A 114,549-nucleotide genomic window follows, 5' to 3' on the forward strand; every position below is an offset into this window, starting at 1 on the left:
CGCGTCCGCCAAAACGTATGAACCAACATGACCAACACCGACAACGACCAGCTTATTTCTGTGCATAGACCCATCTCCTAAAAATATCATATTGCAAACAGACTTTCTGTCGCTTTATATATCACCTTTGCTATTGAAAGGCGTAATAATCATTATTGTAACGGCATTCAAGCTTGCGGGAGAGCTGCTCGGATCAAGCCCGCCACCGCAATTAGCTATCCCATTTTGAAGTGCTAACGTTATCATAATGTGTGAGACCCGGCTTTGTCAATGCCGATGAATCCGGTTGGTAGCAAAGCGGCTTTCACCGTTGTATTTTTAAGATAATAACGTTATAATAAAAACACTTGAAGTCAAGGGAGGATCCGGCATGCTCGCAAAGGTGCATAGCTTTGGACTTAATGGCATTGACGCTTATCTTGTAACGGTGGAAGCCGACCTTTCGCGCGGGTTACCTGCTTTTGAGGTTGTCGGTCTGCCTGATGCCGCGGTGAAAGAAGCCCGTGACCGAGTGCGCTCGGCGATTAAAAACGCCGGGATGCAGTTTCCAACTTCACGAATTGTTTTAAATTTGGCCCCTGCAGACACGAAGAAGAGCGGCACCGCTTATGACCTCGCCATTTTTCTCGCGCTGCTCAATGCCTCCGGGGCACTTGAGGCCGACTTAAGCGGCATAGGCTTTCTCGGTGAATTGTCGCTAGGTGGCGAGCTTCGGCCGCTTTCTGGCGTGCTGCCGATGATTCTAAGTGCTAGGTCGCTGGGGCTGCGTCAGGTCATTATTCCGTTTGACAACGCAGCGGAAGGGGCTATCGCACAGGATATTGAAGTGTATGCCGCAAAAAATGTCACTGAGGTTTTAAAGCATCTGCGAAAAGAAACACAACTGCCGCTGTGCACCGCCCTGGATTTCTCCACCCAGCCTTTATCCGGTCCCATCCCGGATTATGCCGAGGTGCGCGGTCAATATGAGGCTAAACGCGCGTTGACCGTAGCGGCGGCGGGACTGCATAACCTTTTGCTCATTGGGCCGCCCGGCTCTGGCAAGAGCATGCTGGCGCGTCGGCTACCCTCGATCCTGCCCGACATGACCTATGATGAGCAGGTGGCAGTCACCAAGCTGCATTCGGTTGCCGGTACGCTGCCAAAGGGCATGGGGCTAGTGCAGGAGCGGCCGTTTCGTTCGCCGCACCACTCGGTTTCGGCGGCGGGTATGACCGGCGGTGGCAGTGTACCAAAGCCCGGCGAAGTATCGCTCTCACACAACGGCGTACTTTTTTTGGACGAGCTACCGGAGTTTTTGCGACCCGTCATGGAAGGGTTGCGCCAGCCGCTGGAAGATCACGAAGTGACCATCTCGCGCGTGGGTGCCCGCATCACCTACCCCAGCCAGTTTATGCTGGTCGCCGCTATGAACCCCTGCCCTTGCGGATTTTATGGGCATCCAACCAAACCGTGCAACTGCACCCCTGCCGCCATCAGTCGCTATCTCGGCAAAGTAAGCGGCCCGCTTTTAGACCGCATCGACATTCACCTTGAGGTACCTGCCATTGACTACGAAAGTCTGACCGGTAAAGCGCCGGGTGAAAGCTCCGCCATGCTGCGACAGCGGGTGGCCGGTGCCAGACGCCGCCAGCTTGACCGATTTGAAGGCCGAGGCATCACCTCAAACTGTGCCATTCCGCGTGCGATGCTTGAGGAGTTTTGCCCACTCACTCAGGATGCCGAGCAGCTATTGAAGGTTGCATTTGAACGGCTTGGCCTCTCGGCGCGCGGGTATGACCGCATTTTAAAGGTGTCACGCACTATCGCCGATCTGGATAACTGCGAAACCATAGACGCCAGCCATGTTTCCGAGGCCATCCAGTACCGCACACTGGACAGAAAATATTGGAACCGTTAAAAGAAAGTAATAAGGAGCCTACCATATGAACGACCTCGTCTTTACCTATGCCCCTTCAATAGCCAATTACCGATCGGCGGTTTATTTTGCGGCTGTTACCCGGCACCGCATTGGTTTTCGTATTTTTGCACTTTCAGCCATTGTTGCCGCCATCTGTACAGCTGGATCCTACCTCGGGTTAATGCCGGTATTTATGCTGCCAGCCTATATTTTCCTTGGCTATCTGGTTTGGGCCATCATTCTCTGCGCGCAGATTGAATACGGTATTTTGAAGTATTCAAAGAATAAAGAAAGCATACTGTCCAAAGACATTACCTTGACCTTTGCGCGCGGCACCCTTAAAATCGACACGCCACACAATGGCAAAAGCTCGACCATAAAGCTTTCTGATATGTTTTTGGGATTTGAGCTGAGCAACATGTTTTTGCTTTATCTCGATGGTGCGCAGTCAATTATGCTACCGCACCGGGCCATCACCCCACAGCAGCGCGCCGAGGTGCGCGAGCTTTTGCAGGATAATCTACATGACCGCTTTTCCACGCGGTTTGGCTATGGTGCAACAGCGGCAAAAATTAAGCTGAAACCTTTAAACGGAAAAAAACGCGGATTTTTTTAATAAAATGATTAAAAAGCGCTTAAGGCGGAGGTATTATAACCGCTTCAAGCGCTTTTAACTATTTAATTGTGAAATTGCCCGTTATTTCAAAATGAGAATCCATTCCCTCAACCCGTGGGTAGATGTTTTTTAGAAGGCGGTATTCTCCGGGCTGCAATGCTGTGGTAAATTCATCCTGATAAATTACAAAATCGAGCGGCGCGTCCCCCTGCGGTTCGACAAGGCAGGCCCATTCGAGCCACATGCGCTCCTTGCCCTCTTCATTTTGAAGATCAATCCATTCGTTATTTATATAATATTGAAAAGTATAATCTGCGCCGAAAGAGATCTGATAGGAGCTGTTATTGACGATCGTGGTGGTCGCTGCTTCGCCGAATTTTACTTCCGTTGGCATGCGCAAAACCACACTGGAGCTGTCGGCTTTAATGATCTGGGCAGGTGACTGCTGTGAGGATACATCAGATGTGACAGGCAGGTTTTCTTCCGGTTCAGAAATACTGGACGCAGGCTCCTGCGCCGACGTGTCGTTTCCACGAGTAGGCAGTTCTACCGCGCTGCTGGGATCTTCTGTCACACTACTAGGCACATTTTTAACACCGCTATCAGTCACAGGAGCACTTACATCTTGTGCACAAGCGGCAACCCCTACGACAACCAGCAAGAACATCATTATTATGCAAAGCTTTTTCATAACCCTTCTCCTTTTAATAAAATTGGTACCACTGTGGGGCAATAAGCTAAACTTAACTGGTCAAAGCTATACATCGCCACATGAGGCATCATTCAAAACATATTTAAAAGCCACCAACTGCTTTTACCCCACCGATGACTGATTCCGCTGTCGCCAGAAAAGTGTCGCTGTCAATCTCGGGGAACCACAAAATAAAATCGTAGCCGTCGCGCTGCCAACGGGCGAGCGCTTTGCCGTTTTCTGTAGACGAAAGCTCCGCCGTCACATCTCCGAACCGCTTAAATGTCTGTGTATCAAAGCTTACGCCATATAACCCACTGATATCTTCGCCGGTATTTTTCGCACAGCGTAGCATGCCCTCCACGCCATCGGCTGTACGCACATCAAGCTGCGCGACCTTTCCCGAAATCAACCAGACGCCGTCCGTACTGATTGTTTCAGGCATCCCTTCCAAAGCAAAGCCTGCGACAAACCTAAAATCTGGCGTGTCAAACGCAATCATCGGATTCGGCAGTTGAGCCTGATTAAGGTGCGCCACCAGTTTAGAACAACCGTAAATCTGAGCCGGATAGCTCAAAGCAATTGGGCCGCTATAAGTGATATCCACCCTTAACCCCACCGCAAGCGATGGCACTGAAAGAACATTGCCCTTGGCATCGGTGATCTCGGCGTCGGTAAGTCCTATCGAAATAAGATCGGCGCTTTTGCGCTCTGATGTTTCTTCAGCGGGGCGCACCAACACCGATGTTTCGTCCACCCGCATAACCGTGGCAGAAAAAGTGGCTTTATCATCCTTTTGATGACAGCCCAGCAGCAAAAACGTGGCAAGCATCACTAAAACCACTGCCACAATGGGCTTTTTAATGGGTCTCATTCGTTAAAATCCTCTTTTCAAGCTGTTATATTCGCTGCTTTATCAGTGCTGAAATTCCATATAAATATTGCATAGGTTGGATAGATTATGCTAAAAAGCCGCCGGATAAGGAAAGTTATTCCTTATCCGGCGGCTTTATTCTTGAGTTTATTTTGCCTTAGATTCCACCTCAGCAACGGCGGCCGAGATAAATTCCTCAACCGGCATGGTGCCTTTGTCACCCTCCTTGCGGGAACGTACTGCCACGCCACCGGCTTCAATCTCTTTCTCGCCGATAACCAGCATGTAGGGGATCTTCTCTAGCTGGGCTTCGCGGATCTTATAGCCGATCTTCTCACGGCGCTCGTCGACCGTTACGCGCAACCCCTTAGCGCGTAGTTTTTTGGCCACATCATTGGCATAAGCGCTTTGATTATCACCAATGGGCAGGATGCGAATCTGTTCGGGCGAAAGCCACATTGGAAGCGCGCCGGCATATTTTTCAAGCAGCAACGCAATGGTGCGCTCGTAGCAGCCCAACGAAGTGCGGTGAATGATATAGGGGTATTTCTTTTCGCCGTCGGCGTCGATATAGGTCATATTGAACTGGCGCGCCAGCATAAGGTCTATCTGGACGGTGCAGAGCGTATCCTCTTTGCCGTGCACGTTTTTGATCTGAACATCGAGCTTGGGGCCGTAAAATGCCGCTTCGCCAACCGCTTCGGTATACTTCATTCCCATATGGTCAAGAATACCGCGCATCAGCCCCTCAGACTCGTTCCACATCTCAGGCGTTCCGATATATTTTTCGGTGTCGTTCGGATCCCATTTAGAAAGACGATAGGTTAAATCGTCGATCAAGCCAATATCAGTCATGATCTCCTGAATCAGCCGAACGCAGGAGCGGAATTCCTCCTCAAGCTGCTCGGGGCGAAGAACCAGATGTCCTTCAGAAATGGTAAACTGTCGTACACGAATCAGACCGTGCATCTCACCAGAGGCTTCGTTTCTAAACAGTGTCGAAGTCTCGCCATAGCGAATGGGTAAGTCACGGTAAGAGTGCATATCATTGAGGTAAACCTGATACTGAAACGGGCAGGTCATGGGGCGCAGCGCGAATACTTCCTTATCCTTCTCCTCGTCACCCAACACAAACATGCCATCCTTGTAATGATCCCAGTGGCCTGAGAGCTTATACAGGTCGGACTTTGCCATCAGCGGCGTGCGAGTCATCACATAGCCGTATTCATATTCCTCTTTATCCTGTACATAGCGGTTTAAAATCTGGAACAGCTTAGCACCCTTGGGCATCAGATGTGGCAGGCCTTGACCGACATAGTCGGAAGTGCAGAAATATTTGAGCTGTCGGCCGATGATGTTGTGATCGCGCTTTTTTGCTTCCTCAACGGCGGCGAGGTACGCCTCAAGTGCGCTCTTTTTCGGGAAAGCCGTACCATAAACACGACAGAGCATTTTGTTTTTCTCACTACCACGCCAGTAGGCACCCGTACAGGCAGTTAGCTTGATGGCCTTGACCGGGCCGGTGCTCATCAGGTGGGGGCCAGCGCAGAGATCGACAAAATCGCCCTGCACATAGAAGCTGATCTTCTCACCCTTACCGGCGTGCTCATTGATCAACTCAACCTTATAAGGCTGGTCTTTCATCTTTTCCAACGCATCGGGTACATCTAACTCTAGCTTTTCAAGCGGAATATCTTCTTTGACGATTTTGGCCATCTCGGCCTCAATTGCAGAAAGTTGTTCCGGCGTAAAAGAAGTCGGCACGTCAAAATCGTAGTAAAAGCCGTTGTCAACCGCGGGGCCGATGGCAAACTTCGCCCCGGGGAACAGCCTTTGAACCGCCTGTGCCAGAATGTGTGACGCAGTATGCCAGAACGCCTTTTTACCATCTACATCATCAAAGGTCAATATTTCCACCGAGCAATCGGCCACAACGGGGGTACGCAGGTCGCAAACCTTTCCATCAACTTTTGCTGCACAGGCCGCCTTAGCCAAGCCTGCACCAAGCGCAGCCGCTATCTGGGCTATGGTCGTTCCCTGGTCAAACTCTTTTACAACATCGCCTTTTAAAGAAATCTTTACCATAAATAGTTTTCCTCTCTTTCTCGGTTTTCATCGCTGTCCGAATACAAAAAAGCTCCACCCCAGCACGGGGTGAAGCATTATAATAGGTAACTCCACGGTTCCACCCGAATTGCATCTACTCGCCCGTCAGGGCAAAAAGACACCACTCTGCCGACTGTTAACGCTGTCAATGCGGCGAACTTGGGGCCAACGCCTTAATTTCGCACTCAGGGGTGGTAGCACAGTTACAAAAATCCACAAAGACCGCTTTCAGCCCAACGACGGTCTATCTCTGATATGTTTTTTGTGGGCCTCCCCGTCAAAGGTTTGTTTGGATGAAGCTTTGCCTTGATACTATCACTGTGTTCTTCGCTTGTCAACAGATTTTCAGCCAATACGTCGCTTTTCCTGCAAAACGCCACCTTCCATACTTAATTCTGGGCGATGTATCGGCATATTTATGGCGGATATAATGTATATTTTGCCAAACCATGAAATTTGCAAACCGATAAAATCAAAAGATATTTAGAGAGTATTATTTCCCTGGGCGGCAAATCTATTTAGCGCGCTTACAGGCTTTTTTATTAGGCTGACTTCAAAAGTAGTCTTTTGTCACCCTTAAATTGATCTTTTTCTCTCTATAACACTTGTTATTATTGTGCAACACGTCATAAAAACAGAGCATTTACAAAATATCGCAATCGTCCAGCCGATTAGTTACAGCTTTGTCCGATAGAGTCCGCTTATACCACTTTTTTATATTTTCCTTTGGTTGATCAGGTTTTGTGTTTAAAATTTCTTGACAGAAATCTAATAAAAATGTAAAATATTTTTGGCTGTTTATACAGTCAGCGCATTACACAGGCGCCCAAAATATAAAAGAGCGAAAGGAGGATTTTTTATTTCATGTTGCCCTATGTAATATGCGGTTTCATTGCATTTGTAATCGGTGCTGTTATTGCCTTTCCCGCAGGCGTTAATTATAGAAAGAATGTAGCAGAAAAGGAACTCGGCACAGCCGAGACTGAAGCAAAACGTATCGTTAGTGAAGCAATAAAATCAGCGGAAAGTAAAAAGAAAGAAGCCCTTGTCGAAGCTAAAGACGAAATTTTCAAACTCAAAACCGAGGCCGAGCGCGAGATCAAAGAGCGGCGCACCGAGGTTTCGCGGCTGGAGCGCCGCGTGCAGCACAAGGAGGAGACGATCGACAAGAAGGTCGACAATCTCGATAAGAAAGAAGAAGCCCTTCAGGCCAAACTTAAATCTGCCGAGCAGAAACTTGAGGAGGCTGAGCTGGTCAAAAAAAGCCAGTTTGAAATGCTGGAGAAAGTCTCCGGGTTTACCATTGAGCAGGCCAAGGACTATCTGCTTAAAAACCTTGAGGGTGAGCTAACCCACGAAAAGGCTCTGCGAATTTCACAGATGGAGGCTCGTCTGAAAGAGGAAGCCGACGTCAAGGCCCGCAACATCATTTCGCTGGCAATTCAGCGTTGCGCGGCAGATCAAGTGGTGGAGACTACTGTATCGGTTGTGCCGCTGCCCTCCGACGAGATGAAAGGTCGCATTATCGGCCGAGAAGGTCGCAACATTCGTGCGCTTGAGACACTCACCGGCGTCGATCTCATCATTGATGACACGCCCGAGGCCATTACGCTCTCGAGCCACGACCCTGTCAAGCGCGAAATCGCGCGTATTGCTCTGGAGCGCCTGATCAACGACGGGCGTATCCATCCCGCCCGTATCGAAGAGATGGTGGACAAGGCACGTAAAGAGGTTGAAACCAAGATTAAGCAAGATGGCGAACGCGTCGTTCTCGAAACATCCGTTGGTTCGTTGCATCCCGAGCTTGTTCGATTGCTGGGTAGAATGCGTTATCGCTCCAGCTACGGCCAGAACGTTTTGGTGCATTCCACTGAAGTCGCTTACATCTCTGGCATGATCGCCGCCGAAATCGGTGCCGACGTCACCGTCGCCCGCCGAGCCGGTCTGCTTCATGACATCGGTAAATCCATGACCCACGAAATTGAAGGCTCCCACGTCGCCATCGGCGTCGACCTTGCCAAGAAATACAAGGAGTCCCCCGAGGTTATCCACGCAATTGAGGCGCATCACAACGATGTTGAGCCGCGCACCGTGATCGCTTGTATTGTACAGGCGGCCGACGCCATCTCAGCTGCGCGCCCCGGCGCACGCCGCGAAAACCTCGAAAATTATGTCAAGCGTCTTGAAAAGCTTGAGGAAATTGCAACTTCCTTCAACGGTGTTGAAAAATGTTATGCCGTCCAAGCAGGACGCGAAGTGCGCGTGATGCTCAAGCCCGAGGTTGTGGATGACGATGGCATGATCATTATCGCTCGTGACATTGTCAAAAAAATCGAAGAAGAGTTGGACTATCCGGGCCAAATCAAGGTGCATGTCGTTCGCGAGACCCGCGCAATTGAATACGCGAAATAGTAATATCCTAACCTTTACCGACGGGCGAATTTATCGCCCGTCGATTTTTTAAGACTATTCTTACTGTAAAATAACTGGCTAATCGCTATGACCAATACCAATCATTACATTTACATTTTTGATAAACAGCATTTTTCCTTCTCGAAATAAAATTTCTATCCCCCAGAGCTTTGTTACCAGTTTGTAATTATGTGGCCTTATTTTTCTCAAATTACTTACAATTTTCATTAAAAAGGTATTGCAATTGGAAAATGTGTGTGTTATACTTCTTACAAGAACTGGTGCTTGGGTTGGAGAGCCCCGGCATCAGAAAAATTTAAGGAGGATTTCATTTTATGAAGAAGTTTTTTGCACTTGCAATGGCTGCTGCCATGATTGCAAGCATGTCCGCTACTTCGTTCGCGGCGGATATCATTACCGGCACTCCCGATGGTCCTTTCACTAAGAAAACCGACGATGGCAAACTTTATTATCCAGTCGTAGCCATGCACGGTCCTTTCTCTTATGACGCCGACGATAAGGTGCTCACGGATGAGACTGTTGAGTATGGCGAAACCGCTTACTATGCACTCCTTCAGAGCGACATTGATTCAAAAGGCAATCCAAGCGGCGACAAGTCTCTTGTCACTGAGTCCGAGGTTGTCAGCAACCTGAAGGTTAAGCCCAAGTGGGAAGAGGGCTCCAAGCTCGTCAAGAGTGTTTCTATCGTTAAGAAGAAGGTCACCAACGAAGAAAGTGCAACCGGCGACAATACCGGTAGATACTACAAGTATGGTTCAGATGGCAAACCTACTACTGCCTCTGAAAATGAGTACAATAGCGGCGATGCTTTTATGTATGCTGATGAGCTGTTTAGTGACAATTACGACTACGAGAAGCCTGAAGCTGGCAAGTCAACCAGCGGTAACTACTACTACTTCCTCGCTATTGCGATGGAGTCTACTACCTCCACCGCTGACACCGACGTTATCGGCACCCTGACCCTGAGCAAGTCCAAGGCTCCCAAGATTGACGATCTTGAGCTGGATATCAGCCTCAACGTCGACTGGGCAAACTCCTACCGTTCTAGCACCAGCTATGTCATCGATGGCAGCAGCTCCCCCGAGCTTGAGGACGAGACCTACTACTCCCTGAAGTTCGACTATGACGATGAGACCGACCTTGAGTTCGAAGACGGTTCTATCTTCACCGTTGACGTTTCTGGCCAGGGCAAATTGCTCGTATACTATGATACCGATTTCAAATCCAAGGTTGCTTCCAAGTATCCTCTTGCTGAGCTCAATTTCTGGAATGGCAACGGCGCAAAGTTCAACCGTGTAGGCGAGATGTTCCTTGCTTGCGATGAAGACTATGCTCAGTTCCTCTATCAGCTCAATGCTGACGGCACCCTCTCTGAGGTTCCCGGCGCTGAGTTCGACAAGTATGACGAGGGCTTCTACTTTAATACTCGTGTATTGGGCACCTATGTCATCTCCGACATGGACCTTGAGCTCGAGGACACCACCGTCGAGACTCCCACTGTTGAGACTCCCGACGTTCCCACCACCCCCGTTCCCCCTGTTACCAACCCCTCCACTGGTGCAGTTGCCTAAGTAAAGGGTTGTAACTAATTAGTTAAATGTTTAAGGCCGTCGCCCTCCTCTCCAGAGTGGCGGCGGCTTTTTTCTGTTTATTTTACATGCAGATGTGAACTCATTTTATAGAAGTATGCATCGAAAGGAAAAGGAATATGAATTTCCCTCTTACACTTTTATTGGTACGTCATTCTATAACCGCCGGAAATCTTGCTGGTCAATACATAGGAAGTACTGACCAGCCCCTCTGCAGCGAGGGTATTGAACTTGCTCACGTTGCTGCCCGTTCTATGCCATCGGTGCTTCGAGTTTACTGCAGTCCTATGCTCCGCTGCCGTCAAACAGCCGCGCTTTTATACCCAAACCATGTTCTGCGTGAGGTAACTGACCTACGCGAGGCAGATTTCGGAATATGCGAAGGCAAAACATATGCCCAGCTTGCTGCTGACCCCTATTACCGGGAATGGATCACGTCATCAGGCGCACTGCCTCCCCCGGGTGGTGAGGGTGCTGAACATTTTTCAAATCGCTGCGTTGCTGCCTTTCGCGGTATTTTAGATGAGTTGGTTTGCGATAATATTTCGAGAGCCGCCTGTGTTATCCACGGAGGAAGCATTATGGCAATAATGGCCGCTCTCGCCAGCCCTAAGCGTCAATTTTATGACTGGCGCGTAGAAAACTGTTGCGGTTTCATCGTCAGCGCCGATCCTCAAACAGGACAATTAATGTTAGTTGAAGAATTGTGTATTAATTGCCAAACTTAAAACCACTGCCAACATTATTGCATTTTTGTAATTTCTTAGCGAAAAATAATTACAAAATTATAACAAACCTGTTGCATTCATGGATAAGATATGCTATGATGTTTACAGTAATCTTCCAATAGAGGGTTACTTAACCGCAAAACAAGGTTAACGTTTACTTTCTCTCTTTTTGGCCTTGTTTTACACACATATGATTTTTCTACCGGTGTTGGAGAGCGTCGGCTGAAAGATATGAAACTTAATTTAGGAGGAATATTCCAATGAAAAAGACATTTGCTCTTGTTCTGGCTGTTGCAATGGTTATGAGCCTGGCTGCAGTTTCTTTTGCGGCGGATCATAACAATGATCTTTTTGATCTCGTAGGCCCCTTTAAGTATGACGGCGATATCGACTCTGGCAAAGGCGCTATGAAGGACGCTACCCTTGAGTATGGTAAGGCTGCTTACTGGCAGATTCTGTACTCCGGCGCTGCTGTTGAAGATTACAAACATGTAGAGAAGCTCAAGGTTAAGGCTAAGTGGGAAATGGGCTCCGATCTTGTTGACGGTCTTTCTATCGTCAAGAAGCGCGTTGCTGCTGGCAGTGACGGCACCAAATACAACAACTCTTCCGTAACTGTTCCCGCTGATTTTGAGTTCGCTACCTCCGGCTATGCATATTTCGTAGAAGTTAAGGTCAAAGCCAAGGACACCACCTCTGATTCTGACATCATTGGTACTCTGACCTTCAACAAGAAGAATAGCGACGACTCTTATTACGAGTTTGATGATCACGACGAGGACATCACCGCTAACGTTTTCTATGACAAGAACTATCTGGATTACCCTGTCTACGAGGTAACTGGCGATGTTGACAACCTCAAGTATGATACCAAGTATCTGCTCAAGTTCAACTATGACGATGAAGTAGAGCTTTCCTTTGGCAACACCAAGGGCGGCGACAACGAAGGCATCTTCACTGTTGACGTATCCGGCCAGGGCAAGATCCTGTTCCAGTACAACACCAACGTTGACGAAGCTATTGCTGATGCTAACCCCGGCGCAACTATGAAGTTCATCAACTTCAACAATGCTAAGTTTAACCGTACTGGTGAGTTCATGTATGAGATGGAAGATGGCGCTTATGCTTACCAGATCGTTGATGGCAAGCTGACCGCTATTCCTGGTTGCGACTACGACGAGTCTGACGAGGCCTTCTACTTCAACACCCGCGTTCTCGGTTCCTATGTCTTCTCTGACGTAGAGCTCGTCGACGCTCCTGCTGTTGTTGAGGTTCCTGACGTTGAGGCTCCCGTTGAGAACCCCACCACTGGCGCTGCTGCGTAAGTAGTACGTTTTAAACGGAACACTGCCGTAAGGCAGATTAAAAAAGCCGCTCTCCTCTCCGGAGCGGCTTTTTCTTTTGCCCAAAAACTGTTTACTTGCCCAAAAGAGTGTTGGCCAGTTTTTCTAAAGAATTATTTTACCGGCACGCTTTGTCAAAAGCCGGATTAAAGGCATAAAAGTTTCTTGAATCTAACTGTTCAGTCACCATACGTAGCGCTTCTCCAAATCTTTGGAAGTGAACAATTTCGCGTTCGCGTAAAAACACAATCGGGGCGCGAACATCGGGGTCATCAACCAGGCGCAGAATATTGTCATAGGTTGTTCTAGCCTTTTGCTCTGCAGCCATATCTTCGCTTAAATCAGTAATTGGATCGCCTTTTGACTGAAACGCCAAGGCATTAAAAGGATCTCCCGCAGAGGAACAAGGGTAAACACCGAGCGTATGCTCTATGTAATATGGCATAAAGCCTGCTTCTTCAAGTTGTTGGGCATTCAAATTTTTGGTCAGCTGGTGAACAATCGCACTAATCATTTCAAGATGCGCAAGCTCTTCGGTGCCGATATCAGTTAGCAGCCCGGCCACGGTACGGTGCGGCATGGTATAACGCTGAGAAATATAGCGCATAGAGGCACCTAGCTCACCGTCGGGCCCGCCGTATTGCGTGATTATTGCCTGTGCCAATTTGGGGTTGGGATTTGTAATGCGAACAGGGAATTGCAACCGCTTTTCATAACTCCACATAATCAATCCTCCTCAATTTCCCAAGGCCAGGGCGTCTCAACCCATTGCCAGCTACCGGAGTTGGTGTCAACCATACATGACCGAATTGGACCGACAACTTTTTGGTAATTTTCGCTGGCCTGGATTAACTGCTGCTGTTTTCTGCGGTAATACTCCAGTGCATTTTGATCATTTGGGTGGGTATCCAGATATAAAACCGCTTCATGAAGTGCAAAACAATAATGCGCGAGCTGCTGCTTCGCCTGTGATTTATTATTGGTGCTACTCCGGTTTTCCTGTGCGGCTAACATTGTATTCATGTTGTGCGGCATCATATTGGGTGACACCATGCCACTCTGTGGTGCGTTTTGCATACTTCTTGGATTTTGAGCCGATATAATATTATCCAGAGGCAGTGTGTTTTCAGGCAAGCTCATGTTATCATAAATCATTTGCATTCGCCCCCTATTACCATCCACGGCAGATCGAGTTCAGGAAATACCGTTCCGCGCTGCAAGCCCACCGCAGGATCATATGTTTGTGACCAGCCCTGCATAGGGACATATGCCATTGCCAGCGGCAGCACCATAGTTCCCGGCATGGTCATGTCTGTTTGTGCCATTGTAGGCAAAACCATATGCGACGGATAGCACATAGCCGCCTGTTGCTGACGAAAATCCAAAGCTAAAACCCCTTTCAAGTTATTCTGATACCATCCTATGAATCACCCTGTACCCGAGGTGACACAAAACCTCACCCAAAGCGCATCAGTATTGGATTCTTTTTCACCTTAATTGAAAATTTTTTAAAAATAACGCATAATAAAAAGGTAAAAATATTTGCCTTTTGTTTTAAAGTTCCACCGTTTATTTAGAAAAGGTCAATATACTTCAAAAATACCTTGGATAACAAATTTTTATTCTCGCATAGAATTTTCATCATAAAGGAGAGCATATGGCTAAACAAACTTGGAAGGGCAGCACCCTACTGGCGCCTCTACCCGCAGCACTTGTCACCTGCGGTACGCTTGATGCACCCAATGTTTTTACAGTGGCATGGACGGGAATCGTCAACACCCAGCCCGCTAAAACCTATATTTCGGTTCGACCGGAGCGATTTTCTTACCCGCTGATTCGGCAATCAGGCGAATTCGTAATTAATATTACAACTCGTCGGCTTTTACGCGCGGTGGATTTTTGCGGTGTTCGCTCTGGGCGTGACACCGATAAATTTGCCGTTTGTGATCTTACAGCCGAACCAGCTTCACAGCTGAGCTGCCCTATGCTGGCCGAAAGCCCTCTTTCGTTAGAATGCCGCATCACCGATGTAATGGAACTGGGTTCGCATCATATGATGCTGGCGGACATTGTCGCCGTCAACGCCGACGAATCGCTTATTTCTAAAAGCGGTAAGCTTCAGCTCAACCATGCCGATCTTATTGCATTTGCACATGGTGCATATTATGAGCTAGGGCGGCAGCTCGGTACGTTTGGGTATAGTGTAGCCAAAAAGCCCGCGGCCAAAAGAGGCAGATCTTCTAAAAACGGCGGCACTGTACGAAAGGCTTAACAGAAAGGACCTACCCGGCAACTCGTTGGGTTATTTGATTATGACGGATTGTATTTTTCGCTGCCCCATTTGTAAAGCACCGCTAAAGGGCACTGATTTTGCACTCAAATGCGGCAGTGGCCACAGCTTTGATAAGGCAGCACAGGGGTATGTGCATCTTTTGCCACCTAATAAAATGCATACCAAGCTGCCCGGTGATAATCGTGAAATGGTAGCGGCACGCCGCAGATTTTTGGATGCAGGTATTTACCAATCATTTAGGGATCGTATCTGCACACTGATATCGGATGAACTGCGTGGTCGCTCCGCCCCCCTGCTAATTGACGCAGGTTGCGGTGAGGGTTACTATACCGATGCCGTTCGCCACGCGTTGGAATCGGTCTGCCAATCGCCTGTTATTTGCGGGTTTGATATTTCAAAGCTGGCGGTCAAGGCGGCGGCCGGTCGCAGCCGGGCGTTGCATCTGGCAGTGGCAAGCTGCTTTGAAATTCCGGTTCAAGATGCCTGTGCCGATGTCTTGTTGAGTGTCTTTGCGCCGATTGTTCCCACCGAATTTGCGCGTGTACTCAAGCCGGGCGGTATGATGCTTTTGGCGGTGGCAAGCGAACGGCATCTACTTGGCTTAAAACAATTACTTTACGAGACTCCATATTTAAACACCTATCAAGAAACGATCTATTCGGGATTTACTTTTGAACGCCGTATTCCCGTCCGTACACACGCTATACTGACCGATAACGGCCTGATAGCCGATCTATTTGCTATGACCCCCTATTACTGGAAAACTCCGATTGAGGGTAGCCATCGCCTTCAACAAGCCAGCCGACTGGAAACTGAGCTCGGATTTGACCTGCTAATATATCGCCGTCAGGAGTGAGAAACGCTATGAAACACTTAATAACAGGTGCAGCTTCACTTTGTGCAGCCGGAGCCGCTTATAGCTATTACCAAAACAATGTGCTGCAAGTGACCCGCCACACGCTCAATATCGGTTTGCCGAAACCAATAAGACTTATTTGTCTGGCCGATCTGCACGGCAAACAGTTTGGTAAAAATAATAGAAATTTAATTACGCAAATACGCGCGCTGACTCCGGATCTGATCGTATTCCCAGGCGACACACTTAGCGCTGATTGCCACAATCTTGTGCCAACCATCAAAACACTGGAAGCACTGAACCGCATTGCGCCCTGCTTTCTTATTCCAGGCAATCACGAGCGCCGCTCTGGACGCTGGCCTGAAATCGCCGACAACTTCAGGGCAGTCGGGTTAATTGTTCTCGAAAACACCCAATTTGACGGGTATATGCACGGGTCCCCCGTGCATATATTAGGGCTGGATGAAGGCTTGGCCGTCTCCCGTTTTGATTATATCAAGGCTGCGTGTAAAACGCTGGAATATGCCGATAACCGTGAACCACTACGCACCTTATCGCAACAGGATGGCCTGCGCATCGTTCTTTCACACTTTCCTGAACATTACGCTTTGATCGACGAGCTTTCTTACTGCCGCTTTCCGTTTGATTTGATGCTCTGCGGGCACGCCCATGGCGGTCAGGTTCGCCTAGGTAAACGGCTGTCACTTTATGCACCGGGTCAGGGTCTTTTCCCGCGTTTTTGTCAGGGGCTGTATGGCAGTAATCCAGCGTTATTGGTCAGCCGTGGATTAGGTAATGACAGTCCTTTCCCCAGAATTAATAACCGACCCGAGATTGTATCGGTTACAATTATGTGAGGGATCTATCCTTGGGCTGACGCTTTCAGTTTCACCACAGAGCCGCGACAGTGGAGGAATTTGAACTGATATACCGCCTTTTTCTACAGATGCGCACAGCTGCGTATCAGCGGAAGTTACGCACTGAGTAACGCCATAGACGGTCTGGTCCAAATCCGTGCCGAACCGGTTTTATCGGCGCGGGTTAACAAAAAAGCTTTTGCAACCCCGCTTTAGTGGATGTTGTGCGAGCCTTGACATAATCTTACTGATATGAAAACCATCTGTTTCGATGACTTAGCTCATAAGAACTATGGAGCGCTAGCCAGAACTAGTTTACTGGAATAGGACTCCCTCGGTATTGCGACTAGCGCTTTCCACTGGTATTCTCTAGGCTCACCATGCCATTGGTGAACTTATCGCGTTTTCTGTACTGGTTCGTGATAACTGTACTTTTAGAGCGGTTTTAAAAGATTTTTACAAATAATTTTGTTCTGCCATGTCCTACCTTATCAAACGCCTAACAACTTTTATCCAAGACATTTCTGTTATAAATATACCGTTGATCACCGGATAGCCTATTGACTTTTGCACTGTGACTATGGTATATTTATTAGGCTGTTTTGGCAGTTTACGTTTTAATAACATCGGGGTGTAGCGCAGTTTGGTAGCGCGCTTGGTTCGGGACCAAGAGGCCAGGAGTTCGAGTCTCCTCACTCCGACCAAAACCAAGGATTATGCGAAAGTATAGTCCTTGGTTTTTTATACAGGACTCGAACTGCAAGGTCGAAGCCGTAAGTAAAACATTTCGGTGAAATGTTTTTAGGCTGAGCAATTCACGAGAATATGAGTTTAAAAATGTGAAACATTTTATCGAGTCCCGTACCTCAACCAAAAGAAAAGTACAGTTAAGTTATTACACTTAAACTGTACTTTTACTTATTGATGCTATTATATTAGTCTGGCACAAAAGAAAACATTGATTTCCGCAAGTAAAATCAAGCAATGCAGTTTCCATTACGTTATAATTGTTATAGAGTGATTGAAACGAGGTGAACAGACGAATGTACGAGTGGCACAAAAATATTCAAATAATTGTTGATGAAATTGACGAGTGTATCAGACATCATCACGATGAACCATTAACGCTACGGTTTCTTTCTCACAAGTTGGGTTATTCTGAATTTCATACTACCAGAAAATTTAAGGAAATATCAGGTATGCCTTTTAGAGATTATCTGCGGCTGAGAAAGTTAGCCTTTGCACTAAAAGAGGTTCGGGATAGTGAAAAAAGCATTTTGGATATTGCTTTTGATTATGGTTTTTCATCACATGAGGCTTTTACCAGAGCTTTCAAGGGATCATATGGTGTAACTCCAAGTGAATACCGAAAAAAGCCGAAACCTGTCGTTCTTCGTACAAAAATAAACCCTTTCGATCGCTACTTTTTAGGACTTGGAGAGATTGGTATGATGAAATCTACAGATGATGTTAAAATTTATTTTGTAACCATTCCCGCACACAAATTTTTGCACATAAAAAACTATGAGAGTAATGGCTATTGGGATTTTTGGCAAAAGCAAAGTCTTATTCCGGGACAGGACTGCGAAACAATTTGTGGCTTACTCGATAGTATCAAGGGCAAATTGGATGACGATGGTGGGAGCGAATCTAACGGCGGCAGCGGTCAGATTATGGCGTACATTAATGACCCGGATGGTAGACTCTGCGATTGGGGTATTCCACGTACAGAGTGTTATGGTGTACGTCTTCCTTTTGATTATAAAGGTGAAGTGCCATCACAAATGCTTATGATTGATGTTCCCGAAGCCGAGTATATTGTTTTTGAGCATGGGCCATTCGATTATGAGCAGGAAAATCGTAGTGTGGAGGAAAAGATGGAAAAGGCAATGGCAACTTTTGATTTTGCAAGTACGGATTACTGCTTTGACACTTCCCCCGGTAGATTAATTTACTTTTATTTTAATCCTGAACGGCATTTTAAATATATCAGACCAGTGTGCAAGCTTTAATTAGGTTTCATTTTTATTGAAAATTATAAGCATAACCTTCCGTGATAGTTCAAATACACTGCCAAAAAAGTGATGAACAATTATACACTTATTGCTCAGCAAAAAAGCCGTTGACTTTTGTCAGGGGCTTTTTCTTTTTGATTTATGAAAACAAAACTTTTTCGTATAAATAGACAGTTATGGTCTCTTCCCATTGCCTTTCTTTCTCACAGAATGTATAATATTTTCAGCTAAGTTTGATTGGAGGCTTTCCAATGAAGGGACGTTCCAGCGGTGTTTTGCTCCCTGTTTTTTCTCTTCCCGGTGATTACGGCATTGGGACATTGGGAAAAAGCGCCCACGAATTTATCGATTTTCTTGCAGCTGCCGGCCAGAAAGTCTGGCAGATTCTCCCTATGGTTCCGCCCGGAAGTGGCAACTCCCCTTATATGTCTCCCTCCGCATTTGCTGGCAACCCCTTGATGCTGGACTTGGAGGATCTGGCAGAACAAGGGCTGCTTACGCCGGAAGATTTGGCTGCTGCTCGCTTTTCTGACCCCGACCACGTGGACTATATCTGGCTTTGTGAAAATCGCTATCCACTGTTAAAGAAAGCCTGGTCGCGGGACAGCAACACGGCAGCTCGTTCCACTTTTCTGGAGCAGCAAGCTAGCTGGCTGCCCGACCACGCCTTTTTTTGCGCTCTCAGCCAACATTTTGGTTGCCCACTGAACCGGTGGCCCGATAAGGCCGCACGTCTTCGAGATCCCGAAACACTGGCGCAATATCGCATCCGGCTTTACGACGAAATTGATTTTCAGGTTTTTCTACAGTACCACTTTTTCCGTCAGTGGGGTGCGCTTAGGCACTATGCCCAAGCACGTAACATCACCATTATGGGTGATATTGCAATCTATGTTTCAGCCGACAGTGCTCAGGTTTGGTCAGAGCCCGCTCTTTTTCAAGTTGATGAAAATTTTACGCCAACTCATGTGGCAGGGGTTCCACCGGACACTTTCTCCGACAAGGGGCAGCACTGGGGCAACCCCTTGTATGATTGGGAAAATCAGCGGGATGCCCTTTTTCAATGGTGGGCCGGGCGAATAAAAAATGCCGCACTGCTCTACGATATGGTTCGAATAGACCACTTTCGCGGGTTCCACACTTACTGGTCCATCCCGGCTCAGGCACATAGCACTTTAGAAGGCCACTGGGAAAAGGGACCCGGCCAGCCTCTGATAGACTTTTTGTCCCAACAGTTTCCCGATCTAGCGCTTATCGCCGAGGATTTGGGGGATTTGGATGAAGCCGCCCGAAATTTTATTTCTCAATCAGGGCTGCCCGGCATGAAGGTTCTGGTTTATGCTTTTGACCCAGCCGAAAACAGTGCCTACCTGCCCCACAATTGCCCGGTTGATTCCGTAATATACACCGGTACTCACGATACCCCAACCTTTGTGCAGTGGCTGTTTGCTGAAGCAAACTCCGAGGCACAGGCGTTTGCCCTCGATTATCTTCGCCTACGTTCAGATGAGGGCTTTGGATGGGGCGCTGTATGCGGTGCTTGGATGTCTCCAAGCCGTTTAGCCATCGCTCCGCTTCAGGATATTCTTGGTTTGGGGGCGGATGCACGGGTAAATTTCCCGGGTACCACAGGGTGCCAGAACTGGTCATGGCGCGTTCGGTCAGATGCTTTAAATCCAGAGGTAGTTGAGCGTCTGAAAAAAATAACGCGCACCTATCGGCGGGGTTAGCCCTATTGGTCATGCTCGCCCCATTTATGTAAATTAAAAATGAAAAGGAGCTGTTCATATGATTACTTTTCAGGATGTATTGGAGGCGAAAGAAAGAATTTCCTCCTATATCGCCCACACACCGCTGCTGCGTGTTCCCGCTTTAGATGCCACACTAGGATGCAAGGTCTATCTCAAGCCCGAAAATCTGCAGATTACAGGTTCCTTTAAAATACGGGGCGCTCTCAACGCTATGCTCTGCTTATCCGATTCACAGAAAAAGAACGGCGTAGTCTGCTGTTCCAGCGGCAACCATGCACAGGGGGTCGCCTGCGCCGCCAAGATTTTAGGCCTGAACGCTGTGATCGTTATGCCCGAAAATGTTAATCCTGTCAAACTAGCGGGAACAAAGTCCTACGGCGCAACGGTACTGCTGGCCGGAACCCGCTCAAGCGAGCGCGACGAAAAGGCTAATGCGCTGGTGCAGCAGGAGGGACGAACCCTTATTCACCCTTACGCAAATGACTATGTCAGAGCCGGTCAGGGCACCATTGCCATTGAAATTTTGCAGGATGCGCCTGATATTGACACCATTGTGGCGCCGGTAGGAGGTGGCGGCATGCTCTCAGGCATTGCGACTGCTGCCAAGATGATTAAACCCGGCATCCGGATCGTCGGAACAGAACCGGCAGGGGCGCCCAGATATAGCGCCAGCCGCAGAGCAAAAAAACCGATTTGGCTTGATAATGTCGATACAATTGCCGACGGCACCCGCACAGACCACGCCGACCCGGACAACTTTGAAATGATTGAACAACTGGTAGACGCGCTGGTTTCCGTTACCGACGACGACATTCGCGCTGCTATGAAACTGACTGTTTCCGCCGCTAAGGTTGTAGCCGAGCCTTCTTCCTCGATGCCGGTTGCCGCTACACTTTCCAAAAAGCTCAATGTCCGCCCAGACGAAAATGTTTGCTTTGTTATCTCGGGCGGGAACGTCGACCCCGCGCTGTTAAAGGAAGTGCTATAAAACTTATTGGTGTCGCCTTCATTGCGCATATAAACAGGCCTCCGAGCTGTATTCAGCTCAGAGGCCTTGCTTTAACCTATTTTCGTCAAAACATCGTCATTTAAAAACTCAGTCGGAATATTCTTTTTGATGATACCGGACAGATACGTTTGAGAGAACTGACCGTGCCACTGCGTCATTCCGTGCTTTTTGACCAACTCATCGGTGTATTCGATGAACGGATAAATGCGCACATCTTTGCGCCCGGTGGTATCATACTGTGTGACAATGGGATTCATCTTAGCCCGGGTGATCGTCGTTTCACCTGTCTTTGGATCCTTTTCGATGTCCAGATCAAGCACACCACCCAGCATGTTCTGCGGGTCGAGCATGCTCGAAATGAAGTTGCCTAGAGAATAGACCACCAGCATGCGATTACCGCCTTGCCCGGTTCGCCACTCCATCGGCTGCAATGTGTGGGAATGGTGCCCCAGCACCAAATCGACGCCCCAATCTGCAAACATCTGCGATAACTCAAGCTGATTGTCGTTGGTGTTATTGCTGTTTTCAGTGCCCCAGTGAATCGACACCACCACAAAATCGCTGTTGGCGCGGGCCAGCTCCACCTGCTGCTTCATCAGATCATATTCGTCCGAGCGAATGAAGCGCAGCGGTGTTTTGGCAGGCAGCTTCAAGCCGTTTGTATGTTCGGTGATTGGCACGAAACCGATGGTAATACCATTCTTTTCAATTGTAACAGGCTGCTGCATATCTTCTTCAGTACGCCATGCCCCCATAGAAAGTACATCCGGCTTAGCACCCCAAAAATCCATTGCAGCAATCAAACCAGGTTCACCCATGTCAAACATGTGATTATTGGACATGCACACCACGTTAAAACCCATATCCACAATCTTGTCGCCCACCGCCTCGGGGGAGTTAAACAACGGATAACCCGAAAGCGGGTAAATATTCTCGGCTATAATGGTCTCTTGGTTAATAAATGCAATATCAGCGTCTTCAAATAGCCCGGCGACATGTTCATAGGGCAGGTCAAAATCAAAGCCGTTGCCACCGACGCGCGCCGCCGCCTGTTTATATATGTTGTCGTGAATCAGATTGTCGCCTGCCGCCATAAAATGCAGCTTCGAAGGTTCCGGCTCAGGTTGAGGCTCCGGCTCAGAATCAGGCACACCAGAAGATGCAACCAATACCTGCGCCGACTCAGAAGAGCCGCCCCCATTATAAATGCTTTGCAAGTCCATATTTGCGGTTGCCCAAAATAATCCGATTGCAGAAAGCGAAAGCAGCAGCACCAATACTGTCAGTTTTAGAACACCTGTCTTTTTCATCTATTTCCTCCAAACATCTGGTATATACATATGCAATAAGACCACGACAAAGCCCGGTCCATTTTTTCGTGCTATGTTCCAATCAAAACCAAATATTAAATTGCAGCGTCAAGCACATACCATCTATAGCTTTTATTCTACCACAAAAGTGTCAATATTGTATGGAATTATTGCCGATACGATGGAAATTTTACATAATTTCGCCCTGGCGTCAGCGCGTTTCCGTGCTTGACCAACCAGGGCGGAGCTTTTTTATTCAGTTTGAGATATCACCGCAACAGGCGCCCTTCGTAGCCCATTCGCAACGAAATCTGCTGCGCCGCGTCGAGCAAGAAGGGGAGTTTTTCGTAAATATGTTCATCGGTCATACGGGTGATTGGACCACTGACGCTAAGGCCCGCAATAATATTGCCGGTATAGTCATAGATAGGTGCGGCCACGCATCTGGCACCCGGCTCATATTCCTCGTTATCAAAGGCATAGCCTTGTGCCCGGACCTTATCCAGTTCGGCAAACAGGCGGCCAGACTCTGTAATAGTGTGGTCGGTGAGCGCCGGCAGCCCCTTGGCTGCAATATATTGCTGAAGCTGCTGCTGGCTGTAATTGAGCAACAACAGCTTGCCCACCGCGGTACAGTGCATGGGAGAAACGTTACCCACGCGGCGAGTGGTCATCAAAAGCTGACGCGGGCCGCTGATAGCCTCAATATACACCACCATCATGTTATGCTCTTCGGCAACGTTGGCCGACTCTGAGAAGATTTGTGCAATCGAGCGCAGGTATGGCGAGCAGATATTTCGGATATTTTTGCGGCTAGACACATTGGCGGCCACCGCACAAATCTTATAGGTAAGCGAATACCGCCCCGTGTCGGAATCCTGCACCACATACCCGCTCTTTTGCAGCGTGGCTATATAGCGCAGTGCTGTGCTTTCGTTCATCCCAACCAAGCGGGAGATATCCTGTAAACGTATCGGTTCATCCTGCTCGGACATGCGCTCTAATATTGTAAGCATTTTTTCAGAAGACTGATTGGAACGCGTTGTCTTATCCGTACCAAGGTTTCTTTTCACAAGGCATGCCTCCTTTAAATTTAGATGCCATCTATTGGCTTATTGATTTACATTAAAGGCGAAAACAGCCGCAGCACCGCGCTGACCAACCGCAGTACACAGCCGGATTTTAACTGCTTACTATCGGCGGTAATTGGCTCGCAGAGCTTCAGCGTCTCTAAAAAATCAGCCCGGATATCGCACACCGCATCTGTCTGCGCCATCCACACGCCACACTCAAAATGTAGGTAAAAGCTGCGATAGTCAAGATTAATGGTACCGACTGTGGCAACTTCATCATCGGCTACAAAGGTTTTTGCGTGGATAAATCCGGGTGTATATTCATAGATCTTGACCCCTCCGCGCACAAGCTGCGCATAATAGGCGCGGGTGACCATGTGCACGTACCATTTATCACCCTGGTGTGGGGTAATGATGCGGACATCCACCCCGTTTTTGGCTGCTAACAGCAGTGCTGTCACCGTCTCGTTATCAACAATGAGGTAGGGTGTGTAGATGTAGACATATTTGTTTGCGCGGTTTATGATGTTGAGATAAACCATTTCGCCAACCTGCTCACTGTCAAGGGGTGTGTCGGAATAGGGCTGAACGATACCGTTGGGTTTTCCCTCTGCCATTGGTGGGGTGTAGTACAGCTCTTCCTGTGTGTCCTCACCGGTAACGGCATCCCATATGGAAAGGAACATTGCCGTCAGACTCCACACCGCGTCTCCTGTTAGTTGCACGGCAGCATCCTTCCAATGCCCGAAACGATCGATAGCATTGATATACTCATCTGCGATGTTCACACCGCCCATGAAACCAATGCGCCCATCTACGACCAAGATTTTACGGTGATCACGGTTATTCATCAACAGTGTGACCACTGGAATCAACGGGTTAAACTCAATACAGTTGATTCCCTTTTGGCGCAGCACCTCAAAATAGTTGTCTGGAAGCGTTAGTAGACAGCCAAAGCCATCGTAGATAACGCGAACCTCAACGCCCTCTTTGGCCTTACGCTCCAGCACCGCTAAAATGCTGTCCCACATAACGCCTTCTTCGATGATGAAGTATTCCAAAAAGATATAACGTTGTGCGCTTTCAAGTGCCTCAAGCATCGCTTCAAACTTTCGCTCACCCGGAGTGAGATAGCGCGTTTGGGTGCCACAATAAGCCGGATAACCTGCATTGAAAATATAATTTGACTGTTTTTGCAGGGATTGAGGCAGCGTTTTGAGCAGAGCTTGCGCTTCGGAAGTCTGCGCCTGCCTAAGATTCATACGCTCCTCAACCCGGCGCATACGCAGCGACAAACCTTTGCTTAAATGTGTATTCCCAAAAATCAAATAGAACAATCCGCCAAAAAGCGGAAACATCATAATGGGGATAATCCAAGCCAGTTTATAAGAGGGATTAACCTCCTTATTAACCACCACAAGCGTTACAATGGCAGAAATTAGCATAAAAACGCCATACATGGCGGCAAAATAGCGCGAAAGTCTGAGGATAAACAGCAATAAAATTAAAATCTGTCCTATCACAAGCACCGAGACAATTAAAGTGCGCGAAAACAACAGTTTTTTTAGTCTTTTAATTCCCTCGTCCAAACCATCACCTTCATTCGAGGAAAGATTGTAACATATTTTCATTATTATACCGCGATAACTAAAAGTTTTCAATGGATTATACAATTCTATTTTAATATTTTAAATTGCAATGTCAATAATGTAAATTGATTACTATATAAAGAAGTGATCCGTACTTGTCCGGTTGTATACCATTTCAATGTATATATTCATATTGGTTCTGGTGCCACGTCGTTGTAAATCGTGCTAAAAGAGTATATATTAAAGCATATATCGCTTTTAAAACTGACAATCCATGAGATCAGATGCGCTAAACAAGTAAACACATCTAGAAATAATGCTAATTTCACAGTCTTTTTAGAGATTAATACAAAATTCAATACAAGATCGAATAATTATGCTTTACCCCCTTTTCTTTTTGCAAAAAATATGTATAATTATTAATCATAGAGCTTCAAACAAAGCAATTTATGGAGGATGCTTATCATGAGTCAGTATAAAAAGGTAGTTCTTGCATATTCGGGCGGTCTTGATACCTCGGTTATTATTCCGTGGCTGAAAGAGAACTATGGTTGCGAGGTTATCGCCGTTGCAGCGGATGTTGGGCAAGGTGCAGAGCTTGACGGATTGAACGAAAAGGCGATCAAGACCGGCGCTTCTAAACTTTATATAGAGGATCTCGTAGATGTGTTCTGCGACGACTTCATTGTTCCCACCCTCAAGGCTGGTGCTGTCTATGAGGGCAAATATCTGCTGGGTACTTCGTTTGCCCGCCCAATTATCGCTAAGCGCATTGTAGAGATCGCGAAGGCCGAGGGCGCCGACGCTATTGCGCACGGCTGCACCGGCAAGGGCAACGATCAGGTTCGTTTTGAGCTGACCATCAAGGCGTTCGCCCCTGATATGGGTATCATCGCCCCGTGGCGCACCTGGGAGCTCAAGAGCCGCGAGGACGAAATTGCCTATGCCGAGGCGCACAACATTCCGCTGACCATCAACCGTGAGACGAATTACTCTAAGGACAAAAATATCTGGCACCTCTCGCACGAAGGTCTCGATTTGGAGGATCCGGCGAACGAGCCGCAGTATGACAAGATTCTCGAGCTTGGCGTTTCTCCCGAAAAAGCGCCCGATGCGCCCACCTATGTCACCATCTCATTTGAGCAGGGTGCGCCCGTTGCTGTTAACGGCGAGAAGATGACAACAGCCGACATCATCAAGTACCTCAACAAGGTCGGCGGCGAAAACGGCGTTGGCATCACCGATTTGGTCGAAAATCGTCTCGTTGGCATGAAGAGCCGTGGCGTTTATGAGACCCCCGGCGGTTCAATTCTTTATTTTGCGCACGAACAACTTGAAAGCCTGTGCCTCGACAAAGAAACGATGCACTACAAACAGCAGGTCGCACTCAAGTTTGCTGATCTGGTTTACAACGGTCAGTGGTATACCCCTTTGCGTGAGGCGCTTTCTGCCTTTGTCGACTCCACCCAAAAGAATGTCACCGGCGAGGTTAAAGTCAAGCTTTACAAGGGCAACATTATGGGCGCCGGCACCACCAGCGCATACAGCCTTTATTCCGAAGAGATTGCAACTTTCGGCGAAGATACAGTCTACGATCAGATGGATTCCAAGGGCTTCATCAACCTATTCGGCCTGCCGCTGAAAGTTCAGGCAAAGTTGGCTGAAAAGCTGGGTAAATAATTAAAAACATCGCTTCACAACCAGAAGCCCTGTCACCGCAATGTAGGGCAGGGCTTCTCTTGTCTTAATAATTAATTAAAACTTTCTTTTATAGGTTTTAATCCTTTTTCAGGAGGGTATTTATATGAAAATGTGGTCTGGCCGGTTTAGCAAGGAATTGGATGCCGGTGTCAACGACTTCAACTCCTCAATTGCGTATGACCATGTGATGTACCACGAAGACATTACAGGCTCCATTGCCCACGCCACCATGCTGGGCAAATGCGGCATTATTCCGCAGGCGGATGCCGACTCCCTCGTCCAAGGCCTCAAGGGTATATTGACCGATCTTGATTCCGGTGCACTGCAGTTCGATTTTACCGCCGAGGACATCCACATGTTTGTTGAGCAGGTGCTAACTGAACGTATTGGTGACCCAGGCAAGCGTCTTCACACCGCCAGAAGCCGCAACGATCAGGTGGCATTGGATATCAGAATGTACTTAAAAAAGCAGCTTTCTGACATCTATACACAAGTGTACCGTCTAATTGATGCAATTCTGATCAAAGCCGAGCAGAACCTTGACACGGTTATGCCGGGCTACACCCATCTTCAGGTGGCGCAACCCATCACCTTTGCCCATCACATCATGGCCTACGCCCAGATGTTTACACGTGACTTGGGTCGTTTAAACGACTGCTGCCGCCGTATGGATGTCATGCCGCTAGGCTCCGGCGCGCTTGCTTCCACCACCTACCCCATTGACCGCAAGATGGTCGCTGAGTTGCTGGGCTTTTCGGGCGGCGTGACACAGAACAGTTTGGATGGCGTTTCTGACCGCGATTTCTGTGTCGAGGCAGCCGCTGCTCTTTCACTGATTATGACTCACCTCTCGCGTTTCTCCGAAGAGATCATCCTCTGGTGTACGTCTGAATTTCGGTTCATTGAACTTGACGACGCCTTTGCAACCGGTTCCTCAATTATGCCGCAGAAAAAGAACCCCGACATCACCGAACTGATTCGTGGCAAAACTGGGCGAGTCAATGGCGATCTCTTGACGCTTTTAACGATGCTCAAGGGTCTTCCACTGGCCTATAACAAGGATATGCAGGAAGATAAGGAAGCTATTTTTGATAGCATCGAGACAACCCGTCTCTGCCTTAGCACCTTCATCCCCATGCTGGAAACCATGACGGTGAAGAAAGAAAACATGCGAGCCGCAGCTGCCAGAGGCTTTATCAACGCTACCGACTGTGCCGACTATCTCACCAAAAAAGGGGTGCCTTTCCGCGAGGCCTATCAGATTACCGGGTTTTTGGTTAAGCTTTGCATTGAGCGCGGTTGTACACTGGAAACCCTGCCGCTCGACGCCTACAAGGGCCTTAGTAAAATTTTCTCAGCTGATTTATACCACGCAATCGATCTTCAGACCTGCGTCGAACAGCGCAACGTGATCGGCGGGCCGGCTCCCAATGCCGTCAAGGCACAGATTGCCGAGCTTAAAACACGCCTTACTGCTATAGACGCTAATAAACCATATTAAATAGGCTTTAAATTCTGAGACAAATGTTTAGGCCTACGGCCTGTTATATTAAAAAAGGGGGCTTCGCTCATGAAATTCAAGGTATTCATTGACGGAAAAGAAGGCACGACAGGATTAAAAATATTTGACCGCCTTGAGGGGCGAAGTGATTTAGAAATCCTGCTGATTGACGAGGGTAAGCGCAAGGACGTTTCCGAACGCAAAAAACTCATCAATGCCTCCGACGTCACCTTCCTCTGCCTGCCTGACGACGCGGCGATTGAAGCCGCTTCTCTCGTCGAAAGCGACCATGTCAAGGTTATTGACGCTTCCACTGCACACCGAGTCAATCCCGCATGGGTATACGGCTTCCCGGAGCTTTCGTCTGAACAGCGCAAGCAAATCAGTCAATCGCATCGAATTGCGAACCCGGGTTGCTATGCCACTGGCTTTATTGGCCTGGTTCATCCAATGGTAAAATTGGGTATTATGCCTGCCGATTATCCCGTTGTCTGTCACGCAATATCGGGTTATTCCGGCGGCGGAAAAAAGATGATCGCCGCTTACGCTGAGCCCGACCGCGCGGCGGAATATGATGCGGTTCGTCAGTATGGTCTGACCCAGTCGCACAAACACCAAAAAGAGATGAAGGTGCTTTCCGGCCTTACCGACACCCCCATCTTCAACCCCGCTGTTGCCGATTTTTATGCGGGCATGACCGTTTCGGTACCGCTTTACACCAAACTTTTGAATAAAAAGCTTTCCGCACAGCAAATACATGAGACCCTGTCGGAATACTATGACGGCCAACACTTTGTTAAGGTGATGCCATTCATGGGAGAGGGCGTACTTAATAGCGGCTTCCTGCCGTCCAACACGCTGGCGGACACCAACTATCTGCAAATTTTTGTCTGTGGTAACGACGAGCGCGTACTGCTGGCCGCCTGTCTTGATAATTTGGGCAAGGGCGCTTCAGGTGCAGCGGTTCAGAACATGAACATTGCGCTGGGGCTTGATGAAGCAACCGGGCTATAAATGTTTAACCGACTAGAATTAAGAGAAACATACGAACGGAGGATTTTCTAATGTCTCAGACTACTACCGCACAAAAGGCTGAAATTTTAAGCCAGGCACTCCCCTACATCCAAAAATATAACGGCAAAACCGTTGTCGTTAAATACGGCGGAAACGCCATGACCAACAGTGAGCTTAAAGAGGCTGTTATGGGCGATATTGTGCTGCTCTCCTGCATCGGCATCAAGGTAGTGCTAGTGCACGGCGGCGGCCCCGAGATCACCGGTCTGCTCAAGAAGATCGGCAAAGAGTCCAAATTCATTAACGGCTTGCGTTATACCGATGAGGAGACTCGCGACGTCGCCCAGATGGTGCTGGCGGGCAAGCTCAACAAAGACCTCGTCGCGCAGATCAACGCGCAGGGCGGCCGCGCCATGGGCCTATGTGGCGTAGATGGCGGTATGTTGACTGTCAAGAAGATGGAAGATGAAGTTGATTACGGCTTTGTTGGCGAGATGACCAAAGTTGACCCCAAACCGATTACCGACCTGCTCGATGCGGGCTATATTCCCGTTATCACCAGCATTGGTTCGGACGAAAACGGTGTAACTTATAACATAAACGCCGATACGATGGCCTGCTATGTGGCCAGTGCCCTCAAGGCCGAGAACATAATCCTCATGACCGATGTCCGCGGCCTGCTTATGGATAAGAACGACGAGAACACGCTGATTCCCACCGTCTCTCCCAGCGAGGTGCCCGAGCTGATTGAAAAAGGCGTCATCGCCGGCGGCATGATCCCTAAGATTCTGTGCTGTGTCGATACGCTAAACGAGGGCGTCACCAAGGCCGCCATCATCGACGGCAGAATCGTACACGCCATACTCATCGAAATGCTCTCCGATGAGGGCATCGGCACCATGATTTATAAGGAGGATTCAATATGACCTTCTCGGAAATCAAGGAACTTGACCAAACTTATGTCGCCCACACCTATGGCCGCGCTAATTTTGCGCTAAAATGTGGCAAGGGTTCCACCTGTGAAGATTTTGATGGCAAAAGCTACATCGATTTTTCCAGCGGCATCGGCGTTAACTCTCTCGGTTTCGCTGACCCCGAGTGGGTCAAGGCCGTCTCGGAACAAGCTTCCTGTTTTGCGCATATTTCAAATCTTTATTTCACCGCTCCCGGCGCATTGACAGCCAAGCAGCTGTGCGAAAAGTCGGGAATGAAGAAGGTGTTCTTTGGCAATTCTGGCGCCGAAGCCAACGAGGGTATGATCAAAGCCGCCAGAAAGTACGCTCAGGCCAAATACGGCAAAGAGCGGTATGAAATTATCACTCTGATCAACTCCTTCCACGGGCGCACCATCACTACAGTGGCAGCCACCGGTCAGGTATCGATGCACGTTAACTTCGATCCCTTTACACCCGGATTCGTCTATGCTGAGGCCAACAATTTTAATGACGTCGTTTCAAAGGTCAGCGACAAGACCGCCGCTATCATGATGGAAATGGTGCAGGGCGAGGGCGGCGTCATTCCGCTCGATGCCGACTTTGTCAAAAAGATCACGGCACTCTGCACTGAAAAAGATATCCTGCTACTGGTTGACGAGGTTCAGACCGGCATTGGCCGCACCGGATATTTCTACAGCTTTCAGGCCTTTGATATTCAGCCCGATATCGTCAGTTCGGCGAAGGGCCTTGGGGGCGGCCTGCCTATCGGCGCGGTACTGTTTGGTGAAAAGACCGCCGAGACGTTTGCACCGGGCGACCACGGATCGACGTTTGGCATGAATCCCATCGCCTGCGCGGGTGCAAACGTCGTTTTAAACCGCCTGACCGACGCCTTTTTAGCCGATGTCACCCGCAAGGGCAAGAAATTGACCGACGCCATTGAAAAGTGTGCGAATGTTGAGTCGATCACCGGAATGGGCATGATGATCGGTGTCATGCCGAAAAAGGGTACTTCGAAAGAAATTGTCGCAAAGTGCCTTGAAAAAGGGTTGATCGTGCTTACCGCGCACGAAAAAGTTCGTCTGTTACCGCCGCTGGTCATCACCGATGCAGAACTAGAGCAAGGTCTCGCAATACTGCTTGAAGTTTTCGAGGAGGCCGGCAACGCATGAAACATCTGCTAAAATTACTCGATCTTTCAGCTGAAGAGATTATCGGACTTTTAGATTTGGCCGACAAGTTGAAATATGAAAAGAAACATAATATCCCCCACCCGATTTTAAGCGGTCAGACACTGGGCATGATTTTTCAGAAATCTTCGACCCGCACCCGGGTCTCGTTCGAGGTCGGCATGTATCAGCTCGGCGGTCAGGCATTATTTTTGTCCTCGCGCGATTTACAGATTGGCCGTGGCGAACCGGTAGAGGACACCGCGCGCGTGCTCTCGCGCTATCTAGACGGTATCATGATCCGCACCTTTGCACAGCAAGAAGTTGAGGCGTTTGCTCAGCACGGCAGCATCCCGATCATCAACGCGCTGACCGATTTTGCCCATCCCTGCCAGGTGCTCGCCGACCTGCAAACCATCCGAGAGTATCACAAGACGCTGGAAGGCAAAAAACTCTGCTTTATCGGGGACGGCAACAACATGGCCAACTCGTTAATTGTCGGCGGCCTTAAAACCGGCATGAAGGTCAGTGTGGTAACCCCCAAGGCGTACGCGCCCGATCCGGTGATTATGGAGTTCGCCAAGGCGTATCCCGGCTTTGAATGGACGCAGGATCCGATGCAGGGCGCGGCTGACGCCGACATACTTTACACCGATGTGTGGGCCTCAATGGGTCAGGAGTCGGAACAGAAAATACGCGAGGAAGCATTTGCGGGCTTCCAAATCAACAAAACGGTAATGTCTGTGGCGCACGCCGGCGCAATTGTGCTGCATTGTCTACCCGCGCACCGCGGCGAAGAAATTTCCGCCGACGTCTTAGAGGAACACGCCAACGAAATTTTCGATGAAGCGGAAAACCGCCTACACGCGCAAAAAGCGGTGATGGTCACACTCATGAAAAAATAAAAGGCAATATAAAAGCGGCATGGAATCTCCATGCCGCTTTAACTATTTCATCATTCTCATCCATAGCGCGAAAAGCACCGAATACCCCACGGTCGCCAGCACAAGCCATAAGACCAACTGTTTGAGGGGATAGCGCTTTATACGAATAGATTGTATCTGCTGACGTCGCGCAGCTGGAACCGTATTGGTATCCGCAGTAGCCTGCTCGCCACCCAGATAATAATCTGCCAACAGCGCTTTAGCACGATCGTAGTGATGGCTGTCCACAAAAATATCCTTCCCCAGCATCGAAAACCCAGTGTTGGCTGACCGCCTACTCTTGCGTGACCCATTACGGACAACGTACTGTACCGCATTGTGAGTGAGTAGTTCCTCTAAAAGCACTAGCTCACGCTTATTTATGATATTGACCAGAAAACGCGGGGAGGCACTTCCTGAAATCGTGGAATTCTCCTGTGGCATACCAGCCTCAGAAGCTACCGTGCCTTTTTCAGGGTTGGTGTCACCATTATACGCCATTATGTTCTTCCTCCGTCATCAGCAAGCGCCAAAATTGCCACGCACAATCAGTGCCGCTCTATTATCATCATATAGGGTGAGTCCGGAACATTGAGCAGGCGATAGATAAAGATGTCGAATTCTTTTTTATCTACACTGGCAAAGTAGTTTTGAAGTGTTTCACCTTCAAGGCGCCCCTCCTCGTGCCCAGGGTATACCGCCACACCCAGCGCACCACCGCGTTTGAGTGCTTGCATGGCAAGGCGGACGGCAGTGACAGTCGAACCGCGCTGTGTGGTGACACTACGGTCGCCTCCCGGTAAAAAGCCCAGGTTAAATAGGCCGCCGTCAATTTTTCCCGGCACATAATCGGCAAATCGGTCGTGGTTATCAAGAATAAGTGTCGCATTATCGATGTTGTTTTGCAAAAGCAGTTCGGCGGTCTGATCGAGCGCCGCCTGCTGTATATCAAAGGCGTATATCCTACCCTGTGGCGCAAGCCGGCACAAAAACAGCGTGTCCCGCCCACGCCCCATGGTGAAATCCACATAGGTACCCTGCGGGTTGGCGTTCTCGGTCAGCCTGTCCTTTGCCAGTTGCAAAATGCCTATCATCGTTTACCTGTCCTCCCATAAATCGCCCTGCCAGATATTTTGGTGCGCCAGAGCGCCATCAATGGCGTTTAACACACTGCGCTTGTTCCTTGTCCAAATCGGAGCGATCAGCGTCCTTCTATCCCCATCCCCAGTCAACCGTTCAATGACGGTTTCAGGGTGAAAATATCGCAACTGGCTACAAACCACCGCAACATATTCCTGCTGTGAAAGCAATGGGAAAGCATGCTGCCGGTAAATCTCCGCCAATGGTGTGCCAGAAAGCACGTGTAGCATGTGCAGCTTAATCCCATCTGGCCTAAGCGCGGCCAGTATTTTGGCCGAGGTCAGCATCATGTCGGGCGTCTCCTGCGGCAAGCCGTTAATCAGGTGAACACAAACATAAATCTTACGCTGTTTTAAGAGTCTAAATCCCGAACAAAACTCTTCAAAAGTATGTCCACGGTTAATAGCTTGAGCCGTCGCATCGTGTACCGTTTGCAATCCCAGTTCCAGTTCCAGCACCGTTTTTTCGGAAAAGCGTACCAAAAGTTCGGCCATATCACGGTCAATACAGTCGGCGCGGGTCGCCAAACGAATACCAGCGGGATGTAACGCAATCGCTTCATTAAGCAGCGCTTCAACCCGCTCGATGGGTGCATAAGTATTTGAAAAGCTTTGAAAATAGGCCACCGGCTTTGCACCCCGCCACTTATCGACGGTAGTGAGACCTGCATGATACTGCGCCGACAAAGGTAATTGCGCCAACGCGGCCTCTGTGCCGCCTGAACAAAAGGTGCAGCCCCCTGTCCCTTTAACCCCGTCGCGGTTGGGGCAGCTCAAGCCAGAGTTCAACGAAATCTTAACAATTCGACTACCGAACCGTTCACGGCAGTACTGCGCCATGGTGTAATAACGCTTTCCATTTAAGTACTGCATAGCGCGCCCCCGTCGTTCGGTTCCATTTTGAAATCTTCAATGACTGTTGTACGATTATACCACACTTCTGCACAAAACAAAACCCATATCAACCCCATAGTTGTACCGGTTTTTTATTTGAATTATAGCCAAATCTCTGAATAATGTGTTATAATAGACTTTGTTTGAGTTAAGCTTATTCAAACTACATGGAATGTAAACCAATTGGGAGGTTTTTTTAATGGTAAAGGCTATCGTTGGCGGCAACTGGGGCGATGAGGGCAAGGGTAAAATGACCGATATGCTCGCAGCGGACTCCGATATTGTCGTCCGTTTTCAGGGCGGTGCAAATGCGGGGCATACCATCGTAAACAACAAAGGAAAATTTGCGCTGCATCTTTTGCCGTCGGGTGTCTGCTATGAGCATGTCACCAACGTCATCGGCCACGGTGTTGCCTTTGACCTCGCCAAGTTTTTTAAAGAGTATGACGCGCTGCTTGAAATGGGCATTAAGCCTAATATTCTGGTCTCTGACCGCGCGCAGCTTCTGATGCCGTTTCACGCACAATTTGACACCCTTGAGGAAGAGCGTCTTGGCGCTAATAGCTTTGGTTCTACTAAATCAGGTATTGCACCGTTTTATTCCGACAAGTATCTTAAGGTGGGCTTTCAGGTTTGTGAGCTATATGAGCCAGAGCGCCTGATGGCGCGCCTGACCGCGCTGTGTGACTATAAAAACCTGATTCTCGACGCGGTTTATCACCAGTCTCCGCTCGACCCCAAAGCGTTGTTTGATTATCTGCGCGGCTTTGCCGATCGGCTGGCCCCTATGGTAACCGATACCGCTAAATTTTTAAACCAGGCTATTGCCGAAGGCAAGACTATTCTGATGGAAGGCCAGCTGGGTGCGCTGCGCGACCCCGATCACGGCATCTATCCGTTCACAACATCATCTTCACCGCTTGCGGGCTTTTCAACCGTTGGCGCGGGTATTTCTCCTTGCGCCATCTCCAACGTTGTTACTGTTGTTAAGGCATATTCCTCCTGCGTGGGCGCGGGCGCATTCGTCTGCGAGCTTTCGGGCGACGAGGCGCACCAGCTACGTGAGGCTGGTAATGAATACGGCGTAACCACTGGCAGACCCCGTCGCGTCGGTTATCTTGACCTTGTCGCGTCGCGCTATGGTTGTATGGTACAGGGCACCACTGATGTGGCGCTGACGTTAATTGACGTGCTGAGTTATCTGGATAAAATTCCGGTGGTCACCGCCTATGAGATTGACGGTGAGATCACTACTGACTTCCCTTGCACACCCAAGCTTGACCGCGCAAAGCCAGTCTTTGAGGTGCTCGATGGGTGGAAGTGCGATATTATGGGCATCACCGAATATGAGCAGCTGCCCAAAAATGCACGCAAATATATTGAGTATGTTGAAAAGGCTCTCGGTTATCCCATCACCTACGTTTCTACCGGCCCGGCACGCGAGCATATTATCTACCGCTGATCTAGATTGTCAAACAGCCGACAGTACCACTAAATGCGTACTGTCGGCTGTTTTTTATAAGTTCTTCGGGCATATACGGCCAGCTGCTTTGATTCATAATTTATCGGCTATCCGAAAACTTGCACGCGTTAAGCGTCATTCCCGGGGTGGGAAAGCCCCCAAGAATTACACCAACAGCGTATTTGCCACAACAGCGATAACCGGCAGTGCCACCAGTGATATCATCGTGGTGACTGCCACAAGACTGCTGGGGTATAAAACATCTTTGCCCAGAGAAGCGCTCAGCAAAATCACCGACACGGCTGTTGGGCAAGAAAAACAATATACCGCCGCGAGACAGGCTATCTCTGCCCCGACAAACCAGTCTGAAGCGCCTAATGCCACAACAATGGCAATGCCGGCCAGCGGTACGATGATAGTGCGCAGCAGAGCCGCCCAATACATGCGCAGACTTTTAAGGTCATCGAGCTTCAGGTCAGCTAAAAATACGCCGGTAATAATCATCGAAAGCGGTGTCGTCAGGCCGCCAAGCAACCGCACGGTGTCGATAACCGGGCCGGGAATCGGTATCTGAAAACCAAAGATGAGTAAGCCCAGTATTACCGATAGAATACACGGATTATATAGCAGCTTTTTGGGGTTGACGCTGCCGCCAAGCTCAAGAACACCCTGCGTCCAGTGAAACAACAAAAAGACTGAGACGAAAGCTGTGGCAAAAAATGTGCTTTCCTCGCCCAGTGTTGCCCGAATCAGCGGAATAGCCATATAGGCAGCGTTGGCATATATGACCCCGAATCGCTCGGTGCGGCAGGCCTGTCCATCGCGGGTACAGATCAACAACCGAGAGGCCAAAATCGCCAACAAGTGTAGGAGGACGGCCAGCAAAAAGGTTAAGCCAAAACCCGCCAACAACTCATATTGCATGGGACGATAAAGCGATGAAAGCATAACGCTGGGCAGCGCAATATTAAGCAGAAAAGTGCTTAAGTAACGTGCAACGCTTTCAGTAAGAAGCCCCTTTTTGCTGCAAAAAACGCCCACCATAGTGAGCAAAAACATAATTATGACCTGATGTGCTACAATAATTGCCGACTGCATGTTACAAAATTCCCTTCCACAAAAACAAAAACGGGACACTGCAGAATACACGGTGTTTGCGTATCCCGCAGCATCCCGTCATAACCATTGACAGGCTATAATAATCAATTTGGTGCCGGGCGTTGCAAGATATACTCTTCTCAAAAAGCAACACTATTCGGCGAACCATTTTGCCCGTTATAACAACCGCTTTTGGCTATTATAACACGGCCTTTTTCATTCTTGCAATAGCTTCCTTCGTTCTTTCGCGGTCACCAAAGGCGGTCAGGCGGAAGTAGTGAACGCCATTCTGGCCAAAGCCCGCACCGGGGGTTCCCACGACATGTGCAGTTTCAAGCAGGTGGTCAAAGAACGCCCAGGAATCCATGCCGTTGGGGCACTCCATCCAGATGTAGGGGGAATTCTCGCCACCGACAAAGCGAATGCCCATCTCGCGCAGTCCGTCGCCAATAATCTTGGCATTTTCGCGGTAATAATCGATGTTTGCTTTGATCTGCTTTCTGCCTTCGGGGGAGAATACCGCCGCCGCTGCGCGCTGGGTCACATAGGGGACGCCGTTGAACTTGGTCGTCTGACGGCGCAGCCACATCTTGTTCATCTTGCCGCCCAGCATCTCCATCGGTACAATGGTGTAGCCACAGCGGGTGCCGGTAAAGCCGGCAGTTTTTGAAAGGGAGCAGAATTCGATAGCACAGTCTCTGGCGCCCTCAACCTCAAAGATGCTGCGGGGCAGCGCGGGGTCGGAGACAAAGCACTCATAAGCTGCGTCAAAGAGTATGACGGCATTCTTCTGCTTGGCGTAGGCGATCCACTCCGCGAGCTGCGCGCGGTTATAGACTGATCCTGTGGGGTTGTTCGGGGAGCAGAGGTAAATAATATCTGCGTCAACAGCCGGGTCGGGCATCGCCAAAAATCCATTTTCTGACGTCGCATCCATCAGCTTGATACGACGACCCGCCATGACGTTGGTGTCGACATAGACCGGATAAACCGGGTCGGGTACCAACACGGTGTTATCGGCATCAAACAGATCAAGAATATTACCAAGGTCGCTCTTTGCGCCATCGCTGATAAAAATTTCGTCCAGCGAGAGCGTAACCTTCATCTCCTCGGCGTAATAAGCAGCAATTGCTTCCTTGAGAAAATCATAGCCCTGCTCGGGGCCGTAGCCGCGAAAGTGCTCTTTATTCCCCATCTCGTCGGCAGCATTCTTCATGGCCTGTACCACAACTGGAGCCAGCGGCATCGTAACGTCACCAATGCTCAGTTTGATGATGTCGGCATCGGGGTGTGCTGCGCTGTGTTCTCTGGCCTTGCGGGCAACGGTTGAAAAAAGATAGCTGTCCTTGAGGTTATCGTAGTTTACGTTTAGCTTCATAGACTAAATCTGCCTCCTTTAAAATATGTATAGTTCTACCCGATACGAAAACCGATGTTCGCACTGCGGGTAGTTGATAGAACGATAAATCACACCAGTGCTGACAATATTCAGCATTAAAGGCTGGTTTAAGCCAACACTTCTCCTTCAAAAACGACAGTTGCGGGGCCTGTCATCAGCACCGTCTCGCCGGTGTAGCGGATCAAAAGATCACCTCCGCGCAGTTTTAAGGTAATATCGGTATCCATTTTGCAGTAACCACACAATACCGCCGCTACTGCCGTTGCGCAGGCACCAGTACCGCAGGCTAGCGTCTCGCCACTGCCGCGCTCCCATACACGCATTTTCAGGGTATGCTCGTCAATCACCTCGACAAACTCTGTGTTGACCTTTTCAGGGAAGATGGGGTCATTTTCGTAGGCAGGACCGATTTTTTCAAGATCGAGCGCATCGATATTCTCAGTAAAAATCACGCAATGTGGGTTGCCCATCGAAATACAGGTGAACTTTTGCAGTTTTCCGGCTAGCATATGCTCGACATTCACTGCTCGGTCGCCTTTTAGCTTAATCGGAATTTTCTCCGGCTCAAGAATCGGTGCACCCATATCCACCTGAACAGCAGTCACGACATCTTCCTCTACCGTCAGTGCCAGCGTTTTGATTCCGCTGAGCGTCTCCAGCGTCACGACCGGTTTTTTTGCTATACCTCGCTCATAAATGTATTTGCCGATGCAGCGCGTGCCGTTACCACACATTTTTCCCTCACTACCGTCGGCGTTAAACATGCGCATTCGCGCATCGGCTTTATCCGAAGGACAAATCAGAATAACACCGTCGCCACCGACGCCGAAATGCCGGTCGGATAGGCGAATGCTTAAAGCCTCGGGGTTTTCTATTTGCTGCTCGAAACAGTTGAAGTAGATATAATCATTACCGCAGCCGTGCATCTTGGTAAATTTGAGCTTTTTTGTCTGCATGCTGTTCTCCCTTCTGTCCTGTGATACTGATAAAAAAACGCCGGCAGAGCTTTTGAAAAGACAAAAACTCTCTTCCGACGCCATTGCCTGAAAAAACTAAAGAAATTGTCCGATAAAAGCGGTTGTCTCAACGAAAAAACCGTTGGATATCCTGCTGATGTAAGAACTATTATTAAAGTTATTATAGCATAACCGCTATTGTTCCGCAAGTAAAACATTGCCTTTGTCAAGCCAAAATTCAGCTATCAAAACAATCGTACCGACTAAAAGGGCCACAGAGCACTTGCTCCGTGGCCCTTGAAAGGACGCTGTATTCCAGCTTATTTTTTAAGCCAGCTCATCATCTTACGCAGCTGAGCGCCGACAATCTCGACGGGATGCGCAGCTTCCATGCGGCGGGTAGCCAAGAACTTGGCACGGCGGCCCGCACGGTTTTCAGAAATCCACTCAGACGCAAAGGTTCCGGTCTGAATTTCATTGAGTACCTTCTTCATTTCCTTGCGAGTCTCTTCGGTAATGATGCGCTTGCCGGTGCGATAGTCGCCATATTCGGCGGTATCGGAGATGGAGTAACGCATCATGGCAAAGCCACCGGAATTGATGAGGTCGACGATGAGCTTCATCTCATGCACGCACTCGAAGTAGGCCATCTCAGGGGCGTAACCCGCCTCGACCAGTGTATCAAAGCCCGCTTTCATCAGCTCGGTCACACCGCCGCAGAGCACGGCCTGCTCACCAAACAGATCGGTTTCGGTCTCCTCCTTGAAGGTGGTCTCAATAATGCCCGCCCTGCCTGCACCGATACCACAAGCGTAAGCCAACGCATACTCACGTGCTTTTTCGCTTGCATCCTGATGGACGGCAATGAGCGAGGGAACGCCTCGGCCCTCTTGATACTGGGTTCTGACGGTGTGGCCGGGGCCTTTGGGTGCAACCATGATGACATCGACACCCTTGGGCGCTTCAATCTGCTTAAAATGAATGTTAAAACCGTGTGCAAACATCAACACGTTGCCCTGGACAAGGTTTGGCGCAATTTCCTCGGCATAGATATCGGCCTGTTTCTCATCGGGCAGCAGCATCATGACGAAATCCGCAGCCTTTGCCGCTTCTGCTACCGGCATAACCTTCAGCCCTGCCGCCGTCGCCTTCTCACAGCTTGCGCTCGAAGGGCGCAGACCAACGACAACATTGACACCGCTTTCCTTCAAATTCAAAGCATGCGCGTGTCCCTGGCTACCATAGCCCATAATTGCCACAGTCTTACCATCGAGAAGACCCAGATTACAGTCCGCGTCATAAAACATTTTTGCCATTTTTTACCCTCCACTTATTCGTGTTTATAAATTATTTCAAATGCCGTCTCATAATTGCATTAGCATAAGCGGCGGCGCTTTTTTAAACTTAGCTCATCCCTCTTTAGGCGCTTGCCGGATAGCTTCCTTCACCGAAGCACCGCCCGGTATCATCGGCATAACCATCTCATCCTTTTCGATGAGGCAGTCGATAACACAAGGTCTGTCGGCAGCGATCGCCTCTTTAAAGCAGGTTTCAAATTCCGCAAGCGTCTCGGCGCGGAAGCCCTTGGCACCAAACGCGTCAGCTACCGATGCAAAATCGGTCTTACGCTCTGGGTCAGTAGCCGAATAGCGATGGCCATAAAACAATGTCTGCCACTGTCGGACCATGCCCAACACCCGATTGTTCATTACAACGGTGATAATGGGCAGATCGTAGCTGACAGAAGTGCAAAGCTCATTGAGGTTCATGTGGAAGCACCCGTCTCCGGTAATATGCACCACCCGGCGTTGAGGAAACGCCACCTGTGCGCCGCAGGCCGCGCCGTAGCCAAATCCCATGGTGCCCAGTCCTCCTGAGGTGAGGAAGGAGCGTGGACGGGTGCGCTTGCAGTACTGCGCCGCCCACATCTGATGCTGGCCAACATCAGTGACGATAATAGCGTCTTCCCCTGCCATGTCACAAATCATCTCCATTATATCACTGGGACGGAGCGCGTCATTTAAAAACGCCGGTTTTTGATCCTGTGCGCGCCATTCATCAATCTGCGCCAGCCATTCGGGGTGTGCCTTTTCCTCTACCAACGGCAGCAGCTCGGTGAGCACCTCGCCAACATCGCCTGCGATAAAGTGATCAACCATGATATTCTTATTCATTTCGGAACAGTCGATGTCGATATGAATGATCTTGGCACCTGCAGCAAACTGCACCGGATTAGTCGCGACGCGGTCAGAAAACCTTGCCCCAATAACCACGAGCACGTCGGCATTGCTGACAGCCATCGCGCTTGAAATATTGCCGTGCATACCGATCATACCCATGTTCAGCGAATCTTCATGAGACAGCACGCCAGTGCCCATAATGGTGTGGCAAGCAGGCAGCGACGCCTTATGGATCAGCTCAAACAGCTTATCAGAACCGTTTGCGGCAATGACACCACCGCCGAAATGCACCATGGGACGCTTGGCGGAGTTGATCAGCCTGGCGGTCTCTTGGATGACCTTCGGATTGATGGGCATCGGCTTGTTACGCATATCCGGCACCGGCTCGTAAAACTCGCAAACGGCGGCGGTAACATCCTTCGGGATATCGACCAGTACCGGCCCGGGACATCCCGACCCAGCGATGCGGAACGCCTCACGCAGGGTATGCGCCAGTTCGTCAACACTGCGCACCACCATGTTGTGCTTGGTGATCGGCATAGTGATTCCAGTGATGTAAATTTCCTGGAAGCTGTCGCGGCCAATCATTGAATTGGGTACATTCGCTGTAATTGCAACCATAGGGATGGAATCCATAAACGCTGTGGCGATACCGGTAACCAGATTGGTGCTCCCGGGGCCTGAGGTCGCCATTACGACGCCGGTTTTTCCCGTAGCTCTGGCATAGCCGTCTGCGGCGTGTGCCGCGCCCTGTTCGTGGGCAGTCATAATGTGCTTAATACTCGGTGTTTTAAAAAGTTCATCGTAAATATTTAGAATGGTCCCCCCCGGGTAACCGAATACCGTATCAACACCCTGCTCCTGTAAGACTTTTAAGACTATCTGAGAACCGTTAAGCTCCATCTGATTTTCCCCCTTTCCACTTTTTGAAAAACTAAAAAAGCCCATGTCTCATGATTTTAGATAATCAAGAGACAAAGGCTAAAAGCGCTCTGCGGTACCACTCCAATTGCCGATACATTGCTGTACCAGCCACTCTGCGCATCTGTTCTCTAAAACAAATGCCGTGCACCATAACGTGTGCAAATCGTCCGAGCCTACTAAAATTAAGAATCTTCTATTCGGTCGGCCGCTCGGGGATGACCTTCACTTTGCTTTAAAACACCGCCTTGCACCACGTCGGCAGCTCTCTGAAGTTTTAAAAGCAGGCTACTGTTCCCGTCTTTGCGTTTGGATTATAAGATTGTTGTTTTTAATTATATCGTTTTGAGCTAAAATGTCAATTGTACGTTACGTATAATTTTAAAGTCAAAATCCACATCTTTTAGGGTATTAGCAACACATCAGACAACTTTTAAAACCCGTCATGACACTAAAATTGCTATGTCTTTTGAACATATCTGAAAACAGCGACCTCTGTAGTATGCCGTATACATACTATTTAATAGTTGAAGCGTCGTTGATTGAGGCGCCATGCCCATTAAAAACAACTTGTCGAAAACGTCTTTGCTTCGCTCAAACATTTATGTCTAACTTGCAAAATAAGTGATTTGCCCTGCCGACTGTAGGCGAACGATCCGGTACACTTTGTGCTCTCAATGCAAAAGTGGGGTTCACCACCCCCACCCACACTTTTCCCCGTTATTCTGCTTTGCTCAATTCCCTTTGTTAATAGTCTGAGCCCCGGAACCAAAGATCCCGGGGCTCAGACTATATAAGCTTGAGGTTATTTGTCGCAATAATCAGCAGCGCTCTGTCCCGCCTGGCGGCCAAAGACAACGATGTCTGCCACAGCGTTACCGCCGAGGCGGTTACCACCGTGAATGCCACCGGTGACTTCGCCTGCAGCAAACAGGCCGGGAATCGGCTCGCCGGTCGCGCCGATCACCTCGGCATCAACGTCAATTTTAAGGCCGCCCATGGTATGGTGTACGCCGGGCGCAATCTGAATGGCATAGAACGGACCCTTGGAAATATTATATTCCATACCGGTGGTTCGGCCAAACGCCTCGTCCTTTTGATCGGCTACGGCCTTATTCCAGCTTTCAAGCGTTGCGGAAAGAGTCTCGGGGGTAACCTTAATCTCATTGGCCAGTGCCTCAATGGTATCACCCTGTACGGTCAGTTCCTTGGTGACATACCCAGCAGCCGCCTTCACGCGGTCACACAGCGCCTGGTCGAAGATCAGGTAGGCGTAGCCACCCTCCTGTGCGATTTCGGCAGCAGAAACCACGTCGCGCGTCTCCAATTCATTGATGAAGCGCTCGCCCGACTGGTTAACCAGAATCGCGCCGTCACCGCGCAAACCCTCAGTAATCATGATGCTGGTCGCCTGATGCACCGTCGGGTGAATTTGAATCTGGTCTATGTCCACCAATTGCGCGCCAACCGCCTCGGCCATAACAATACCGTCGCCGGTCGCTCCCGGTGCGTTGGTGGTGACAAATCCCTTCAGCTCGGCTTTGTACTTGGTGTATATCTCTTCGTTCGCACCAAAACCGCCGGTGGCAATCACAATCGCTTTGCCAGCGAATAGATAATCAGCTTCCTCACCCTCGGCCTTGACGCCAGTCACGGCACCATCGGTGAGCACCAGCTCGGTCGCCTTGGTGTTATAATAGACCGAAATATCGTTTTTCTCCATGTTAGCCACAAGTTTCTCTACAAGATAGCTGCCCACGGCGGCACCGCCTTCCGGACGATGCGCACGCTTGTGAGAAGATCCGCCCAGCGTGGTCAGATCGGGCAACGGTGCGCCGATGGAATCCAACCAATCGATAGCGCCCGCTGAACGCTCCGCCAGTGCAGTGACCAGTTCAAGGTCATTGACATTGTGGCCGCCCTTCATGGTGTCATCGATAAAGGATTGAACGCTATCCTCAACATTCAGCGTCTTTTGGACCGAAGTTTCGACAGCATTCATACCACCGGTTGCTTTAATAGTGTTGCCGCCAGCCATTGCCATTTTTTCGATAACGACAACGTTTTTACCAGCTGCCTTGGCTTCAAGCGCCGCCGCCATACCGGCACCGCCAGCACCGATAACAATGACATCAGCCTCAACTGTTTCAGTCTTCTTTGCCACCGCCGGCTTTTCGACCGGTGTTTGGAGTGTATTGGTGTCAACGCCCGCAGAAACCAGCGCAGCAGTGATGGCTTCGAGTAGCCCCTTGCTGGTTACAGTGGCGCCTGCAACGGCATCCACAGCAAGCGATTGGTTAGCGATAATGGCGGCAGGCAGCTTTTCAATAGCGACCGTACCGACCCCTGCAGTTTCTTTGTTTTCAGCAACCTCAATCTTTTCGATCTGGTTGTCGCCGAGGGTGACAGTTACCTTCAAATCACCGCCGTAACCTTTGGCTGTTCCCTCATAGGTGCCGGGGGTATACTTTCCGGTTGACGCCGCAGGCGCATCTGATTGGCTGCTGGCAGGGGCGGCATTGCACGCCACCAGAGTCAGGCTTAATGCCAAGACCAGCAGTAACGAAAGCAGCTTGTTCATCATCAGTGTTTCTCCTCTCATTCTTTTCCTTTCGCCATTTTCTATTAAATGGCATACGCATTATATCATACGCCTTAGAATGCTTCAACCTTTTAAAAGTAAAGGAAATTTATTGTAGTCTTTGGTCTTGTTTTATTATAAATATTTACTATAATATTAATGGTGGTTTGCATTAAATGTAGCTGCTAAGCACATCTTGCTTTAAAAATTTGCCGTTGGGCAACTCAAATCGGGTCGTTTGCCGCGGCAGAGAAACGAGGGGATTTTATGGGTAAATTAAACGGCTCCATCGGTGTCATGGATTCCGGCATCGGAGGACTTACCGTGGTCAGGGAACTGCAGAGAATTCTTCCAGGGGAGGATATCATCTATTTCGGTGACAGCGCCAACTGCCCCTATGGTAACAAAACATCAGAGCAAATTGCTGAACTAAGCCGTGGCATGTTGCGCTTTCTGGGGCAAAACGGTGTCAAGGTAGCCGCGATTGCCTGTAATACCATTTCTACGCTGGTGGATCAGCTCACGCCGCATTTTGACTACAACATCATCGGCATTGTCTCCCCGGCAGCCGACTACATAGCCCGGTCAGGTATCAAGCAGGTTGGGCTTATCGCCACCGAATTTACTGTGAGCACCCAAAATTATGATAAGCTCATTCATCAGCACGACCTCTCTATTGAAGTCGTAGGCAAAGGCAGCCCAATGCTGGCCGCGCTGGTAGATCGGGGCGACTTTAACGAGCAGGATATCAACACCGAGATCACTACTCAGATTGACAACATTCTTGCACGCCGCAAGGTGGAACATGTGATTTTAGGCTGCACCCATTATCCAATTGTTGAGGATAACTTTAAGCACTGCTATCCTGAAATCACCTTTGTCAACCCCGCATTGGAACAAGCCAACGCCGTGCGCAATTATCTTACCACGCAGGATGCATTAAGCGACAAATCCCGCGGTAGCTTTACCATCTGCACCTCGGGGGATCCTCAGGTGTATGTCAATGTAGCGAAGCGTTTGGGGCTGTTTGACCCCACCGAACTTAAGGTCGTCAATATTTAAAGCTCTGCGTTCACGGTCTGACCGCAGATTGCTTCCAAACATTAAAAGGATGCCGCCGATTAAAAATCAGCAGCATCCTTTTATGTATTAATCATCACGCAATCATCCCAACATAACGGTAGCCTTGCCATCGTTGATGCTAACAGGCAAGTCATCACCGCCCTCTAATACCTCGGATTGCCCTTCCTGGGTTCCCGGCTCTATCTCGGTCGGTTCCTCGCGAGTCATGGTAGTATAAAGCCAGAAGCAGCACGCCGCCAGAATGCAGATAAACAGCACCTTGAGCTTCGGAGAAATAATATGATGCTTTTCGGGGTCGGGATATTTTATAGCTGCGTACATTTTGCCGATAATCGTACCAATAACAGCTGCTATCAAAATCACAACCAGGACATGCAGCAACACCTGCACCGGCTCCGGCAGCTTGGCCATGAGCTGGGCGAGCACCCCCCCCTGCTCCTCCATCGCAGCCCCATCCATCACATTACCCATTGAAGAAATACCATAACGCATGCTTTGACCTCCATCATTTGAATAATCCGACGCAGGTCATGATCCTGCCGGATTTTTGCACTTCTTACCTATAAGTGTTTAGTTTGGTATGTTTTGTTTCGTGTCACAGGGAGAATTTTTCATTTTAGACCTCCCTGCGGTTGATTTTTTGTCGCCTAATAGGCTATACTGTCATCATATCACGGAAAAGCGGAAAGGGGAATAACAAATGTACAGCGAAATGATGGACACGATCGGCTTTGTCACACAGTTCGACTCGGAGGTCGGTATGGCAATGGCCAAGGAACTCAAGCGCCAGCAGCGTAACATTGAACTTATTGCGAGTGAGAACCTCGTCTCTCCGGCGGTTATGGCCGCGATGGGCTCGGTGCTCACCAATAAATATGCCGAGGGCTATCCCGGAAAACGCTATTATGGCGGATGCGAATGTGTAGATATTGTTGAAAATATTGCGCGCGACCGCGCCTGTAAGTTGTTCGGGGCAGAGCATGCCAACGTTCAGCCACACTCGGGCGCTCAAGCCAACGAGGCGGTTTATTTCGCGTTGGTCAACGTCGGCGACACCGTTTTGGGCATGAGCCTGGCAAATGGTGGACATTTGACCCACGGTTCCCCTGTGAACTTTTCTGGTAAGCACTACAACATGATTTCCTATGGGTTGGATGAAAACGGCTACATCGATTACGACGCTGTGCGTGCGCTCGCCCTTGAGCACAAGCCCAAAATGATTATCGCAGGCGCGTCGGCTTATCCGCGTGAGATTCGCTTTGACCGTTTTTCTGAAATCGCTAAGGAAGTGGGTGCATATCTGTTTGTGGATATGGCACACATCGCCGGTTTGGTTGCTGGGGGCCAGCACATGTCTCCCATCCCTTATGCCGACGTTGTAACCACCACCACTCACAAGACGCTGCGCGGCCCGCGCGGTGGTATGATCCTGTGCAAAAAGGAGCTGGCCCAGAAAATTGACAAAGCCATCTTCCCTGGCACACAGGGCGGCCCGCTTGAGCATATCATTGCATCTAAGGCCATTTGCTTTGGCGAGGCAAACAATGACGCCTTTAAAGCTTACGCCGAACAGACCGTAAAAAATGCCAAGGCCATGGCGGCGGAGTTTGCACGTCTGGGCGTCAACATGGTGTCTGGTGGCACCGACAACCACCTGATGCTTATCGATTTGCAAAACTTAAACATAACCGGCAAGGAGCTTGAACACCGTTTAGATGAGGTTTATATCACCGTCAACAAAAATGCTGTTCCCAACGATCCGCAGAGTCCGTTCGTAACCAGTGGCATACGCATCGGCACTCCCGCCGTAACCACCCGCGGATTCAAAGAGGCGGAAATGACGCTGATCGCCAACTGGATTTATCGCACCGCCACCGACTTTGACGCCACTGCTGAACAGACCCGTAAAGAGGTCGATGCGTTGTGTGCAAAGTTCCCACTTTATCAGTAAGCTTTCGTTTATTTTAACCTTTTGCCGCCGCGGAATTTTGACGATTCCGCGGCGGCTTTTAAAGTCTGGCATCCTTTTATGGCGTGGACAACCATCAGTTTTTACGCTACAATAAAACTATGTCATCAAACCAGTCCTGACATCCGCATAACAAGCAAGTGATCAATCACTTTAGCGCGTTGTCTGACAACCTATATTGCTCGACATATTCGTTATGCTTTAATACAAAAAGTTGTGCAGGAGGAAAATTTGTCATGAACCCACCGCTCGCCGCCCTGTTGCGTCCCAAAACTCTTGACGAGGTTGTCGGGCAGAGCCATCTGCTGGCCCCGGGCGCTGTGTTGCGCGGCATTGTGGACAGCGGTCAGGTACCTAATCTGATCTTCTACGGCCCCTCGGGCGTGGGCAAAACGACCGTTGCGCGCATCATTGCCGCCTCTACCGGCAAGTTGCTGCGGCACCTCAACGGCACCACCTGCGGCACCGCGGATTTAAAAGAGGTGTTTGACGCTCGCAACACCATTTCGGGTTACAATGGTATTCTGCTTTATCTCGACGAGATTCAATACCTCAATAAAAAGCAGCAGCAAACACTGCTGGAATATATTGAGGACGGCAGCGTCACGCTAATCGCTTCCACAACCGAAAACCCTTATTTTTACGTCTATGGTGCGGTGCTTTCACGTTGCACGGTGTTTGAGTTTAAATCCGTACCGCCACAGGAAGTCAAACGTGCCGTGCTGCGTGCCTTTGAAAAAACAGGCGAACAGTATGAGCAGCTATTTACATTGGAGGAGGGCGCAGCCGATTATATCGCTTCCAGCTGTGGTGGCGATGTGCGCAAAGCACTCAACGCCGTTGAGGCGCTAATCCTCGCCTGTACCAATCGCCATATCACGCTTGAGGCTGCACAAGCAGTTTCTCAGCGTTCTGCCATGCGCTATGACCGCGACGGTGACGCACATTATGACATCCTGTCCGCTTTTCAAAAATCGCTGCGCGGCTCGGATGAAAATGCTGCGCTGCACTATCTGGCACGCCTGCTTGAAGCAGGCGATTTGATTTCTGCCTGTCGCCGCTTACTGGTCTGCGCCGCCGAAGATGTTGGATTGGCCTGGCCGCAGATTATCCCCATCGTCAAGGCCTGCGTCGATTCTGCCATGCAGCTCGGTCTGCCAGAGGCACGTATTCCGCTGGCCAACGCCGTAATTTTGGTGGCCACCAGCCCAAAATCAAACTCCGCCATCTGTGCGATTGATGCCGCTATGCAAGATATTGGACAGGGTAAGGCCGGGGATATCCCCGACTCTCTGCGCGACGGACACTATGAGGGTGCCAAGAAGCTCGGGCATGCTACCGGCTACCGCTATCCGCACGATTTTGGTGGCTGGGTGATACAGCAATATCTGCCCGACGTACTTAAAGACAGAACCTATTACGCTTTTGGCAATAACAAAGTCGAGCAAGCTGCGCTGGCATTCCGGAAAAAACAGCGCGGAGAATAACCCGAGCACATTATAACAGGGACGAACAGTTTTGCTGCTTTCGTCCCTGTTTTGATTTTCTTGTCAGCTAAGGGGCATCATGTTTATGGGTCGTGTTAAAACAGCACAAGTGCTGCTTTTAAATCAAAATGCAGAAGTGCCCAAAACTTCCGGGAAAAGATTTTGAGGCGGGCAACCCCACAGGGCTCCGCTGATGCGACGGCAGAAACAACGTAGAGTGATTATTTTATGTGTATTAGATCTAGCTGCTCAGCGTCTTTAATCGTTTGTTTTAGATTAAGCAAGCAACCCTAAAATATTCAAACGTCCGAGGGAGGAATCGGCTAAAAGCCAATTCCCCCCTCTAAATTCTCTCTCTTCGGCGCCAGTTATTCTTCCTCTGCCAGAGCCTTAGCCTCAGCGATAACCGCGGCCTCCAGCTGGTTTGGCAGTTGCTCGTAGCGCTCAAAGCTCAACACAAAGCTACCCCTTCCTTGTGTCATCGAACGCAGCGTGGTAGTGAAATCGTGCATCTCATTCATGGGAACCTCGCCAACAATCTCCTGCGTGCCGTCGCCCCACGGGTTCATGCCCAGAATGCGTCCACGACGCTTGTTAAGATCGCCCATGATGTCACCAGTGTAAGTTTCCGGCACATAAACTTTTAAGGTTCCGATTGGCTCCAAAATAACGGGGCTTGCCTGCGGAATGCCAGCTTTATACGCCACCGATGCCGCTGTTTTAAACGCCATTTCAGACGAATCAACCGGGTGGTATGAGCCGTCGACCAGCGTGGCTTTAAGCCCAACCATTGGATACCCCGCCAGCATACCGCTCTTAATGCAATCTTGCAAACCTTTTTCAACTGCTGGGAAGAAGTTTCTAGGTACGGCACCGCCAAACACGCTTTCGGCAAAGGTCAAGCCATCGCCCTCACAGGGTTCAAACTCAATCCACACGTCACCGAACTGGCCATGACCACCCGACTGTTTTTTATGTCTTCCTTGTACTTTAACCTTTTTACGAATCGTCTCACGATAAGCGACACGCGGTTTTTTAAGCTCAACCTCGGTACCAAATTTGCTCTTTAAGCGACTGACGATAACGTCAAGGTGCTGCTCACCCAAACCGGAAATCAGCAGCTGACGCGACTCAGCGTCCTGTAGAAAGGTGACCACCGGGTCTTCTTCGATCAGGCGCAAAATGCCTTGCGCCACCTTGCCTTCTTCGCCCTTCTTTTTAGCCTTAATCGCCATTGTGAGGGTGGCAAGCGGATAACCGATCTCACGCAGTGCCACAACACGCTTAGGATCGCAGAGCGTGTCGCCGGTAAGTGTCTCTGAAAGCTTGGCAACAGCACAGATGTCACCCGCCGCAACGGCTGAAGTATCTTCCTGCTTTTTACCAGTCATGTAGATTATTTTGCCAAGGCGCTCGGGATTTCCGGTGCGCGCGTTGACCGGTATAATCTCGTTTGAAAGCTTGCCCGAAATTACTTTTACATAGGAAAGTTTGCCGATAAACGGGTCAGCAACGGTTTTAAAGACGTAGGCCGCTAGCGGCTCTAAAATATCGCATTTGCATTCGATCTCTTTGCCGTCGGCAGCTAGGCCGATTTCGTTGCCAGCGTTCTTGGCCGAGGGCATGTGATTAACAATGGCATCAAGCAGCGCATCAATACCTTCCAATGTCAGTGCGGAACCGCACACCACGGGAAATATCTTGCCTTGGCGCAATCCTTCGTTAATACCGAAAATCATTTCTTCGGTTGTAAAGGTACCACCGCCAAAGAATTTTTCCATCAAATTTTCGTCTGCTTCGGCCACCGCTTCGGAGATAATATTGCGGCACTCTTCAACAAATCCGCCGACGTTGGGCATTGAGCCCTGACGGCGATTGCCGTTATCATGCACAAAAGCCTTGTTACCGACAAGGTCTATATAGCACTCGATACCTTTGCCCTCGGTATAGGGTACGACCATCGGGCAGACCTGAGACCCAAAGGTTGAGCGCAGCTGACCTAAAACCTTATAAAAATCAGCATGTTCAGAATCCATCTTGTTGATAAAGAACATGACCTGTTTGTTCTGCTCACGCGCCAGCTTATAAGCCTTTTCAGTACCGACTGTGACACCGCTACGTGCCGAAACCACAATGACGACGCTGCCCGCAGCACGGATGCCTTCATACATGCCGGTGGCAAAATCGAATGCGCCAGGGGTGTCTATCAGATTAATTTTTGTATTATTCCACTCAACGGGGGCAATCGCCATAGAAACCGAAACTGAACGCTTGGTCTCTTCGGGGCCAAAATCACAGACCGTCGTACCGTTTTCTGTCTTGCCTAAGCGATCGGTAACACCTACGCGAAACAAAATTGCCTCTGCGAGCGAGGTTTTACCGCACGAGCCATGACCGGCAAGCGCAATGTTTCTGATCTTATCCGCGAGATACTGTCTCATTTTTCTTTACCCCTTTCAATATGCCGAAAAATCTTCCAGCATATTGTATATTTTGCACAGCAATTTGACCAATAGTCCCATCGCATATGTCTAATTATACTGGATAGACCCCCACCTGACAAGTCCTTTGGACAAAAAAGGTGTTTAAATAAAAATTGTTCTTTCTACTTGGTTCTTTTGCATATACATCATCGAGGTGAATTGACATGTTGATGTATGCCTTCCGTTTTAACAGACGGGTTCGCCGTTCCGCACTACTACTTTTATTGCTGCTAGCCGTTATGGCGGCGGGGCGGTTGGTGCTGAACCTGATTCCCGAAGGAAACGCCGCTCTCACAGGCGCGACAATTAAACGTCAAAGCGGCAAAACCGAGGAACAGCGACAAGAATTCCTGGCGATGCTAGGCTGGGTGGTAAACCCCGAGCCGGATGAAGTCGTCGAGGTAATTATTCCCAAAAAGTTTGATGATGTATATGAAAATTATAATAATATACAAAAGGAGCAAGGTATGGATCTCTCGCGCTATAAGGGCAAACGTTGCAAGCGTTACAGCTACACGGTGCTCAACTACCCCGGTGGCGCGCAGAACGTCCGGTTAAATCTTCTGGTGTGCGGAAATAAGATTATCGGCGGAGATGTCAGCTCAATGGGTCTGGATGGATTTATGCAAGGGCTTATTTTCCCTGCAGAGTCTACCGCCCCCAAAACAAGCTAACCAAGCAAAGGTCGTATGCTAAAAAACCGCCTGGCATAACAACCGAGCAGTAGCATGAAAGGGCAGCGGGAGCTGTAGCAAACATTTATTCGGCCCGCTGCGACCGGCCCACCATCAAACCGCACAGGGTACGGCGGTCAGCCCCCATATTCTTGTTGTGCCATACAAATTATACTGGATCACTCCCCCGAAAAATGACGAGATCCGCCATTTTGGCATCTTGTAAAGCTTAGCGTAAAAGCCCAAACGAACAAGGGTTTTACGCTAAGCTGACAAAATCCCCTTGCTGTGATATGATATCATCATTACGGCAGGGGGGATTTTTTTGGCAATAATTCGTTTGGACAAGCTACTTTCAACGGCAAAGGGGGTTTCGCGCACGGACGCCAAACGGCTCCTGTCGGGTGGGGCCGTCACCGTGGATGGCCAAACCGTTAAATCTGGAAGCGAAAAAGTTGACCCGGTACACCAATCAGTGCTTTTAAAGGGTACCCCCATTATCTTTAATGAACGTATTTATATTTTGATGAATAAGCCGCTTGGGGTCGTTTCCTCCACCAATGACCCTACGAGTCGAACCGTTCTAGATCTGCTGGAGCCTACGCTGCGGCGCAAGGGATTGTTTCCCGCCGGCAGGCTGGATAAATATACTGAGGGAATGCTGATCATCACCGATGACGGCGACTTTGCCCACCGCATTCTTGCACCAAAAAATCATCTCCCCAAAGTCTATGCGTTTGAATTAGATGCGCCCATTGTCAATGCGGCGCTTGTTGAAAAATTTTCACAGGGGGTCTATCTCGGTGGCGGGAAAAGCTCGTCCCCAGCCATTCTAGAGCCACTGTCTGAAACGTCGGGACGGGTGACAATTTATGAGGGCATTTACCACCAGGTGCGACGGATGTTTGACCAAAACGGCGGAAAAGTGACCCGCTTAAAACGGATATGTATCGGCGGACTTGCACTCGATCCGACCCTTGCACCAGGCGAAAGTCGGTTACTTTTTCCCAAAGAATTGGAAAAATTGATTTATTTTTGAAATTCTATTTGACGCATGTTTTTCTCAATGCTAAAATACGCATTGAAAGTGGGGTGTTGAAATGGCGTATCTGGAAGCGATTGACAATTCCAGCCTATGGCTGATTCACGATTTGTTTCATTCTGGTTTTCTTGACTGGCTGATGCCCATTATCACTGCTCTGGGCGATTACGGCGGCATCTGGGTGCTGATCTGCTTTATTTTACTCCTGCGCAAAAAGACTCGCATGGCAGGTGTAACTATGGCATTAGCCATACTGACCTGTTATCTCTTCGGTAACCTTTTCTTAAAAAACTTTATTTGCCGCGCGCGCCCTTATACCGATGATCCGACGATTAAGCTGCTGATCCCCCCCGACAGAGAGCTTTATTCCTTCCCTTCGGGGCATGCTATGTGCAGCTTCGCCGCAGCGACCACACTGATGCTGTGGCGTTATCGGTTTGCTCTGGCCGCCATGGCACTGGCTGCACTGATCGCTTTTTCTCGTATTTATCTTATGATGCACTATCCGCTTGATGTGGGTGCGGGTATGGCGTTAGGCATATGTTCAGCTATTGTTGCCTGCCGTATTATCAAATTCTATGAGCAGCATCGGCGTTATCGTATCAAAACAACACAACCTTAATTTATTAAAATCCGGGCAAGGCCGATTGACCTGCCCGGATTTATGTTTTTTAATAAGAATTATCATACTGTTATCGATAGCGTCTAGCGGCATGTTTATATTTGTGGGATTTAATCGTCCTCGTGTGATTCATGTTCAAGACCAATATCGCTGATCATTACGGCGCCGGTTGAAATACTGTCGCGTCCAAATTTTTCGCGCACCGAATCGATGGCCGTCTCAAGCCTTTTGCGGCGTTCACGCTGTTGAGGCGGCGTGCCGAAAAACGAGAGCTGTTCGGCGGCCTCAGCGGCATCCACCAGATTGATGCCCGTTACCGTCAGCATCCTGATTGGGGTTTGACCGTTCCAGGCGCCTGCCACTAGCTTCATCGCCGCTTCGGCCAGCTCTGAAGACAGTCCGGTCGGGTTTTGCAACGGACACTGTCGCGAGGTGGTACGCATATAGGTGTCCTTTATTTGCAACTGCACAGTCCGACAGCAAAGGCCATACCGACGCATCCTTGTGGCAACCTCGTCGGAGAGTGCCGCCACCCCGACCCGGATATCCTTGATGTCGGTTAAATCTCGCCGAAAGGTCATACCGTTACCGACCGATTTTATCTCCCGCGGGGTATCCGAGCGCTGAACCACACTGTCATCCATGCCGTTGGCATAGTCATAAATCTGTCCACCCAGCTTGCCCAACCGAGTTGTGAGCTGCGCGGGGTCTGCAGCAGCCAGCTGACCGATGGTTTGGATATAGATGTCTGACAACGTTTTCTCCACCGAGGCCCCGACATATAATAGGGATGAAACCGGCAGCGGCCAGATCATCTGTTGCCAGTTCCGACGGTCAATGACGGTAGTGGCATCCGGCTTTTTATAGTCCGAGCCCATTTTTGCAAAAATCTTGTTGAACGAAACCCCGACCGAAATGGTTAGTCCTGTTTCCTGCCGCACCTCATGCCGCAATCGATTGGCAATCTCGCGTCCGGCCCCGAACAGATTTTGCGAACCGGTCACATCCAGCCAGGATTCATCGATGCCAAACGGCTCGACCTGGTCGGTATAGCGCCGATAGATCTCGTTGACCAGCCGCGAATATTTGACATATTCGTTGCGATGGGGACGCACAAGCATCAGACCGGGGCATTTACGCTGTGCCTGCCAGATGGTTTCAGCTGTTTTGACGCCAAACCGCTTGGCCTGCTCATTTTTAGCCAGAATAATGCCATGTCGGCTGTTGGGGTCGCCGCAGACCGCCATCGGCCCTGCACAAAGCTCGGGGTTCAAAACCGTTTCAACTGAAGCAAAAAAACTATTACAGTCGCAATGCAGGATCACTCTGTCCACAGCAGCCACCTCTCTTTGCGAACCATTGTAGCATGTCCGGCGAGCGGCTTCAACGCTTAAGTGTCGCGTGATTTTAGCATGTTTTATGATTATTCTGTAAAACTTTATGAAATTCGAGTTTTAAAGATGACATAATCCGTGCAAAACGTTATAATAAGTTTATCTGTTAAACGGGCGTCCTTGCACGTTCGCTTTCTCTCAGCTAAAAATGTGCAAATTTATGCTTGGCATATCGAAGGAGGATACGCAATGAAACTGACCTTTCTGGGCGCGACCCACGAGGTAACCGGCAGCTGTTTTTATATTGAAGCCTGCGGCAAAAAACTGATTATCGACTGCGGCATGGAACAGGGCCCAAACTTTTTTGAAAACCAGGAAATTCCGGTCGCGGCAGGCGAACTGGATTTTGTTTTGCTAACGCACGCACACATCGACCACTCCGGCATGTTGCCGCTGCTGTGCAAAAATGGTTTTAAAGGCGAGATTCATTCCACTGAAGCAACCGCCGATCTTTGCAATGTGATGCTGCGCGACTCCGCTCATATTCAGGAGTTTGAAGCTGAATGGCGCAACCGAAAGGCCAAGCGTGCCGGCCATGATGAGTATGTGCCCATCTACACAATGGATGACGCTATTGCCGCCATCAATTGTTTTATGCCACATCCCTATAACCAGAAAATCGCTGTTGCGCAGGGAATTGAGGTTCGCTTTATCGATGTGGGACATCTTCTGGGATCGGCTTCCATTGAGGTTTGGTTGACCGAAGGAGATGTCACCAAAAAGCTGGTTTTCTCCGGCGATATTGGCAACCTCAACCAGCCGATTATCAAAGACCCACAGTATATTCCTGACGCCGACTATGTCGTCATGGAATCGACCTATGGTAATCGAAATCACGGTGACCGGCCCGACTACATAAAATCGCTCACCGAAGTTCTCCAAAAAACTTTTGACCGTGGCGGTAATGTAGTCATTCCGTCGTTTGCAGTGGGTCGTACGCAGGAGATGCTCTACTTCATGCGCGAGATCAAGCAGAAAAAGCTGATCACCGGACATGATTTCACCGTCTATGTCGATAGCCCGCTCGCCATTGAAGCGACTAATATCTTTCACCGCAATGGCCGGGAGTGCTTTGACGAGGCAACGCTTGAGCTTCTGAATCAGGGCATCAACCCCATAAGCTTTGAAGGGCTTAAAGTATCAGTCACCTCCGAAGAGTCGAAGATGATTAACTTTGATACCGAGCCCAAGGTGATTATCTCAGCCAGCGGCATGTGTGACGCGGGGCGCATTAAGCACCATCTCAAACATAATCTCTGGCGTAAAGAAAGCACCATTCTTTTTGTTGGTTATCAGGCTGTGGGCAGTCTTGGCCGTTCGATTGTGGATGGCGCGCAAACCGTCAAGCTTTTCGGCGAGCCGATTGAGATTCACGCCGAAATTGAGCGTCTAGCCGGCATCAGCGGCCACGCTGACAAAGACGGCCTGATGGCGTGGATCGGTCATTTTTCTCCTAAGCCTCAGCGCGTGTTTGTTGTGCATGGTGAAGATGAAGTCTGTACCGGTTTTGCTGAGGAACTGGTTTCACTGGGCCATACAGCCGTTGCACCCTACTCTGGTACCTGCTACGATCTGGCCACCAACACGCTGCTAATTGAAAAGGGACCCATCCCAATCAAGAAGGATTATGCTGCGCGGCGTGCTGAAACAATGTTTTCGCGTCTACTGGCTGCGGGCAAGCGGCTGCTTGAGGTCATTGAGCACAACCGCGGCGGTACAAACAAAGATCTTGCACGTTTTGCCTCACAGATTCAGTCGCTTTGCGATAAATGGGACAGATAATTTAATTGACAACCACTGGGTCACCATAGAGAGAGATTTCTGCGGTGGCCCTAACTTTTTTTAAAAGCTTTCGCCCAGCTTGCAGACGGCCAATTGCGCGTTTTGTCACCCGCCAGCGAAAGGTTTGGCGTACTTTGTACACCTCGATGTAAAAGCGGGAGTGAGTGCGAAACCCCAGTGTTGTGTCAATCAATAAGATAGTCGCCACAACATTTTCTGGGGCGCTATATTTGAATTTCCTTTTCATTGATATAACACGGAAATTATTTTAGCATTATCTCACTGGAATACCAAAAACAACATTGCAACAAAAATGCATACTCCCAAACACTTAATATTCGAACGCGCTTACTGCGTGGTTCACCGGTAAAGAGAACCAGAGGAAGGAGAGCCCCCTGATTCTTTTTACTATTACCCACCAACATCATGGAAGAGCCGTAAAACGCGGCTCGCGACGTAACCGCCGGGTACAAACAAGTATTTAGGAGGAACGAACCATGAAGAAAACTCTCGCGCTTGGCCTTGCAACTGCAATGATGCTGAGCATGGGCGCGGCTGTCTCTGCAGCAAATGACGACGCCCTTTACCCCGTTGGCGCAATCAGCGACTCGGCTTATCTCTATAGCAGCGATGCGTCTGCTGTTGATATGGCCAATCCTGTTGAAAGCGTCGCTTATGGCAAAACCCTGTACTACCCGCTGCTTAACAACGCTGAGGCGCCGGCAGAACCCTTCACCTATGTCTATGAGTCTGACGCTGTTTCAGGCATCAAAGTTAAGGCTGATTGGGATATGAACGGCAAACTGGTCAAGAATGTTGAGATTGCTAAGAAGAAGGTTACCGGCGAAACCCTTTCGCAGAAGTACATCTACTTCCTGGCTGTCACCCTGGACGACTCCACCAGCACCTCTTCTATCGATGTTATCGGTACTGTTGAGATGCGCAAATCCGGCAGCTTTGACTACGAAGATATGCAGCTTGACGTAAACATGGAAGTTGCTTACCCTGTTGCTGATGAAGCCCTTATCACCGAAGATCTCCAGATTTTCAAAGAGGGTGCAGGCTTTGTTGGTGAGTCTGAAGAAGAGTTCACCTTTGAGTGCGATGACGACAGCTACTTCACCGTCAACACCGTTGGCCAGAGCAAGCTGCTGATTTCTGCTTCCACCGATTTCGATTCCGATATCGCAGACCTCTATCCCGATGCTAACCTGAACTTCTTCTATGGAAACGGCGCTACCTTTAACAAGACCGGTATCCTGACTCTTGCCGCTGACGAAGGTTCTTTCCTCTATCAGCTCAAGGACGACGGCATGGTTCGCCTGAATGCTGAGTATGACGAGTATGATGAAGCTTTCATCATCAAGACCAAGACTCTTGGCAAATACATCGTTTCCGACACCGCGCTGACCATCGTCAACATTCCTAGCGACAATGGCGATAATGGTAGTGACAATGGCGACAATGGCGGCAGCGTCACCAACCCCGGCACAGGTGCTGCGCTTTAATTAACGTGCATTCTCTCTAAATGACAACATTGACCTCATCATAAAGCCGCGGGGGCGAAGGATAAAAATCCTTCGCCCCCGCTTTTTTGTAATTGACTGCTATTCCTGTGTGGTTTCATACGGCCAGTCTATGATACCCCCCATATCGTAAACATGATTATACCCCATTGCCACCAGCTCTTTTGCAGCTGCCTCGCTGCGCCTTCCACTACGGCAGTAGACAAAAATCACCTGTCGCTTATCCGGCAACTCTGCCTGAGCACGTTCGGCCAGTTCATAATCGGGTATCAACACCGCACCGGGGATACGCTTTTCTTTATACTCCTGTTCAGTGCGCACATCCAGTAGAACGTAGGTGCTATCCTCCGTTTCACTAAACTCGTCCATCATCTGTTTGGCATTTTCAGCATCTATTTTGGTATAGACCGGATCCATTGTACACCAGCTTACATTCTTTTGTTCCAGCTCCTGTCCGGCGTCTTGCTCCTGTGCTATCTGTATACCTCGCCGCAGCGCCTCTTCGTCAATCATGCCACCCGCATAAGCCGCAAGGTTGCCGTTTCGATCAATAAAATATGTGGTCGGGAAGCCGGTAACGCCAAAGGCATTGGTACCTTGTGTACCTTGGTCGTCAAAAAAAACCGGGAATGAATAGCCCTTTTCAGCGTAAAATTTTTCTCCTTTTTCACGAGTCTCCCGCACGCCGTCGGTCACGTTAAGCATCACAAAGGTAACTTCGTCACCCAGCTCTTGATAGACGGTGTCAAAATCCGGCATTTCCTCAACGCAAAATCCGCACCAGCTCGCCCAGAAGTTCAGCACAATCGGCTTACCCTTTAGGCTGTCAAACTCCATGGTGTTGCCCTCAAGATCGGTCAGGGTAAAGTTCGGCGCAGGCGTACGCTCCGGCTCTTCAGCCGCATTGCCCTCTCCTGATTGTTCACCCTGTGACGAGGTAGCCTCCCCTGCCTGTGACGAAGAAGTTATCGGTTGTAAGTTATCGGTCAAATAGTTCTCGCCCAGCGCTTTATAGCCCAAATAAGCCACCGCTATTACGCCGCATAGCAGCAAAACGGTCAGGCCAAGCTTTTTATTTTGCTTCATCATATTCTACTCCTTTCTGTTATCACAAGCTCAATAGGGCCAAAAACCGCCCCATCTGACCCGTCATCATTAAAATACCCACTACAACCAGCAGCAATCCTGAAACGGTATTAATTATATTATAATGCGTTTTTATCCAGTTAAAACTGCCCTGTAGCTGATTTAGAAGTAAGGCCGCCAGCAAAAACGGCACCCCCAGTCCCAATGAGTAGCAAAGCAGCATCAGAATACCGCCAACAGCTGACCCCTGCTGCGACGCCAACATCAGCGCAGAGCCTAAAAACGCCCCGACACAAGGCGTCCACCCCACAGAAAAGACCATTCCGAATAAAAACGTTGAAAAGAAGCTGTGGGAAACCGTGGCTGTTTTATGTTGCATCACACGGTTTAAAAAACCGATTTTAAAAACACCGAGATAGTTTAAACCAAAAATTACGACTATCGCACCGGTTATTAGATTGACCATGACCGTGTGACGGCTCAATAACCCGCCCAGCGTACCCGCAAAAGCCCCCAGAGAAACAAACACAGTGGTAAATCCTGCGATAAAACCTAAAGCGCCCTTGAGCGTTTTTCGGGTATTGCCCTCGCCATTTTGCCCGGCAAAATAAGAGATATACACCGGCAGCAGCGGCAGCAGGCAAGGAGAAATGAAGGTGATAATCCCTTCGAGAAATAACAGCAGATACTGCATAGCGACCTCCCAAAATTATTTTTATGAAAATCATACCATATGAGTATGTTCTTTGCTAGCGCTTTTAAAAAAGTTTACATTTTTAACTATCTGGACACGGAGCGCTTAAAAAACGGACTAAAATCAAGATTGTTCAAAATATCCCCGACGACTTTTAACCATGTCATGAAAATTTTTCTCACTCTTTACTGTTCATCTGTGGTGTGCTATGATATCCCTATTAAAATAATAGGTTTATACCGCACGAGGATAAAACAAGATGGAACGATACAGGGAAATTGAACACAGTCTACACAAAAAGTTTAGCAAAACCATTTGGAGCAAATTTGTAGGCGCCATAAAAGAATATCAAATGCTTTCTCCCGGCGACCGGGTTGCCGTCTGCATTTCGGGGGGCAAGGATTCAATGCTGCTGGCAAAGTTGATGCAGCAGCTACACAAGGTTAGCGACTTCCCTTTTGAAGTGAAGTTCATGGTCATGGATCCTGGTTATCTACCCGAAAACCGCAAAATGATTGAGGATAACGCCGAGCAGCTTAATATTCCGATTACTATTTTCAATGCCAATATTTATGATTATGTTTTTAGCCAACCCAAAAACCCCTGTTATTTATGCTCGCGTATGCGGCGCGGCAATCTTTATGCGCAGGCAAAGGCTCTTGGATGCAACAAAATTGCGCTGGGCCACCACTTTGACGACATGATTGAAACCGTTCTCATCAGTATGATATACGGCTCTCAGGTTCGCACGATGATGCCCAAGCTGCACAGTGATAATTTTGAGGGAATGGAGTTAATTCGCCCGCTTTATCTAGTGCGCGAATCTGAAATTATCCGCTGGAAGAACTATAACAAGCTGGAATTTTTGCAGTGCGCCTGTCGCTTTACCGAGTGTTCCACCGCCGACACCACCACTTCAAAGCGTGCAGAGATCAAGGCGCTGATTGCAAAGCTTGAAAAGGGCAATTCTCAGGTACCGCTCAACATTTTTCGCAGTGTGCATAACATTAAGCTGGGCGCGGTCATTGGCTATACACTAAACGGTGAGCAGCACAGCTTTTTGGATGACTACGACCGAGATACTGACGCAGGCCCTGACGATGGGTTGATGATCTAACATTTGATTGGTCGGATTCGACTGAAAGTTGCTTTACTCGGACTGGATAAAGTATTTGAATGTTAGAAAAGCACCCTAAAAACACCAATCTTTAACGAAGCAACCCTTACGGTATCTATATATATGTCGGATTTTATCCCCCACAAGTTTTTGAAAAGCTTACTAAAATTTTAATATAGATAAAGATATAAAAGAAGCGGTGTTGCCCAAAAAGCAGCACCGCTTAATCTTTGAATTTATTTTGACATTTTGTCAATCAACTTCATCAGCTCATCGACCTTTTGTTCGGCATTGCCCTGCTGGGCAGCTTCAAGCAGGCAGCCATGCATGTGCGCAGCAACCACCTCGCGGTTGGCCCGGCGCAAAATCGCCTCGGTGGCCATCAGCTGGGTCGAAATATCGATACAGTAGCGGTCATCCTCCACCATGCGCAGGAGGCCATCAATCTGACCCCGCGCCGTCTTGAGCAGCCGCGAAACCTTTTCTTTATCTGCGCGCATAAGACGCTACTCCTCTCAATTGCCAAACAGGCCTTTTTTTTCAGTGACCGATACTGGCTCAAACCCCGCTTCGCTCACTGCTTTCATCAGCGCGTCGTCCGCCACTTCTGACGCAAGAGTAACCGTTGCGGTTTTTTTGGCGAGATCCACCTTGGCAGAAGCGACCCCCTCTACCGCCGAAAGCGCCTTTTCGACCGAGGCTTGACAATGCTGGCAGCTCATGCCATTGACTGTGATGATTTTCTTCATATCATTTTCCTCCAGTTCTTGATTGGTTTGCTGAGATTCTAACTGTGGCGAAACTGCGCTTTGCACATCTACACCGGTGGGCTGCGGCTTAAAGAACCGCAGTCTTAATGCGTTGCTAACCACGCAGACCGAGCTAAGGCTCATGGCCGCAGCGCCGAACATCGGGTTGAGCTTTAGTGCGAACATCGGATAAAGCAACCCAGCAGCTAGCGGAATGCCGATAACGTTGTAGAAAAACGCCCAAAACAGATTCATTTTGATATTGCGTATCGTTGCATGAGAGAGCCGCAAGGCTGTGACCAGATCTAGCAGATCACTTTTCATCAATACGATATCAGCCGATTCAATGGCGATATCAGTTCCAGCACCAATCGCGATACCCACATCGGCACGGGTCAGCGCCGGAGCGTCATTAATGCCGTCGCCAACCATTGCAACGCGCTGCCCCTGCTCTTGTATGGCGCGGATCTCGCGCTCTTTATCCTGTGGTAGCACCTCGGCCACCACGCGGTCGATATCAAGGCTCCTGCGAATTGCCTCGGCAGTTTTACGATTATCACCGGTGAGCATTACCACATCAACGCCGAGCGCCTTGAGCTGTGCGATAGCCTGGCGGCTGGTAGGCTTGACGACATCTGCCGCCGCGATGACACCCAGCAGCTCACCACCTTTTGCAAAGTAAAGTGGTGTTTTGCCCTGATCAGCCAGTGCGTCACACTGTTTTTCCAACTGCGTACAGTTTATATTTTGTTGTCGCATCAGCGCCGCGTTACCAGCAAAGTAAATCTCACCCGTAATCTCGGCCGAAAGTCCCTTGCCGGAAATGGCCTCGAACTTTTCGACTACCGATAACACCATGTTCTGCTGCCGGGCATATTCGGTGACCGCCTCGGCCAACGGATGCTCGGAGGCCTGCTCTAAAGATGCCGCTGCCTGCACAAGCGTCTCGGCGGTTACACCTTCTGCCGGTAGCACGTCGGTTACGCGAGGCTTACCTTCAGTGATGGTGCCAGTTTTATCGAGCACAACTGTCTGTACGCTGTGCGCCGTCTCCAACGCCTCGGCCGATTTAATCAAAATACCGTTTTGCGCACCTTTGCCAGTAGCAACCATGATGGCAACCGGCGTTGCCAACCCCAGCGCACAGGGGCAGGAAATAACGAGTACCGCGATGCCGATAGATAACGCAAATTCAAAGCTTTGCCCCGCGATCAGCCATACCGCAGTGGCGATAACTGCTATGGTGATGACGACCGGTACAAAAATACCACTAATCTTATCCGCAAGCTTGGCGATGGGCGCTTTTGAGCTGCCCGCCTCTTCCACAAGACGAATAATCTGGGCGAGCGTCGTGTCGTCTCCCACTTTTTGCGCCTCAAATTTAAAGTAACCTGTTTTATTGATGGTGGCGGCAATAACGTTATCCCCTACTGCCTTTTCGACCGGAATGCTTTCGCCGGTGAGCGCCGACTGGTCGACTGCCGACGAACCCTCGACAATGACGCCGTCCACTGCAATACTCTGTCCAGGGCGCACTACCAGAATATCCCCCTGCCGCACTTCGGCAACGGGAATTTCGCGTTCGACGCCGTCCTTTATAACAGTTGCCGTCTTAGGTGCCAAATCAATCAGTTTAGCAATGGCCTCGCTGGTTTTGCCCTTTGAACGCGTTTCAAGATATTTCCCGAGTGTAATTAACGTTAAAATTGTCGCGGCGGATTCAAAGTAAAGATCGCTGTGATAACGCATGACCAGTCCCATGTCACCCACGCCTAGACCGTAACCTATGCGGTAGATGGCAAACACGCCGTAAACCACTGCCGCGGTCGAACCGATTGCGATAAGTGAATCCATATTGGGTGCGCGGTGCCACAGCGTTTTAAAACCCACCTGAAAAAACTTACGGTTGACATAGAGCACCGGTAGCGTCAGCAAAAGCTGGGTCATGGCATAGGCGATGGCGTTTTGCATTCCAACCATAAAAGGCGGTAGCGGTACCCCCATCATATGCCCCATTGAAATATACATCAGCGGCACAAAAAAGATAAAAGAAACGATGAGGCGATGTTTCATCTCGGCCAACTGCTGTTGCAGCAATGATTTTTCAGACTGCTTTTCAGCACCCTGTACAGATGTATCGCCCGTGCTGGCGCCGTAGCCCGCCGCCGTCACCGCCGCCACAATGTCGGGGTCGTTTACTTTATCGGGTTGATATTCTACCGTCATTTTGTTAGCGAGCAGGTTGACGTTGACCGACTGTACGCCCTCAAGCTTTTTCACCGATCGCTCAACATTGGCTGAGCAGGCTGAGCAGGTCATGCCCGTAACAGTAAAAGATTGTTTCATGAGAACTCTCCCTCCCCACCCCCCAGGGGTGTGTTTTTCTTTAGTTTAGCATTTTGTCATACAAAACGCAAGTCCCCTTTTATAATTTGTTTTTTTAATGGAAAAACACCCACGAATCTAGAATTCGCAGGTGTTAACATGCCAAAATATCAAAAATTTATAAAAACAAGATAAAACTCAGCGCCTCGAAAAGTCAATTCAATAAAATATAGTTACAGGAGGAGGTAACAAGGTCGTGTCGAGCTGCAGCAGCATCCAAGCCACCCACCGAAATTAGCAAAACCGTCTATCGCAAGCGTTGAGACGCACAAAGTGCGCTGGACCGCCTACTCATGGGCGAGAAAACAAAAAATTAAGTTTGCGAAACTGCGCGTAAAAAACTGTGCGGGTCAAAGCGCCTTTCCCGGTAAGCTGAAGTAAGAACGTTGACCCGGATAAAGGTTTATTGGAACACTTCGGTAGAAAGGTAACGCTCGCCAGTATCTGGCAAGACCACCGCTATCATTTTACCCATGTACTCAGAGCGTTGCGCAACTGCGAGTGCCGCCGCTAACGCTGCGCCACTTGAAATGCCCACCAGTAGCCCCTCTGTACGTGCTACCGACTTCGCGGCGGAAAACGCTTCTGCATCAGTGACTGAAATCACCTCGTCATAGACATCGCGATCAAGAACTTCAGGGATAAAGTTGGCCCCGATACCTTGAATCTGATGTGCCCCGGCATAACCCTTGCTCAGCAGAGGTGATGCCGCAGGCTCTACCCCAATGATTCGTATATCCGGATTTTGTTTTTTGAGATAGCGTCCCACGCCGCTCAGAGTTCCACCCGTGCCGAAAGTCGCGATAAAAACGGCTACCTTGCCATCAGTATCCGCCCAAATTTCGGGACCGGTCGTTTCGTAATGCGCCTGCGCATTTGATGGATTCTCAAACTGGCTTGGAATGAAGCTGTTGGGCAACTGTTCTGCAAGCACCTTTGCCTTTTCGACCGCTCCAGCCATTCCCTTGATGCCTTCTGTTAAAATAATCTCAGCGCCATAGGCCGCCAAAAGCCGTCGTCTTTCTATACTCATAGTATCAGGCATAGTTAAAACGACCTTGTACCCCTTGACCGCCGCCACCATGGCTAGTCCTATGCCGGTGTTTCCGCTTGTCGGCTCAATAATGGTAGAGCCGGGCTGAAGTAGCCCCTTGCGCTCAGCATCTGTAATCATAGCAAGACCAATACGATCTTTGGCGCTTCCGCCGGGGTTAAAGCTTTCAAGTTTAGCCACTATCTGCGCATTTACATCATGATTTTTTTGGAAAGTCGACAGCTGAAGCATTGGTGTCCTGCCGATTAGATCAATCACATTTTCAGCAATTTTGATCATGCTCTACCTCGTTTCTACACTGCAATAATGTCTTGAAGTGTTTTTAGTATGCGCATTTGGGGCATGTTTGTCAACAAATTAGTTTGACTTTATGCTACCCTAAGGCTAAAATAAATTTATTGTCAAAATAAAGGAGCCTGATTTTTTATGACACGCGAACAAGCTTGGAATCTTTTGACGCAATACAACAAGGAGCCCTTTCACCTTAAGCACGCCGTAACGCTCGAAGGCGTTATGCGTTATTTTGCCATTCAGCTGGGGCATGCCGACGAGGCAGATCTCTGGGCTGTGGTCGGTTTGTTACATGACCTTGATTTTGAACAATTTCCCGAATCACATTGCATAAAGCAGCAACAGCTGATGAAGGAAGCCGGCATTGATGACATTATTATACGCGCTACCGCAAGCCATGGTTGGCCGCACGCTGTTGATATTGAACCGGTCAGTGAGATGGAAAAGGTACTTTACGCCACCGATGAGCTCACCGGCTTGATAGGTGCTGTCGCGCTGATGCGCCCTTCTAAAAGTGTTCAGGATATGGAGCTTAAATCGGTCAAAAAGAAATTTAAAACTCCAGCGTTTGCAGCAGGATGTTCCCGCGATGTAATCCAAAAAGGGGCTGAGCTGCTTAGTTGGGAGCTCGACGAACTGATTTCACAAACAATTCTAGCCATGAGAACCTGTGAAAAAGATGCCAATCAATTCAATGCTTAAAGCCTGGCGTTTTAATTTTTATAAGGCGGCAAAGGATAACCTTTGCCGCCTTATTTCACCTACCATTTGACGTAAAAGCTCCGACATTTTTCATCCTTTTTCGACAAAACAATAGTGGTTTTTGAACGTATAAAACAACTTTTTCTACAAAATTTGTGGAACAACGCAATATAATACACAGGTATAAAATGTTATAATTATTGGTAAATCGTTGATACAAGAAGAATATTTATGAAAGGAAGACTATTTTGAAGAACGCTTCTCCTGTATATGAATGCATACTCACTGCAAATGAGCAAGGGTCCTGTTTAATATTAAACAGTGTAACAGAAGCATTCTGTCGCGTGGTAGGCATCAGCCCCCATTCTCTGGGAATGCCCCTTGAAAAAGTAGTTGCTCAAAAAACCGCCGCCTGGATATATCAGGCCTTTTCTTATATTAAAGATGGCAATGAGGCCATCCGAGACCTACGCGAAATTCAGGGCAGTTTCTGGTGCTATTCTCTTGCTTATAATAAACCAAAGCTTACAGTTTCGCTGTCTCCTATCTGGGACGTAGATGAGGCCAATCGTACCTATAGCGTGAATAACCTTGCTAACATGTCGCTAAACAAGTTCCATGGTTCATTTCACGATTCGCTTCTAATCAACTGTAACGAAAGCAACTATAAGATAGCAAGCATCAGTCCTGCTCTTTCGCAGCTGTTGGGAATAACTATCGGCGATAACATTGATACGCTATTTTCTTACATGCAAAACCTCTGTACCGACAGACTTATAAAGCGCTCTATGGAGCTCAACAAAGTTCATTACTATATGGATGTATATGAGCATGATAAAACGACTTGTCATCTGTTGATCACGCTGATTCCGTTAAACCACTTTGAACGGTATATGCTCATTGGGCTTCATAAATTGCAAGAGCGTGACTATTATCAGATGATGAAATCGATCGACACAAGCCCTCGACAAATCTGCGAGGCAGGAAATATCGGTGTGGCTGTTATCGAAACGGAAAACTGTAAATACAAGAGAATCATAAACGCTAATACTTGTTTTAACCGTCTGGTTTATTCGCATGAGGATTTTGAACTACTGCGAATCAAGATCATTCCAGTTTGTTGCGCTAAACAGAGTATCCTTACTGCTTCACGCCGCCTAGGCAACCTGAATTGCCTGATTGCTGCTATTCCAACACTAAACTCCAACCAAATATTTCTGTTCATCATACCTGACACCGGGCCGCAACCATCCATACAGAGTTTGGCTAACCGACTTACCAAACGAGAATTTGAAATCGCCTGCCATATTGTCAACGGAAATTCCATCAAGGGCATCTCGGCCGATTGCGGCATCTCAGAAGGCACCGTAAAGAAAAATCTTTCAAATATTTATAGCAAGCTCCAGATCAACAACCGCGTCGATCTGGTCCGCTTAATTTTCCCAACGGTAATTAACTAATTGCGTCTACCACGATACCTTTCAAATGGTCGGGATGTACATCATGGCGCCTGAGTCGATCACAGAGGGTTTCGACAAACTTCCTGTCTGAGGAGATATCTTCAATGCAGCAGACCGAGTCACTGCACGGCTTCCCCTCCTCATATGCTCTCAGGCCAAATACGCTGAACGATCCTAAGTCTTCAATGTGTTTCTCTGAACATACAATCTCATAGCAGATGATCACTTTGCTACACTCCCCTTTATTCTTGGATGCAAAATTATCATATCAAACTTCCAATAACTATATCCATACTAAAAAAGTTGGGTTGATAGGTTGTTTCGTGAATATTAAGCTTTGTTTTGTGCAACAAGAATAACCGATCAAATATTTCATAGCCTAACTACAATAAGAACTGTCATGCTCACTTGTTTTCTACAAAATTACATACCGAGTTGTTTTGGATGTTGTAATACAGTTTTTTATTCAGTTTAACCTTTTTAGCATTTAAGCCAAAATTTTCACACAAAAACAACGGAAGAACCCTTTAGATTTTACAATATTTTCCCCTCGGTTGATATGCGCCGAGGTTTTTGTCTGTGGTCTATTAACTTACAGATTGGCTATTACGTGCCTGTGGCCTATATCTGAGGCGCAGCAACCCAATGTGTTATAATAACGTCATGTAAAATTACTGAGCAGTAATGTTTTAAAAGAGGTGACTGCTGATGAGACAAACCGTTGAACACCCCTTATCACCCATCTATGATGAGCATTCCAGAATTTTAATTCTTGGCACAATGCCTTCTCCAATGTCAAGGCAACGAGCTTTTTACTACGCGCACCCACAAAACCGTTTCTGGCAAATTTTGTGTGCATTGCTAGGGCGTCCCCCAGTAGGCGATAACAATGCCCGTCGAAGCCTTTGCCTTTCACACGGCATCGCCCTTTGGGATGTGCTGCAAAGCTGCACCATAGAGGGTGCCAGTGATGCCAGTATCAGAGACGCTGTGCCCAACAATATTGCCCAAATACTCGCAATAGCCGATATACAGGCGATATTTACCACAGGCCAAACAGCCGGAAGGTTTTATCACCGCCTGTGTGAACACAGCACCGGTAAACCCGCCATTGTGCTACCCTCTCCCAGCGCGGCTAACGCCGCCATGCGCCTCGACACGCTAATTGAACGCTACCAGATCCTCCTGCCCTATCTCGGCGAAGTACCAACTTGTATTTGAGAAAGCACCTCACCGATAGGCGCGCAGAGCACCAGCTCTGCGGCGTCATCCAATCGGGTAGCGTCGCGGTTAATCAGCACGATTTTACCGCGAACATAATTGAGCAGGCCCGCCGCCGGATAGACCGCCAGACTCGTTCCGCCCACAATGACCAGATCAGCCGACCGCAGCTCAGACACTGCCCGCTCGACGGTATCGGTGTCCAGTGCCTCTTCATATAGCACGACATCCGGCTTTATCACACCGCTGCAATCACAGTGGGGTACGCCGGGGCCGCGCATGGCGTTTATTCCATATGCCTTACCGCAGGACATACATCGATTGCGCAACATTGAGCCGTGCAATTCCAACACATTTTTGCTGCCGGCCAGCTGGTGGAGCCCGTCAATATTCTGAGTGATGACGGCCGCGAGCTTGCCGGCTGCTTCTAATTCGGCAAGCTTTTTGTGCGCCGCATTGGGCTCTATATTGCTGTACATCATTTTGGTCTGATAAAACCTATAAAAGTCCTCAGTGTGCCTCATAAAAAAGCTATGGCTTAAAATGGTTTCAGGCGGATAGTTAAACTGCTGATTATATAACCCATCCACGCTTCGAAAATCCGGTATACCACTTTCAGTCGATACCCCCGCGCCACCGAAAAAGACAACCCTTTGGCTTTGATCGATCAGCTTTTGTAGTTTTCCAAGACCTTTCATACATTTATTCCTTCCCAATATACTGAAAGCGTGGCTGCGTCTTCCCGCCATGCATAATTGTTTCATGCCACATGCCGGCCGGGCGTACCCAGATGCCGCTTTCGCCATAAAGCGCCTGATACACGACATAAGGTTCCAGCGTTTCACTGTGGGTGGCGGTATATAACACGCGATATTCATTTCCTTTAAAATGTCGGTAGCGTCCGACGCGGATGGTCTGTTCCATACAGCTGACCCCCTATCTGATTTTCTTTTACTATAGCACAAACGCTATTTTCTACAAGGGCTGACAGTTACCCCTTTATTATGCTATACTAAAATTTATTAATTTTAACCATGAAACCGGGGTGACCTTTTGATGCTTGAGAAAAGACTATTTCGTGAAAACCCTTACCAGATTGAGTTTTCGGCAACGGTGCTTTCCTGTGTGCCGCAAGGGGAACATTTTGCCGTGGCGCTCGATGCTACCTGTTTTTACCCCGAGGGGGGCGGGCAACCCGCCGACACCGGCATGTTAGGGAATGTAAAGGTGCTGGATGTACACGAAAGGGACGAGGACATCCTACACACCACCGACGCGCCGCTGACCGTCGGCGAAACAGTCATTGGCAAAATTGATTGGCTGAAACGCTTTTCGTTAATGCAGCATCACACCGGTGAGCATATTGTTTCCGGCATTGTCCACAAGCTGTTTAAGCTGGATAACGTTGGTTTTCATATGGGTAGCGCAATGGTCACCGTCGATTTTAACGGTGAACTTTCGGCTGAACAACTGGCTACCGTCGAGCTTGCCGCTAACCGCATTGTGTTTGCCAATATTCCGGTGCAGGAGTACTACCCCGATGCAAGTGCACTGACGGCGCTTAATTACCGCAGCAAAAAGGCCTTATTCGGGAAGGTGCGCATCATCACCGTGCCGGATGCCGACTGCTGTGCCTGCTGTGGTACCCATGTGGCAAAAACCGGAGAAATCGGTCTGATCAAGCTGTTGTCTCCCCAGCGTTATAAGGGCGGCACACGTGTGGGCATGCTTTGCGGCGAAAGGGCGCTGACCGATTATCGTCAGAAGGATGCTTCGGTTGCGGATATCTCTCACATGCTTTCGGCTAAACCGATAGAGGTTTCCAAAGCCGTACAGCGGATTCTCAGTGAAGCTGACGCGCTACGCGCCGAGTTGGTCGCAGCAAAGGACAAGCTTTTTACCGTCCGTCTTGAATCTGTCGACCGTGGCGACGGTCTGTTGTGCCTGTTCGAAGATAATCTTACCCCTAACGAGCTACGCCGGTTTTGTATGCAGTTGATAGATCATCGCTCCGGCCCTTGTTTGCTGCTTTGCGGTGACGACGAGAACGGATACCGCTATGCGCTCGGCGTAGCCCAAGGCGATGCACGCACGCTTTCAAAGGAACTACATCAAACGTTGGGTGGCAAAGGCGGTGGCAACGCACAGGTGGTACAGGGAACCATTGCAACCGACCACACTCGAATCGCTGAATATGTCGCCATGAAGCAGGTTTTTTAAGAAGTGGAAATTTTTGCTTCGTCGCAATTCCCAAAGTAATTCGAGTTTTTTCTCGCTTTTCCATCAAAGACACTATTTTTTACAAAACGCTAACTTTTCATCTATAAATAGGTGACAAGCCCCCTCTTTTTTGATAGAATTTTTACTGTAATACTAATCTTCGATTAAAAAACTGTATTTTAGTTGAAGACAGTCGCCTATGCAGTGTTGTTTTATTGCTTTTTAAAGCGAAAATACGTTTTATACAATTCAATTGCTCAAAGTCCTGTTTCATGATTTTGAGATGGTATTGGTTTGATTTTGTTTCATAACCGTTTAGAGAGTTGAGGTAATGGCGCTATGCAGCTGCTAAAAAATCGTATTCTTAAAGACGGACAGGTAAAGTCCGGAAACGTCTTAAAGGTGGACAGTTTTTTAAACCATCAAATGGATATCGGACTGTTTGGAGAGATCGGCAAGGAGTTTAAGCGTCGATTTGCCGACTGTGATATCAATAAGATTTTGACCATAGAGGCTTCCGGCATAGGAATCGCCTGTATTGTCGCACAGTATTTTAATGTCCCTGTTGTTTTTGCCAAAAAGAACCCCACCAAGAATATTGCGGGTGAGGTGTATACTAGCCGTGTTGAGTCGTTCACCCATGGAAAGGTGTACGACATTATTGTTTCAAAGCGCTTTTTAACAGCAGATGACAAGGTGCTGGTTATCGACGATTTTTTGGCGAATGGTTGTGCACTCAAAGGGCTGATCGAGTTGGTCAACGGCGCGGGCGCGACGCTGGTGGGTGCCGGAATCGTCATTGAAAAAGGTTTTCAGGAAGGCGGAAAGCTCATTCGCGATATGGGCGTGCGAGTCGAGTCGCTCGCAATTGTCGATGCTATGGATGATCATGGGATCGTCTTCCGTGATTAACAGTGTTTGCTCGCGGCATCCGCCGCAGTAATAAAAAAGAACATAGGCTACCATAATTAGGAGGATGAAAAAGAAATGAAGAAAAGTCTTGCCATTTTGCTGGCTGCCGGCATGTTACTGTTAGGCGCATGCGGCGGTACTCCTGCTTCCAGTCAGGCCGCTCCTGCCGCCTCTTCCGAGGCTGCGCCCTCTGAAAGCGCACCGGCGAATGCCATCACAAAGGATAACATCAAAATTGGCGTCATTCACATCTCTGACCCCGCTGAAGGCTCGGGCTATACCTTTACTCATGATCAGGGCATCATCGGCATGCAGACGAATCTCGGTCTGCGCGACGACCAGATCATCCGTAAGATTAACATCAACGACAGCGACGCGACTGCAATTGAGACCGCGATGCTTGAGTGCATCGAGGAAGGTGCCAACATCATCTTCGCCACTAGCTGGGGCTACATGGATACCTGCGAAGCGCTGGCTGAAGAATACCCCGATGTGATCTTCTCTCATGGCTCGGGTTATAAGTCCAATGGCAAGAACTTCAATAACTATTTCGGCCGCATTTATCAGGCTCGTTATCTCGCCGGCATTGCCGCGGGTCTTAAAACTCAGAGCAACAAGATCGGTTATGTCGCCGCTTGGGGCACCGAGAATGGCGAAGTCACCAGTGGCTTGAACGCTTTTGCAATGGGTGTCAACTCTGTTAACCCCGACTGCGAGGTTTTTGTTAAGACCACCAACAGCTGGTTTGATCCCGAAGGCGAAAAGCAGGCTGCCGAAGCCTTGATCGCTCTGGGATGCGATGTTATTGGCCAGCACTGCGACACCCCCAACCCCCAGCTTGCCGCTGAGGAAAAAGGCGTCTGGGGCGTTGGGTACAACTCTGACATGTCCAAGGATGCGCCCAAAGCTGTTTTGACCAGCGCTGTCTGGAACTGGAGCACCTATTACTCCTGGGCGGTTGAGCACGTCCTCAACGGCACCTGGACCGGTGAAAATTACTATGGTGGACTGCCCGAGGGCTTTGTTGACATCACCGCACTTTCTGACCTGTGTGCCGAGGGCACCGTGGAGAAGATTGAAGAAGCCCGCCAGAAAATTGGCTCCGGCGACTGGGATGTATTCGATGGTGAAATTGAGGGCAATGACGGCCAAATGCACACCAGCGAGTATTATAGCGACGTCAACTGGTACTTCAAGAACATTGTTGTAAAGTAACTGCTGCACCGCCAAACACAACGATTTAGGCCGGGGCGGTCATTCAAAAATGACCGCCCCGCTCTTGATTTTATTTGTTGAAAAGCGCCGCCGGATTAACCGACGGCACTTTTGAGTGAATAATTTATTTTTACAGAGGGGTGATCACGTGGAAGCGTCTTCTCAGTCCCACTTCGCAATTGAATGCAAACAAATAACCAAACGCTTTGGCAGCGTGCTGGCCAATGATGGTATCGATCTTGCGGTAAATCACGGCGAGGTTTTAGCACTTCTAGGCGAAAATGGATCGGGTAAAACTACTTTGATGAACATGCTCTCGGGCATTTATCGCCCCGATTCCGGTGCCATTTCAGTGAATGGTCAGGAGGTAACGATCAACTCACCGGTGGATGCGATGAAGCTTGGCATAGGCATGATTCATCAGCACTTTAAGCTGGTCGAAATATTTTCGGCGATGGATAATATCGTTCTGGGCACCGCTGAAAAGCTGTTGCCGCCAAAACAATTGCGCCGTAAAATTGAGGAAATTTGCAGTGCCTTTGGATTAGAAATTGACCCCTTAAAGCGGGTATGCGACATGTCGGTCAGTGAAAAGCAAACCGTCGAAATTGTCAAAGTACTTTACCGCGGCGCACAAATTCTGATTCTAGATGAGCCGACCGCCGTGCTCACCCCGCAGGAAACCAACCGGCTTTTCGCCATTCTGCGGCGGATGAAACAACAGGGCTGCGCCATTATCATCATCACCCATAAGCTAAACGAAGTGCTCGAGATTTCTGACCGGGTCACCATCCTGCGCAAGGGCAAGAGCATCGATACTGTCGTCACTGGCGAGACAAGCCAGGCACAGCTGACCGAACTGATGGTCGGCCGACCGGTCAGCCTTGAAATCGACCGGCCCGAGGCCCACTCACCAAAGCCTATTTTGAAGGTTGTGGATCTCACGGTGCCCACCGCCGATGGTAGCGTGGCTATAGATGACATTTCGTTTGAGATTCGAACCGGCGAGATTCTCGGCGTGGCGGGCGTGGCCGGCAGCGGACAAAAGGAGCTGTGCGAAGCAATTGCCGGCCTGTTAAAGCCAAAAAAGGGCGCTATTTTATACAAAAAGGAAAATATCGTCGGTAAATCACCATCTGAAATCATTGCGCTGGGCATCAGCATGAGCTTTGTGCCTGAAGATCGCCTGGGCATGGGGTTGGTTGCCTCCATGGGTATGGTGGACAATATGCTACTTAAATCTTATCACACCAACGGCGGCATCTTTGTCGACCGCAAACCCGCCAGAGCGCTGGCTGAACAGCTGATCAAAAAGCTTTCGATCGTGACGCCCGGCGTCGATACCCCGGTGCGGCTCTTAAGCGGCGGAAATGTTCAAAAGGTTCTTTTGGGACGTGAGATTGAATCGTCACCCAACCTACTTATCACCGCTTATCCGGTGCGCGGACTGGATATCAACTCCTCTTACACCGTATACGATCTGCTTAATGAGCAAAAGCGCCGCAACGTGGCGGTTATGTATATTGGCGAAGATTTGGATGTGCTACTCGAGCTTTCTGACCGGATTATGGTGCTGTGCCACGGCAAGATCACAGGCATTGTGGATGCACGCTCCGCTACCAAGGAGCAGCTCGGCCTGATGATGACGGGGGCTACACCCCAGGAAGGAGGCGACGCCTGATGCAAAAGATCGGCAACGGTAATCACGACCCGTTAATCCGCATTGTCAAGCGCGCCGAAAAAACCCGCAGCCAAATTCTCCTGCTGCGGCTGCAAGCTGTATTGATCTCGCTGGTTGCAGGCGGTGTGTTTATTTTGGCCATTGGCTACAACCCCATGGAGATTTACGGCACCATTCTTTCGGGAGCATTTCGCAGCAAGATGGCAATTCAGGCCACCGTGAAATACGCCATTCCACTTACCATTTCATCGCTGGGTGTCACGCTTGCTTTCAAAATGAAATTCTGGAATATCGGCGCCGAGGGGCAGATCATCGCGGGCGCTATCTGCGCGTCTTATTTTGCGCTGTTTCATGCTGACTGGAACCATTGGCTATTGATTGCCGTCATGTTTTTGGCAGGCCTCATCGGTGGTGGGCTATGGGGGCTGATACCTGCCTTTTTCAAAGTTAAATTTGATACCAACGAGACGCTATTTACCCTGATGCTCAACTATATTGCATTACACATCGTCTCTTACCTGCGCGACGGTCCGTGGAAGGACCCAGGCGCGGCTGGCTTTGCTAAAATTGCACGGTTTAATAAAAACGCCGCACTGGATAAGGTTTTCGGCATACATATCGGTTGGATGGTTGCGCTGGCGCTTGTGATCATTGTCTATATCTATCTCAGTCGCACCAAACAAGGCTATGAGATCAGTGTCGTAGGTGAAAGTCAGGAAACTGCACGTTACGCCGGCATGAACGTCAAAAGGGTTATTTTGCGCACCATGTTTTTCTCGGGTGCAATCGGTGGCATTTGCGGTATGGTACAGGCCACCGGCTCAGACATCACGCTAACTACTTCCGTCGCCGGAGGCGTAGGCTTCACCGCTATCATTGTCGCATGGCTCGCGCAATTAAACCCCTTTGTCATTTTAATTGTATCGTCTCTCTTTTCAATTCTGGAAAAAGGCTCCGGTGTCGTGCAATCTACCTTTGGCCTTTCCACGGATTGTGCTGACGTTTTACAGGGCATCATTTTGTTTTTTATCTTAGGGTGCGAGTTCTTCATCCGCTACACCTTTTCGATCCGCAAGAAAGGAGGGGAAAAGTAATGGACATGCTGATTAAATTCCTTGTCGCCGCCGTACTGGCGGGCACACCCCTGCTATTTGGCACCGTCGGCGAAATTTTAAGTGAGCGTGTCGGCCACCTAAACCTTGGCGTAGAGGGTATGATGTCCATTGGCGCGTGCGCGGGCTTTATGACCGGTTATTACACTAATAATTTTATATTAGCCATTCTGGCCGCTTTTTTGGGTGGCGCCCTCTCGGCGCTGATTTACGCCGTGCTCACCGTCACCTTTTTTGCAAACCAAAATGTCACGGGGCTGACGTTAACGATTTTCGGCATTGGACTTTCAAACTTTGTGGGTGTATTGATGATCAGTCGCTCGGCGGATAAGACCTTAAAGCTGCCAGAGACGATTACCGCCCAAATGCGCGGCATCGATTTTGCGGGGCTGGGCAAACTGCCGGTCGTCGGTGAGCTGTTGTTTTCATATAATCCGTTTGTTTATTTGGGCATTGTAATTGCCATTGCAACAGGATATTACCTACAACGAACCAAAACTGGCCTCAACGTCCGCGCCATCGGTGAAAATCCGGCGGCAGCCGACGCGGCGGGCATCAATGTCACGGTGCTTAAATATGTCAATATCGTCGTCGGTGGTGGCATCTGCGGCATCGGTGGGGCATATTGCTCAATGATCATCAACAGTGGTGTCTGGATAAGCGATAACGTTGGCGGCCTCGGCTGGATCGCCGTGGCGCTGGTCATCTTCGCGGGCTGGAAGCCGGTGAACGCCCTTTATGGCTCGTTTATATTTGGCGCACTGCGTGTGCTTAAATATTACGCAGCAAAGAGCCTGTTCCCCTTTCCAAACGCATTTTATGATATGCTACCGTTCTTGATTACAGCACTCGTGCTCATCATCAGCTCAGTGCGGAAAAGCAGCGGCGCGCACATTCCCGCCAGCTTGGGGCTTAATTACTTCCGCGAGGAGCGGTAAGCTTTCTGCTCAGTCTACTCCTTTTAAGTAAAATAACTTAACAGCTAGGGGCGGCATCGTGAAAACGATGCCGCCCCTTTAACGCGTTGCAAATCTTATGGCGCCAACTGATTTAATTGTTTCCACAGCAGATCAACGAACCCGAAACCACCAACGCGTAGAGTGTCAGTGCCGCGATGATTAATATTTGTAGCACAGGCGGGCCAGAAATATCGCCGCCCAATACCATCATCCCAGCTAACTGTCCGACGATCAGAACCAGCCCAAAGTGAGCTGCGAGCAAGCCCCAGAGTACGCAAATTCGCCGACTTTTTGGGATACCAGCCATGCAGCGGGTATTCGCCAGCAAAAACAGTGTGGCAAACACGAGATACATCGTCTCGATAAACTGGTCAGAAACTGTATTAACCTGCCGGAACGAAATATAACGTTCCACCATGCTAATGGCCTGCCAGATCACCATTGGAAGCGCCAGCATGCCTTGAATGCCAGAACGCTTAAACCCACTATAAAAGCAAAAGGCCAGATACAAAAAGGCCATACCGGCCACCAGACCCAAAACATTCTCAATAATCAACAACCATCTAGGCAAACGGTTGATAACAAGTTCCGCCGGGTCTATTGCCAGCGCTGTCATCAGCTTTGGAACGCTAGTTGCCGCAATAGTTGACCCTAATACAGCCGCTGCCAGCTCAAGCGGCCGATTGCCCCTAAGTGTCGCAGTGTCTGCTCCATCTGCCCGTAGTGTACTCACGGTCACCGCCAAGGTGGTTAACAACACCACCGTCGCAAAGCCGTAAACCAACAAACCGCCGCCCAAATAAAATCCGCTTTCGGTATCAATGTATAATGTCTTCAACAGAATGCGCAGCAAAGCGGCTATCAATGTCCCACCTAAAAATATCTTGATGCTCTTTTTATACAAACGCTTTTCATCGCCTTTCTTTTGCGCAGCTTTGATTCGGGGCCAAAGAGGTCAAAACATATTTACCGGCCTGTCCGCATAAGCTGACAATAGGAATATTTTATCCCATCCTATTGTCAAAGTCAATAAAGCCAAAAGAAAGGGATGTCCTATGCGGGCCACAATATTTTTTTTAGTGCTGCTGACGCTGCTAACCGTCGCCATCCCCTTTGTCGCTTCGCTATCGGGGCAGGGGGATATTTTATCTTTTTCTGAGAGCGTTCCTGCTTCGGAACCTGCATCGGTATCGGCTGTCTCTTCGATGGCTGAAAGCGTGTCGGAGAGCGAAAGCAACCCTTCCTCCGCCGTGACAACCGTCGCGCCCTCTGATGCCGACCTTGAGGCGCGCAAGTCCTTTAAGATTTTTGACCGCACAACTAAAAAAGTATTCAAGGTGGACGCAGCCGAATATATCCGCGGGGCGGTCGCCTCTGAGATGCCTGCTACTTTTCATCAGCAAGCGCTGACCGCTCAGGCCATCGCTGCGCATACGTGGGCGCTTTACAGCGCACATCGGCAGGCTGAGACCCCCGACCCAACACTCAAGGGCGCCGATTTTTCCGCTGACCCTGAGCGTCTGGAAGGCTACATCACTAAGGAGCGTTTTTTTGAGCGCTACGGCGAAAGCGCCGAACTGTTTTGGCCAAAAATCTGCGACGCCGCCGATTATGCCTTGACCCGCATTGTAACCTATAACGGTAAACCCGCGCTGACCGCCTATCACTCCACCAGCGCAGGGCAAACCGAAGCCTCCGACAATGTGTGGACGGTATCACTACCCTATCTAGTACCGGTAGAAAGTGACGGCGATCTGCTTGCACCTGATTATAAGGTGACCGAGACCTACGACAAAAAGACCATGAAGCTGCTGCTAATGCAGGCTTTTTCCGATGTAACGCTCGACGATGACACCCCCGAAAAGTGGATTGTTCCGCTGGAAACGTCCGATTCAGGCTATGTAACACTCGCTAAAGTTGGCGATCTCGAGGTACACGGGCAAGCCGTGCGCAACGCATTGAGTCTGCGTTCTGGCTGCTTTGAAATCTCCTATCAAGGTGGAACCTTTTCTGTCGAGACCCTTGGCTATGGTCACGGTGTGGGAATGAGCCAATACGGCGCCGATTTTATGGCTCGTCAAGGCAATACCTGTGAAGAGATTTTGCTACATTATTACCCCAATACCGAAATCAAAACAGTATCATAACTGCATCTGGTGGCATATGATACGACATAACCCTTTTTGTATTTTCATATGATTAAACTGTAAGGTGGTGAAATTGCTTTGAACATGCCATCCAATATTCCTCCCGCACAACTGGACGCCATGCTGAAAATGGCGGGCCAGAAGCTTGGACGCGACCCGCAAACGCTTAAGGATCAGTTGGAAAAAGGAAATCTTGACCAGCTGGGTATCAACGCACAGCAACAGCAGCAAATCGGACAGCTGCTAAAAAACCCGCAGGCGCTTTCTCAATTTTTAGAGCAGCCGCAGATTAAGCAGATGCTAAACCAGTTGATGAAAGGCAGATAAACCATGGATGACCTCGCCTCGATGATCACACAATTTTTGAGCAGCGAAGAAGGAATGAATCAGCTGCGTTCGGTCACTGCCGCACTAGGGCTTCCCGACCCTGGGTCGGCTGGGCCGCAGGCCGGCCAAAACAGCTTTGTACCACCACAGACCGGCAACGCATCCCCGAACAGCGGTGGCATTCCTTTCTTCTCCTCCGAATCGTCATCATCGCAGGCAGGTGCTCCCCCTCTCGATTTAAACACCCTGATGCTGATGCAGCGGGCCATCTCGGCACTGAACCAAGACGACCGAAATACCGAGCTGCTGCGCGCTTTAAAACCACATTTTTCTGATGAGCGTGCTAAAAAAGTCGATGATGCCATTCGAATTCTTCAGCTAATCCGTCTGCTTCCGCTTGTCAAGGAGTTGGGTTTGTTCAATCGTCTGAAGGGCGGTGACAATAAATGATCATCAGCCAGTTTCCCGATTCCCAAACGCTGACCATGCAGCAGGAAGCACTCAAGCGCGTACGCGACATGCAGCTACGGGCTAGACAGTCGGTGGAGCAGTCCAATGCGTTCCCAGATCAGACCGCTCCGTCTCAGCCATCTGGTCCGTCAGCAAAACCCCATCCCCAGTTTCAGGCTCAGCCAACCCATCCGTCTGGGGTGCAGCAGCAATTCCAGCAGCAAGCGCCACTTGGACGCTCACCCCAGCAAAATATGCCGCCGCAAAATAATATGCAGCAAGATCCGCCCCAGCAAAGCCAACCGCAGCAAAACATGTCTTCTCAGGGTAATATGCAGCAGGGGCCACAGCGGCAACCCGGCTTTTCACCGTCTAATAATATTCTTTCGCATCTCTTTGGCGGTGGACGCCAATCCGGTCCGCAAAATCAGAGCAACGCCTCGTCCCCAGGTGGGCAAAGAGGCTATTCACAGGGTGGAAATCAAAATGCGCCGCGCTCCGGTGGATCTGGGCTTTTGGATCTGTTGCGAAGACAGGGGCTGGGCGATTCGTTCAGCGGGCTGGGCGAAACGCTTCAAAGTACCATTTCATCGGTTTCAGAGCCTCTTTCCGGCCTGTTGGAGGGCTTTGGCATAGACGGCGAAAAACTGGTAATTTTACTTGTCATGTGGGCCATTTTTAACGAGCATAAAGATAACAAAATGCTGCTGATGGCACTGGGTTATCTGCTGCTGTAAACCATCTATCTTGCCGTAGATGACATTTTGTGTTAAAATAAGTGAAATGTCAACGAGGTGATGCACAATGTGGAACAGCTCCCAGTTAAAAGAAAATGCCAAAGCGGTTCTGAGGGTTTCTTATTGGAAAGCTTTTTTGGTCAGCCTGATTTCGGTACTTGTTTCAAGCCAAGACATCTTTTCATTTAATTATAACCAAAGCGATTTTAACGGCCTTTCACAGGGCATTGAACCGTTTTTGACATTACCGGTTATAACAATGCTTTTTGGAACGTTTTTTTCGTTAACAATTGCCTCGTCATTAATCTCTATTTTTGTTCTTGGCCCGCTTGAAGTGGGTACCCAACATTATTTCCTTGAATCAACTCAAATGCGTTTTCGATTGGAAAACATCACGCGTGGCTTTACCGGCGGAAGATATCGCAATGTTGTCATGACAATGCTACTGCGCAATATTTATATCTTTCTGTGGTCCCTTTTGCTACTTATCCCCGGTATTATTAAGTCTTATTCTTACGCTATGGTGCCCTTTTTGCTGGCGGAAAATCCCGGCATACCACCGAGCCGTGCGATCGAAATGTCCATGGCAATGACCGACGGACATAAATGGCGTATGTTTGTTTTAACTCTCTCGTTTATTGGGTGGTTTCTACTTGGTATGCTCGCGATGGTTATCGGTGTCCTGTTTGTGGTCCCCTATTATGACACAACGCAAGCAGAGCTTTATGTTGCACTGCGTGCCATTGCCCTTGACAAAGGTATTATCACCCTTTCTGATCTAGAGACCCATTAACAACGACTTAAAGGCCTGCCGAAAATTTCGGCAGGCCTTTTGCTTTATTTTATTTTACGGCATTCGAGGTAATAGCGCTTGTCACGCGCTTCACCCATCGAAAAGCTTTTGCGCACAAACGCACCTTTTTGGCGCACTACCGCAAAAAGCGAGTCGCGGTCAAATTCGGGAAAAACAATAGCCAACCGGTCGGGTTTATCGCCTAATTCGCGGCATTCTTGTTCACCGTGTATATATTCTAGTTCCGCCTCTGGATGTGCCTTCAGCCATTCATCCAGCTTGGGTTGCAACATCTGGGCATCTGGTGGATTAGCTGCGTTAAAGCCCAACTCGCGCTGGACAGCGTCAGGGTCCACATTGTAAAGCAATCGGTGAATCGGCTCAAAAGTCAACGCCGGGTCATAGAGGTTCACCAGCTCCGCCAACGCATAGCGAGCGGGATGGTTTTCGCGCTCCTTAGGTGAAAGGGTGGGCTTAATCGCATCCCAACAGGCCTTGGCAGCCGCAAAGGAGTGGTTACCATCTCCCATAGCAAACAGAAAATTATCGCCGCCCTGCAATTTAAGTTCCTTTAATATGCGGGCAATCTCCAGCACTATCTTTGGGGCGTCAACGCGATAGCCCTCGCTGTGTCCGCCATCCTTCATCAGTGTAAAATCGTACAGACATTCCATCGTCTCTACCTGCTCAGCCAGAAGGCTCATTAACCGGTTTTCGTGGTCGTCGATAAGTACCATAATATGCGGCGTTTCAAGCGGGGCACCGCTACGTATTTTAATACGCGGAGGAAGTCGGTCGACAATGGTGCCTTCGGTGGCGCGTATCATCGATTTTGCGTCCTTGGTGTAATCATACTGTTCTAAGTCCAACGCCACTACAAGCCCCTGACGAACGCCGGCACTGGTTCTTCGACGCAGGTAGATAAAAGTCTCACCGATATCCACCAGCAAATGCTTTTCAAGGTACTGGCGCATGGTGGTGTTTATGCGGTCTATGGCATCATCATTATTATCAGCGAGGTAAACCTCTGGCAGTGTAATACGCAGCGTTGAGCATACATCCCCCACAATATTCTCCACATCCTGCCAGTACTCGGGTTGCGCCGTAAACTGATCGCAGGCTATGACTGAAAAACGGTGCAGATCGACGCTATCGGCTGGCAAAAGGATATTTGGCAATGAAACGCCAACCTCTGCTAAAGCCTGTTTGCAAAGTTCCATAAAGCGTAAAGCCCCTTTCTTTAAACGCAATGAGGCCCCGTCGAATGACATGACAGGGGCCTTAAGTACCATCTTTTATGACAGAACACGCACCCTAATCACACCTTTGATCGCGCAAAGCCGCTCGAGGCAGGCTGCGTCCGGCTCGCTGGCCAAATCCATCAGCGTATAGGCCCATTCGCCACGGCTGGAGTTGACCATGTGCTCAATGTTGTGTCCGGCATCGGCCAGCACCGCGGTCATCTGGCCCACCATGTTCTTAATATTGCGGTTTATCACCGCCAAGCGGTATCCACCCATGCGTGGCAACTCGCAATGGGGCAGATTGACGGAATTGATGATGTTGCCGTCCTCGAGGTAGCTGCGCAGCTGCTGCGCCGCCATCTGGGCACAGTTTTCTTCAGACTCGGGGGTGGAAGCACCAAGATGCGGAGTGGCGATAACGCCCTTAACACCAAGCACTTTGTCGTCGGGAAAATCGGTAACATAGTGGCGCAGATGCCCGGATTCCAGCGCCTTAATCAGCGCAGCGTCGTCCACCAGCCCGCCGCGGGCAAAGTTTAATAGTACCGAGCCGGGCTTCATAGCGGCCATTTCCGCTTCGCCGATCATGCCGCGAGTTTTGTCGTTAAGCGGCAGATGCAACGTAATATAATCACAGTTTGCAAAAATTTCGCTGAGGTTCTTAACGTGAATAATCGATCGGGTCAGGCTCCATGCTGCCTCCACCGAAAGATAGGGGTCATAACCCATAACCTGCATGCTAAGACCCTTGTCTGCAGCGTTTGCCACCATAACACCGATTGCACCAAGGCCGATAACGCCGAGTTTTTTACCAGCCAGCTCAGGACCTACAAATTGCTTTTTTCCCTTTTCGACCTGTTTTTCAATATCTTCAGGCTTCTCATCATAGAGCTGCTCCAGCCACTGTACGCCAGAAATCACCTGGCGGCCACATAAAAGCATACCGCACAACACCAGTTCCTTTACCGCATTGGCATTTGCACCAGGGGTGTTAAAAACGACGATGCCCTGTTCGGTGCAGCGCTCTACTGGAATGTTGTTATAACCGGCACCCGCTCTAGCGATTGCCAGCAGCCCTTCGGGCAGTTCGACCTCCTGCATATCAGCCGAACGCACCAGCACAGCATCGTACTGCTTGGTACTGTCAGAAACAGTATATTGTTCCTCGTTTAGCTCCTGGTGAATTACGCCTGAAATTTTATTTAAAGTTTTTATGGTAAACATTTTTATGTTATCTCCCTTTAATGCGTTTTTAATGTATAAATACGTTTTTTAGTATGTTTTGAATTTTTATGCTGTACCCTAGCAGATCTCATTTAGAGCGTCAAGATCGATAGCGCGTCCCCACAATATAACACCCTACGTTGATACCACTGCTATGTTTACATCCAACATTGCAGGTCAACAAAAAACTCCAGGTTGTCATTTTGGTAGTACAATACGCGCAATCCATAGCAAAAAATCCTCCCGCTTTTTAAAATGCGTAAATTATTACTGGGGTGATTATTGTGCCATTATAACGAAATCGACCAAATAATTCAATAGATGCCTTAATTATCAGCGTTATTGACAAAGGCTGCAACAAATACATCCCTTTGATTGGATAACGCTTTTTAGCTTGTTTTTCTATAACTCAAATATATTGTCAAATTCAGTTTCCCTTTCCTTATCAAACCGTTTTCTTTTTAACAGCATCTTAGAATTTTCAGAAAAAACAGTGACTTTTGAAGCGACCCATTGTATAATATTAAGGAATATCTTGTTATATATTATATTTATATCTTCCTTTTATTTGGGGAATTTAATTTTTTGCATGATATTGATTCTGTAATTAGTTAATGGCACTTAGATAATACTGCCTTCCATCAATAAATAGCAATATATCCCTAGGCGCTTTAAGGGTTATGCTTTTATAAAAGAAAGCGAGGTGATACTTCAATGCCCTTTTTACAGATTTTTTTCTGGGCGATGCCCATTGTTGCCACGGCTAGTCATATGCTGCTGCTGGTTATCTTCTTAACTTCCAAACGTGACAAGGCCATGCAATATTATACCTTTTTTCTGGCGTCTTTGGCAGTCTGGTCAGGTGCAGCTGTCTTGATGCGACTTGAGCTTTGGCCCGGTGTTTTATTCTGGATACGCGCCTTGCACTTCGGAACGCTGTTATCGTCTCTTTTTGCGTACTATCTGGTGGATTACTATACCGCTTCCCCCTCACGAATTGCCAATATGTTCTGGAATGCCGCCGTGGCTTTCATGCTAATTACAAACTGTTTGGGGTTGTTGATAAGCCAAGCTCATATTATTAAACTACCCTCTATCAACGGTCATCCGTATTATGCTTTATCCTATACGCTGGGGCCAATGGCTGGCTGGGTGGTTTTAATCTCGGGTGCTCTGGCTGTCTGCATTTTTTACAAGGCTTTTTATTATCGCATGCAACAGGGCGTGCAGTCGGCTCCTATTCGATGGCTGGTGATCGCAATTGGCATAGGCTATGTAGGCGCCTTCAGCAATATTTTTCTGGAATTTGGGCAGTACCCCTTTGATATACTTTGCTGCACTACATCGGCCTTTATAATCTTTTTTGCTATTTTTAAAAACCGTACAGCCGAGATGCGCTTTATGGTGGTACGAGGGATTACTTTTTCAGCCCTCTTTCTTTTGGCGGCCACTCTTTATACAGGCCTGTTATGGCTATTGAAAAAAGGTTTGTCCGCTTACCAAGCCCCCTCTTATCTCTTTGTATCTCTCTCCGCTCTAATTGCGGCAGCGCTGTTTCAGCCGGTGATTATTTTTATTCGCTCGTTGGTGGATCGGTTGTTTTATCAGTTAGCTTTTCAGCGTGGTAACACTCTTCGTGCCTTTACCTTTAGCAATGTAAGCGGCCTGAACCTATCAGATCTTTCGATGCAATTGCTCGAGGCCGCAGAAAAAGCAATGACCGCCAAACACGCTTGCCTTCTGTTCCCAGATTATGAAACAGGAATCTACCGACCTTTTTCTTCCACCATGCCATTAACAACCAAGGACATAGAAATCAGTGCGCACAGCCCAATAATACACTGGGTAAACCAAAATAGTGACTGCCTGGATATTAACACCTTCCACTGCGCACCTGCATTTAGAGCCCTTTGGGAAAAGGAAAGACAGGCCCTTGGTCATTGGGACATTCAGGTTGCAGTGCCCATAAAATGCCGGGGCGTGCTAATTGGCCTGATTTTGCTTACTTCGAAACAGGATAACGCCGCTTATACTGTGGAAGATTTCCACCTGCTTAAAGATTTTGGTGCTTCGACCGCGGCAGCTATCGATAATGCTTATAATAACCGCTGTGCTCAACCGCGAGCTACTACAGACGATCTAACCGGACTTTATAATACGCGCTATCTTTATCAATATCTGCCCACAGTTGTGACGCGCAAAAGCGGTAAGCCCGTGTCTGTTATTATTATTGATGTTGATTTTTTTCGGGTCTATAACGATCTTTATGGCCACTTGGAGGGCGATAAAGCCCTACGTAGAATCGCGGCTTTGATTAAGACGACTATCGGGCAGCGCGGAATTTGCACACGTTATGGGGGCGAGGAATTTACCGTTGTGTTACCCGATTATAATTCGGCAAGCGCTTTTAAAATCGCCGAAAAAATCCGCACCAAGGTACAGCAAATGTTTTTTGGCACTTCACAGCATGATCGGCGTTTTCTTTCAGTCAGCATCGGTATGTGCACCTATCCAACGGCTGCGCCAAGCCAGGAAGAACTGATGATGCGTGCTGATTTAGCACTGTTTTCCGCTAAAAATTCTGGGAAAAACAAGACGGTGGTTTATAGCTCGAAGCTTTCTGCCAAGGAAAAAAAGAGTCTTAAAGATTTTAGCGATGCTACCCCCGATGCCTTAATTGCATCATTAAATATGCACAGCGGCTCCACCGGCCCAGCGTATACCGCAACGCTTTACGCGCTGACTGCTGCCATCGACACCAAGGATCGGTTTACTTTCAGTCATTCGCAAAACGTAGCGCGCTTTGCTTCGGCACTGGCGACAAAACTGGGTATGGATCCGATGCATGTATCGGTTATTACCGAAGCGGGTCTGTTACACGATATTGGTAAAATTGGCATTCCGGAACAAATCTTAGCTAAGCCCGAACCGCTAACGAAGCAGGAATATGCCATTATGCAGCAACATGTGGATATGTCTATTGCGATTGTCAAACATTTACCCTCGCTTAATTACGTGGTGCCTGCCATTATGGCTCATCACGAGCGCTGGGACGGCCAGGGCTATCCGCGCGGGTTAAAAGGGGATCAGATTCCTATTTCTGCCCGCTGTTTAGCAATCGCTGACTGCTTTGACGCCATTATCTCAAAACGGCCCTATAAAGATGCGCTACCGGTGGAAATGGCACTCAAGGAAATTGAGGCCTGCGCCGGAACCCATTTTGATCCTCAAATTGCCGCGACCTTTGTGGCTCTCGTGCGCAGCGGTGAACTCAATGTTTCAGAGAATAACAACTTGCCGCCCATCGTACTCAGACCCGGCGCAGTGTAATAGTGTGCCGCTGAGTGAGTCGGTTTTGCTTTTTTGGCTGCTAGATTAAATTTCCTTATCGCATAAGAGGGGGTGCTGCGGATATTATCCGCAGCACCCCCTGAGTAATTTACCATATTTGTATTTTCTATGCTTTTCCAGCGCAGCCCAGCACAGCCTGCATCTTATGCGCGACCACTTCTCGCACTGCGTCTCTGGCGGGAATGAGGTATTGTCTGGGATCAAAGTGATCCGGATGCTCCGCAATATGCTTTCTGACCGCGGCGGTCATCGCCAAGCGAATGTCGGAGTCAATATTAATTTTACAGACCGCCATCTTTGCCGCCTCGCGCAGCATATCTTCAGGAATTCCGACAGCACCGGGCATCTGCCCGCCGTAGCGATTGACAATCTCAACATACTCCTGCATCACAGAAGAAGCGCCATGTAGTACAATCGGGAAACCGGGTAAACGCCGCCCCACTTCTTTGAGGATATCAAAGCGCAGCTGCGGCTTCTGGCCGGGCTTAAACTTATAGGCACCGTGGCTGGTGCCGATGGCAATGGCCAGTGAGTCAACACCGGTTTTGGTCACAAACTCTTCAACCTGCGCGGGATCGGTGTAGGAGGAATCGGCCTCCGAGACATTTACGTCATCCTCAATACCGGCCAGCCGACCAAGCTCGCCTTCAACGGTGACGCCCTTGGCATGGGCATATTCCACCACCTGACGGGTCAGCTTTATGTTATCCTCAAAGCTATGCTTTGAACCGTCGATCATCACCGATGTAAAGCCACCGTCAATGCAGTCCTTACAGATTTCAAAGCTGTCACCGTGGTCTAAATGCAGCGCAATGTCCAGCCCGGTGTCGGCAACCGCTGCTTCGACCAACTTCATCAGATAAATATGCTTGGCATATTTGCGCGCCCCGGCCGAAACCTGAAGAATCAACGGGGCCTTCTGTACCATTGCCGCCTCGGTTATGCCCTGAATAATCTCCATGTTGTTCACGTTGAACGCGCCGATCGCATAGCCACCTGCATATGCCTTTTTAAACATTTCAGTTGTGTTGACCAATGCCATAATTACCTCTCCTAACGCATATTTTTTATTTTTAAAATTCCTATCTGTGTTTTACTGTCTAAAATTTCGTCATCTATAACCATGCGCACTGCCTCATCAAAATCAACATGCTCAACTGAGAGAATTTCGTCCTCATCCAGCTGTTGCTGTACGGGGGTTAGCCCCTCTGCATAGTATAGGTGCACCATTTCTACGTCGTAGGCCGCGGCGGGGTACACCCGGCCCAGAAGCGTTAATTTTTCTGCTTTATAGCCTGTTTCTTCCTGCAATTCACGCATTGCGCATTGCAGTGGTGTTTCACCGGGGTCAATCTTACCGGCAGGCAACTCAAGTAGTTCCTGCCCAACAGGGTACCGATATTGCCGAACCATCAAGAGCTTCCCTTGCTCATCAAATGCCACTATACCTGCGGCTCCTTGATGATCGATAACCTCGCGCACCGCCTCCCGCCCATTTTCAAGCAAGATACGATCGACACGCAGGCTTAAAATTCGCCCGTCATAAATTCTTTGACTGCTCAGCTGTTTTTCTTCCGCCATGGCTCGGCCCCCTTTTATATTACCCCTATTCTACCGTTTTCTTAAATAAAAATCAATTGATCTTGGCATTCTATGACTTTTTCGTTTATAATAGAATAAAGAAGTTGAAAGAGGTGCAAACAATGCTGGATACAGCAATTATCGGTTATGGTCCGGCGGGAATCTCCGCCGCACTTTATCTTCGCCGCGCAAACAAGACCGTGGTGCTTATCGGCAAGGACGCCGGGGCGCTTCAAAAAGCCGAAAAAATCGAAAACTATTTTGGACTTTCCGTACCGATAGCCGGCTCTGACTTGGCCGCTATCGGCATTGATCAGGCAAAAGCGCTGGGCGCTGATATTATCAGCGACGAGGTGCTTGATCTCTCATGGGATGGCTCTTTTAACATAACCTGTAAAAACAGCCAATATCAAGCTTCTTCGGTCATTTTGGCGACCGGGTCGGCGCGAAAAACGTTGCCAATTACGGGGCTGGCAGACCATGAGGGACGCGGCATCAGCTACTGCGCTGTCTGTGACGCGTTTTTTTATCGCGGTAAGACTGTCGGCGTACTGGGCGACGGGAGCTATGCGCTGCATGAAGTCAACAGCCTGCTTCCTGTAGTGGAGAAGGTCGTGCTTCTGACTAATGGCGCCGCAATCCCCGACGAGTTACCTGAAAATGTTACTGCAATTACCGATCCTGTCACGGAGATTTTTGGCGAGTCGGCTGTGGAGGGCGTTAAGCTTAAAAATGGTGAAGTACAGGAACTTTCCGGAGTGTTTATTGCGCTGGGCAGCGCCACCGCGGGGGATTTTGCCCGCAAGATCGGTGCTGAGCTTAAAGATGGTCGCATCGTTACCGACAGCGAGATGCAGACCGCGGTGCCAGGCCTTTTTGCCGCCGGCGACTGCATCGGTGGCCTGATGCAAGTGGCTACCGCTGTCTCTGAAGGGGCGCAGGCTGCTATGAGTGCGCTGAAGTTTTTACGTGAAAGGGCCAAAGGATAATGAATCCAACTGTTTTAATCACTGGTGGTTCGCGTGGAATAGGCGCTCAGACAGTCAAGACTTTTTACCACAACGGTTATAACGTTGCATTTTGCTATCATAATGCCGAACATGCAGCGCACCAGCTCAGCACGTCACTGCCTGGTGTTATGCCCATTAAGGCTAATCTAGCCGATGCTCACCAGATTGAAGCAATGGTGCAGCAGGTGCTTTGCGCTTTTGGGCACGTCGACGTATTGGTTTTGAACGCAGGCATTTCTCTGCAAAAGTTGCTGCCTGACACTACCTGTGAAGAGTGGGATGATCTTTTTGCGATCAACCTGCGTGCCATGTTTTTGTGTTGCCGGGCAATATTGCCTGCCATGATTGCTAAAAAGTCAGGTTCAATTGTCACAGTGTCTTCCATTTGGGGCCAATCCGGTGCTTCCTGCGAGGTCGCCTATTCCGCAAGTAAAGCTGGGGTTATCGGTTTTACCAAGGCGCTAGCCAAGGAAGTTGGACCTTCAAATATTCGGGTCAACTGTGTGGCGCCTGGCGTTATAGATACTGATATGAATGCAGCACTGTCTTTAGAAGATATTTCCTGCCTAAGAGAGGAAACCCCTCTAGGGTGTATTGGTACCGCTGAACAGGTGGCGCAGGCCATTTTCGCTCTCGCCTCGCCAAGTGCCGCTTTTATCACCGGACAAGTACTGGGGGTTAACGGCGGTTTGGTTATATAACAGCATAAGTATTTTGATCAATACTTACCTAATATTAAAAAGAAACTTATTTTAATAAACAAATTATCTTATAGTAAAAGGGCAGCTTCGGAGTATACTCCGAAGCTGCCCTTTCTTTTGAGAGATTCCCTACACAGAAGCTTATGATGCAAGCATCATGGCACCCATAAACGCCCCCGAGCAAGCATAAAATACTACATAGATAATAATGCTGGCATAGTCCACTTAATAAGTGAACTTGCTTTTTTAGGGGTAGTTCCCTTCATGGTGAAATATAAAATAATACCAACAAGCGGAATCAAGAAGGCCAGGATATTTAAGCTGATACTCGGCTTATCCTCGGGGTTCAAGCCATCATCGGTTGTTGCTACCCCGCAGTAAATACAAACTACTGCCTTTCATCAATTTCCTTGCGACAATTTTTGTAAAACATCTCAGATCCTCCAATGTCAATTTACCAAAAGGTCTACAAAAGCTATCTTTTGTCTAACACGCAGTTTTTCTAGCAAAATATACTGCTATTATATAATTTTTGGTATGATTTGCAAATATCAAGAGAACATTTATTCCGCTTTTGTCATTAAAAAAACCGTACTGAAAAACAGCACGGTTTTTATCGGTATAATTACACCAATTCAATAATCGCCATTTCGGCCGCGTCACCGCGACGGGGGCCGGTACGGATAATACGGCAGTAGCCACCGTTGGTATCCTTGTACTTGGGAGCGATATCATCAATGACCTTCTTTGCCACCGTTTCTTTAGTGATAAAGGAGAACACCTGACGCTTGGAATGGAGATCGCCACGCTTTGCAGTGGTAACAATCTTTTCCGCTGCGGCGCGAACCTCCTTGGCACGGGTAACGGTGGTCTCAATGCGACCGTTCTCCATCAGATAGGTCACCATTGCCCGCAGCATCGCCATGCGGTGAGCGCTGGTTCTGCCGAGTTTTCTTGTGCCTGGCATAGTTTATTCACTCCTTGCTATAAGGTTGTTTTTACATGAGGCAATAATTGCCGCCGTAAAGAAAAGCGGCTCGCTGTTATTCCTCTTCCCTGCTCAAGTCAAAGCCCAAAGACTGAAGCTTGGCGATGACTTCTTCAAGGGATTTCTTACCGAGGTTTCTGACCTTCATCATTTCCTCGGGGGATTTGTTGACCAAATCGCCTACGGTGTTGACCCCTGCGCGTTTGAGGCAGTTGAATGCACGCACCGACAGGTCAAGCTCTTCAATTGTCATCTCAAGTGCCTTTTCCTTGCCCGAATCTTCCTTCTTTTCAAGGATTTCGGTCGAGAAGGTCTCATCAGAAAGATCCACAAAGTGGTTGAGTTGTCGATTGAGGATCTTGGCCGCCAGACTGACCCCTTCCTTCGCGGAAATGGTGCCGTCCGTCCACACCTCTATAGTGAGTTTGTCATAGTCGGTGATCTGCTCGACGCGGGTGTTTTCAACCGTGTAGTTCACCTTGAGCACCGGCGTGTAAATGCTGTCTACCGCAATGGTGCCAATAGGCGCTTTTTCCAGCTCGGTGACCTTATTGCGGTCAGCCGGGACATACCCCTGGCCCTTTTGCAGCACAATTTCCATGGACAAGCGTCCGCCTTCGCTGATAGAAGCGATGTGCATATCGGGATCGAGAATCTCAACGTCGGAATCACAAATAATGCTTCCGGCCGTAACCTCACACTCGCCCTCTGCGTCGATGCGAACCGTCTTGGGGCCGTCGCAATAGAGCTTTGCAGTCAGCCCCTTGATGTTGAGGATAATCTCGGTAACATCCTCTTTAACACCCTCTACCGTAGAAAACTCATGCTGTATGCCGTCAATTTTCACCGAAATTACAGCTACGCCGGGAAGCGAGGAGAGAAGCACACGTCTTAAGCTGTTGCCCAACGTGGTTCCGAAACCGCGATCCAGCGGTTCAGCGACAAACTTTCCGTAACGGCCATCATTAGATATTTGTGCGGTTTCAACCTTGGGCTCAATAATTTTAACCATAATAACCCTCCCTTTCGAGCGGCATCATGCCGCCTCTGTCGTTCCCCTGCTGATTGACAAAAAGGGATTACTTAGAGTAAAGCTCGACGATGAGATGTTCAGAAACCTCATAATCAATCTCTTCACGATCGGGCAGCGAAACAATGGTGCCGGAGAAGTTCGCGGCATCCTTGCTCAGCCACTTGGGAACCAGCCACTTGGCGTTGTTCTCAAGGATATCCTTGAACTTGACCGAAGAACGGCTCTTTTCACGGATAGCAATAACCTCGCCAGGCTTAACAAGATACGAGGGGATATCCACCTTCGCACCGTTGACCGAAAAATGGCCGTGGCCGATCAGCTGTCTGGCCTCGCGGCGGGTGTTGGCATAGCCAAGACGGAACACCACGTTATCCAGACGGCGCTCGAGCAGCTGCAGCAACACCTCACCGGTAATGCCACTGGACTTATTGGCCATCAGGTAATATCTATAGAACTGCTTCTCAAGCACACCGTAGATGAACTTGAGCTTCTGCTTCTCGTTGAGCTGCAGTGCATATTCGCTCTGCTTCTTACGCATGTTCTGCTTCTGGTTGCGATGAGTCTCCTTGTGGATGCCCATGACAGCCGGAGCGATTTTGAGCGTCTTGCATCTCTTGAGAACAGGTTGCTTGTTAGTAGCCATCAATCAATTCCTCCTTTATTCGATGATTAGACGCGTCTTCTCTTGGGAGGGCGGCATCCGTTATGGGGGATCGGGGTAACGTCCTTGATCAGGCTGACTTCAAGTCCTGCTGCCTGAAGCGCGCGGATAGCAGCCTCACGACCCGAACCGGGGCCCTTAACATAGACTTCAACAGTCTTCAAACCGTGCTCCATTGCAGCCTTTGCAGCGGTCTCCGCAGCAGTCTGCGCAGCAAACGGGGTAGATTTTCTCGAGCCTCTAAAGCCCAGGCCACCTGAAGATGCCCACGACAGCGCATTACCCTGAGTATCGGTAATGGTGACGATGGTGTTGTTAAAGGTGGACTGGATGTGCGCTGCACCACGCTCAATATTCTTGCGCTCGCGGCGACGAGTACGGGTAACAGCGCCCTTTTTAGTCTGCTTTGCCATCTAAATGTGTCCCTCCCTTACTTCTTCTTGTTGGCAATGGTCCTCTTGGGACCCTTGCGGGTACGGGCATTGGTCTTGGAACGCTGTCCACGGACCGGTAGGCCCTTTCTGTGACGAACACCGCGATAGCATCCGATTTCAACAAGACGCTTAATGTCCAGATGAACGCGGCCGCGAAGGTCGCCTTCTACCGTGAGGTTCTTATCGATATACTCACGCAGCGCAGCCTCGTCGGCTTCGGTGAGATCTTTAACGCGGGTGTCGGGATTGATTCCGGTTGCCTTGAGAATGTCGTTGGCGGTTTTACGACCGATACCAAAGATATAGGTCAGACCGATTTCAACGCGTTTCTCGCGCGGCATGTCAATACCAGCTATACGAGCCATTCTTTGTACACCTCCATTGTTTTTCGGTTGGCGTTAGCCCTGACGCTGTTTGTGCTTGGGGTTTTCGCAGATCACCATAATGCGACCCTTGCGCTTGATAACCTTGCACTTTTCACACATGGGCTTAACGGAAGGTCTTACTTTCATGATAAATACCTCCATTCTAGGGAGCAGCCTAAATTAAGAATTAGAATTACTTATGGGCGAGTTGCCGCTCAGAAACCGCCACACAAGATAAGATTACACTATTTGGATCTCCAAGTAATCCGGCCTTTGGTAAGATCATAAGGAGAAATCTCCATCGTGACCTTGTCGCCGGGGAGGATCCGGATAAAGTTCATGCGCAGCTTGCCAGAAATATGTGCGAGAAGCTTGTGCCCCCCCTGAATTTCTACAACAAACTGGGCATTGGGCAGGGCTTCTTTTACGATGCCCTCCACCTCAATGACGTCATCCTTTGCCAAGGTCATTCCCCTCCTTGTCACAATTCGCGGCAAACGCGCGAAGTGCACACTTAAGCTTTCGGTCGGTCATCATGCAGTTGTCAGATAGTTTTGCTGTGGTTACGGCCAAATGCTTTCTTCGCTTGCGCTTTGGTCGCGCTAACGGTCGGCTTTTGCCATTTACAATCAGGGCAAAATCCCCTTCAACCGAGAGCACAGCAAACCATTGGTCAGCGTCGCGTCCCGCAAGGGCCTTTACCACCATGCCTGGGCACATATCAAGCCACCTCATAGCCTTGTGAGAATGACCGGCCCGTCGGGGGTAATGGCGACGGTGTGCTCAAAGTGCGCCGAGAGCGAATGATCTCTGGTCACAACCGTCCAGTCATTATCCAAAACCCTAACAGCCCATGCGCCTGCGTTGATCATCGGCTCAATGGCAATCACCATACCGGCCGCTAATCTGACGCCGTGACCCGGTTTGCCATAGTTTGGCACCTCGGGTGCCTCATGAAGATCCTTGCCAACGCCGTGCCCGACATACTCTCTCACAACTGAATAGCCCAGCGGCTCCACCGTATTTTGCACCGCGGCCGAAATATCTCCGACGCGGTTGCCTACAACCGCCTGCGCGATGCCATTTTCAAGCGCCTTCTGGGTTCCATCCAACAGCGCCTGAGTCTGTGGTGAAATTTCGCCACACGCAAAGGTGTAGGCCGAGTCGCCGTGGTAGCCGCCGATTTTAGCGCCAACGTCAATGCTCACAATGTCGCCTTCGCAGATTACTCTGTCATCGGGTATACCGTGAATGACCTCGTCGTTGACCGAGATGCAGGCGGAGGCGGGAAACCCGCCATAGCCCAGAAACGAAGGCTTTGCCCCACATCTCACAATATAATCGTGGATGACACGATCGACCTGCCGGGTTGTAATGCCAGGCCTGATTGCTGCGCCGCCCGCGTGCAGTGCCGCTGCCGTAATGGCGCCGGCCTTTCGCATCAGCTGCAGCTCTTCTTTGGTTTTAAGGATTACCATCATCAGTCAACTCCAAGCACAGAAAGGATTTCGGCAGTCACCTTATCCATTTCCATTGTGGCATCTATAGTTGTCAAGATGCCATGGTCGCGGTAGTAGTCTACCAGCGGTTCGGTCTGCTCATGATAAACCTCAAGACGCTTGAGCACCATTTCAGGCGCGTCATCATTTCTGATGCAAAGCGCGCCGCTGCATTTATCGCAGACACCCTCTTCTTTAGGGGGATTGTTTGCGATGTGATACGGCGTTCCACATCTGGTGCAGATACGTCTGCCGGTCATACGGGCGATGATCTCCTCATCGGTGATCTCAAGTTTAATAACTGCGTCAACCTTGCCGCCCATCTCTTCAAATTCCTGAGCCTGCACAACAGTGCGCGGGAATCCATCCAGAATATAGCACTCTCTGCCATCCGGCTGCTTAAGCCGGCTAAGATGATTAGCCACCATCTCGACGACCAATTCATCGGGTACTAGCTTACCATGCTCGGTATAAGACTGAAAGCGTTTGCCCAATTCCGACCCGCTGTTGATCGCTTCGCGGATGATGTTGCCAGTTCCAATAATCGGAATTTTCAACTTCTTAGAAACGATTTCTGCCTGCGTACCCTTACCGGCACCAGGGGCGCCAAGTAATATCATTTTCATGGTTGCTACATGCCTCCACTCATTATTCGAGGAAACCTTTATAATGGCGCATCATCATCTGGCTCTCAAGCTGACGCACAGTGTCGAGCGCAACTCCTACAATAATGATTACCGAGGTTCCGCCCAATGAAATATTCATTCTAGTCAAAGCGCCTACGCCGATTGGCGCAGTAGCGATAAGTGCCAAGAACAAGCCGCCCAGGAAGGTGGTCTTGCCAACAATCTTCGCGATATAATCAGAGGTCGGCTTGCCCGGGCGGATGCCGGGAACCGTTCCGCTGTTCTTGCGCAGATTATTGGATATTTCAATGGGGTTATACTGAATCGCAACATAAAAATAGTTAAAGCCAATAATCAGTATAAAATAAAGGACTGCGTACAACAGGGTGTTGTAGTTAAACAGCGACAAGAATCTCCCTAAAAAGGAATCGGGCGCAGCGTTTACAAACCCGTTGATAGTCGAGGGAATTGCAAGGATGGTCGAAGCAAAGATGATGGGAAGAACGCCCGACATATTCACCTTGATCGGGATGAAGGTCGTCTGTCCGCCATACTGCTTGCGGCCTACAATTCTCTTTGCGTACTGAACAGTGATGCGACGCTCCGCATTGGTCATCACAATGATAAAAGCGATGACAAACAGGAACATGACGAAAACAAGCGGTACGCTGAAGAAATAGAAAGTGTAGCCATCGATCGCATATTTGATATACTCCACCATCGTGTTGAGCACAGCACCGCCGCGCGACACAATGCCGATAAAGAGTATCATCGAAATACCGTTGCCGATACCGCGTGCATCGATGCGCTCGCCCAAAAATACAACCAACATCGCGCCTGCAGTAAAGCAGAGCACAATAATGACGCGAGCGAAGTAATACTGCCAACCACTAAAAGACTCAATCGCACCCTGAGCGTTTAAGAGCGTCATATACGCATACGCCTGAAGCAGTGCTAAGCCAAGCGTGGTGTAGCGGGTGATTCTCGCCAGTCTACGCTTTCCTTCTTCACCCTCTTTGGCCAGATTCTCAAGGTAGGGAATGGCCACGGTGAGAAGCTGAATCACGATTGAAGCCGTGATATAAGGAGAAATCGAAAGGGCAAACAGCGTGCTGCGCGAGAAAGCGCCGCCAGTGAGAACGTCGAGATAACCGAAAATACCACCGGTAGCCGACACCATCTGCCCAAGCGCTGTCGGGTCAAGAAAGGGCACCGGAATCTGTGAGCCCACACGCGACAGCATTAAAATGAAAAGTGTGAAGAGAAGTTTTTTTCTGAGATCCTCAATTTTCCAAGCGTTTCTGAGGGTTTCCAGCATGTTACTTCACCTCAGCCTTTCCTCCCGCTGCCTCAATCTTTTCCTTGGCGGTTGCGGAGAAAGCAGTTGCAACCACGGTGAGTTTACGATTGAGCTCGCCTCTGCCCAGGATTTTGATTCCGTCGCGGGTATTCTTAACGATGCCGGCCTTTGAAATGGCCTCGGCGTCTACGACCGCGCCGTCTTCAAAACGGTTGAGAACATCCACGTTGATAGAAATATATTCTTTTGCAAAGATGTTGTTGAAACCTCTCTTGGGAATACGTCTCTGAAGGGGCATCTGGCCACCTTCAAAACCGGGGCGAACACCGCCACCGGAACGGGCCTTCTGACCCTTGTGCCCCTTGCCCGCAGTCTTGCCGTTGCCGGAGCCGGGACCTCTGCCCTTGCGGAATGCATCCTTAACAGAGCCGGGCGCCGGGGATAACTCATGCAGTTTCATAATAGCTTGCACCTCCTTGTTATGCCTCGGTCCAAGCGACTAAGTGAGAGATCTTGTTGATCTTACCTCTGGTTGCCGCGTTGTCAGGCTGAATAGTTTCATTGCCGATCTTGTGAAGACCGAGTGCTTCGGCGGTGGCAATCTGGTCCTTTTTAGAACCTGCGAGGCTCTTGACCAGCTTTACTTTGATGTTAGCCATATCCACTAACCTCCTAGCCCAAGATCTCGTCAACGCTCTTGCCGCGAATAGCAGCAACTTCGTCGACGTTGCGGAGCGACCGCAGTCCGTTAATAGTAGCGGTCACAACATTGCAGGGGTTGTTGGAGCGCTGGCACTTCGTTCTGATGTCCTTAATGCCTGCAATTTCAAGCACTGCGCGCACGGGGCCGCCTGCGATAACGCCGGTACCCTGTGGGGCAGGGAGCATCAGCACAGAACCTGCGCCGAACCTTCCGATAACCTCATGAGGAATAGTGGTTCCTCTGAGGGAAATTTTAAACAAGTTTTTCTTGGCATCCTCAATACCCTTGCGAATCGCATCGGGGACTTCGCCGGCCTTTCCAAGACCGTAGCCGACAGTGCCGTTTCCGTCACCGACAACAACCAGCGCGGCGAATTTGAAGATTCGACCACCCTTAACCGTCTTAGAAACACGGTTGATGGCGACAACTCTCTCAGTGAGTTCTAATGCCGTTGCGTCTATACGAGCCAATCCTATCCCTCCTTAGAAGTTGAGACCGCCCTCGCGGGCACCCTCAGCAAGTTCTTTAACGCGTCCATGGTAGATGTAGCCGCTACGGTCAAATACGACATTGGTAATGCCCTTTTCCGCTGCGCGCTGTGCAACAAGCTTGCCAATTGCGCGGGCTGCATCTTTGTTTGCGCCCTTCTCGGTGAAGGACTTTTCCAACGAAGAAGCTGACACCAGAGTGACGCCGGCTTTATCGTCGATGATCTGTGCGTAAATGTTCTTCTCAGAACGGAAAACGCTCAGACGGGGACGCTCTGCAGTGCCGCTGACCTTATTTCTGACGCGGAAATGGCGCTTAAGACGTGCTTTATTGCTATCAGGCTTTCTGATCATTTGCATTCACTCCTTTCTTTACTTCTTACCCTTACCGGCCTTGCCTTCCTTACGGATGATGACTTCGCCAGCGTACTTGATGCCCTTGCCCTTATAAGGCTCCGGCGGGCGCTTCTCGCGCACTTCGGCGGCGAACTGGCCTACGACCTGCTTGTCATTGCCCAGGATGGTAATTTTGTTCGGGGCGGGAACCTCAATGGTAATACCCTCAATTTCACTGACGATGATCTGGTGCGAAAAGCCCAGGTTCATGACCAGGTTTTTGCCCTGCTTGGCAACACGGTAACCGACGCCGCTGACCTCGAGCTCCTTCTTGAAGCCCTCGTGGCAGCCGATAATCATGTTGGCAACCAGCGTTCTGGTCAGGCCGTGCAGGCTACGGTGACGGGGATCATCCGACGGACGGGTGACGATAACCTCAGCGCCCTCTACCGCAATGTTCATGTCCGGATCAAAGGTGCGAGTCCGGGTGCCCTTGGGGCCCTTGACGGTGACCTCGCTGCCGTTGACCTTGACTTCGACGCCTGCGGGGATGGCGATATGCTTTCTTCCGATTCTAGACATCTTTAGCGCCCCCCTTACCAGACGAAGGCGAGCACTTCGCCGCCAACGTTCTGCTTTCTGGCTTCCTTGTCGGTCATGACGCCTTTGGATGTCGAAAGAATGGCAATGCCAAGTCCTCTCATAACTCTGGGCATCTCTTCGCAGCTGGTGTAGATACGAAGACCCGGCTTGGAAACTCTTCTTAAACCGGTGAAAACGGGAGTTTTACCCGCAGTGTACTTGAGTACAATGTGAATAACGCCCTGCTTTCCGTCTTCTTGAACGGTAAAGCTCTTAATATAGCCCTCATCCAACAGAATCTGGACTATTGCCTTCTTCATGTTAGAGGCGGGAACATCGACCGTATCGTGTTTTGCCGTGCTCGCATTACGAATGCGGGTGAGCAAATCAGCGATGGTATCGGTGATATGCATGCCGTTAACCTCCTTTGTATACTCTTACCAGCTTGCCTTACGCACGCCGGGAATCTGTCCTTTGTACGCCAGCTCTCTGAAGCAGATACGGCAAATGCCGTACTTTCTCAGATACGCATGGGGACGGCCGCAGATCTTGCATCTGTTATATTCTCTGGAAGAGAACTTTGCAGGGCGCTGCTGCTTAATTTTCATACTGGTCTTTGCCATGCTGTAAATCTCCTCCCTTACTTGGCGAACGGGCAGCCAAGCTCTGTGAGCAGGGCCTTGCCTTCTTCGTCGGTCTTGGCGGTGGTGACAAAGGAAATATCCATGCCGCGCACCTTGTCAATCTTGTCGAACTCAATTTCGGGGAACATAAGCTGTTCCTTCAAACCGAAAGTAAAGTTGCCTCTGCCGTCGAAACCGTTGGCCGAAATGCCGCGGAAATCACGAACACGGGGCATAGCGACAGAAAAGAGTCTGTCGACAAATTCATACATTCTCGCGCCGCGAAGGGTAACTTTGCAGCCGACAGGCATGCCTTCGCGAAGCTTAAAGTTTGCTACCGACTTCTTTGCTTTGCAGATCACGGCGCGCTGGCCGGTAATCTTGCCGAGATCCCCGAGAATCGCCTCGATGATCTTGGGGTTGTCTCTGCCTTCGCCGCAAGCGACGTTGACAACGACCTTCTCAAGCTTGGGGATCTGCATGACACTCTTGTAGCCGAATTTCTTCATCAGCTCTCCGGCCACTTCGTTGTTGTAACGGTCTTTTAATCTAGCCATGTATTAATCCTCCTCGCTTAAAAAGTCGCGTTGCATTTTTTGCAAACGCGCATTTTGGTTCCATCCGCCAGCAGTTTGTGGGCCACTCTGGTAGCCTTGCCGCAGGAAGGGCAGACAAGCATCGCCTTGGAGGCGTAAAAAGCACCCTCCGCCTTGACAATGCCGCCGCTTTCGCCGGCACGGCGGGGCTTAACATGCTTGGTTACCATGTTGATGCCCTCAACAATGAGCTTCTGCTCCTTGGGAGAGGTCTCTAGAACCTTGCCCTTCTTGCCCTTATCTTTGCCGGACAGGATGACGACCGTGTCATCTCTTTTGACATGAAGTTTATTCACGCTCGTGCACCTCCGTTACAGAACCTCGGGAGCGAGGCTCAAAATTTTCAGGTAGTCTTTTTCGCGAAGCTCTCTCGCAACCGGTCCAAAGATACGGGTACCCTTGGGGTTCTTGTCTTCTTTGATAATGACTGCCGCGTTATCGTCAAAGCGGATATAGGTGCCGTCCTCACGGCGCAGGCCCTTTGCGGAACGAACCACAACAGCCTTAACTACATCACCCTTTTTAACCGCGCCGCCGGGAGCAGCTTTCTTCACCGACGCTACGATCACATCGCCAATGTTGGCGTATCTTCTTCTGGTGCCGCCGAGCACTCGGATGCACATAAGCTCCTTAGCGCCGCTGTTGTCGGCAACCTTAAGATAAGTTTGCATCTGAATCATGAGCGGTTTCCTCCTTTCGGTATCCACCGGTTTGCCGGGGCCTCTAATGGGGGCCGCTACACACTGCCCATTCGCAGTGGCGCTCAAACCGGTTTCTTATAAGTTAATTACTTAGCCTTTTCAAGAATGTTGACTACGCGCCAATTCTTATCCTTAGAAAGCGGGCGAGTCTCCATGATCTCAACCTTGTCGCCAACGCCGCAGGAATTAGACTCGTCGTGGGCCTTAAACTTAACGGTGCGCTTGATGATTTTCTTGTAAAGGGGATGACGGACCTTATCCGCCACAGCAACAACAACGGTTTTGTCCATCTTATCGCTCACGACAACGCCGATTGTGGTCTTACGCAAGTTTCTCTCACTCACAGTGATTTCCTCCTTTCGACGTTACGCCTTTTTGCGCCCGGCTTCACCGATCAGCGTCTTAACGCGGGCGATGTCCTTGCGGACAGCCACGAGACGCAGGGGATTGTCGAGCTGGTTGATGGTGTGCTGAAATCTGAGGTTAAAAAGCTCAGCCTTAAGGTCGACGAGCTTCTGCTCGAGCTCATTGAGAGACAGTTCTCTGAGTTCCGATGCCTTCATTAGCCTTCAACCTCCTCTTCCTTCTTAATAAACTTGCATTTAATAGGCAGCTTGTGCATAGCAAGACGCATAGCCTCACGTGCAAGCTCCTCAGAAACGCCGCCGATCTCAAACAACACGCGGCCGGGCTTAACGACAGCGACCCAGTACTCGGGGCTGCCCTTACCGGAACCCATTCGAGTTTCAGCGGGCTTCTCGGTAACGGGCTTGTCGGGGAAAATCTTGATCCAGACCTGACCGCCACGCTTGATGTAACGAGTCATGGCAATACGAGCTGCTTCGATCTGGTTAGAGGTAATCCAAGCGGGCTCAAGAGCCTGAAGACCAAAATCACCGTTGGAAATAAAGTTGCCGCGGGTGGCCTTGCCGGTCAATCTACCTCTGTGAACTCTGCGGTATTTTACTCTCTTGGGCAGAAGCATTATTTGCTGCCTCCTTCCTTACGGGACTGTCTGACCTCCTGCAGAACTTCGCCTGCATAGATCCAGACCTTTACGCCGATCTTACCATAAGTGGTATCAGCCTCGGCAAAGCCGTAGTCGATATCTGCACGAATGGTCTGCAGCGGAATGGTTCCTTCATGATAGTGCTCGGTTCTGGCGATTTCAGCGCCGCCCAGACGGCCCGAAACCTGAACCTTAATACCCTTGGCACCGAACTTCATAGCGCGGCCAATGGCCTGCTTCATAGCGCGGCGGAAGGAAACACGGCCCACCAGCTGAGCCGCAATATTCTCGGCAACGAGCTGGGCGTTCTTGTCAGCCGACCTAACTTCGACGACATTGACAAAAACGTTGACCTTGTTTTCCTTATTCTTGTTGATCATCTTCTCGCACTCAAGGCGGACCTTTTCGATCTCGACACCCTGACGACCGATGACAACACCGGGACGTGCGCAGTGAATGTGAATTTTGACTTTAGCGGCGTCGCGCTCTATCTCAATTCTGGGGATACCCGCGTCAAAAAGACGCTTTTTAAGGTATTTTCTGAGCTGGTAATCTTCAACAAGGATGTCGCCGAAAGCGTTGTCCTTGGCAAACCAGCGGGAATCCCAATCCTTGATTACGCCTACTCTAAGACCATGTGGATTGACTTTCTGGCCCATTCAGTTTACCCTCCTCTTTCGGTTATTCCTTTTCCTTCACAACGATCGTCACGTGAGAAGTGCGCTTGTTGATGCGGAACGCTCTTCCCTGTGCTCTGGGCATGATACGCTTCATGATCATGCCGGGGGTGACATAGCACTCGGCGACATAAAGCTGTTTCTTGTCCATGTTGTGATTGTTTTCTGCGTTTGCCATCGCGCTCTTTAAGAGCTTTGATACCGGCTCGCTTGCAGCCTTAGGGGTGTGTCTCAGGATTGCAAGCGCAACGTCGGCTGGTTTATTACGGATGAGATCGAGAACGATCTGCACCTTGCGAGGCGCGATGCGAATGCCTCGCAGATATGCTCTGGCTTCCATGATTTATCCTCCTTTCGGCTACTTACCGGTTTTCTTGGCGCCGGCGTGTCCACGGAAGGTTCTGGTGGGGGCAAACTCACCGAGCTTGTGACCGACCATATCCTCGGTGACATATACCGGAACGTGCTTGCGCCCGTCATGAACAGCAAAGGTGTGCCCGACAAAATCCGGGAAGATCGTGGAGGATCTGCTCCAGGTTTTGAGTACCTTCTTCTCGTCGGAGGCGTTCATCGCCATAACGCGTGCCAACAGCTTTTCATGCACGTAAGGGCCTTTTTTAATACTTCTACCCATTGTCGACTAAACCTCCTTACTTAGCGTTGCGACGCTTGACAATATACTTGTCAGAGCGGTGATGTTTGTTTCTGGTCTTGTAACCCAGTGCGGGCTTGCCCCACGGGGTAACAGGGCTCGGACGACCGATCGGGCTTCTGCCCTCACCGCCACCGTGCGGGTGATCACAGGGGTTCATAACCGAACCGCGAACGGTCGGGCGGATACCCATGTGACGGGTACGGCCAGCCTTGCCGATAGAGACGTTTTCGTGATCAATGTTGCCCACCTGGCCAATGGTCGCCATGCAGGAAACGGGAACCTTGCGCAGCTCTCCGGAGGGAAGACGCAGCAGGGCGAAATTGCCCTCCTTAGCCATCAGCTGTGCCATAACGCCGGCGGCGCGGGCAAGCTGAGCGCCCTTGCCGGGGTAAAGCTCAACATTGTGGATAAAGGTACCAACCGGGATGTTGACAAGTGCAAGCGCGTTGCCGGGCTTGATGTCAGCGCCTACACCACTTGTGACAGTGTCGCCTACACGAAGGCCGTTGGGGGCGATGATATAGCGCTTTTCGCCGCTCTCGTACTGTACCAGTGCAATGTGCGCCGAACGGTTGGGGTCGTATTCGAGGGTCAGCACGGTTGCGGGAACACCCTGCAGGTCGCGCTTGAAGTCGATGATACGATATTTTCTACGATTTGCACCGCCGCGGTGACGGACGGTGATTCTGCCGGTATTGTTACGACCGGAATTCGCCTTGATGACGGTCAGCAAGCTCTTTTCAGGCGCTACCTTGGAAAGGCCTGAATAATCGGTGACGGTCATCTGACGGCGAGAAGAGGTCGTCGGCTTATAAGTTTTGATTGCCATCTGATGTTTCACTCCTCATAACTTGTTAGCGGGAATTATGAGACTCCCATACCCAAGTCGTCGTATTTCTCATGTGATCGCTTTGACGCGATCTTAGATCATGCTCTCAAAGAACTCAATCTTCTTGGAGTCCGCCTTGATGGTAACGACGGCCTTCTTCCAGCCTCTGGTGAGGCCCTGGGTCTTGCCCATGCGCTTCATTTTGCCGCGCACATTCATGGTGTTGACAGAATCCACTTTGGTGCCGGGGAACAGCTTCTCAATCGCGGAAGCGATCTCGATCTTGTTTGCGTCCTTGGCAACTTCAAAGGTGTATTTACCACTGGCGAGGCCGCTCATGCTGCGCTCGGTGATGATCGGTCTAATGACGATATCCTGTGCAGTTTTCATTTAAGCGTACACCTCCTCGATCTTGGCGATTGCGTCCTTGGCAACAACCAACTTCTTGGCGTTGACAATATCATAGACATTAATGGTGTTGGTCAGCGCGGTTTTGACGCCAGGGATGTTGGAAGCGGATTTAATCAACTTCTCGTTCTTCTCAGCGGCAACAAGCAGGATCTTGCAGTCTGCGCCGAGCGCCTTGAGCATCTCGATAACCGGCTTGGTTTTGTATTCCTCAATCTTGATCTCGTCGACAACGATGAGATTCTCTTCGAGCACCTTAGAGGAGAACACCGACTTCATTGCCAGTCTTCTGACCTTCTTGTTGAGGGAATAACTGTAATCGCGGGGCTTGGGGCCGAGCGCAACGCCGCCGTGATACCACTGGGGCGCTCTGATAGAGCCCTGTCTGGCGTGGCCGGTGCCCTTTTGGCGCCACGGCTTTCTGCCGCCGCCTCTGACCTCGGTTCTGGTCAGCGTGGACTGGGTGCCCTGACGCTGGTTTGCGAGGTAGTTCTTCACAACTGCATGGACGGCGATCTTGTTGGGTTCGATACCGAACACCGCGTCAGAAAGCTCAATCTCTCCGACCGAAGCGCCTGCCATGTTGTAAACTGTAACCTTCGGCATTATGATTCCTCCTCCCTTTAAGCCTTCTGGCCCTTGACGGCGTCGGTGATGTAAACATAACCGCCCTTGGGGCCGGGGATCGCGCCGCGCAGCGCAATCAGATTGTTTTCTGCGTCAACCTTGACAACATCAAGATTCTGTATGGTAACCTTGTCGGTGCCCATGTGTCCGGGCATCTTCTTGCCCTTGAAAATTCTCGATGGGCTGGAGTTTGCACCCATGGAGCCCGCATGTCTGCCGACAGGGCCGGTACCGTGCGTAGCTTTGAGCGAGTGGTTGCCGTAACGCTTGATGGTGCCGGCAAAGCCCTTACCCTTGCTGGTGCCCGAGACGTCCACTTTGTCGCCGATGGCGAAAACGTCTGCTTTGATGATGTCTCCGACATTCATCTCGGCTGCACCCGCAAGCTTAAACTCGCGCAGTGTGCGCTTGGCAGCAACGTCAGATTTGACAAAATGTCCCTTCATGGGTTTGTTCACGTGCTTGTCCGAGACCTCGCCGAAACCGATCTGCACGGATTCATATCCGTCGTTTTCGGTCGTCTTCTTCTGAACGACGACGCAGGGACCCGCCTCAATGACAGTGACCGGGATGAAGCTGCCGTTCTCATCGAACAACTGAGTCATGCCGAGTTTTTTGCCGATGATTGCTTTTTGCATTTGATTTTTTCCTCCTTTGGTTATTGGTTGACCGGTCTTACAAAGACTTCGCCAACATTACCTTTGCGCGCAAAATTCGCGACGCATGTATCAAGTTCTAATATAGGATTAGAGCTTGATCTCGATCTCGACGCCCGCGGGGAGCTCGAGGCCGGTAAGCGCTTCCACCGTCTTGTTGGACGGACGGAGAATGTCGATGAGACGCTTGTGGGTTCTCATCTCAAACTGTTCGCGGGAATCCTTGTACTTGTGGACCGCGCGCAGAATGGTAACAACGTCCTTGTCGGTGGGCAGCGGAATCGGACCGGAAACCTTGGCGCCAGTGCGCTTTGCGGTTTCAACAATCTTCTCAGCTGCTGCATCGACCAACTGATGGTCATAGCCTCTTACACGGATACGGATTTTTTCTTTGACTGCCATTTTTCATCGCCTCCCGTATTTTGTTATCAGAGGCGCCCCTTTTCAATCCACTGTGCCGTGTGTTTTCTATTTTTGCCTGCAAAAAACCGGTTAAACCGCAAGACGCAGTTTAGCCGGGTAGGCACAATGTTCCTCACACAAACTTGTAGGCAGGTCACCCTGCCATATGGGGTTTGATGGGTCGCCCGGTTTAAAATCGGACATACTCCGCGGAAATTCCCCGCCTCAAAGGGCGGCCACCTCCCGCATCAACGCATATCTCAGCAGTCACGCAAGGTATATATTATCACAGCAAAACGGCATTTGCAAGCATTTTTTCATGTTTTTTAAAATTTATTTGCGTTAAAATGCCTGGTAATTTTTTTCACTGTAAGATACCCTAATTTTAACCGGATAGACCAAATAAATTCATTTTTTTACCTTTGAAGTTAAAATTTATAATCTTTTAGTATATCATGATGTGAAAATTACAAAAAATGTTATATCCTAAAATGATTTGCCCTTCAGTTAACGCCGATGGGCAAATCATCTTGACCTAAATCAGCATTTACGCGCTCATAAAAATTTGACAGCTGTGCCGTACATTTGAAGATAAAAGAACGCAAAACCGTTTGTGTCCATGTCGATATCCTGCCGCATGCAAATAATGGCGTCTGCCCCCACCATTTCCCCACGCTTTTTCAGTTCCTCAGTCGCAATGAAAAATGCCTTTTCAAAGTCACTTTGCCCAACCGACCATTCACCGTATAAAAAGCCCCAATCGGTTCTATCGCCTGACATGCTTCCCTGCTTCTTCATTTGCGCAATTTCAGACTGATATTGTGCCACTAGTTTACTTAATGCACTACCGAATATACCTTTGTTAGAGACCTGAAAATAGACCGGGCCCAAAATTTCATAGGGTCGGCCAATATCGCCGGTGGTTACAATAACCTTACTCATAAAACTGACACCATCCTTTTTTGTCTAGCAGCTGTAGCATTCAATTGCTTTTTTGTTTACGCCACTGCCAGAAAATCGTCTGCCTCACAGCATAGACGCGCCCTCTTCCAGCCAGTTATAATCCACCTCGTGACGCGGCGGGCGAGCCAAAAGCGCCTCCACAGCTTGCTTTGCGGTAGTCTGACCTTTGATTAGGCTGTATATTTGACTGGTAATAGGCATGTCCACACCAAGCTTTTGCGAAAGTTCATAGGCGCAGATGGCCGCAGTAATACCCTCCACCGTCATTCCCACTTTTTCAACGGCCTCATCCACCGTACAGCCTTCGCCGACATAAAGCCCGCAACGGCGATTGCGTGAATGCATTGAGCAACAGGTAACAATGAGGTCGCCTACGCCCGAAAGCCCAGCGAAGGTCTCCCTTTTGGCACCCATCTTGACGCCCATGCGCGCGATTTCGGTAAGGCCACGGGTCATCAGTGCCGCCTTGGTGTTGTCACCGCCACCCATGCCGTCGACGACGCCCGCAGCAAATGCAATGACATTTTTAAGCGCGCCACCAAGTTCTACCCCGACAACATCATCGCTGGTGTAGATGCGTATATGAGTCTGAACTGTCAAATCCTGAATCTTCTGTGCCGCAGCCAGCGATTTGCTGGCCGCTACCAGCACCGTGGGTATACCCTGTGAAATCTCCTCGGCGTGGGAAGGGCCGGACAGTGCGACAAAACTATTCTCAGGCAGTTCCTGCGCCACCACCTCATGTAGCGGCAACAACGTTTTAGGCTCCAATCCTTTGGAGGTACAGGCTACCGGAATGTCATTAGAAAGCTTTCCCGCCAACTGTTTGGCTGCACCGCGCACACCGACTGTCGGGGTCGCAATGATGACCGCGTCGGCGGACTCTACACCATCCACTGTATCCACAATACACACTGATTCGGGTATTTTAACCCCCTTTAACAGCTGCACATGTTCACGCGCCTGGCGAATTCTATCATTTTCTTCCTTATTCCATCCCCAGAGCCACACCTCGTGTCCCACATTCGACATAGCCACCGCCATTGCGGTGCCCATGCCCCCCGCGCCTAAGATATATAATTTTGCCATTAAATGGTTCCTCCTGCTTTATTACTCCCGTACTAGTCTACCCTAATATCACTTATTCTACATAATGCAACATAACGATTACGGCTTCTGATATTGTAATAGTGCTATCCAGCAATGTCAAACCATCACCTAAGCCATATCGCCATTGATCCACGAGTCCTTGTAATTGATCTCAGTACCGCAGTATTGACAATAGCGCCTTTACTATCATAATTGTCATCCTCCACTGTATACCACCACACCCTGGTAGATGCTTCTTCCCACAGTCCCTTGTGATAACATTTATTCCGCAACCTAATCCTCGAACGCACCATTCATCAAGACAAACGCCTGCGGCTGGTCGGAAAAGTTTATACAAATGCCACGCATACGCACCTCGGTATCCGGTTCAATCTGCTCAAGACGATCAAACAATGCGGGGTCCAGAACAAACACATAGCAAGCGCCATCTTTTTGGCCAATTTTGACCAAACGTATCTGCCCATTGTCAGAAGATGACACCTCGACAAACGGTCCGGTTACGGTAAATTCTTTTCCCTCCTGCTGTGCTACCCAGCCTTCTGGGTCATCGCCCTTTGCCTCGATAATTTTTTCAGGGGTAAGGTGTAGTTCCTCGTCAAGATCATCTGTTAAATTGGTTTCTTCACTCGGCACAACTGCGCCCTGTTCTTCAAGTGGCTCACCGCTTATTTCTACCAGACAATAGGACTCGATATTGTGCCCATTCCCAATTTCAAATTTCAGTTCAACCACTTCGCCAGGCTCAATATCCCGTTGCAACGACGCGCTGCTTGAACCGACATAATGCCCCGAGGTATCAAAGAATTTCACATTTCCGCCCACGCCGGTGCAAATAACATCACTGATATTCTCAACGGCGCACACCAGCAGGATTTTATCCCCTTCTCGTTGTGCCGTTATCTCTTTGTTCAAAATAATATACGAATTATCAGGAGCCATCGCCGGCAGCCCAATTAAGGGCATTTCATCTTGTTGGCGCCGTTCATCTAGTACGCTCATCTCAATTTGCAGTGCAGACTCACGTTCAGCTTTTGTTGTGAATACACTCCAGTTTTCAGCATTGAAACTTGAGACGACGATGTAGGCTACCAGCGTACCCACCATAATTAGTCCAACGATAATTAAAACAGCAGCCAGCCACAGGGCGCCTACCGGCACCGCCGGTGCTTTTTGCGGCGATGACAAAATTTCGTCCCCACAGTTATGGCGCATTTTTTCTTCTGCCGTAATTGGTTTTGCACATTTAGAACAATGCCGTTCTTCCATTTTACCACCTCATATTCAAGCGCATCATTTCTGACGGCCATGATAAATCCCCAAGTTATAATACCAAACGCAACCAGCAAAAACAAGGAGCCGACACCACCTTTTTATGGTATCGGCTCGATTTATAGCATAATAACTATTCTCCGCGCTCGCGGGCAATGATGCGCACTGGTGTACCCTGAAGCCCAAACGATTCTCTAATCTGATTTTCAAGGTAACGCTGGTACGAAAAATGGAACAGATCTTTCTTGTTGACAAAGCAGACAAAGGTTGGCGGACGGGTGGACGGCTGAGTAATATAATAAATTTTCAGCCGCTTACCTTTGTCAGAGGGCGGCTGCACACGGGCCGTCGCATGCGCCAGTAGGTCGTTAAGTGCGCCGGTAGTGACGCGCATAGCATTGTTAGCAGAAACTTGATTGATCATTTCAAACAGCTTATCGACGCGCTGACCAGTCTTGGCCGATATGAAGATAAACTGCACATAGCTCATAAACGAAAAATCGTTTTCAAGCTTTCGCTGATATTCGATCATAGTCTTGTCGTCTTTCTCGACAGCATCCCACTTGTTCACTGCGACAATGCAGCCCTTGCCCTGCTCATGGGCATAGCCCGCAATTTTGGAATCCTGCTCGGTGAAACCCTCAAGCGCATCAATCATGATGACGCAAACCTCGGCGCGATCAACCGCCATATAGGCACGTAGCACTGAATAATGCTCAATCGACTCAGTCACCTTATTTTTGCGGCGGATGCCCGCAGTGTCGATGAACAAATATTTTCCGTGGTCGTTATCCACTTCGGTGTCGGTGGCATCGCGAGTTGTACCCGCGATATCTGAGACGATCACCCGTTCTTCGCCCGCAATGCGATTGATAATGGACGACTTACCGACATTTGGCTTGCCGATGACCGCTACCGCAATGCGATCACTCTCAACAGGCTCGTGGTTAGAAAAATCAATATGCTCACACACGACATCGAGTAAATCACCGGTGCCATGGCCATGCAATGATGAGACGGCAATGGGATCCCCTAGTCCGAGGTTATAAAACTCGTAGAAATCAGGCGGCGGGTCACCCACCTGATCACATTTGTTGACGCACAGCACAATCGGCTTAGAGCTTTTAAGCAGCATTGACGCAACCTCTTGGTCGGTTGCGGTCACACCGCTTCTCAGATCAACCACCAAGATAATCACCTCGGCGTTATCGATGGCCAACTGAGCCTGCCTGCGCATCTGAGAAAGTATAATGTCATCCGAAAAAGGCTCAATGCCGCCGGTATCCACCAGCATAAGCTCTTTGCCCAACCACTCGCAGGGTGCATAAATTCGGTCGCGGGTCACGCCGGGCGTGTCCTCCACGATGGCGAGTCGCTTGCCCGTCAGCTTATTAAACAGTGTCGATTTCCCCACATTTGGGCGGCCGACAACAGCCACAACAGGTTTTGACATGAGCTTTACGCCTCCTTTCTATTCTACCAGCGCCTCAGCTAGTGAAGCGCCGTCGTCCTGCACCACCTTAACCGGAATATCCAATGCCTTTGACACATCTTCCGGGGTGGTGTCGTCTAAAAATTTATCCTGCTCCCGCCTGAGCATACAGGAAGGGATGATAAGCAGGTCACCCAGCGGGCGGCCTTTAAGCTCGGTGATGATGTCGCTGCCGGTGACCAATCCTGTCACCGTGATGCGACCGCCGAAAAAACGGCTGGGTATCGGAAACACCTCAGCCTTTAACGCCGGGGCACACTCCTGCGCTTTAGCGCACAGCTTTTTTATTGAATCGCCCGCGGCAACACCGGTCGCTACCGATATGTGGCGCAGCGTTTCATCGGGTTCGAGCAGCGGCAGCAGGCTGCAAAACTCTAGTTCGGTGTTAGCGATCAGTCCTACACCATTTTCAAGGTTAGCAAAATCGCCGTAATATTCCGCCGGGGGAATCGGCCGCTTTGCCAGCAGAAAAAATTCGTCGGCGGGGTAGCCCACCCGCATGCCGTGGCGCATAAACCAGCGATCAGCATATTTTTCAATGGTGTCGATGGTCTGTGCCGCCTCTTCTTGGGTAAAGGGAAGCAACGGCAGCAACCCCTCGCGGTAAGCAGTCAACCCCACCGGCACACAGGCAATGGACTGAATCTTGGGCACCAGTGGATCAAGATCCGAAAGGGTGCGTTCAAGCGCTGCACCATCATTATACCCCGGACAGAGTACAAGCTGCGTATTAATTTTAATATTGCCTTCACACAGCCTGTAGAGTCGCCGCAAAGAGCTGCCCGCAAAGCGGTTGCGCATCATCTTGACCCGCAGCTCGGGGTCGGTGGTATGCACCGAAATGTTGATGGGGCTGATGTGCATGCGCAGAATCCTATCCACATCATGGTCGGTCAAATTGGTCAGCGTAATATAATTGCCGAACAAAAAGGATAGCCTATCGTCGTCATCCTTAAAATAGATACTCTCGCGCATACCCTGGGGGTTTTGATCAATAAAGCAGAAAATACAGTTGTTCCGGCAACTGCGCTGCTTGTCCATCAGGTAGGTTTCAAACTCCAGCCCCAAGTCGTCATACTCGTCTTTTTTAACAGTAATATTGTAAGGGGCGCTACCGCGCATCAGCGAAAGAGTCAGCTGTTTGGCTGTCATATAAAAACGGTAATCAAGCACATCACCGATATCTTCATCGCCAATTTTAAGCAACACATCGCCACTTTTTATGCCATGGCGCTGTGCGATGGAATTCGCCTCGACTCCCGATATTGTGACTGCCATGATCTGCCTCCCTCACTCTGCAAAGTCCACCCTCAAACCGCTTGATATAAAAAAATAGAGGTGGAAAGCAGCTTCCCCCTCTATCTTTCTCTTAAACGTGAGCGCTCTTACGCCTCTACCTTGACAACTTCTTTGCCCTTGTAGAATCCGCACACGGAGCACACTCTATGCGGCATTTTCAGCTCACCGCACTGGGTGCACTTGGAAAGCGCAGGAGCATCCAGCTTCCAGACACTGGAGCGTCTTTTGTCTCTACGCGCTTTAGATACCTTTTTCTTCGGAACCGCCATCTTTACAGCACCTCCTTAGCCTTTCAGCAAATTTTTCAAAATGGCCATGCGGCTGTCACCCGATTCGGGCACGCAGCCACAATTAGTTGAGTTGAGATCCGCCCCACAGACAGGACACAACCCTTTGCAATCTTCTTTGCAAAGGAACACCTGCGGTAGGGAAAGTTGAAGATCCGCACCTGCGATCTCATCAAGCGCAAGAACCCCATCCGGGGCGGTTAAAAAAACGTCATCGAGCTCTACATCTTCAAGGCTAGCCACCACAGTATGGGTGAATTCCTTTTGAAAATTTTGCTCTGACTGCATCAGACAGCGATCACACTGAAAAGGCATCTTGCCGCTGATTTGGTAGCGCAGCGTTACAACGCCGGCACGGTTAAAAACCTCTCCCCTGACCGCCAGTGCATCAGGAAAAAGCTTTTCGCCATGCCTCATAACCCAAGAAAGGTTAATATCGCCCGCAAAATCTTGCTTTTCACCGATGATGTCCAAAACCTGTTTGATCGAAATCTGCATGGTTCTCTCCTCATCTTTGGCTTTGCGTCCACCATTAGGGCG

Annotated in this window: 118 protein-coding genes, 1 tRNA gene and 1 other annotated feature (1 of these 120 only partly in view); of the genes, 46 read left to right on the forward strand and 73 right to left on the reverse strand. The window is 49.4% G+C overall.

Annotation, left to right across the window (positions count from 1 at the left end; all coding sequences use genetic code 11):
* Positions 1-66, reverse strand: the start of a protein-coding gene (locus tag RBH76_07065) for an L-lactate dehydrogenase (protein ID WMJ82501.1). 924 nt of this gene lie to the left of the window's left edge; 66 of the gene's 990 nt are visible here — the first part of the coding sequence; the start codon lies at positions 64-66; its stop codon lies beyond the left edge, outside the window.
* Between the two features lie 304 nt (positions 67-370).
* Here RBH76_07065 and RBH76_07070 point away from each other — a divergent pair, with 304 nt between their 5' ends.
* Complete coding sequence (locus RBH76_07070) at positions 371-1,900, forward strand: YifB family Mg chelatase-like AAA ATPase (GenBank protein ID WMJ82502.1); 1,530 nt, start codon at positions 371-373, stop codon at positions 1,898-1,900.
* A gap of 25 nt (positions 1,901-1,925) precedes the next feature.
* Positions 1,926-2,516, forward strand: a complete 591-nt coding sequence (locus RBH76_07075) for a YcxB family protein (protein ID WMJ82503.1) — start codon at positions 1,926-1,928, stop codon at positions 2,514-2,516.
* Positions 2,517-2,574: 58 nt separating this feature from the next.
* Here RBH76_07075 and RBH76_07080 read toward each other — a convergent pair whose 3' ends face one another.
* The 3 genes from RBH76_07080 to thrS form a co-directional block, all read right to left on the reverse strand.
* Complete coding sequence (locus RBH76_07080) at positions 2,575-3,207, reverse strand: hypothetical protein (GenBank protein ID WMJ82504.1); 633 nt, start codon at positions 3,205-3,207, stop codon at positions 2,575-2,577.
* 103 nt (positions 3,208-3,310) lie between these two features.
* A complete protein-coding gene (locus RBH76_07085) occupies positions 3,311-4,081 on the reverse strand; it encodes a hypothetical protein (GenBank protein WMJ82505.1) in 771 nt (256 codons plus the stop codon).
* 147 nt (positions 4,082-4,228) lie between these two features.
* Positions 4,229-6,166, reverse strand: coding sequence for a threonine--tRNA ligase (thrS, locus tag RBH76_07090; GenBank protein WMJ82506.1), 1,938 nt, complete (start codon positions 6,164-6,166; stop codon positions 4,229-4,231).
* Between the two features lie 885 nt (positions 6,167-7,051).
* On the opposite strand from thrS, the gene rny reads away from it, so the two are divergent.
* The 4 genes from rny (at position 7,052) to RBH76_07110 (ending at position 12,262) form a co-directional block, all read left to right on the forward strand.
* A complete protein-coding gene (gene rny, locus RBH76_07095) occupies positions 7,052-8,599 on the forward strand; it encodes a ribonuclease Y (protein ID WMJ82507.1) in 1,548 nt (515 codons plus the stop codon).
* 335 nt (positions 8,600-8,934) lie between these two features.
* Positions 8,935-10,191, forward strand: coding sequence for a hypothetical protein (locus tag RBH76_07100; protein WMJ82508.1), 1,257 nt, complete (start codon positions 8,935-8,937; stop codon positions 10,189-10,191).
* A 137-nt stretch (positions 10,192-10,328) separates the two neighbouring features.
* Positions 10,329-10,937: a histidine phosphatase family protein gene (locus RBH76_07105; GenBank protein WMJ82509.1), complete on the forward strand. Its 609-nt coding sequence runs from the start codon at positions 10,329-10,331 to the stop codon at positions 10,935-10,937.
* Between the two features lie 260 nt (positions 10,938-11,197).
* Entirely contained in the window at positions 11,198-12,262 is a 1,065-nt protein-coding gene (locus RBH76_07110) for a hypothetical protein (protein WMJ82510.1), read from the forward strand.
* Between the two features lie 136 nt (positions 12,263-12,398).
* Here RBH76_07110 and RBH76_07115 read toward each other — a convergent pair whose 3' ends face one another.
* The 3 genes from RBH76_07115 to RBH76_07125 are packed head-to-tail and all read right to left on the reverse strand — an operon-like array spanning position 12,399 to position 13,665.
* Positions 12,399-13,004, reverse strand: a complete 606-nt coding sequence (locus tag RBH76_07115) for a manganese catalase family protein (GenBank protein WMJ82511.1) — start codon at positions 13,002-13,004, stop codon at positions 12,399-12,401.
* 2 nt (positions 13,005-13,006) lie between these two features.
* A complete protein-coding gene (locus RBH76_07120) occupies positions 13,007-13,435 on the reverse strand; it encodes a spore coat protein CotJB (GenBank protein ID WMJ82512.1) in 429 nt (142 codons plus the stop codon).
* Positions 13,432-13,665: a spore coat associated protein CotJA gene (locus RBH76_07125; protein ID WMJ82513.1), complete on the reverse strand. Its 234-nt coding sequence runs from the start codon at positions 13,663-13,665 to the stop codon at positions 13,432-13,434. The genes RBH76_07120 and RBH76_07125 overlap by 4 nt, the downstream gene beginning before the upstream one ends.
* 272 nt (positions 13,666-13,937) lie before the next feature.
* On the opposite strand from RBH76_07125, the gene RBH76_07130 reads away from it, so the two are divergent.
* The 7 genes from RBH76_07130 (at position 13,938) to RBH76_07160 (ending at position 21,040) form a co-directional block, all read left to right on the forward strand.
* A complete protein-coding gene (locus RBH76_07130; GenBank protein ID WMJ82514.1) occupies positions 13,938-14,552 on the forward strand; it encodes a flavin reductase family protein in 615 nt (204 codons plus the stop codon).
* 40 nt (positions 14,553-14,592) lie between these two features.
* The gene (locus tag RBH76_07135; protein WMJ82515.1) at positions 14,593-15,429 is read left to right on the forward strand and encodes a methyltransferase domain-containing protein; all 837 of its coding nucleotides are present in this window, start codon (positions 14,593-14,595) and stop codon (positions 15,427-15,429) included.
* Positions 15,430-15,437: 8 nt separating this feature from the next.
* Positions 15,438-16,286 (forward strand): metallophosphoesterase, encoded by an 849-nt coding sequence (locus tag RBH76_07140; protein WMJ82516.1) that lies wholly within the window; start codon positions 15,438-15,440, stop codon positions 16,284-16,286.
* Between the two features lie 627 nt (positions 16,287-16,913).
* Positions 16,914-16,990: transfer RNA gene (locus RBH76_07145), tRNA-Pro, on the forward strand.
* A gap of 339 nt (positions 16,991-17,329) precedes the next feature.
* Complete coding sequence (locus RBH76_07150) at positions 17,330-18,298, forward strand: AraC family transcriptional regulator (GenBank protein ID WMJ82517.1); 969 nt, start codon at positions 17,330-17,332, stop codon at positions 18,296-18,298.
* Positions 18,299-18,552: 254 nt separating this feature from the next.
* Positions 18,553-20,031 carry a 4-alpha-glucanotransferase gene (malQ, locus tag RBH76_07155; protein ID WMJ82518.1) on the forward strand — a complete coding sequence of 493 codons (1,479 nt, stop codon included), beginning with the start codon at positions 18,553-18,555 and terminating at the stop codon, positions 20,029-20,031.
* A 58-nt stretch (positions 20,032-20,089) separates the two neighbouring features.
* Positions 20,090-21,040 (forward strand): threonine/serine dehydratase, encoded by a 951-nt coding sequence (locus RBH76_07160; GenBank protein ID WMJ82519.1) that lies wholly within the window; start codon positions 20,090-20,092, stop codon positions 21,038-21,040.
* Between the two features lie 71 nt (positions 21,041-21,111).
* Here the strand turns inward: RBH76_07160 and RBH76_07165 are convergent, their stop codons facing one another.
* From RBH76_07165 to cls, 3 genes are all read right to left on the reverse strand, one after another.
* Positions 21,112-22,371 (reverse strand): CapA family protein, encoded by a 1,260-nt coding sequence (locus tag RBH76_07165; protein WMJ82520.1) that lies wholly within the window; start codon positions 22,369-22,371, stop codon positions 21,112-21,114.
* Between the two features lie 269 nt (positions 22,372-22,640).
* Positions 22,641-23,444, reverse strand: coding sequence for an IclR family transcriptional regulator (locus tag RBH76_07170; GenBank protein ID WMJ82521.1), 804 nt, complete (start codon positions 23,442-23,444; stop codon positions 22,641-22,643).
* A gap of 47 nt (positions 23,445-23,491) precedes the next feature.
* Positions 23,492-25,021 carry a cardiolipin synthase gene (gene cls / locus RBH76_07175; GenBank protein ID WMJ85215.1) on the reverse strand — a complete coding sequence of 510 codons (1,530 nt, stop codon included), beginning with the start codon at positions 25,019-25,021 and terminating at the stop codon, positions 23,492-23,494.
* 477 nt (positions 25,022-25,498) lie between these two features.
* On the opposite strand from cls, the gene RBH76_07180 reads away from it, so the two are divergent.
* From RBH76_07180 to argF, 6 genes are all read left to right on the forward strand, one after another.
* The gene (locus RBH76_07180) at positions 25,499-26,713 is read left to right on the forward strand and encodes an argininosuccinate synthase (GenBank protein WMJ82522.1); all 1,215 of its coding nucleotides are present in this window, start codon (positions 25,499-25,501) and stop codon (positions 26,711-26,713) included.
* A 124-nt stretch (positions 26,714-26,837) separates the two neighbouring features.
* On the forward strand, positions 26,838-28,235 hold the full coding sequence (argH, locus tag RBH76_07185) for an argininosuccinate lyase (protein WMJ82523.1): 1,398 nt from the start codon (positions 26,838-26,840) through the stop codon (positions 28,233-28,235).
* A 69-nt stretch (positions 28,236-28,304) separates the two neighbouring features.
* Entirely contained in the window at positions 28,305-29,249 is a 945-nt protein-coding gene (gene argC / locus RBH76_07190) for an N-acetyl-gamma-glutamyl-phosphate reductase (protein ID WMJ82524.1), read from the forward strand.
* 50 nt (positions 29,250-29,299) lie between these two features.
* Positions 29,300-30,175: an acetylglutamate kinase gene (gene argB, locus RBH76_07195; GenBank protein ID WMJ82525.1), complete on the forward strand. Its 876-nt coding sequence runs from the start codon at positions 29,300-29,302 to the stop codon at positions 30,173-30,175.
* Complete coding sequence (locus tag RBH76_07200) at positions 30,172-31,356, forward strand: acetylornithine/succinylornithine family transaminase (GenBank protein ID WMJ82526.1); 1,185 nt, start codon at positions 30,172-30,174, stop codon at positions 31,354-31,356. The genes argB and RBH76_07200 overlap by 4 nt, the downstream gene beginning before the upstream one ends.
* Positions 31,353-32,258 (forward strand): ornithine carbamoyltransferase, encoded by a 906-nt coding sequence (gene argF / locus RBH76_07205; GenBank protein WMJ82527.1) that lies wholly within the window; start codon positions 31,353-31,355, stop codon positions 32,256-32,258. The genes RBH76_07200 and argF overlap by 4 nt, the downstream gene beginning before the upstream one ends.
* Positions 32,259-32,300: 42 nt before the next feature.
* Here the strand turns inward: argF and RBH76_07210 are convergent, their stop codons facing one another.
* Genes RBH76_07210 through RBH76_07220 form a run of 3 tightly spaced genes read right to left on the reverse strand, consistent with a single transcriptional unit; the run spans position 32,301 to position 34,288 of the window.
* Positions 32,301-32,777, reverse strand: coding sequence for a hypothetical protein (locus tag RBH76_07210; GenBank protein ID WMJ82528.1), 477 nt, complete (start codon positions 32,775-32,777; stop codon positions 32,301-32,303).
* A gap of 47 nt (positions 32,778-32,824) precedes the next feature.
* Positions 32,825-33,370, reverse strand: a complete 546-nt coding sequence (locus RBH76_07215; GenBank protein WMJ82529.1) for a class I SAM-dependent methyltransferase — start codon at positions 33,368-33,370, stop codon at positions 32,825-32,827.
* Between the two features lie 3 nt (positions 33,371-33,373).
* Complete coding sequence (locus RBH76_07220) at positions 33,374-34,288, reverse strand: TIGR01212 family radical SAM protein (GenBank protein WMJ82530.1); 915 nt, start codon at positions 34,286-34,288, stop codon at positions 33,374-33,376.
* 220 nt (positions 34,289-34,508) lie between these two features.
* Between RBH76_07220 and RBH76_07225 the strand changes: the two genes are divergently transcribed.
* Positions 34,509-35,771, forward strand: coding sequence for an adenylosuccinate synthase (locus RBH76_07225; GenBank protein ID WMJ82531.1), 1,263 nt, complete (start codon positions 34,509-34,511; stop codon positions 35,769-35,771).
* A 165-nt stretch (positions 35,772-35,936) separates the two neighbouring features.
* On the opposite strand, the gene RBH76_07230 is transcribed toward RBH76_07225, so the two are convergent.
* The 6 genes from RBH76_07230 to RBH76_07255 all read right to left on the reverse strand — a co-directional run bounded on the left by RBH76_07230 (position 35,937) and on the right by RBH76_07255 (position 44,909).
* Positions 35,937-36,869 (reverse strand): AEC family transporter, encoded by a 933-nt coding sequence (locus RBH76_07230; GenBank protein ID WMJ82532.1) that lies wholly within the window; start codon positions 36,867-36,869, stop codon positions 35,937-35,939.
* A 199-nt stretch (positions 36,870-37,068) separates the two neighbouring features.
* Entirely contained in the window at positions 37,069-38,247 is a 1,179-nt protein-coding gene (locus RBH76_07235) for an LL-diaminopimelate aminotransferase (GenBank protein ID WMJ82533.1), read from the reverse strand.
* A gap of 128 nt (positions 38,248-38,375) precedes the next feature.
* Positions 38,376-39,224, reverse strand: a complete 849-nt coding sequence (dapF, locus tag RBH76_07240) for a diaminopimelate epimerase (GenBank protein WMJ82534.1) — start codon at positions 39,222-39,224, stop codon at positions 38,376-38,378.
* A 320-nt stretch (positions 39,225-39,544) separates the two neighbouring features.
* Positions 39,545-40,540, reverse strand: a complete 996-nt coding sequence (ilvC, locus tag RBH76_07245) for a ketol-acid reductoisomerase (protein WMJ82535.1) — start codon at positions 40,538-40,540, stop codon at positions 39,545-39,547.
* A gap of 93 nt (positions 40,541-40,633) precedes the next feature.
* Positions 40,634-42,307: a biosynthetic-type acetolactate synthase large subunit gene (ilvB, locus tag RBH76_07250; protein ID WMJ82536.1), complete on the reverse strand. Its 1,674-nt coding sequence runs from the start codon at positions 42,305-42,307 to the stop codon at positions 40,634-40,636.
* Between the two features lie 64 nt (positions 42,308-42,371).
* Positions 42,372-42,638 (reverse strand) — a binding site (T-box leader).
* Between the two features lie 492 nt (positions 42,639-43,130).
* A complete protein-coding gene (locus RBH76_07255) occupies positions 43,131-44,909 on the reverse strand; it encodes a flavocytochrome c (GenBank protein ID WMJ82537.1) in 1,779 nt (592 codons plus the stop codon).
* A gap of 264 nt (positions 44,910-45,173) precedes the next feature.
* Between RBH76_07255 and murI the strand changes: the two genes are divergently transcribed.
* Positions 45,174-45,968 (forward strand): glutamate racemase, encoded by a 795-nt coding sequence (gene murI, locus RBH76_07260; GenBank protein ID WMJ82538.1) that lies wholly within the window; start codon positions 45,174-45,176, stop codon positions 45,966-45,968.
* A 102-nt stretch (positions 45,969-46,070) separates the two neighbouring features.
* Here the strand turns inward: murI and RBH76_07265 are convergent, their stop codons facing one another.
* Positions 46,071-46,481 carry a hypothetical protein gene (locus RBH76_07265; GenBank protein ID WMJ82539.1) on the reverse strand — a complete coding sequence of 137 codons (411 nt, stop codon included), beginning with the start codon at positions 46,479-46,481 and terminating at the stop codon, positions 46,071-46,073.
* 208 nt (positions 46,482-46,689) lie between these two features.
* Between RBH76_07265 and glyA the strand changes: the two genes are divergently transcribed.
* Together glyA and RBH76_07275 are read left to right on the forward strand one after the other, a co-directional pair.
* Positions 46,690-47,940 carry a serine hydroxymethyltransferase gene (glyA, locus tag RBH76_07270; protein WMJ82540.1) on the forward strand — a complete coding sequence of 417 codons (1,251 nt, stop codon included), beginning with the start codon at positions 46,690-46,692 and terminating at the stop codon, positions 47,938-47,940.
* A gap of 254 nt (positions 47,941-48,194) precedes the next feature.
* The gene (locus RBH76_07275; GenBank protein ID WMJ82541.1) at positions 48,195-49,445 is read left to right on the forward strand and encodes a replication-associated recombination protein A; all 1,251 of its coding nucleotides are present in this window, start codon (positions 48,195-48,197) and stop codon (positions 49,443-49,445) included.
* A gap of 368 nt (positions 49,446-49,813) precedes the next feature.
* Here the strand turns inward: RBH76_07275 and fusA are convergent, their stop codons facing one another.
* Positions 49,814-51,886: an elongation factor G gene (gene fusA / locus RBH76_07280; GenBank protein WMJ82542.1), complete on the reverse strand. Its 2,073-nt coding sequence runs from the start codon at positions 51,884-51,886 to the stop codon at positions 49,814-49,816.
* A gap of 206 nt (positions 51,887-52,092) precedes the next feature.
* On the opposite strand from fusA, the gene RBH76_07285 reads away from it, so the two are divergent.
* From RBH76_07285 to RBH76_07295, 3 genes are all read left to right on the forward strand, one after another.
* The gene (locus RBH76_07285; protein ID WMJ82543.1) at positions 52,093-52,602 is read left to right on the forward strand and encodes a DUF4830 domain-containing protein; all 510 of its coding nucleotides are present in this window, start codon (positions 52,093-52,095) and stop codon (positions 52,600-52,602) included.
* Positions 52,603-52,927: 325 nt separating this feature from the next.
* Positions 52,928-53,641, forward strand: a complete 714-nt coding sequence (locus tag RBH76_07290; protein ID WMJ82544.1) for a pseudouridine synthase — start codon at positions 52,928-52,930, stop codon at positions 53,639-53,641.
* A gap of 61 nt (positions 53,642-53,702) precedes the next feature.
* Positions 53,703-54,266 (forward strand): phosphatase PAP2 family protein, encoded by a 564-nt coding sequence (locus tag RBH76_07295; GenBank protein ID WMJ82545.1) that lies wholly within the window; start codon positions 53,703-53,705, stop codon positions 54,264-54,266.
* 110 nt (positions 54,267-54,376) lie between these two features.
* On the opposite strand, the gene dinB is transcribed toward RBH76_07295, so the two are convergent.
* Positions 54,377-55,600 (reverse strand): DNA polymerase IV, encoded by a 1,224-nt coding sequence (dinB, locus tag RBH76_07300; GenBank protein WMJ82546.1) that lies wholly within the window; start codon positions 55,598-55,600, stop codon positions 54,377-54,379.
* 249 nt (positions 55,601-55,849) lie between these two features.
* Here dinB and RBH76_07305 point away from each other — a divergent pair, with 249 nt between their 5' ends.
* Complete coding sequence (locus RBH76_07305) at positions 55,850-57,442, forward strand: MBL fold metallo-hydrolase (protein ID WMJ82547.1); 1,593 nt, start codon at positions 55,850-55,852, stop codon at positions 57,440-57,442.
* A gap of 497 nt (positions 57,443-57,939) precedes the next feature.
* The gene (locus RBH76_07310; GenBank protein WMJ82548.1) at positions 57,940-58,950 is read left to right on the forward strand and encodes a hypothetical protein; all 1,011 of its coding nucleotides are present in this window, start codon (positions 57,940-57,942) and stop codon (positions 58,948-58,950) included.
* Between the two features lie 99 nt (positions 58,951-59,049).
* On the opposite strand, the gene RBH76_07315 is transcribed toward RBH76_07310, so the two are convergent.
* Both RBH76_07315 and RBH76_07320 read right to left on the reverse strand, forming a co-directional pair.
* Positions 59,050-60,057 (reverse strand): redoxin domain-containing protein, encoded by a 1,008-nt coding sequence (locus RBH76_07315; GenBank protein ID WMJ82549.1) that lies wholly within the window; start codon positions 60,055-60,057, stop codon positions 59,050-59,052.
* 19 nt (positions 60,058-60,076) lie between these two features.
* A complete protein-coding gene (locus RBH76_07320; protein ID WMJ82550.1) occupies positions 60,077-60,748 on the reverse strand; it encodes a cytochrome c biogenesis protein CcdA in 672 nt (223 codons plus the stop codon).
* Between the two features lie 259 nt (positions 60,749-61,007).
* Here RBH76_07320 and RBH76_07325 point away from each other — a divergent pair, with 259 nt between their 5' ends.
* Positions 61,008-61,865 carry an ATP-binding protein gene (locus tag RBH76_07325; GenBank protein ID WMJ82551.1) on the forward strand — a complete coding sequence of 286 codons (858 nt, stop codon included), beginning with the start codon at positions 61,008-61,010 and terminating at the stop codon, positions 61,863-61,865.
* A 236-nt stretch (positions 61,866-62,101) separates the two neighbouring features.
* On the opposite strand, the gene RBH76_07330 is transcribed toward RBH76_07325, so the two are convergent.
* The 3 genes from RBH76_07330 to cysK all read right to left on the reverse strand — a co-directional run bounded on the left by RBH76_07330 (position 62,102) and on the right by cysK (position 66,332).
* Entirely contained in the window at positions 62,102-62,365 is a 264-nt protein-coding gene (locus RBH76_07330) for a metal-sensing transcriptional repressor (protein WMJ82552.1), read from the reverse strand.
* A 15-nt stretch (positions 62,366-62,380) separates the two neighbouring features.
* Positions 62,381-64,960: a heavy metal translocating P-type ATPase gene (locus tag RBH76_07335; GenBank protein ID WMJ82553.1), complete on the reverse strand. Its 2,580-nt coding sequence runs from the start codon at positions 64,958-64,960 to the stop codon at positions 62,381-62,383.
* Between the two features lie 442 nt (positions 64,961-65,402).
* A complete protein-coding gene (gene cysK, locus RBH76_07340) occupies positions 65,403-66,332 on the reverse strand; it encodes a cysteine synthase A (protein WMJ82554.1) in 930 nt (309 codons plus the stop codon).
* A gap of 147 nt (positions 66,333-66,479) precedes the next feature.
* Here cysK and RBH76_07345 point away from each other — a divergent pair, with 147 nt between their 5' ends.
* From RBH76_07345 to RBH76_07355, 3 genes are all read left to right on the forward strand, one after another.
* Positions 66,480-67,046 carry a hydrolase gene (locus RBH76_07345; GenBank protein ID WMJ82555.1) on the forward strand — a complete coding sequence of 189 codons (567 nt, stop codon included), beginning with the start codon at positions 66,480-66,482 and terminating at the stop codon, positions 67,044-67,046.
* Between the two features lie 248 nt (positions 67,047-67,294).
* A complete protein-coding gene (locus RBH76_07350; protein ID WMJ82556.1) occupies positions 67,295-68,506 on the forward strand; it encodes a helix-turn-helix transcriptional regulator in 1,212 nt (403 codons plus the stop codon).
* Between the two features lie 708 nt (positions 68,507-69,214).
* A complete protein-coding gene (locus RBH76_07355) occupies positions 69,215-69,727 on the forward strand; it encodes a DNA-deoxyinosine glycosylase (protein ID WMJ82557.1) in 513 nt (170 codons plus the stop codon).
* Here the strand turns inward: RBH76_07355 and RBH76_07360 are convergent.
* Both RBH76_07360 and RBH76_07365 read right to left on the reverse strand, forming a co-directional pair.
* Positions 69,697-70,425, reverse strand: a complete 729-nt coding sequence (locus RBH76_07360; GenBank protein ID WMJ82558.1) for an NAD-dependent protein deacylase — start codon at positions 70,423-70,425, stop codon at positions 69,697-69,699. The genes RBH76_07355 and RBH76_07360 overlap by 31 nt on opposite strands.
* A gap of 4 nt (positions 70,426-70,429) precedes the next feature.
* On the reverse strand, positions 70,430-70,651 hold the full coding sequence (locus tag RBH76_07365) for a DUF1653 domain-containing protein (GenBank protein WMJ82559.1): 222 nt from the start codon (positions 70,649-70,651) through the stop codon (positions 70,430-70,432).
* A 132-nt stretch (positions 70,652-70,783) separates the two neighbouring features.
* Here RBH76_07365 and RBH76_07370 point away from each other — a divergent pair, with 132 nt between their 5' ends.
* The 6 genes from RBH76_07370 to RBH76_07395 all read left to right on the forward strand — a co-directional run bounded on the left by RBH76_07370 (position 70,784) and on the right by RBH76_07395 (position 77,805).
* Positions 70,784-71,947, forward strand: a complete 1,164-nt coding sequence (locus RBH76_07370) for an alanyl-tRNA editing protein (protein WMJ82560.1) — start codon at positions 70,784-70,786, stop codon at positions 71,945-71,947.
* 339 nt (positions 71,948-72,286) lie between these two features.
* On the forward strand, positions 72,287-72,859 hold the full coding sequence (locus RBH76_07375; GenBank protein ID WMJ82561.1) for a xanthine phosphoribosyltransferase: 573 nt from the start codon (positions 72,287-72,289) through the stop codon (positions 72,857-72,859).
* Positions 72,860-72,934: 75 nt separating this feature from the next.
* Positions 72,935-74,074, forward strand: a complete 1,140-nt coding sequence (locus tag RBH76_07380; protein WMJ82562.1) for a BMP family ABC transporter substrate-binding protein — start codon at positions 72,935-72,937, stop codon at positions 74,072-74,074.
* Positions 74,075-74,222: 148 nt separating this feature from the next.
* Complete coding sequence (locus RBH76_07385) at positions 74,223-75,755, forward strand: ABC transporter ATP-binding protein (GenBank protein WMJ82563.1); 1,533 nt, start codon at positions 74,223-74,225, stop codon at positions 75,753-75,755.
* Positions 75,755-76,849 (forward strand): ABC transporter permease, encoded by a 1,095-nt coding sequence (locus RBH76_07390; GenBank protein ID WMJ82564.1) that lies wholly within the window; start codon positions 75,755-75,757, stop codon positions 76,847-76,849. The genes RBH76_07385 and RBH76_07390 overlap by 1 nt, the downstream gene beginning before the upstream one ends.
* Positions 76,849-77,805, forward strand: a complete 957-nt coding sequence (locus RBH76_07395; GenBank protein ID WMJ82565.1) for an ABC transporter permease — start codon at positions 76,849-76,851, stop codon at positions 77,803-77,805. The genes RBH76_07390 and RBH76_07395 overlap by 1 nt, the downstream gene beginning before the upstream one ends.
* A 112-nt stretch (positions 77,806-77,917) precedes the next feature.
* Here RBH76_07395 and RBH76_07400 read toward each other — a convergent pair whose 3' ends face one another.
* The gene (locus RBH76_07400) at positions 77,918-78,730 is read right to left on the reverse strand and encodes a hypothetical protein (protein WMJ82566.1); all 813 of its coding nucleotides are present in this window, start codon (positions 78,728-78,730) and stop codon (positions 77,918-77,920) included.
* 151 nt (positions 78,731-78,881) lie between these two features.
* Between RBH76_07400 and spoIID the strand changes: the two genes are divergently transcribed.
* From spoIID to RBH76_07425, 5 genes are all read left to right on the forward strand, one after another.
* Positions 78,882-79,973: a stage II sporulation protein D gene (spoIID, locus tag RBH76_07405; GenBank protein WMJ82567.1), complete on the forward strand. Its 1,092-nt coding sequence runs from the start codon at positions 78,882-78,884 to the stop codon at positions 79,971-79,973.
* Positions 79,974-80,051: 78 nt separating this feature from the next.
* Complete coding sequence (locus tag RBH76_07410) at positions 80,052-80,300, forward strand: hypothetical protein (protein WMJ82568.1); 249 nt, start codon at positions 80,052-80,054, stop codon at positions 80,298-80,300.
* 3 nt (positions 80,301-80,303) lie between these two features.
* Positions 80,304-80,750 carry a hypothetical protein gene (locus RBH76_07415; GenBank protein ID WMJ82569.1) on the forward strand — a complete coding sequence of 149 codons (447 nt, stop codon included), beginning with the start codon at positions 80,304-80,306 and terminating at the stop codon, positions 80,748-80,750.
* Positions 80,747-81,487, forward strand: coding sequence for a hypothetical protein (locus RBH76_07420; GenBank protein WMJ82570.1), 741 nt, complete (start codon positions 80,747-80,749; stop codon positions 81,485-81,487). The genes RBH76_07415 and RBH76_07420 overlap by 4 nt, the downstream gene beginning before the upstream one ends.
* 67 nt (positions 81,488-81,554) lie before the next feature.
* The gene (locus RBH76_07425) at positions 81,555-82,280 is read left to right on the forward strand and encodes a DUF975 family protein (GenBank protein WMJ82571.1); all 726 of its coding nucleotides are present in this window, start codon (positions 81,555-81,557) and stop codon (positions 82,278-82,280) included.
* A gap of 44 nt (positions 82,281-82,324) precedes the next feature.
* Here RBH76_07425 and RBH76_07430 read toward each other — a convergent pair whose 3' ends face one another.
* Both RBH76_07430 and RBH76_07435 read right to left on the reverse strand, forming a co-directional pair.
* Positions 82,325-83,500 carry a DUF1015 domain-containing protein gene (locus RBH76_07430; GenBank protein ID WMJ82572.1) on the reverse strand — a complete coding sequence of 392 codons (1,176 nt, stop codon included), beginning with the start codon at positions 83,498-83,500 and terminating at the stop codon, positions 82,325-82,327.
* Between the two features lie 75 nt (positions 83,501-83,575).
* A complete protein-coding gene (locus RBH76_07435) occupies positions 83,576-84,748 on the reverse strand; it encodes a phosphoglycerate dehydrogenase (GenBank protein WMJ82573.1) in 1,173 nt (390 codons plus the stop codon).
* A 714-nt stretch (positions 84,749-85,462) separates the two neighbouring features.
* On the opposite strand from RBH76_07435, the gene RBH76_07440 reads away from it, so the two are divergent.
* On the forward strand, positions 85,463-88,078 hold the full coding sequence (locus RBH76_07440) for a diguanylate cyclase (protein WMJ82574.1): 2,616 nt from the start codon (positions 85,463-85,465) through the stop codon (positions 88,076-88,078).
* A 127-nt stretch (positions 88,079-88,205) separates the two neighbouring features.
* Here the strand turns inward: RBH76_07440 and fba are convergent, their stop codons facing one another.
* Together fba and RBH76_07450 are read right to left on the reverse strand one after the other, a co-directional pair.
* Positions 88,206-89,141, reverse strand: a complete 936-nt coding sequence (gene fba / locus RBH76_07445) for a class II fructose-1,6-bisphosphate aldolase (GenBank protein ID WMJ82575.1) — start codon at positions 89,139-89,141, stop codon at positions 88,206-88,208.
* Positions 89,142-89,152: 11 nt separating this feature from the next.
* On the reverse strand, positions 89,153-89,680 hold the full coding sequence (locus RBH76_07450; GenBank protein WMJ82576.1) for an NUDIX hydrolase: 528 nt from the start codon (positions 89,678-89,680) through the stop codon (positions 89,153-89,155).
* A gap of 122 nt (positions 89,681-89,802) precedes the next feature.
* Here RBH76_07450 and RBH76_07455 point away from each other — a divergent pair, with 122 nt between their 5' ends.
* The gene (locus RBH76_07455; protein WMJ82577.1) at positions 89,803-90,669 is read left to right on the forward strand and encodes an FAD-dependent oxidoreductase; all 867 of its coding nucleotides are present in this window, start codon (positions 89,803-89,805) and stop codon (positions 90,667-90,669) included.
* Entirely contained in the window at positions 90,669-91,391 is a 723-nt protein-coding gene (gene fabG / locus RBH76_07460) for a 3-oxoacyl-ACP reductase FabG (GenBank protein WMJ82578.1), read from the forward strand. Before RBH76_07455 ends, fabG begins: the two co-directional genes overlap by 1 nt.
* A 625-nt stretch (positions 91,392-92,016) precedes the next feature.
* Here the strand turns inward: fabG and rplQ are convergent.
* From rplQ to RBH76_07655, 39 genes are all read right to left on the reverse strand, one after another.
* On the reverse strand, positions 92,017-92,358 hold the full coding sequence (gene rplQ / locus RBH76_07465) for a 50S ribosomal protein L17 (protein WMJ82579.1): 342 nt from the start codon (positions 92,356-92,358) through the stop codon (positions 92,017-92,019).
* A 76-nt stretch (positions 92,359-92,434) separates the two neighbouring features.
* Positions 92,435-93,391 (reverse strand): DNA-directed RNA polymerase subunit alpha, encoded by a 957-nt coding sequence (locus RBH76_07470; protein WMJ82580.1) that lies wholly within the window; start codon positions 93,389-93,391, stop codon positions 92,435-92,437.
* Positions 93,392-93,458: 67 nt separating this feature from the next.
* Positions 93,459-94,055 carry a 30S ribosomal protein S4 gene (gene rpsD, locus RBH76_07475; protein ID WMJ82581.1) on the reverse strand — a complete coding sequence of 199 codons (597 nt, stop codon included), beginning with the start codon at positions 94,053-94,055 and terminating at the stop codon, positions 93,459-93,461.
* 26 nt (positions 94,056-94,081) lie between these two features.
* The gene (rpsK, locus tag RBH76_07480) at positions 94,082-94,486 is read right to left on the reverse strand and encodes a 30S ribosomal protein S11 (GenBank protein WMJ82582.1); all 405 of its coding nucleotides are present in this window, start codon (positions 94,484-94,486) and stop codon (positions 94,082-94,084) included.
* Between the two features lie 17 nt (positions 94,487-94,503).
* Complete coding sequence (gene rpsM, locus RBH76_07485; GenBank protein WMJ82583.1) at positions 94,504-94,872, reverse strand: 30S ribosomal protein S13; 369 nt, start codon at positions 94,870-94,872, stop codon at positions 94,504-94,506.
* Between the two features lie 33 nt (positions 94,873-94,905).
* A complete protein-coding gene (rpmJ, locus tag RBH76_07490) occupies positions 94,906-95,019 on the reverse strand; it encodes a 50S ribosomal protein L36 (GenBank protein WMJ82584.1) in 114 nt (37 codons plus the stop codon).
* 98 nt (positions 95,020-95,117) lie between these two features.
* Entirely contained in the window at positions 95,118-95,336 is a 219-nt protein-coding gene (gene infA, locus RBH76_07495; protein WMJ82585.1) for a translation initiation factor IF-1, read from the reverse strand.
* Positions 95,323-95,592 (reverse strand): KOW domain-containing RNA-binding protein, encoded by a 270-nt coding sequence (locus RBH76_07500; protein WMJ82586.1) that lies wholly within the window; start codon positions 95,590-95,592, stop codon positions 95,323-95,325. Before RBH76_07500 ends, infA begins: the two co-directional genes overlap by 14 nt.
* Positions 95,593-95,603: 11 nt before the next feature.
* The gene (gene map, locus RBH76_07505; GenBank protein ID WMJ85216.1) at positions 95,604-96,350 is read right to left on the reverse strand and encodes a type I methionyl aminopeptidase; all 747 of its coding nucleotides are present in this window, start codon (positions 96,348-96,350) and stop codon (positions 95,604-95,606) included.
* Positions 96,351-96,352: 2 nt separating this feature from the next.
* Complete coding sequence (locus RBH76_07510; protein ID WMJ82587.1) at positions 96,353-96,997, reverse strand: adenylate kinase; 645 nt, start codon at positions 96,995-96,997, stop codon at positions 96,353-96,355.
* 22 nt (positions 96,998-97,019) lie between these two features.
* Complete coding sequence (gene secY / locus RBH76_07515) at positions 97,020-98,315, reverse strand: preprotein translocase subunit SecY (GenBank protein ID WMJ82588.1); 1,296 nt, start codon at positions 98,313-98,315, stop codon at positions 97,020-97,022.
* Position 98,316: 1 nt separating this feature from the next.
* The gene (gene rplO, locus RBH76_07520) at positions 98,317-98,757 is read right to left on the reverse strand and encodes a 50S ribosomal protein L15 (protein WMJ82589.1); all 441 of its coding nucleotides are present in this window, start codon (positions 98,755-98,757) and stop codon (positions 98,317-98,319) included.
* Positions 98,758-98,776: 19 nt separating this feature from the next.
* Complete coding sequence (gene rpmD, locus RBH76_07525; protein ID WMJ82590.1) at positions 98,777-98,956, reverse strand: 50S ribosomal protein L30; 180 nt, start codon at positions 98,954-98,956, stop codon at positions 98,777-98,779.
* A gap of 13 nt (positions 98,957-98,969) precedes the next feature.
* Positions 98,970-99,470, reverse strand: a complete 501-nt coding sequence (rpsE, locus tag RBH76_07530; GenBank protein ID WMJ82591.1) for a 30S ribosomal protein S5 — start codon at positions 99,468-99,470, stop codon at positions 98,970-98,972.
* A gap of 12 nt (positions 99,471-99,482) precedes the next feature.
* Positions 99,483-99,842 carry a 50S ribosomal protein L18 gene (gene rplR / locus RBH76_07535; protein ID WMJ82592.1) on the reverse strand — a complete coding sequence of 120 codons (360 nt, stop codon included), beginning with the start codon at positions 99,840-99,842 and terminating at the stop codon, positions 99,483-99,485.
* Between the two features lie 18 nt (positions 99,843-99,860).
* Positions 99,861-100,406 carry a 50S ribosomal protein L6 gene (gene rplF / locus RBH76_07540; GenBank protein ID WMJ82593.1) on the reverse strand — a complete coding sequence of 182 codons (546 nt, stop codon included), beginning with the start codon at positions 100,404-100,406 and terminating at the stop codon, positions 99,861-99,863.
* A gap of 14 nt (positions 100,407-100,420) precedes the next feature.
* Positions 100,421-100,819, reverse strand: a complete 399-nt coding sequence (gene rpsH / locus RBH76_07545) for a 30S ribosomal protein S8 (GenBank protein WMJ82594.1) — start codon at positions 100,817-100,819, stop codon at positions 100,421-100,423.
* A 24-nt stretch (positions 100,820-100,843) separates the two neighbouring features.
* Complete coding sequence (locus RBH76_07550; GenBank protein ID WMJ82595.1) at positions 100,844-101,029, reverse strand: type Z 30S ribosomal protein S14; 186 nt, start codon at positions 101,027-101,029, stop codon at positions 100,844-100,846.
* A gap of 17 nt (positions 101,030-101,046) precedes the next feature.
* The gene (rplE, locus tag RBH76_07555) at positions 101,047-101,586 is read right to left on the reverse strand and encodes a 50S ribosomal protein L5 (protein ID WMJ82596.1); all 540 of its coding nucleotides are present in this window, start codon (positions 101,584-101,586) and stop codon (positions 101,047-101,049) included.
* A 17-nt stretch (positions 101,587-101,603) separates the two neighbouring features.
* Complete coding sequence (gene rplX, locus RBH76_07560; protein WMJ82597.1) at positions 101,604-101,921, reverse strand: 50S ribosomal protein L24; 318 nt, start codon at positions 101,919-101,921, stop codon at positions 101,604-101,606.
* A gap of 15 nt (positions 101,922-101,936) precedes the next feature.
* The gene (gene rplN / locus RBH76_07565; GenBank protein WMJ82598.1) at positions 101,937-102,305 is read right to left on the reverse strand and encodes a 50S ribosomal protein L14; all 369 of its coding nucleotides are present in this window, start codon (positions 102,303-102,305) and stop codon (positions 101,937-101,939) included.
* Positions 102,306-102,412: 107 nt separating this feature from the next.
* A complete protein-coding gene (gene rpsQ, locus RBH76_07570; GenBank protein WMJ82599.1) occupies positions 102,413-102,670 on the reverse strand; it encodes a 30S ribosomal protein S17 in 258 nt (85 codons plus the stop codon).
* Between the two features lie 21 nt (positions 102,671-102,691).
* A complete protein-coding gene (gene rpmC / locus RBH76_07575) occupies positions 102,692-102,889 on the reverse strand; it encodes a 50S ribosomal protein L29 (GenBank protein ID WMJ82600.1) in 198 nt (65 codons plus the stop codon).
* Positions 102,889-103,311, reverse strand: coding sequence for a 50S ribosomal protein L16 (rplP, locus tag RBH76_07580; GenBank protein ID WMJ82601.1), 423 nt, complete (start codon positions 103,309-103,311; stop codon positions 102,889-102,891). The genes rpmC and rplP overlap by 1 nt, the downstream gene beginning before the upstream one ends.
* A complete protein-coding gene (gene rpsC / locus RBH76_07585) occupies positions 103,311-103,994 on the reverse strand; it encodes a 30S ribosomal protein S3 (protein ID WMJ82602.1) in 684 nt (227 codons plus the stop codon). The genes rplP and rpsC overlap by 1 nt, the downstream gene beginning before the upstream one ends.
* Positions 103,995-104,016: 22 nt before the next feature.
* Complete coding sequence (gene rplV / locus RBH76_07590) at positions 104,017-104,352, reverse strand: 50S ribosomal protein L22 (protein WMJ82603.1); 336 nt, start codon at positions 104,350-104,352, stop codon at positions 104,017-104,019.
* Between the two features lie 18 nt (positions 104,353-104,370).
* Positions 104,371-104,646 carry a 30S ribosomal protein S19 gene (rpsS, locus tag RBH76_07595; protein WMJ82604.1) on the reverse strand — a complete coding sequence of 92 codons (276 nt, stop codon included), beginning with the start codon at positions 104,644-104,646 and terminating at the stop codon, positions 104,371-104,373.
* A gap of 16 nt (positions 104,647-104,662) precedes the next feature.
* Positions 104,663-105,496 (reverse strand): 50S ribosomal protein L2, encoded by an 834-nt coding sequence (gene rplB / locus RBH76_07600; GenBank protein ID WMJ82605.1) that lies wholly within the window; start codon positions 105,494-105,496, stop codon positions 104,663-104,665.
* A gap of 93 nt (positions 105,497-105,589) precedes the next feature.
* Positions 105,590-105,886, reverse strand: a complete 297-nt coding sequence (gene rplW, locus RBH76_07605) for a 50S ribosomal protein L23 (protein ID WMJ82606.1) — start codon at positions 105,884-105,886, stop codon at positions 105,590-105,592.
* Entirely contained in the window at positions 105,887-106,510 is a 624-nt protein-coding gene (gene rplD / locus RBH76_07610) for a 50S ribosomal protein L4 (GenBank protein ID WMJ82607.1), read from the reverse strand.
* Between the two features lie 17 nt (positions 106,511-106,527).
* Positions 106,528-107,169 carry a 50S ribosomal protein L3 gene (gene rplC / locus RBH76_07615; GenBank protein WMJ82608.1) on the reverse strand — a complete coding sequence of 214 codons (642 nt, stop codon included), beginning with the start codon at positions 107,167-107,169 and terminating at the stop codon, positions 106,528-106,530.
* 108 nt (positions 107,170-107,277) lie between these two features.
* Complete coding sequence (gene rpsJ / locus RBH76_07620) at positions 107,278-107,589, reverse strand: 30S ribosomal protein S10 (GenBank protein ID WMJ82609.1); 312 nt, start codon at positions 107,587-107,589, stop codon at positions 107,278-107,280.
* A 555-nt stretch (positions 107,590-108,144) separates the two neighbouring features.
* Entirely contained in the window at positions 108,145-108,531 is a 387-nt protein-coding gene (locus RBH76_07625) for a heavy metal-binding domain-containing protein (protein WMJ82610.1), read from the reverse strand.
* An 84-nt stretch (positions 108,532-108,615) separates the two neighbouring features.
* Positions 108,616-109,641, reverse strand: a complete 1,026-nt coding sequence (locus RBH76_07630; protein WMJ82611.1) for an NAD(P)H-dependent glycerol-3-phosphate dehydrogenase — start codon at positions 109,639-109,641, stop codon at positions 108,616-108,618.
* Between the two features lie 294 nt (positions 109,642-109,935).
* Positions 109,936-110,928, reverse strand: a complete 993-nt coding sequence (locus RBH76_07635) for a hypothetical protein (protein ID WMJ82612.1) — start codon at positions 110,926-110,928, stop codon at positions 109,936-109,938.
* Between the two features lie 136 nt (positions 110,929-111,064).
* Positions 111,065-112,384, reverse strand: a complete 1,320-nt coding sequence (gene der / locus RBH76_07640) for a ribosome biogenesis GTPase Der (GenBank protein ID WMJ82613.1) — start codon at positions 112,382-112,384, stop codon at positions 111,065-111,067.
* 18 nt (positions 112,385-112,402) lie between these two features.
* Positions 112,403-113,701 carry a DUF512 domain-containing protein gene (locus RBH76_07645; GenBank protein WMJ82614.1) on the reverse strand — a complete coding sequence of 433 codons (1,299 nt, stop codon included), beginning with the start codon at positions 113,699-113,701 and terminating at the stop codon, positions 112,403-112,405.
* A gap of 107 nt (positions 113,702-113,808) precedes the next feature.
* A complete protein-coding gene (gene rpmF / locus RBH76_07650; GenBank protein ID WMJ82615.1) occupies positions 113,809-113,991 on the reverse strand; it encodes a 50S ribosomal protein L32 in 183 nt (60 codons plus the stop codon).
* A gap of 15 nt (positions 113,992-114,006) precedes the next feature.
* Complete coding sequence (locus RBH76_07655) at positions 114,007-114,507, reverse strand: DUF177 domain-containing protein (GenBank protein ID WMJ82616.1); 501 nt, start codon at positions 114,505-114,507, stop codon at positions 114,007-114,009.
* Positions 114,508-114,549: the final 42 nt, after the last annotated feature.

This window comes from Oscillospiraceae bacterium MB24-C1, assembly GCA_030913685.1.
Classification (GTDB): domain Bacteria; phylum Bacillota; class Clostridia; order Oscillospirales; family Ruminococcaceae; genus Yanshouia.

Excerpts from the sequence above, each read along its gene's own strand:
- RBH76_07070 (WMJ82502.1), top strand. The coding sequence starts at position 371 with ATGCTCGCAAAGGTGCATAGCTTTGGACTTAATGGCATTGACGCTTAT.
- RBH76_07075 (WMJ82503.1), top strand. The coding sequence starts at position 1,926 with ATGAACGACCTCGTCTTTACCTATGCCCCTTCAATAGCCAATTACCGA.
- RBH76_07080 (WMJ82504.1), bottom strand. The coding sequence starts at position 3,207 with ATGAAAAAGCTTTGCATAATAATGATGTTCTTGCTGGTTGTCGTAGGG.
- RBH76_07085 (WMJ82505.1), bottom strand. The coding sequence starts at position 4,081 with ATGAGACCCATTAAAAAGCCCATTGTGGCAGTGGTTTTAGTGATGCTT.
- thrS (WMJ82506.1), bottom strand. The coding sequence starts at position 6,166 with ATGGTAAAGATTTCTTTAAAAGGCGATGTTGTAAAAGAGTTTGACCAG.
- rny (WMJ82507.1), top strand. The coding sequence starts at position 7,052 with ATGTTGCCCTATGTAATATGCGGTTTCATTGCATTTGTAATCGGTGCT.
- RBH76_07100 (WMJ82508.1), top strand. The coding sequence starts at position 8,935 with ATGAAGAAGTTTTTTGCACTTGCAATGGCTGCTGCCATGATTGCAAGC.
- RBH76_07105 (WMJ82509.1), top strand. The coding sequence starts at position 10,329 with ATGAATTTCCCTCTTACACTTTTATTGGTACGTCATTCTATAACCGCC.
- RBH76_07110 (WMJ82510.1), top strand. The coding sequence starts at position 11,198 with ATGAAAAAGACATTTGCTCTTGTTCTGGCTGTTGCAATGGTTATGAGC.
- RBH76_07115 (WMJ82511.1), bottom strand. The coding sequence starts at position 13,004 with ATGTGGAGTTATGAAAAGCGGTTGCAATTCCCTGTTCGCATTACAAAT.
- RBH76_07120 (WMJ82512.1), bottom strand. The coding sequence starts at position 13,435 with ATGATTTATGATAACATGAGCTTGCCTGAAAACACACTGCCTCTGGAT.
- RBH76_07130 (WMJ82514.1), top strand. The coding sequence starts at position 13,938 with ATGGCTAAACAAACTTGGAAGGGCAGCACCCTACTGGCGCCTCTACCC.
- RBH76_07135 (WMJ82515.1), top strand. The coding sequence starts at position 14,593 with ATGACGGATTGTATTTTTCGCTGCCCCATTTGTAAAGCACCGCTAAAG.
- RBH76_07140 (WMJ82516.1), top strand. The coding sequence starts at position 15,438 with ATGAAACACTTAATAACAGGTGCAGCTTCACTTTGTGCAGCCGGAGCC.
- RBH76_07150 (WMJ82517.1), top strand. The coding sequence starts at position 17,330 with ATGTACGAGTGGCACAAAAATATTCAAATAATTGTTGATGAAATTGAC.
- malQ (WMJ82518.1), top strand. The coding sequence starts at position 18,553 with ATGAAGGGACGTTCCAGCGGTGTTTTGCTCCCTGTTTTTTCTCTTCCC.
- RBH76_07160 (WMJ82519.1), top strand. The coding sequence starts at position 20,090 with ATGATTACTTTTCAGGATGTATTGGAGGCGAAAGAAAGAATTTCCTCC.
- RBH76_07165 (WMJ82520.1), bottom strand. The coding sequence starts at position 22,371 with ATGAAAAAGACAGGTGTTCTAAAACTGACAGTATTGGTGCTGCTGCTT.
- RBH76_07180 (WMJ82522.1), top strand. The coding sequence starts at position 25,499 with ATGAGTCAGTATAAAAAGGTAGTTCTTGCATATTCGGGCGGTCTTGAT.
- argH (WMJ82523.1), top strand. The coding sequence starts at position 26,838 with ATGAAAATGTGGTCTGGCCGGTTTAGCAAGGAATTGGATGCCGGTGTC.
- argC (WMJ82524.1), top strand. The coding sequence starts at position 28,305 with ATGAAATTCAAGGTATTCATTGACGGAAAAGAAGGCACGACAGGATTA.
- argB (WMJ82525.1), top strand. The coding sequence starts at position 29,300 with ATGTCTCAGACTACTACCGCACAAAAGGCTGAAATTTTAAGCCAGGCA.
- RBH76_07200 (WMJ82526.1), top strand. The coding sequence starts at position 30,172 with ATGACCTTCTCGGAAATCAAGGAACTTGACCAAACTTATGTCGCCCAC.
- argF (WMJ82527.1), top strand. The coding sequence starts at position 31,353 with ATGAAACATCTGCTAAAATTACTCGATCTTTCAGCTGAAGAGATTATC.
- RBH76_07210 (WMJ82528.1), bottom strand. The coding sequence starts at position 32,777 with ATGGCGTATAATGGTGACACCAACCCTGAAAAAGGCACGGTAGCTTCT.
- RBH76_07215 (WMJ82529.1), bottom strand. The coding sequence starts at position 33,370 with ATGATAGGCATTTTGCAACTGGCAAAGGACAGGCTGACCGAGAACGCC.
- RBH76_07220 (WMJ82530.1), bottom strand. The coding sequence starts at position 34,288 with ATGCAGTACTTAAATGGAAAGCGTTATTACACCATGGCGCAGTACTGC.
- RBH76_07225 (WMJ82531.1), top strand. The coding sequence starts at position 34,509 with ATGGTAAAGGCTATCGTTGGCGGCAACTGGGGCGATGAGGGCAAGGGT.
- RBH76_07230 (WMJ82532.1), bottom strand. The coding sequence starts at position 36,869 with ATGCAGTCGGCAATTATTGTAGCACATCAGGTCATAATTATGTTTTTG.
- RBH76_07235 (WMJ82533.1), bottom strand. The coding sequence starts at position 38,247 with ATGAAGCTAAACGTAAACTACGATAACCTCAAGGACAGCTATCTTTTT.
- dapF (WMJ82534.1), bottom strand. The coding sequence starts at position 39,224 with ATGCAGACAAAAAAGCTCAAATTTACCAAGATGCACGGCTGCGGTAAT.
- ilvC (WMJ82535.1), bottom strand. The coding sequence starts at position 40,540 with ATGGCAAAAATGTTTTATGACGCGGACTGTAATCTGGGTCTTCTCGAT.
- ilvB (WMJ82536.1), bottom strand. The coding sequence starts at position 42,307 with ATGGAGCTTAACGGTTCTCAGATAGTCTTAAAAGTCTTACAGGAGCAG.
- RBH76_07255 (WMJ82537.1), bottom strand. The coding sequence starts at position 44,909 with ATGATGAACAAGCTGCTTTCGTTACTGCTGGTCTTGGCATTAAGCCTG.
- murI (WMJ82538.1), top strand. The coding sequence starts at position 45,174 with ATGGGTAAATTAAACGGCTCCATCGGTGTCATGGATTCCGGCATCGGA.
- RBH76_07265 (WMJ82539.1), bottom strand. The coding sequence starts at position 46,481 with ATGCGTTATGGTATTTCTTCAATGGGTAATGTGATGGATGGGGCTGCG.
- glyA (WMJ82540.1), top strand. The coding sequence starts at position 46,690 with ATGTACAGCGAAATGATGGACACGATCGGCTTTGTCACACAGTTCGAC.
- RBH76_07275 (WMJ82541.1), top strand. The coding sequence starts at position 48,195 with ATGAACCCACCGCTCGCCGCCCTGTTGCGTCCCAAAACTCTTGACGAG.
- fusA (WMJ82542.1), bottom strand. The coding sequence starts at position 51,886 with ATGAGACAGTATCTCGCGGATAAGATCAGAAACATTGCGCTTGCCGGT.
- RBH76_07285 (WMJ82543.1), top strand. The coding sequence starts at position 52,093 with ATGTTGATGTATGCCTTCCGTTTTAACAGACGGGTTCGCCGTTCCGCA.
- RBH76_07295 (WMJ82545.1), top strand. The coding sequence starts at position 53,703 with ATGGCGTATCTGGAAGCGATTGACAATTCCAGCCTATGGCTGATTCAC.
- RBH76_07305 (WMJ82547.1), top strand. The coding sequence starts at position 55,850 with ATGAAACTGACCTTTCTGGGCGCGACCCACGAGGTAACCGGCAGCTGT.
- RBH76_07310 (WMJ82548.1), top strand. The coding sequence starts at position 57,940 with ATGAAGAAAACTCTCGCGCTTGGCCTTGCAACTGCAATGATGCTGAGC.
- RBH76_07315 (WMJ82549.1), bottom strand. The coding sequence starts at position 60,057 with ATGATGAAGCAAAATAAAAAGCTTGGCCTGACCGTTTTGCTGCTATGC.
- RBH76_07320 (WMJ82550.1), bottom strand. The coding sequence starts at position 60,748 with ATGCAGTATCTGCTGTTATTTCTCGAAGGGATTATCACCTTCATTTCT.
- RBH76_07325 (WMJ82551.1), top strand. The coding sequence starts at position 61,008 with ATGGAACGATACAGGGAAATTGAACACAGTCTACACAAAAAGTTTAGC.
- RBH76_07330 (WMJ82552.1), bottom strand. The coding sequence starts at position 62,365 with ATGCGCGCAGATAAAGAAAAGGTTTCGCGGCTGCTCAAGACGGCGCGG.
- RBH76_07335 (WMJ82553.1), bottom strand. The coding sequence starts at position 64,960 with ATGAAACAATCTTTTACTGTTACGGGCATGACCTGCTCAGCCTGCTCA.
- cysK (WMJ82554.1), bottom strand. The coding sequence starts at position 66,332 with ATGATCAAAATTGCTGAAAATGTGATTGATCTAATCGGCAGGACACCA.
- RBH76_07345 (WMJ82555.1), top strand. The coding sequence starts at position 66,480 with ATGACACGCGAACAAGCTTGGAATCTTTTGACGCAATACAACAAGGAG.
- RBH76_07355 (WMJ82557.1), top strand. The coding sequence starts at position 69,215 with ATGAGACAAACCGTTGAACACCCCTTATCACCCATCTATGATGAGCAT.
- RBH76_07360 (WMJ82558.1), bottom strand. The coding sequence starts at position 70,425 with ATGAAAGGTCTTGGAAAACTACAAAAGCTGATCGATCAAAGCCAAAGG.
- RBH76_07365 (WMJ82559.1), bottom strand. The coding sequence starts at position 70,651 with ATGGAACAGACCATCCGCGTCGGACGCTACCGACATTTTAAAGGAAAT.
- RBH76_07370 (WMJ82560.1), top strand. The coding sequence starts at position 70,784 with ATGCTTGAGAAAAGACTATTTCGTGAAAACCCTTACCAGATTGAGTTT.
- RBH76_07375 (WMJ82561.1), top strand. The coding sequence starts at position 72,287 with ATGCAGCTGCTAAAAAATCGTATTCTTAAAGACGGACAGGTAAAGTCC.
- RBH76_07380 (WMJ82562.1), top strand. The coding sequence starts at position 72,935 with ATGAAGAAAAGTCTTGCCATTTTGCTGGCTGCCGGCATGTTACTGTTA.
- RBH76_07390 (WMJ82564.1), top strand. The coding sequence starts at position 75,755 with ATGCAAAAGATCGGCAACGGTAATCACGACCCGTTAATCCGCATTGTC.
- RBH76_07395 (WMJ82565.1), top strand. The coding sequence starts at position 76,849 with ATGGACATGCTGATTAAATTCCTTGTCGCCGCCGTACTGGCGGGCACA.
- spoIID (WMJ82567.1), top strand. The coding sequence starts at position 78,882 with ATGCGGGCCACAATATTTTTTTTAGTGCTGCTGACGCTGCTAACCGTC.
- RBH76_07415 (WMJ82569.1), top strand. The coding sequence starts at position 80,304 with ATGGATGACCTCGCCTCGATGATCACACAATTTTTGAGCAGCGAAGAA.
- RBH76_07420 (WMJ82570.1), top strand. The coding sequence starts at position 80,747 with ATGATCATCAGCCAGTTTCCCGATTCCCAAACGCTGACCATGCAGCAG.
- RBH76_07425 (WMJ82571.1), top strand. The coding sequence starts at position 81,555 with ATGTGGAACAGCTCCCAGTTAAAAGAAAATGCCAAAGCGGTTCTGAGG.
- RBH76_07430 (WMJ82572.1), bottom strand. The coding sequence starts at position 83,500 with ATGGAACTTTGCAAACAGGCTTTAGCAGAGGTTGGCGTTTCATTGCCA.
- RBH76_07435 (WMJ82573.1), bottom strand. The coding sequence starts at position 84,748 with ATGTTTACCATAAAAACTTTAAATAAAATTTCAGGCGTAATTCACCAG.
- RBH76_07440 (WMJ82574.1), top strand. The coding sequence starts at position 85,463 with ATGCCCTTTTTACAGATTTTTTTCTGGGCGATGCCCATTGTTGCCACG.
- fba (WMJ82575.1), bottom strand. The coding sequence starts at position 89,141 with ATGGCATTGGTCAACACAACTGAAATGTTTAAAAAGGCATATGCAGGT.
- RBH76_07450 (WMJ82576.1), bottom strand. The coding sequence starts at position 89,680 with ATGGCGGAAGAAAAACAGCTGAGCAGTCAAAGAATTTATGACGGGCGA.
- RBH76_07455 (WMJ82577.1), top strand. The coding sequence starts at position 89,803 with ATGCTGGATACAGCAATTATCGGTTATGGTCCGGCGGGAATCTCCGCC.
- fabG (WMJ82578.1), top strand. The coding sequence starts at position 90,669 with ATGAATCCAACTGTTTTAATCACTGGTGGTTCGCGTGGAATAGGCGCT.
- rplQ (WMJ82579.1), bottom strand. The coding sequence starts at position 92,358 with ATGCCAGGCACAAGAAAACTCGGCAGAACCAGCGCTCACCGCATGGCG.
- RBH76_07470 (WMJ82580.1), bottom strand. The coding sequence starts at position 93,391 with ATGGTTAAAATTATTGAGCCCAAGGTTGAAACCGCACAAATATCTAAT.
- rpsD (WMJ82581.1), bottom strand. The coding sequence starts at position 94,055 with ATGGCTACTAACAAGCAACCTGTTCTCAAGAGATGCAAGACGCTCAAA.
- rpsK (WMJ82582.1), bottom strand. The coding sequence starts at position 94,486 with ATGGCAAAGCAGACTAAAAAGGGCGCTGTTACCCGTACTCGTCGCCGC.
- rpsM (WMJ82583.1), bottom strand. The coding sequence starts at position 94,872 with ATGGCTCGTATAGCTGGTATTGACATGCCGCGCGAGAAACGCGTTGAA.
- rpmJ (WMJ82584.1), bottom strand. The coding sequence starts at position 95,019 with ATGAAAGTAAGACCTTCCGTTAAGCCCATGTGTGAAAAGTGCAAGGTT.
- RBH76_07500 (WMJ82586.1), bottom strand. The coding sequence starts at position 95,592 with ATGTGCCCAGGCATGGTGGTAAAGGCCCTTGCGGGACGCGACGCTGAC.
- map (WMJ85216.1), bottom strand. The coding sequence starts at position 96,350 with ATGGTAATCCTTAAAACCAAAGAAGAGCTGCAGCTGATGCGAAAGGCC.
- RBH76_07510 (WMJ82587.1), bottom strand. The coding sequence starts at position 96,997 with ATGAAAATGATATTACTTGGCGCCCCTGGTGCCGGTAAGGGTACGCAG.
- secY (WMJ82588.1), bottom strand. The coding sequence starts at position 98,315 with ATGCTGGAAACCCTCAGAAACGCTTGGAAAATTGAGGATCTCAGAAAA.
- rplO (WMJ82589.1), bottom strand. The coding sequence starts at position 98,757 with ATGAAACTGCATGAGTTATCCCCGGCGCCCGGCTCTGTTAAGGATGCA.
- rpmD (WMJ82590.1), bottom strand. The coding sequence starts at position 98,956 with ATGGCTAACATCAAAGTAAAGCTGGTCAAGAGCCTCGCAGGTTCTAAA.
- rplR (WMJ82592.1), bottom strand. The coding sequence starts at position 99,842 with ATGATCAGAAAGCCTGATAGCAATAAAGCACGTCTTAAGCGCCATTTC.
- rplF (WMJ82593.1), bottom strand. The coding sequence starts at position 100,406 with ATGTCTAGAATCGGAAGAAAGCATATCGCCATCCCCGCAGGCGTCGAA.
- rpsH (WMJ82594.1), bottom strand. The coding sequence starts at position 100,819 with ATGCATATCACCGATACCATCGCTGATTTGCTCACCCGCATTCGTAAT.
- RBH76_07550 (WMJ82595.1), bottom strand. The coding sequence starts at position 101,029 with ATGGCAAAGACCAGTATGAAAATTAAGCAGCAGCGCCCTGCAAAGTTC.
- rplE (WMJ82596.1), bottom strand. The coding sequence starts at position 101,586 with ATGGCTAGATTAAAAGACCGTTACAACAACGAAGTGGCCGGAGAGCTG.
- rplN (WMJ82598.1), bottom strand. The coding sequence starts at position 102,305 with ATGATTCAGATGCAAACTTATCTTAAGGTTGCCGACAACAGCGGCGCT.
- rpmC (WMJ82600.1), bottom strand. The coding sequence starts at position 102,889 with ATGAAGGCATCGGAACTCAGAGAACTGTCTCTCAATGAGCTCGAGCAG.
- rplP (WMJ82601.1), bottom strand. The coding sequence starts at position 103,311 with ATGCTTCTGCCCAAGAGAGTAAAATACCGCAGAGTTCACAGAGGTAGA.
- rpsC (WMJ82602.1), bottom strand. The coding sequence starts at position 103,994 with ATGGGCCAGAAAGTCAATCCACATGGTCTTAGAGTAGGCGTAATCAAG.
- rplV (WMJ82603.1), bottom strand. The coding sequence starts at position 104,352 with ATGGAAGCCAGAGCATATCTGCGAGGCATTCGCATCGCGCCTCGCAAG.
- rpsS (WMJ82604.1), bottom strand. The coding sequence starts at position 104,646 with ATGGGTAGAAGTATTAAAAAAGGCCCTTACGTGCATGAAAAGCTGTTG.
- rplB (WMJ82605.1), bottom strand. The coding sequence starts at position 105,496 with ATGGCAATCAAAACTTATAAGCCGACGACCTCTTCTCGCCGTCAGATG.
- rplW (WMJ82606.1), bottom strand. The coding sequence starts at position 105,886 with ATGAAAACTGCACAGGATATCGTCATTAGACCGATCATCACCGAGCGC.
- rplD (WMJ82607.1), bottom strand. The coding sequence starts at position 106,510 with ATGCCGAAGGTTACAGTTTACAACATGGCAGGCGCTTCGGTCGGAGAG.
- rplC (WMJ82608.1), bottom strand. The coding sequence starts at position 107,169 with ATGCAAAAAGCAATCATCGGCAAAAAACTCGGCATGACTCAGTTGTTC.
- rpsJ (WMJ82609.1), bottom strand. The coding sequence starts at position 107,589 with ATGGCAGTCAAAGAAAAAATCCGTATCCGTGTAAGAGGCTATGACCAT.
- RBH76_07625 (WMJ82610.1), bottom strand. The coding sequence starts at position 108,531 with ATGAGTAAGGTTATTGTAACCACCGGCGATATTGGCCGACCCTATGAA.
- RBH76_07630 (WMJ82611.1), bottom strand. The coding sequence starts at position 109,641 with ATGGCAAAATTATATATCTTAGGCGCGGGGGGCATGGGCACCGCAATG.
- RBH76_07635 (WMJ82612.1), bottom strand. The coding sequence starts at position 110,928 with ATGGAAGAACGGCATTGTTCTAAATGTGCAAAACCAATTACGGCAGAA.
- der (WMJ82613.1), bottom strand. The coding sequence starts at position 112,384 with ATGTCAAAACCTGTTGTGGCTGTTGTCGGCCGCCCAAATGTGGGGAAA.
- RBH76_07645 (WMJ82614.1), bottom strand. The coding sequence starts at position 113,701 with ATGGCAGTCACAATATCGGGAGTCGAGGCGAATTCCATCGCACAGCGC.
- rpmF (WMJ82615.1), bottom strand. The coding sequence starts at position 113,991 with ATGGCGGTTCCGAAGAAAAAGGTATCTAAAGCGCGTAGAGACAAAAGA.
- RBH76_07655 (WMJ82616.1), bottom strand. The coding sequence starts at position 114,507 with ATGCAGATTTCGATCAAACAGGTTTTGGACATCATCGGTGAAAAGCAA.